99 protein-coding genes and 1 pseudogene (1 of these 100 cut by a window edge) are annotated in these 115,343 nt (G+C 35.1%); 66 read left to right on the forward strand and 34 right to left on the reverse strand.

Annotated elements, in window-relative coordinates:
• The 4 genes from JI750_RS12425 to JI750_RS12440 form a co-directional block, all read left to right on the forward strand.
• A protein-coding gene (locus JI750_RS12425) for a hypothetical protein (RefSeq protein WP_008463513.1) crosses the window boundary here: on the forward strand, positions 1-254 show its 3' portion. The gene continues 190 nt to the left of window position 1, outside the view; the window shows 254 of its 444 coding nt (coding positions 191-444); its start codon lies beyond the left edge, outside the window; it ends in the stop codon at positions 252-254.
• 631 nt (positions 255-885) lie between these two features.
• Entirely contained in the window at positions 886-4,077 is a 3,192-nt protein-coding gene (locus JI750_RS12430; protein WP_202002215.1) for a SusC/RagA family TonB-linked outer membrane protein, read from the forward strand.
• A 12-nt stretch (positions 4,078-4,089) separates the two neighbouring features.
• Positions 4,090-5,514: a SusD/RagB family nutrient-binding outer membrane lipoprotein gene (locus JI750_RS12435; protein WP_202002217.1), complete on the forward strand. Its 1,425-nt coding sequence runs from the start codon at positions 4,090-4,092 to the stop codon at positions 5,512-5,514.
• A 147-nt stretch (positions 5,515-5,661) separates the two neighbouring features.
• On the forward strand, positions 5,662-6,114 hold the full coding sequence (locus JI750_RS12440) for a YybH family protein (RefSeq protein WP_236673034.1): 453 nt from the start codon (positions 5,662-5,664) through the stop codon (positions 6,112-6,114).
• Here JI750_RS12440 and JI750_RS12445 read toward each other — a convergent pair.
• Entirely contained in the window at positions 6,111-6,929 is an 819-nt protein-coding gene (locus JI750_RS12445; RefSeq protein WP_202002219.1) for a helix-turn-helix transcriptional regulator, read from the reverse strand. The two genes, JI750_RS12440 and JI750_RS12445, sit on opposite strands and share 4 nt — an antisense overlap.
• A 169-nt stretch (positions 6,930-7,098) precedes the next feature.
• On the opposite strand from JI750_RS12445, the gene JI750_RS12450 reads away from it, so the two are divergent.
• Positions 7,099-8,028 carry an NAD-dependent epimerase/dehydratase family protein gene (locus JI750_RS12450; protein ID WP_202002221.1) on the forward strand — a complete coding sequence of 310 codons (930 nt, stop codon included), beginning with the start codon at positions 7,099-7,101 and terminating at the stop codon, positions 8,026-8,028.
• 87 nt (positions 8,029-8,115) lie between these two features.
• Here the strand turns inward: JI750_RS12450 and JI750_RS12455 are convergent, their stop codons facing one another.
• From JI750_RS12455 to JI750_RS12470, 4 genes are all read right to left on the reverse strand, one after another.
• Positions 8,116-8,886 (reverse strand): alpha/beta hydrolase, encoded by a 771-nt coding sequence (locus JI750_RS12455; protein WP_202002223.1) that lies wholly within the window; start codon positions 8,884-8,886, stop codon positions 8,116-8,118.
• Positions 8,887-8,893: 7 nt separating this feature from the next.
• On the reverse strand, positions 8,894-9,433 hold the full coding sequence (locus JI750_RS12460) for a hydrolase (RefSeq protein ID WP_202002225.1): 540 nt from the start codon (positions 9,431-9,433) through the stop codon (positions 8,894-8,896).
• Positions 9,434-9,549: 116 nt separating this feature from the next.
• Positions 9,550-10,293, reverse strand: a complete 744-nt coding sequence (locus tag JI750_RS12465) for a hypothetical protein (protein ID WP_202002227.1) — start codon at positions 10,291-10,293, stop codon at positions 9,550-9,552.
• Positions 10,294-10,470: 177 nt separating this feature from the next.
• Positions 10,471-12,906, reverse strand: coding sequence for a histidine kinase dimerization/phosphoacceptor domain -containing protein (locus tag JI750_RS12470; RefSeq protein WP_202002230.1), 2,436 nt, complete (start codon positions 12,904-12,906; stop codon positions 10,471-10,473).
• 205 nt (positions 12,907-13,111) lie between these two features.
• Between JI750_RS12470 and JI750_RS12475 the strand changes: the two genes are divergently transcribed.
• Positions 13,112-15,085 carry a sigma 54-interacting response regulator gene (locus JI750_RS12475; RefSeq protein ID WP_202002234.1) on the forward strand — a complete coding sequence of 658 codons (1,974 nt, stop codon included), beginning with the start codon at positions 13,112-13,114 and terminating at the stop codon, positions 15,083-15,085.
• Here JI750_RS12475 and JI750_RS12480 read toward each other — a convergent pair.
• Positions 15,082-15,870 carry an alpha/beta fold hydrolase gene (locus JI750_RS12480; protein WP_236673035.1) on the reverse strand — a complete coding sequence of 263 codons (789 nt, stop codon included), beginning with the start codon at positions 15,868-15,870 and terminating at the stop codon, positions 15,082-15,084. The genes JI750_RS12475 and JI750_RS12480 overlap by 4 nt on opposite strands.
• 281 nt (positions 15,871-16,151) lie before the next feature.
• On the opposite strand from JI750_RS12480, the gene JI750_RS12485 reads away from it, so the two are divergent.
• Positions 16,152-16,988: an alpha/beta fold hydrolase gene (locus JI750_RS12485; RefSeq protein WP_202002237.1), complete on the forward strand. Its 837-nt coding sequence runs from the start codon at positions 16,152-16,154 to the stop codon at positions 16,986-16,988.
• Between the two features lie 164 nt (positions 16,989-17,152).
• Here the strand turns inward: JI750_RS12485 and JI750_RS12490 are convergent, their stop codons facing one another.
• Both JI750_RS12490 and JI750_RS12495 read right to left on the reverse strand, forming a co-directional pair.
• Positions 17,153-17,833: a metal-dependent hydrolase gene (locus JI750_RS12490; RefSeq protein WP_202002240.1), complete on the reverse strand. Its 681-nt coding sequence runs from the start codon at positions 17,831-17,833 to the stop codon at positions 17,153-17,155.
• 169 nt (positions 17,834-18,002) lie between these two features.
• Positions 18,003-19,991: an alkyl/aryl-sulfatase gene (locus tag JI750_RS12495; RefSeq protein ID WP_202002243.1), complete on the reverse strand. Its 1,989-nt coding sequence runs from the start codon at positions 19,989-19,991 to the stop codon at positions 18,003-18,005.
• 615 nt (positions 19,992-20,606) lie between these two features.
• Here JI750_RS12495 and JI750_RS12500 point away from each other — a divergent pair.
• From JI750_RS12500 to JI750_RS12515, 4 genes are read left to right on the forward strand one after another with little or no spacing between them, the layout of a single operon-like run.
• Positions 20,607-22,058, forward strand: a complete 1,452-nt coding sequence (locus JI750_RS12500) for a TolC family protein (RefSeq protein ID WP_202002246.1) — start codon at positions 20,607-20,609, stop codon at positions 22,056-22,058.
• The gene (locus JI750_RS12505; RefSeq protein WP_202002249.1) at positions 22,059-23,051 is read left to right on the forward strand and encodes an HlyD family secretion protein; all 993 of its coding nucleotides are present in this window, start codon (positions 22,059-22,061) and stop codon (positions 23,049-23,051) included.
• A 5-nt stretch (positions 23,052-23,056) separates the two neighbouring features.
• Positions 23,057-24,232, forward strand: a complete 1,176-nt coding sequence (locus JI750_RS12510) for an ABC transporter permease (protein WP_236673037.1) — start codon at positions 23,057-23,059, stop codon at positions 24,230-24,232.
• On the forward strand, positions 24,201-25,364 hold the full coding sequence (locus tag JI750_RS12515) for an ABC transporter permease (protein ID WP_202002254.1): 1,164 nt from the start codon (positions 24,201-24,203) through the stop codon (positions 25,362-25,364). Before JI750_RS12510 ends, JI750_RS12515 begins: the two co-directional genes overlap by 32 nt.
• 100 nt (positions 25,365-25,464) lie before the next feature.
• On the opposite strand, the gene JI750_RS12520 is transcribed toward JI750_RS12515, so the two are convergent.
• The 4 genes from JI750_RS12520 to aspT are packed head-to-tail and all read right to left on the reverse strand — an operon-like array spanning position 25,465 to position 31,133.
• Positions 25,465-26,658, reverse strand: a complete 1,194-nt coding sequence (locus tag JI750_RS12520; protein ID WP_202002257.1) for a porin — start codon at positions 26,656-26,658, stop codon at positions 25,465-25,467.
• A gap of 21 nt (positions 26,659-26,679) precedes the next feature.
• Entirely contained in the window at positions 26,680-27,729 is a 1,050-nt protein-coding gene (locus JI750_RS12525) for a type II asparaginase (protein WP_202002260.1), read from the reverse strand.
• 27 nt (positions 27,730-27,756) lie between these two features.
• Entirely contained in the window at positions 27,757-29,403 is a 1,647-nt protein-coding gene (gene aspD / locus JI750_RS12530; RefSeq protein ID WP_202002263.1) for an aspartate 4-decarboxylase, read from the reverse strand.
• A gap of 35 nt (positions 29,404-29,438) precedes the next feature.
• Positions 29,439-31,133: an aspartate-alanine antiporter gene (aspT, locus tag JI750_RS12535; RefSeq protein WP_202002267.1), complete on the reverse strand. Its 1,695-nt coding sequence runs from the start codon at positions 31,131-31,133 to the stop codon at positions 29,439-29,441.
• Between the two features lie 541 nt (positions 31,134-31,674).
• On the opposite strand from aspT, the gene JI750_RS12540 reads away from it, so the two are divergent.
• Together JI750_RS12540 and JI750_RS12545 are read left to right on the forward strand one after the other, a co-directional pair.
• Entirely contained in the window at positions 31,675-33,291 is a 1,617-nt protein-coding gene (locus JI750_RS12540; RefSeq protein ID WP_202002270.1) for an arylsulfatase, read from the forward strand.
• A gap of 143 nt (positions 33,292-33,434) precedes the next feature.
• Positions 33,435-34,457 carry an LLM class flavin-dependent oxidoreductase gene (locus JI750_RS12545; protein WP_202002273.1) on the forward strand — a complete coding sequence of 341 codons (1,023 nt, stop codon included), beginning with the start codon at positions 33,435-33,437 and terminating at the stop codon, positions 34,455-34,457.
• Positions 34,458-34,520: 63 nt separating this feature from the next.
• On the opposite strand, the gene JI750_RS12550 is transcribed toward JI750_RS12545, so the two are convergent.
• Positions 34,521-36,902, reverse strand: coding sequence for a TonB-dependent receptor (locus JI750_RS12550; protein ID WP_202002276.1), 2,382 nt, complete (start codon positions 36,900-36,902; stop codon positions 34,521-34,523).
• Positions 36,903-37,039: 137 nt separating this feature from the next.
• Here JI750_RS12550 and JI750_RS12555 point away from each other — a divergent pair, with 137 nt between their 5' ends.
• The 3 genes from JI750_RS12555 to JI750_RS22195 all read left to right on the forward strand — a co-directional run bounded on the left by JI750_RS12555 (position 37,040) and on the right by JI750_RS22195 (position 40,500).
• Positions 37,040-38,674: a histidine kinase gene (locus JI750_RS12555; protein WP_236673038.1), complete on the forward strand. Its 1,635-nt coding sequence runs from the start codon at positions 37,040-37,042 to the stop codon at positions 38,672-38,674.
• Positions 38,674-39,369 carry a LytR/AlgR family response regulator transcription factor gene (locus JI750_RS12560; protein ID WP_202002283.1) on the forward strand — a complete coding sequence of 232 codons (696 nt, stop codon included), beginning with the start codon at positions 38,674-38,676 and terminating at the stop codon, positions 39,367-39,369. Before JI750_RS12555 ends, JI750_RS12560 begins: the two co-directional genes overlap by 1 nt.
• A gap of 147 nt (positions 39,370-39,516) precedes the next feature.
• Positions 39,517-40,500, forward strand: a complete 984-nt coding sequence (locus tag JI750_RS22195) for a GNAT family N-acetyltransferase (protein ID WP_202002286.1) — start codon at positions 39,517-39,519, stop codon at positions 40,498-40,500.
• Positions 40,501-40,595: 95 nt separating this feature from the next.
• Here the strand turns inward: JI750_RS22195 and JI750_RS12570 are convergent, their stop codons facing one another.
• On the reverse strand, positions 40,596-41,387 hold the full coding sequence (locus JI750_RS12570; RefSeq protein WP_202002289.1) for a polysaccharide lyase: 792 nt from the start codon (positions 41,385-41,387) through the stop codon (positions 40,596-40,598).
• A 487-nt stretch (positions 41,388-41,874) separates the two neighbouring features.
• Between JI750_RS12570 and katG the strand changes: the two genes are divergently transcribed.
• Together katG and JI750_RS12580 are read left to right on the forward strand one after the other, a co-directional pair.
• Complete coding sequence (gene katG / locus JI750_RS12575) at positions 41,875-44,151, forward strand: catalase/peroxidase HPI (RefSeq protein ID WP_202002292.1); 2,277 nt, start codon at positions 41,875-41,877, stop codon at positions 44,149-44,151.
• Between the two features lie 149 nt (positions 44,152-44,300).
• Positions 44,301-45,659, forward strand: a complete 1,359-nt coding sequence (locus JI750_RS12580) for a DUF3108 domain-containing protein (protein ID WP_236673039.1) — start codon at positions 44,301-44,303, stop codon at positions 45,657-45,659.
• A 51-nt stretch (positions 45,660-45,710) separates the two neighbouring features.
• Here the strand turns inward: JI750_RS12580 and JI750_RS12585 are convergent, their stop codons facing one another.
• The gene (locus JI750_RS12585; protein ID WP_202002295.1) at positions 45,711-46,265 is read right to left on the reverse strand and encodes a hypothetical protein; all 555 of its coding nucleotides are present in this window, start codon (positions 46,263-46,265) and stop codon (positions 45,711-45,713) included.
• Positions 46,252-46,971 (reverse strand): NIPSNAP family protein, encoded by a 720-nt coding sequence (locus JI750_RS12590; RefSeq protein ID WP_202002297.1) that lies wholly within the window; start codon positions 46,969-46,971, stop codon positions 46,252-46,254. The genes JI750_RS12585 and JI750_RS12590 overlap by 14 nt, the downstream gene beginning before the upstream one ends.
• A gap of 128 nt (positions 46,972-47,099) precedes the next feature.
• Here JI750_RS12590 and JI750_RS12595 point away from each other — a divergent pair, with 128 nt between their 5' ends.
• From JI750_RS12595 to JI750_RS12630, 8 genes are all read left to right on the forward strand, one after another.
• Positions 47,100-47,423 (forward strand): winged helix-turn-helix transcriptional regulator, encoded by a 324-nt coding sequence (locus JI750_RS12595; protein WP_202002300.1) that lies wholly within the window; start codon positions 47,100-47,102, stop codon positions 47,421-47,423.
• Positions 47,424-47,534: 111 nt separating this feature from the next.
• Complete coding sequence (locus JI750_RS12600; protein ID WP_202002303.1) at positions 47,535-48,482, forward strand: aldo/keto reductase; 948 nt, start codon at positions 47,535-47,537, stop codon at positions 48,480-48,482.
• Positions 48,483-48,775: 293 nt separating this feature from the next.
• Positions 48,776-49,495, forward strand: a complete 720-nt coding sequence (locus JI750_RS12605; protein ID WP_202002306.1) for a hypothetical protein — start codon at positions 48,776-48,778, stop codon at positions 49,493-49,495.
• 93 nt (positions 49,496-49,588) lie between these two features.
• Entirely contained in the window at positions 49,589-51,016 is a 1,428-nt protein-coding gene (locus JI750_RS12610; protein WP_202002308.1) for an amino acid permease, read from the forward strand.
• 210 nt (positions 51,017-51,226) lie between these two features.
• Positions 51,227-52,591 carry an NAD-dependent succinate-semialdehyde dehydrogenase gene (locus tag JI750_RS12615; protein WP_202002310.1) on the forward strand — a complete coding sequence of 455 codons (1,365 nt, stop codon included), beginning with the start codon at positions 51,227-51,229 and terminating at the stop codon, positions 52,589-52,591.
• A 26-nt stretch (positions 52,592-52,617) separates the two neighbouring features.
• Complete coding sequence (locus JI750_RS12620) at positions 52,618-53,316, forward strand: DUF1826 domain-containing protein (RefSeq protein ID WP_202003147.1); 699 nt, start codon at positions 52,618-52,620, stop codon at positions 53,314-53,316.
• 26 nt (positions 53,317-53,342) lie between these two features.
• Positions 53,343-53,978 (forward strand): MEDS domain-containing protein, encoded by a 636-nt coding sequence (locus JI750_RS12625; protein WP_202002312.1) that lies wholly within the window; start codon positions 53,343-53,345, stop codon positions 53,976-53,978.
• Positions 53,979-54,288: 310 nt separating this feature from the next.
• Entirely contained in the window at positions 54,289-55,311 is a 1,023-nt protein-coding gene (locus JI750_RS12630; protein ID WP_202002313.1) for an META domain-containing protein, read from the forward strand.
• A gap of 123 nt (positions 55,312-55,434) precedes the next feature.
• Here JI750_RS12630 and JI750_RS12635 read toward each other — a convergent pair whose 3' ends face one another.
• Both JI750_RS12635 and JI750_RS12640 read right to left on the reverse strand, forming a co-directional pair.
• Positions 55,435-56,286, reverse strand: coding sequence for a hypothetical protein (locus JI750_RS12635; RefSeq protein WP_202002315.1), 852 nt, complete (start codon positions 56,284-56,286; stop codon positions 55,435-55,437).
• 1,069 nt (positions 56,287-57,355) lie between these two features.
• Positions 57,356-57,757 (reverse strand): annotated as a pseudogene (locus JI750_RS12640) (XRE family transcriptional regulator).
• Positions 57,758-57,939: 182 nt separating this feature from the next.
• Between JI750_RS12640 and JI750_RS12645 the strand changes: the two are divergent.
• The 19 genes from JI750_RS12645 to JI750_RS12735 all read left to right on the forward strand — a co-directional run bounded on the left by JI750_RS12645 (position 57,940) and on the right by JI750_RS12735 (position 74,203).
• On the forward strand, positions 57,940-58,485 hold the full coding sequence (locus tag JI750_RS12645; RefSeq protein WP_202002318.1) for a hypothetical protein: 546 nt from the start codon (positions 57,940-57,942) through the stop codon (positions 58,483-58,485).
• A gap of 375 nt (positions 58,486-58,860) precedes the next feature.
• Complete coding sequence (locus JI750_RS12650) at positions 58,861-59,124, forward strand: hypothetical protein (RefSeq protein WP_202002322.1); 264 nt, start codon at positions 58,861-58,863, stop codon at positions 59,122-59,124.
• Positions 59,125-59,154: 30 nt separating this feature from the next.
• Complete coding sequence (locus tag JI750_RS12655) at positions 59,155-59,853, forward strand: M949_RS01915 family surface polysaccharide biosynthesis protein (RefSeq protein ID WP_202002325.1); 699 nt, start codon at positions 59,155-59,157, stop codon at positions 59,851-59,853.
• Positions 59,854-59,928: 75 nt separating this feature from the next.
• Positions 59,929-60,690, forward strand: coding sequence for a hypothetical protein (locus tag JI750_RS12660; protein ID WP_202002328.1), 762 nt, complete (start codon positions 59,929-59,931; stop codon positions 60,688-60,690).
• A gap of 49 nt (positions 60,691-60,739) precedes the next feature.
• The gene (locus tag JI750_RS12665) at positions 60,740-61,489 is read left to right on the forward strand and encodes a hypothetical protein (RefSeq protein WP_202002331.1); all 750 of its coding nucleotides are present in this window, start codon (positions 60,740-60,742) and stop codon (positions 61,487-61,489) included.
• Between the two features lie 256 nt (positions 61,490-61,745).
• Complete coding sequence (locus JI750_RS12670) at positions 61,746-62,138, forward strand: hypothetical protein (protein ID WP_202002336.1); 393 nt, start codon at positions 61,746-61,748, stop codon at positions 62,136-62,138.
• 323 nt (positions 62,139-62,461) lie between these two features.
• Positions 62,462-62,764 (forward strand): urease subunit gamma, encoded by a 303-nt coding sequence (gene ureA, locus JI750_RS12675; RefSeq protein ID WP_111425036.1) that lies wholly within the window; start codon positions 62,462-62,464, stop codon positions 62,762-62,764.
• Positions 62,765-62,782: 18 nt separating this feature from the next.
• Positions 62,783-63,154 (forward strand): urease subunit beta, encoded by a 372-nt coding sequence (gene ureB, locus JI750_RS12680; protein ID WP_202002339.1) that lies wholly within the window; start codon positions 62,783-62,785, stop codon positions 63,152-63,154.
• Entirely contained in the window at positions 63,151-64,872 is a 1,722-nt protein-coding gene (gene ureC, locus JI750_RS12685) for an urease subunit alpha (protein ID WP_202002342.1), read from the forward strand. The genes ureB and ureC overlap by 4 nt, the downstream gene beginning before the upstream one ends.
• Positions 64,873-64,949: 77 nt before the next feature.
• Positions 64,950-65,537 (forward strand): hypothetical protein, encoded by a 588-nt coding sequence (locus tag JI750_RS12690; RefSeq protein WP_202002345.1) that lies wholly within the window; start codon positions 64,950-64,952, stop codon positions 65,535-65,537.
• A complete protein-coding gene (ureE, locus tag JI750_RS12695) occupies positions 65,537-66,040 on the forward strand; it encodes an urease accessory protein UreE (RefSeq protein WP_202002348.1) in 504 nt (167 codons plus the stop codon). Before JI750_RS12690 ends, ureE begins: the two co-directional genes overlap by 1 nt.
• Before the next feature lies 1 nt (position 66,041).
• Positions 66,042-66,731 (forward strand): urease accessory protein UreF, encoded by a 690-nt coding sequence (locus JI750_RS12700; RefSeq protein WP_202003151.1) that lies wholly within the window; start codon positions 66,042-66,044, stop codon positions 66,729-66,731.
• A gap of 40 nt (positions 66,732-66,771) precedes the next feature.
• A complete protein-coding gene (ureG, locus tag JI750_RS12705; protein ID WP_144213159.1) occupies positions 66,772-67,410 on the forward strand; it encodes an urease accessory protein UreG in 639 nt (212 codons plus the stop codon).
• A 4-nt stretch (positions 67,411-67,414) separates the two neighbouring features.
• Entirely contained in the window at positions 67,415-68,212 is a 798-nt protein-coding gene (locus tag JI750_RS12710) for an urease accessory protein UreD (RefSeq protein ID WP_202002350.1), read from the forward strand.
• Between the two features lie 7 nt (positions 68,213-68,219).
• Positions 68,220-68,918, forward strand: coding sequence for a hypothetical protein (locus JI750_RS12715; protein WP_202002352.1), 699 nt, complete (start codon positions 68,220-68,222; stop codon positions 68,916-68,918).
• A 34-nt stretch (positions 68,919-68,952) separates the two neighbouring features.
• Positions 68,953-69,837: an urea transporter gene (locus JI750_RS12720; protein WP_202002354.1), complete on the forward strand. Its 885-nt coding sequence runs from the start codon at positions 68,953-68,955 to the stop codon at positions 69,835-69,837.
• A 5-nt stretch (positions 69,838-69,842) separates the two neighbouring features.
• The gene (locus JI750_RS12725) at positions 69,843-71,900 is read left to right on the forward strand and encodes a TonB-dependent receptor (protein ID WP_202002355.1); all 2,058 of its coding nucleotides are present in this window, start codon (positions 69,843-69,845) and stop codon (positions 71,898-71,900) included.
• A gap of 12 nt (positions 71,901-71,912) precedes the next feature.
• Positions 71,913-72,716, forward strand: coding sequence for a DUF2490 domain-containing protein (locus tag JI750_RS12730; protein WP_202002357.1), 804 nt, complete (start codon positions 71,913-71,915; stop codon positions 72,714-72,716).
• Between the two features lie 260 nt (positions 72,717-72,976).
• Positions 72,977-74,203 carry a RidA family protein gene (locus JI750_RS12735; RefSeq protein ID WP_202002359.1) on the forward strand — a complete coding sequence of 409 codons (1,227 nt, stop codon included), beginning with the start codon at positions 72,977-72,979 and terminating at the stop codon, positions 74,201-74,203.
• Between the two features lie 117 nt (positions 74,204-74,320).
• Here JI750_RS12735 and JI750_RS12740 read toward each other — a convergent pair whose 3' ends face one another.
• From JI750_RS12740 to JI750_RS12780, 9 genes are all read right to left on the reverse strand, one after another.
• Positions 74,321-75,205 carry a helix-turn-helix domain-containing protein gene (locus tag JI750_RS12740; protein WP_202002360.1) on the reverse strand — a complete coding sequence of 295 codons (885 nt, stop codon included), beginning with the start codon at positions 75,203-75,205 and terminating at the stop codon, positions 74,321-74,323.
• A gap of 647 nt (positions 75,206-75,852) precedes the next feature.
• Entirely contained in the window at positions 75,853-76,305 is a 453-nt protein-coding gene (locus tag JI750_RS12745) for a carboxymuconolactone decarboxylase family protein (protein ID WP_066034741.1), read from the reverse strand.
• A 68-nt stretch (positions 76,306-76,373) separates the two neighbouring features.
• Positions 76,374-76,949, reverse strand: coding sequence for a Crp/Fnr family transcriptional regulator (locus JI750_RS12750; protein WP_026729722.1), 576 nt, complete (start codon positions 76,947-76,949; stop codon positions 76,374-76,376).
• 741 nt (positions 76,950-77,690) lie between these two features.
• Positions 77,691-78,245: a fasciclin domain-containing protein gene (locus JI750_RS12755; protein WP_202002362.1), complete on the reverse strand. Its 555-nt coding sequence runs from the start codon at positions 78,243-78,245 to the stop codon at positions 77,691-77,693.
• 150 nt (positions 78,246-78,395) lie between these two features.
• On the reverse strand, positions 78,396-79,409 hold the full coding sequence (gene hemH / locus JI750_RS12760) for a ferrochelatase (protein ID WP_202002365.1): 1,014 nt from the start codon (positions 79,407-79,409) through the stop codon (positions 78,396-78,398).
• Positions 79,410-79,488: 79 nt separating this feature from the next.
• Complete coding sequence (locus JI750_RS12765) at positions 79,489-80,379, reverse strand: helix-turn-helix transcriptional regulator (protein ID WP_202002370.1); 891 nt, start codon at positions 80,377-80,379, stop codon at positions 79,489-79,491.
• 48 nt (positions 80,380-80,427) lie between these two features.
• Complete coding sequence (locus JI750_RS12770; protein WP_202002373.1) at positions 80,428-80,979, reverse strand: YceI family protein; 552 nt, start codon at positions 80,977-80,979, stop codon at positions 80,428-80,430.
• A 46-nt stretch (positions 80,980-81,025) separates the two neighbouring features.
• Entirely contained in the window at positions 81,026-81,565 is a 540-nt protein-coding gene (locus JI750_RS12775; protein ID WP_202002376.1) for a YceI family protein, read from the reverse strand.
• A gap of 14 nt (positions 81,566-81,579) precedes the next feature.
• A complete protein-coding gene (locus tag JI750_RS12780; protein ID WP_202002379.1) occupies positions 81,580-81,948 on the reverse strand; it encodes a hypothetical protein in 369 nt (122 codons plus the stop codon).
• A gap of 168 nt (positions 81,949-82,116) precedes the next feature.
• Here JI750_RS12780 and JI750_RS12785 point away from each other — a divergent pair, with 168 nt between their 5' ends.
• The 5 genes from JI750_RS12785 (at position 82,117) to hemA (ending at position 86,109) form a co-directional block, all read left to right on the forward strand.
• On the forward strand, positions 82,117-82,506 hold the full coding sequence (locus tag JI750_RS12785; protein ID WP_202002382.1) for an OB-fold protein: 390 nt from the start codon (positions 82,117-82,119) through the stop codon (positions 82,504-82,506).
• A 27-nt stretch (positions 82,507-82,533) separates the two neighbouring features.
• A complete protein-coding gene (locus tag JI750_RS12790; RefSeq protein ID WP_202002385.1) occupies positions 82,534-83,373 on the forward strand; it encodes a DUF5777 family beta-barrel protein in 840 nt (279 codons plus the stop codon).
• Between the two features lie 130 nt (positions 83,374-83,503).
• Positions 83,504-83,938: a hypothetical protein gene (locus JI750_RS12795; RefSeq protein WP_111290880.1), complete on the forward strand. Its 435-nt coding sequence runs from the start codon at positions 83,504-83,506 to the stop codon at positions 83,936-83,938.
• A 20-nt stretch (positions 83,939-83,958) separates the two neighbouring features.
• Positions 83,959-84,549 (forward strand): globin family protein, encoded by a 591-nt coding sequence (locus JI750_RS12800; RefSeq protein ID WP_202002391.1) that lies wholly within the window; start codon positions 83,959-83,961, stop codon positions 84,547-84,549.
• Between the two features lie 255 nt (positions 84,550-84,804).
• Positions 84,805-86,109 carry a glutamyl-tRNA reductase gene (gene hemA, locus JI750_RS12805; RefSeq protein WP_202002394.1) on the forward strand — a complete coding sequence of 435 codons (1,305 nt, stop codon included), beginning with the start codon at positions 84,805-84,807 and terminating at the stop codon, positions 86,107-86,109.
• Positions 86,110-86,772: 663 nt separating this feature from the next.
• Here hemA and JI750_RS12810 read toward each other — a convergent pair.
• Both JI750_RS12810 and JI750_RS12815 read right to left on the reverse strand, forming a co-directional pair.
• Positions 86,773-87,561, reverse strand: coding sequence for an anti-sigma factor (locus JI750_RS12810; RefSeq protein ID WP_202002398.1), 789 nt, complete (start codon positions 87,559-87,561; stop codon positions 86,773-86,775).
• Positions 87,561-88,091, reverse strand: coding sequence for an RNA polymerase sigma factor (locus tag JI750_RS12815; RefSeq protein ID WP_109193296.1), 531 nt, complete (start codon positions 88,089-88,091; stop codon positions 87,561-87,563). Before JI750_RS12815 ends, JI750_RS12810 begins: the two co-directional genes overlap by 1 nt.
• Before the next feature lie 665 nt (positions 88,092-88,756).
• Here JI750_RS12815 and JI750_RS12820 point away from each other — a divergent pair.
• The 8 genes from JI750_RS12820 to JI750_RS12855 all read left to right on the forward strand — a co-directional run bounded on the left by JI750_RS12820 (position 88,757) and on the right by JI750_RS12855 (position 97,495).
• Positions 88,757-89,134: a hypothetical protein gene (locus tag JI750_RS12820; RefSeq protein ID WP_236673041.1), complete on the forward strand. Its 378-nt coding sequence runs from the start codon at positions 88,757-88,759 to the stop codon at positions 89,132-89,134.
• A 106-nt stretch (positions 89,135-89,240) separates the two neighbouring features.
• Positions 89,241-91,373 (forward strand): TonB-dependent siderophore receptor, encoded by a 2,133-nt coding sequence (locus tag JI750_RS12825; RefSeq protein WP_202002401.1) that lies wholly within the window; start codon positions 89,241-89,243, stop codon positions 91,371-91,373.
• Between the two features lie 21 nt (positions 91,374-91,394).
• Positions 91,395-91,718: a PepSY domain-containing protein gene (locus JI750_RS22200; RefSeq protein ID WP_202002404.1), complete on the forward strand. Its 324-nt coding sequence runs from the start codon at positions 91,395-91,397 to the stop codon at positions 91,716-91,718.
• Between the two features lie 33 nt (positions 91,719-91,751).
• Positions 91,752-92,417: an IS6 family transposase gene (locus JI750_RS12835; RefSeq protein ID WP_202002406.1), complete on the forward strand. Its 666-nt coding sequence runs from the start codon at positions 91,752-91,754 to the stop codon at positions 92,415-92,417.
• Between the two features lie 794 nt (positions 92,418-93,211).
• Entirely contained in the window at positions 93,212-94,816 is a 1,605-nt protein-coding gene (locus JI750_RS12840) for an arylsulfatase (RefSeq protein ID WP_111290907.1), read from the forward strand.
• A 319-nt stretch (positions 94,817-95,135) separates the two neighbouring features.
• A complete protein-coding gene (locus JI750_RS12845) occupies positions 95,136-96,191 on the forward strand; it encodes an HAD family hydrolase (RefSeq protein ID WP_111290909.1) in 1,056 nt (351 codons plus the stop codon).
• A gap of 542 nt (positions 96,192-96,733) precedes the next feature.
• Entirely contained in the window at positions 96,734-97,063 is a 330-nt protein-coding gene (locus JI750_RS12850; protein ID WP_202002408.1) for a hypothetical protein, read from the forward strand.
• A 51-nt stretch (positions 97,064-97,114) separates the two neighbouring features.
• On the forward strand, positions 97,115-97,495 hold the full coding sequence (locus JI750_RS12855) for a helix-turn-helix domain-containing protein (RefSeq protein ID WP_111290913.1): 381 nt from the start codon (positions 97,115-97,117) through the stop codon (positions 97,493-97,495).
• Between the two features lie 292 nt (positions 97,496-97,787).
• Here JI750_RS12855 and JI750_RS22205 read toward each other — a convergent pair whose 3' ends face one another.
• Genes JI750_RS22205 through JI750_RS12870 form a run of 3 tightly spaced genes read right to left on the reverse strand, consistent with a single transcriptional unit; the run spans position 97,788 to position 98,947 of the window.
• Entirely contained in the window at positions 97,788-98,090 is a 303-nt protein-coding gene (locus JI750_RS22205; RefSeq protein WP_111290915.1) for an integrase core domain-containing protein, read from the reverse strand.
• Positions 98,091-98,660, reverse strand: coding sequence for an IS3 family transposase (locus JI750_RS12865; RefSeq protein ID WP_111290917.1), 570 nt, complete (start codon positions 98,658-98,660; stop codon positions 98,091-98,093).
• On the reverse strand, positions 98,657-98,947 hold the full coding sequence (locus tag JI750_RS12870; protein ID WP_111290919.1) for a transposase: 291 nt from the start codon (positions 98,945-98,947) through the stop codon (positions 98,657-98,659). Before JI750_RS12870 ends, JI750_RS12865 begins: the two co-directional genes overlap by 4 nt.
• A 370-nt stretch (positions 98,948-99,317) precedes the next feature.
• Between JI750_RS12870 and JI750_RS12875 the strand changes: the two genes are divergently transcribed.
• From JI750_RS12875 to JI750_RS12890, 4 genes are all read left to right on the forward strand, one after another.
• Complete coding sequence (locus JI750_RS12875; protein ID WP_111290921.1) at positions 99,318-100,943, forward strand: tetratricopeptide repeat protein; 1,626 nt, start codon at positions 99,318-99,320, stop codon at positions 100,941-100,943.
• 163 nt (positions 100,944-101,106) lie between these two features.
• Complete coding sequence (locus JI750_RS12880; RefSeq protein ID WP_162615036.1) at positions 101,107-101,244, forward strand: hypothetical protein; 138 nt, start codon at positions 101,107-101,109, stop codon at positions 101,242-101,244.
• A 97-nt stretch (positions 101,245-101,341) separates the two neighbouring features.
• Positions 101,342-107,488: a M4 family metallopeptidase gene (locus JI750_RS12885; protein ID WP_202002409.1), complete on the forward strand. Its 6,147-nt coding sequence runs from the start codon at positions 101,342-101,344 to the stop codon at positions 107,486-107,488.
• 69 nt (positions 107,489-107,557) lie between these two features.
• On the forward strand, positions 107,558-108,205 hold the full coding sequence (locus JI750_RS12890; RefSeq protein WP_202002411.1) for a porin family protein: 648 nt from the start codon (positions 107,558-107,560) through the stop codon (positions 108,203-108,205).
• A 216-nt stretch (positions 108,206-108,421) separates the two neighbouring features.
• Here the strand turns inward: JI750_RS12890 and JI750_RS12895 are convergent, their stop codons facing one another.
• Entirely contained in the window at positions 108,422-109,732 is a 1,311-nt protein-coding gene (locus JI750_RS12895; RefSeq protein ID WP_202002414.1) for a DUF389 domain-containing protein, read from the reverse strand.
• Positions 109,733-110,501: 769 nt separating this feature from the next.
• On the opposite strand from JI750_RS12895, the gene JI750_RS12900 reads away from it, so the two are divergent.
• The 3 genes from JI750_RS12900 to JI750_RS12910 all read left to right on the forward strand — a co-directional run bounded on the left by JI750_RS12900 (position 110,502) and on the right by JI750_RS12910 (position 113,986).
• Positions 110,502-112,520, forward strand: coding sequence for an alkyl/aryl-sulfatase (locus JI750_RS12900; RefSeq protein ID WP_202002416.1), 2,019 nt, complete (start codon positions 110,502-110,504; stop codon positions 112,518-112,520).
• Positions 112,521-113,197: 677 nt separating this feature from the next.
• Positions 113,198-113,401, forward strand: a complete 204-nt coding sequence (locus tag JI750_RS12905) for a Ku family protein (RefSeq protein ID WP_236673042.1) — start codon at positions 113,198-113,200, stop codon at positions 113,399-113,401.
• Positions 113,402-113,539: 138 nt separating this feature from the next.
• Entirely contained in the window at positions 113,540-113,986 is a 447-nt protein-coding gene (locus JI750_RS12910; RefSeq protein ID WP_202002420.1) for a response regulator, read from the forward strand.
• Positions 113,987-114,058: 72 nt separating this feature from the next.
• Here the strand turns inward: JI750_RS12910 and JI750_RS12915 are convergent, their stop codons facing one another.
• Positions 114,059-114,352, reverse strand: a complete 294-nt coding sequence (locus JI750_RS12915) for a DUF6965 family protein (RefSeq protein ID WP_109193328.1) — start codon at positions 114,350-114,352, stop codon at positions 114,059-114,061.
• Between the two features lie 363 nt (positions 114,353-114,715).
• Between JI750_RS12915 and JI750_RS22110 the strand changes: the two genes are divergently transcribed.
• A complete protein-coding gene (locus tag JI750_RS22110) occupies positions 114,716-114,841 on the forward strand; it encodes a hypothetical protein (RefSeq protein WP_255566620.1) in 126 nt (41 codons plus the stop codon).
• Positions 114,842-115,343 lie beyond the last annotated feature (502 nt).

The raw sequence follows: 115,343 nt of genomic DNA on the forward strand, positions 1-115,343 counted from the left end.
TTCTAGTAAAAACACTTCCTTATATTGCTTTGGTTACTAAACCTGGTGTAACAATGGCAGATTTAGGTATTCCAGATACTAGTGAGAATAAAAAAATCTTAGATGGACAGGCAGAAGGTACAACTGTTTTCTTAGATACGACAGTAGATTTCCAAAGAAAAATGATGCCGTATTCTGATAAAGGAAATCTTATCGCTGCAATCTTATTTTATGAAACTACATTGAAATCGTTACACGAGTTTAACGAATTATAATATTTCAATACCAAAATAGAAGCTCCAAGGTCTTATGATCTTGGAGCTTTTTTTTGCTTTAAACTTTACAGGAATCACTTAAAAGTAATTTTTAAGTTCCAGATTAGTAGAATTCTTATAAAACTACTAAAAGTTATGTTTTTATAACTTGTTTACTTTTAGATATTTAAGGTTGTTTGTTTAAACGGATTAACATTTTTTTTGCAAAAAGTTTAATTAAAATTTGGGAACTAGAAATTTTAACATACTTTTGTTCTATCAAATTAGTAGAGTTTAAAATTTAGTTAGAAATACAGAGATTAAAACCTTATCATTTCATTTTCAGAAATATAAAAGCATAAGCCATTTGTACCTTATGCGTCACTACGGTTAAAATTCCTCTTTTTAAATTCATTATAGATTTTTAATAACACTATCCTGAAAAAGGGTAAAAATTGTATAGGCCAAATAAAATAATAATCTAAAAAAAAAGTAAAAATGAAAAAACGAATGTGTTGCAGATAAAAAGAAAAACCATTTCTGTTGCAGCAGAAATGGTCAGAGTTTAAAGAAATTGTCATCTCTAAAAGGAAAGCGTGAGTAGCATAAAAAATGCTCTGGGCTCGCCTTATTATTAAACTAAAACAAAGTAATGAAAATAAAATTAAAAAGATATGCTTGGCTATGTATTTTATTGATTTCCATAGGAGTTAAAGCTCAAGAGACTAAGCCGCTAATCCAGTCTAAACTGGAAGGAACAGTAGTAGATGCTGTCACAAAAGAGCCTATTATTGGGGCTTCGGTAACCATCCAAGGAACTACACATGGAGTTATCACAGATACAGATGGAAAATTCTATTTCCAAACAGGACAAAAATTCCCATATGTACTTTTAATTAGTTATTTAGGATATAAAAAGCAAGAAGTGGTAGTAAACAAAAATGCCATTACGATTGATCTTAGCGAAGAGCAGAATGCGTTATCTGAAGTTGTTGTTACGGCACTTGGAATTTCAAAAGAAAAGAAATCTTTAGGATATACAACTCAGGCAGTAAAGGGGAAAGAATTGGCGACGACAAAAGAAACCAACTTCTTAAATGCGCTTTCAGGTAAAGTAGCGGGTGTACGTATTACAAATTCACAGGGAGATATGGGATCTTCACGTATTATTATTCGTGGAGAAACTTCTATTGCAGGAAACAACCAGCCACTTTTTGTAGTAGATGGAGTTCCTGTAGATAACTCACAATTGAATTTTGGTGGAGCTACGCGTGATTTCAGAAATGCAATTGCCGATTTAAATCCACAGGACATTGAGACGTTGACCGTTTTAAAAGGTCCAAATGCCGCTGCGCTTTACGGATCGCGTGCTGCGCATGGTGTAGTGCTTATTACTACAAAATCTGGAAAGGGACAAAAATCAGGATATGGGGTTACTTTTAATACAGGTATAACCGTTTCTCAAGTGGCTACTTTACCTTCTTTCCAAAATACTTTTGGTCAAGGTTCTAATGGAAGATTTAGCTACGTAGACGGAAAAGGAGGAGGAGTTAATGACGGAGTTGACGAAAGCTGGGGACCAAGAATGGACGGGCGTCTTATTCCGCAATTTTATTCTAAAGGAGAAGCTGTGCCTTTTGTGGCGCATCCAAACAATGTAAAAGATTTCTTTAATACAGGACTTACTTACGACAATAGTGTTTCTATTGCAAAATCTAACGAAAAATCTGATTTCCGTTTAGGGGTAAACAATCAAAAACAGCTTGGAACTGTACCTAACAGTGAAATAAACAAAACAAATTTTACGGTTAACACTAATTATCAGATTTCTGAAAATGTAAAAGTTGGGGTTAATGCTAATTATATTGTAACCAATGCTCCACAATTGCCAGGAGGTCCTTCAGGCGGACGTGCGGCAGGTGTAATGCTTCAGTTTCTTTGGTTTGGACGTCAAGTTGATATTGACCAACTGGACAAAGATTGGACAACGAACTGGAACAATAGCTACTATAGCAACCCATATTGGAATGCGTATTACAATACCACAAGCCAACAGCGTAACCGTATAATTGGAGATGTTCATTTAGATGCAAAATTGGCAGAAGGACTTAACTTCAAATTCCGTACAGGAGTTGATTATTATAATGACCGAAGAAAATATACTATTAAGTATGGTACAAACGGAACTCCTTTTGGGTCGTATGCAGAAGATGCTTACACTGTAAATGAGCAAAATACTGAAGGTATATTTCAATATACAAAACAGCTTAATGATGATTTTACTGTAGATGCACTTGCTGGATTCAACATTCGTAACCATAGCGATGCCAACAACTATCAGAAAGCGCCACGTTTAGCGGTTCCAGATTTGTATACTTTGACAAACTCGAGAGATCCGTTAACGTCATCAAATTCATTATCTAGATTGAGAGTTTACAGTGCTTACGCTTCTGCTCAGTTTGGTTTTAGAAATTATGCTTTCTTGAACGTTACGGCACGTAATGATTGGTCTTCTACGTTACCAAGCAGCAACCGTTCTTATTTCTATCCATCTTTTAATGGAAGTGTAGTCTTAACAGATGCATTAAACATCAAGAGTAGTACACTTGATTTCTTAAAAGTTAGAGGAGGATGGTCTGAAGTAGGTAACGATGCAGATCCGTACCAATTGGCTACAGTTTACAATTTTCAAACTGCTTTTGACGGAAATCCAATTCAAACTTCTTCATTGAGAAAATTGAATGAAAATTTGAAACCAGAAACAACTCGTTCTACCGAAGTAGGTCTTGAAGCTTCTTTCTGGAAAAACAGACTTCATTTTGATGCAGCATATTATAATACAAATAGTTTCGATCAGATTTTAGAAATCAAAACTACAGCATCAAGCGGTTATACTTCGCAGTTAATCAATGCGGGTAAAATTAACAACCAAGGTATAGAAGTGCAATTGGACGGAAATCCAGTTCAAACTGAAAACTTCAAATGGAATGTGGCTTTAAATTATTCAAAAAATAAGAGTAAAGTAGAAATTTTAGATTACGCTGGGGATATTAAAAACTATACTATTGGTTCTTCTGGAGGTGTAGATGTATTGGCATCAGTAGGACAAGCTTACGGAGCACTTTACGGAACTGCGTATGAGCGTGATGCAAGCGGTAACATTGTAGTAGGAGCAAACGGACTTCCAAAAGCTGATCCGACAAAAAGAGTTTTAGGACATTATACGCCAGATTATTTGGCAGGTCTTACAAATACTTTGACTTATAAAAATCTTGAGCTTTCGTTCCTTGTTGATGCTAGCGTTGGCGGAGAACTTTTCTCTGGAACGAACAGAACAGGAAACTACACAGGAGTTCTAGCACAGACTCTTCCAGGTCGTGGTGCTGAAAACGGTGGTTTAAGCTATTATTACCCAGGAAACAATACAGCTAACCCGAAAACTTTGGTTACTGGCGGTGCTGCTTCAAGCGGTGTAACGGTTTATGATGACGGAATGATTTTCGGAGGTGTATTTGCAGACGGAACGCCAAATAATAAAGTAATTAGCGCACAAGAATATTATAAAGCATCATACAATATTAGTGAGGCATATATCTACAGCTCAACTTTTGTAAAAATGAGAGAGATCAAGCTTACTTATAATTTTAATAAAAAGTTGGTTAAAAAACTAGGATTAGAAGGAGCAAGCGTTACTGCTGCTGGCCGTAACTTATTCTTTATCTACAAAGATGCGCCAAATATTGACCCTGAAACGGCTTTCAATACAGGAAATGCACAAGGATTGGAAAGTTTAGCGTTGCCAACAACAAGAAACTTCAGTCTTAATCTTAATGTTAAATTTTAAAAACTCGGAATCATGCTAAAAAAACTATCATATACAATACTGTTTGCATTGGCACTGAGCTCTTGCAGTGATACTTTAGACGATATAAATAAAAACCCAAATGCAACTGAAACACCACTCGCGCCGTACCTTTTGACAGGTACTTTGAAACAAGGAGCAGATTTGTATTGGGGAGATGCAAATAACTTTAACTCAACTTTACTTTTTGTACAGCATTGGGCTAAAATTCAATATACAGAACCAGATCGTTACGATGTTTCGAATGCTTCTTTCACAACATTGTGGGATAAAGGATACGCAACACTAATTACAGATTTGAATACTATTTTGAAATTTCCAGATGCTCAGGCAAACCCTAATTATAAAGGGATCGCATTAACGTTGCGTTCATGGACATTTTTATTGCTGACAGATGCTTACGGAAGCATTCCGTACAAAGAAGCAGGCCAAAACGTAACGCCAGCGTACAATACTCAAAAAGAAGTTTATACAGGTTTGCTTGAAGATTTGAAACAAGCTCAATCCTTATTAAATGCTGCAAACGGCTCTGTTACTGGAGATTTGGTTTATAAAGGTGATATAGCAAAATGGAAAAAATTTGTGAATTCGCTTCGTTTACGTATTGCTTTGAGAATCTCAGATAGAGAACCTACAATAGCAAAACAGGCGGCGATTGATGCAACAAGCGATGCTGCAGGGCTAATCAGCAGCGAAAGTGAAACATTTAAGTTCACTTATACAAGTTCGCCACAGCAAAATCCAGCTTCGGCTTGGTTTGAAACTCGTGATGATTTCCGTATTTCTAAAACTATGGTCGATCAATTATATGCATTATCAGATCCGCGTTTGCCAGTATTTGCACAATTGCCATCAGATGCTAGCGTAGGTAAATATGTTGGTGGAGCAAACGGATTATCAAATAGTGATGCTAATAGCCAAGGTTTTGCTAAAACATCAAAACCAGGAACTTATTTCCTTACATCAGCTTCGCCTGCGGTAATTGCGTCATACTCTGAAACTTTATTTAATTTGGCAGAAGCTGCGGCAAGAGGATATATTTCTGGAGATGCGGAACAGTATTATAAAAATGCCATTACAGCTTCTTTCAATCAATTTGGAATTACAAATTCTACAACTATTTCAACTTACTTGAATCAGGCAAGTGTAAAATATGATGCTTCAAACTATGCTAAATCAATCGGTACGCAAAAATGGATTGCTTTCTTCGGACAAGGCCTAGATGCTTTTACAGAATGGAGAAGATTGGATTATCCTGTCTTAACAGCTGGTCCAGCCACTGTTTTGGACGGAAAAATTCCTTCACGTCTTTTCTATCCTGGTACAGAACAATCTCTTAATGGAGCAAGTTATCAAGCAGCTGTTGCTGATCAAGGAAAAGATGTATTGACAACCAAATTATGGTTTGATGTGAAATAAACAATGTGTTGTTTTTTTGAGTCAAAAAGCCCTGTATCTTAGTTGATACAGGGCTTTTGCATTGTTTTCAATTATGATAAAATTGTTCGTTATTTTACAATTTTTGGCCCAGCAGAATAATTTCCTTTGTAAAAAAATATATAAACCATGAAAACAAAAATTATTTTAAGCATATTTATGATGCTTACTTTTTGGTGTAATGCCCAAACGACAGATCCTGCTTTAAAGGAAGTTAAAAAAATTATTGAAGCCAGTAACAAAACGTTCTCTGATTTTACCAATAAGAACGACGGTTCTATTGTTGCAAGATATACAGATGATGCTTGTTTGTTTCCTCCAAATGGAGAGCCAAAATGCGGAGGAAAACAAATTGATTCCTTTTTTAGAGGCGGACCTCAAGTGCATGTTGTATTCACAATTCAGCATCTTTATGGAGATCCAAAAACAGCTGTTACAGAAGAAAGTTTTTATGAAATGACTGATATGAATGGCAAAAAACTAGATGACGGAAAAGTAATTGTAATATGGAAGAAAACCAAAGATGGCTGGAAAATGCATCGCGATATGTTTAGCAGCAATCATCCTGCAAAGCAAGGCTAGAAACCAATGTTGACAGCCTGCTGTAAATCGGTATCGTTTTTTAGCATCGAATTTCTGGATGCAGATGGCGTGATGCCAGTAAACTTCTTAAATTCTTTAATAAAATGAGCTTGATCATAATAGCCATTATCGTAAGCTATCGTAGTCAAAGATTCTGTTGTATTAAGTACTAAATCCAAACTTTTATTAAATCGGATTACAGAAGTAAAAGCGGCAGGACTGATGCCAATGTTAGACAGATAAAGTTTTTGGATATACCTTTCTGAAAAGCCTGAATTGCGAGAAAGGAAAGGTAAGTCCAATTGCTGATGATTGCGAAAAAGTTCCTGGCTTAGATGTTGAACTATTGAAACTTTCTTTAGGCGAGTTTCATTTTTCTTTAATTTTTGAAGAAAATACGTTTCTAAAACGCTGATTTTAGATGCTAAATCTTCTTTCTCCATAATCTGGTCATACAAATCCCTGTTTTCTCCCAAAGCTACATCATACATATCGGTAGCATAATTGGTAAATTCAGATAAAGGATCAGAAAAAAACAATGCACTTGCATGAGGATAAATTCTTGCTATGAGTACAGAAGTTCCCTTTGCTACAGAAAGACGCGTTGGAAGCGTAAGATGCCCAAGTAGTTCTATGGCAGGAGTATCTTTTTGTTTGCCGTTGATAATGGTAGCTGCAAAACCTCCAGAAATATTTACAATCAAATCGACATATCCGCTTGGGTAAAACACTTCATTATCGAGATCTTTTTCGATAGTAACAACAGTGTAATTCTTGATAAAAGGTGCTAAACTGGCGGATGGTAAAATCTGCATGTCGTTTTTTGTTGTAATTTAGAAGTAAATTAACTGATTCTTAGCGTGTTCTAAATTAGCAATAAAATCCAATATAAATGAGTTAATGTGGGAGAGATATTGTTATAAATTTCTGTAATTTAGATACAAGCATCAGAGATAATGATGCAATTAAAAAAAGCGACGTAATATGCAGACTATATTAGGAGCCAATGGACAGATTGGAGAAGAATTGGCACGAGAACTGAAAAGAAATTATACTTCAGATATACGAATTGTAAGCCGTAAAGCTCAAAAAGTAAACGATACCGATACCATTTTTTCTGCAGATTTAACTATTAAAGAAAAAGCAATAGAAGCTGTTAAAGGCTCTGAAATTGCTTATTTTACATTAGGACTTCCGATGGATTCTGATTTGTGGGAAAAACAATTTTTGCTGATTTTAAGAAATGTTATCGAAGCCTGCAAAATCAATAAAACAAAATTGGTGTTTTTTGACAATACCTATATGTATCCACAAGATAGCAGGGTACTTACCGAGGAAACTGCTTTTGAACCTGTAGGGAGAAAGGGGAAAATTAGAAAAGAAATGGCTGAAATGGTTTTGAGCGAAATGAAATCAGGAGAATTGGAAGCGGTAATCTGCCGTGCACCAGAATTTTACGGCCCTGCTAAGACACAGAGTATCACCAATACTTTAATTTTTAAGGCTATTAAAGAAAATAAAAAACTGAAAGTACCTTTGAGCGATACCAAAAAACGAAGCCTTATTTGGACACCCGATGCAAGCAGAGCGACTGCATTAATTGGAAATACGCCAGACGCTTTTGGTCAGACTTGGCATTTACCCGTTGATGAAAGTCATCTTAATTATAAAGAATTCATTGCTTTAGCTTCTAAAGTATATGGAAAAGAATTAAAATATAAAGTTATCCCGAAATTTGTTTTTACAATAGGAGCGTTTTTCAATAAACAAGCAAAAGAATTGCAAGAATTGCTTCCAAGATACGAACACGCTAATGTTTTTGATGACTCAAAATTTAGAAAGCGTTTCCCAGATTTTGCAGTAACAAGTTATAGAAGCGGAATTGAAGAAATAAAGAAGGAGCAATATTCTTAATAGAAATGATTGTTTGAAATAAAGAAAATGCTAAATCCAAAAGATTTAGCATTTTAATGTGTTTTTTAGATGCAAAATATATAATTTCTACATCGCTTCATACCAGTTTAAAATATAATCGGCAACGCTTTCCCAGCCGGGTTCTCCGCAGATAAAATGGCTTTTTCCATCAAATATTTTTAGATCGACACGACCTGCATTTTCTTTATATCTGCTGGCAATCTTCTCTGTCAAACTAGGAGGAAAGATATGATCGCTTCCGCCACCAATAAACAAAATAGGTTCGTGCGGCTTTTTAAAATTAATATTAGAGAATGAATTTAAAACCAATTCTCTGCTGACCTTATAACTTTCAGGTACTGCAAATTTCTCAAAAGCAATGCTTTTTTGCGATTCTGGAATGGTGTTAAAAAAGGCATAGTCGTACCATTTTCTGCTTCCCATAAAATATTTAGCTGTAGAGAAAAAGCCAAAAGCAGGTATTACCGTTTTTAAAGTTTGAAATGGCGGAAACACGTTTTTTGGAGGCGCTCCATCTATGCTTACTCCAGCCGCAGCTTTGCCTAGTTCTACCAATTTCAATGTAGCCATACCAGCCATAGAATGCCCAATTACCAAAGGTTTTTCGGGTAAAGTATCTATTAATCGGCTGATGTTATTTACAATATCTATAAATCCGGTTTTAGTCAGGTCTGGGTGAACTTTTGCCCTTAAGTCTGTAGGATTTCCGTCGTGACCAGGATTTGCTGGAGCATAAACAGTATATCCTTTTTGTTCATAATACTTTTTCCATTCTGTCCAAGTTTTGTCGTTCACAAAATTTCCATGAATAAGTACAATAGTTTTTGATTTTGACATGATTTTTTTATTTGATTAATGTTAGAATTTCTTTGAAAATTTCTCGTCTTGAATCTTTCACAAGTTCATATAGACACATTTCAATATTGGTTAACGCAACTCCTTTATGCTGTAGTTTTTGCAAAGCAATTAGAATGCTTTCTTCAGATCGGGAAGAAATGCAATCGGCTACAATTTCCGCTTCAAAATTATATGCTAATAACCCCATTACGGTTTGATAAACACAGATATGAGCTTCTATACCGCAGATTAGCCATTGCTTTCTGCCAGAGTCTATAATCGCTTGTTTGAAAGTTTCGTTATCTAAAGCATTGAAAGAAAACTTCTCAATTGGTTTCAGATCTTGTAATAACATTTCTAATTCAGGTATCGTTGCACCAAGTCCTTTAGGGTTTTGTTCTGCCCAAATTATCGGAATTGAAAGTAATTGACAGCCGCGGATAAGTCTTTCCAAATTAGCAATCAGCTTTTCGCTGTTATGCACAATTCGAGCAAGTTTTCCTTGAACATCAATTACAATCAATCCAGTTTTTTCTTGTACAAGCATAACACTCTAATTGTTTTGGAGATTAAATTTATAAAATTAATCTGTTTAAATATTTGATTTTTAAATTATTATAGTTGCTTTATTCAAGTGTTAGATTTAATAGACTTAAAACTGATTTATTTAACAGAATACGGCAATGAAAGATTACCGCTGGCAACAGTGTAAACTTTGTATACCCCAAGCATCGGTTTAGAAGCTTCAGAATCATGAGAACCGCCAGCGCCAGTGCTAACTTCCATATAGCAGCTTACAGCATCAAACTTAAAATTAGTTTTGTTGTTGATTCTAAAATCAGGTACGATTACTTTTATAGAATTTCCTTTTGCTACGATATTAAAACCAGGACTATCCATATACATTGCCATTCCTGGATTTGTTGGAGGCAGAACCACATTTGAATCTCCTTTTGTAAATTCTTTAACTGAGAGTCCGCCGCCAACACGTTTGTCTTCAACTAATAAAACCCAGTGCGCGTGCCAGATTAAACCATCATTTAGATAATTTCCGTCTAGATTTTCATCCCAAAGCGGGGTGTCTTCAAAATCGGGATGAGAAGTAAGGGCAAGGGCTACTATTCCTTCGGCTTGACCGAAACCAATATCAGAAGATTTCAAAGTAGTTGGGAAAACATAGGCTAGAACCGGAGCGCCGTTGAGCTGACCAACTGGTTTAGGCATTGTTTTTCCTGCAGTTCCTTCTACTTTAATGTCCCAAACAGTAAGGCCTAAATCTGCTTTATGAGTTATGGCTGCCGATTTTATTTTAAAATCACCGTTATTGTAGGAGCTGCATTTATCGCAAGCTTTTGTAGCGCTAAAATTTAGAAATAGAATGATTATTAGCAATATTGATTTTTTCATAATAAAATGGTTTTTAAGGGTTAACTCACTAGAAAACCAATTTATATGCCATGCCAATAAAGTCTTTAATAATAAGGTTTTAGCGCTTTTTGTGGAGTTTAAAAGCGCTATATTTCGCTAAACCAATTTAGATTAGTGAGATTTCGCTATAAAAGAAATTGGTTTTTGTACTTCAAATTATCTTCTTTTTTCGTTGATAGGAAATTCTTTAGAAAACTCAATTTTAAGAATCGTTCCGTTATTATTTTCCATAGAAAAAGCCGCATCCAAATCATCGCTAAGTCCTCTAATAAGACTTAATCCAAACGAGTTTATTTTTTTATCGCTTATGTTCGCATCGAAACCGATTCCATTGTCAGCAATTGTCAGTAGGTACTTATCTTCGGTTGTCGCTTGAAGCGTGACATAAATCATTCCTGTTCTGTTGTCTGGAAAAGCGTATTTTATAGAATTGGTAATCGATTCGTTTAAGATAAGTCCAAGCGGAACTGCCTGTGCAACATCTAATTCGAGCGGATCAATTTTAAGTTCAAAACGCACGCGTTGCCCTAGCGAAAAAGATTCTCTTAAATATTCTACCAATTCTTTGATGTAATTAGGCATATTAATCGTAGCAATATTCTCTGAATTGTACAATTTCTGATGAATTAGCGACATAGAATGAATGCGATGCTGACTATTTTTAATAGCCGACAATGCCATATCGTTCTCCAAATAGGCCGATTGCGAATTAAGAAGGCTAATTACAGTTTGAAGATTGTTTTTTACTCGATGATGAATTTCTTTCAAAAGCCATTCTTTCTCGTCAAGTAAATGTCTAAGGTTAATGTTTTTTTGATTGATTTCTTTTTCTTTAAGTTCTAATTCGGCATTAGTTCTCTGTTTTAAGCGGTAACGATTGTATAATAAAGCGAGAAAAAGAACCAATAATACCAAACTCGAGATCGAGACTGTATTTAATAATTTTGACTTTTTTAATGCCGTTTCCTGTAAATCAGTTTCTTTGTCTAGTAATTTGATTTTTTGTTCTTTATTTTCTGTTTCGTACTGAATTTTGAGTTCTTCAATTTGTCTGTTTCGAGAATAATCCAAAACAGAATCGCTGAATTTTTTATATAATTTGTGGTGCGCCAAAGCCGATTTAAAATTACCATTTAGCGAATCTAATTTATATAAAGACATTTCTAGCGCTTCTGAATTGTAGGTCTTGCTATATTTTTTTGAAAGAGCTTCAATTTTATCAATGTAAAACTTTGTTTTTGAAAGATTTTGTCGATTCGCGTAAAATAAAGCAATAGATGAATAAGTATTGCAAATATCTCGATAGGTCTGAGGTGAATCTAAAGCATCTGCAGCTTCTCCTGCTTTTATGAAATACTTTTCGGCAGTACCATAATTTTTAATTCGCCAATAACAATTTGCGTAGGCAAAATTCATAATCATGTTATCGAATTTATTTGGTGGCGGATAATGGCTTGTTATAGAATTCATGTATTCTATTGCTTCTTTGTTTTTTCCTTTCATAGACAAAGATGCTGTTGCAGTAATAAAACTTTTGTACCAACTGCCGCTGCTGTAAACATTTTGTCCATATTGAATGCTTTTTTGAGCCATTTTCATTGCCTCATCTGTATGTCCCATCTGCAAATAGATTAGACCTAACCGCATATAAAAAATATCTGCAAAGGTGTAATCTTTATTAGATTCCATTGTTTGGACACTCTTTTGAGCATAATATAAAGCGCTTTTCATATTAAACTGAACTGCTTCTATGTAAGCAATCGTTGTTTCGCTAAATTGCTGCTGTTTAAAACCGATTTTTCGCATATCGGCAATATTTTGATACAATATTTTCTTGGCATCGTTTATTTTTCCATGCCAAAAATAGATGGTGCATATCATTGCTTTTGTAGCAAGCCTTTTTTCTTCAAAACCCAAAGTTTTATATAAAGCTTCGGCTTCTTTCAGAATTTTTTCTTTTTCGGGATCCAAATCGTATTGATTTGTTGCTTGATTGAATAATGCATCTGCCAGCGCAGCTTTATCATTTTGTTTTCGACACTCGTTTACGATCTGCAAAAAGTATTTTTTGCTTTCAGGATAATTATTGATTTGGAAATAAAACTTGCCCAAAAGCGACAAACTCTCATGCTGCCATTTTTGAATTTTTAATTCATTGCTAGCTTTAACTGCTTCTGTGATATAAAAATTAGCATTTTTGATATCATCTGGTTTTGTAAAAGGTTTGAATAAATAGAAAATTCCCAATTGCAGAGCTAGTTTTACTCTATCCAAATCTTTTGATTTGACAAAAAGTTTTTTAGCAGCTTCAATATTGCCTTTTTCAATTAAATCATTTCCAATTAAATAGGAGCCATCATTAAAACCTTCATCATAAGCTAAAGAAATAGGAAGTTTATAAGCTTTGCATGTTAAAACTACAGAACTATCTGCATCAATAGATCCTTGGTTTGAATTATATAAATAAGAAGAACAAGTTTGAATTAATAAACGTTTCTTTTTTAAATCATAATTTGTTGTCGCAGGGTGGTTTTGTGCCTGAGAATTAATTGTAATAAGAAAGAGCAAACAAAATGAGTAGAGTAGCTTCATAGTTTATTAGAATTAAATTTTAATAGGTTTTGGATTAACAAATATATAGAGAAACAATTTTTAATGTTTTAAAAAATAATATGAAAATTACGGTTAATTGTGATTTTTATTTATCTAAATTTGGAAACCATTAATTTTAATTGTGATAATTAACTATTTTTGTATCAATAAATTAAGTGCAAGATAAGATAAAAAATACTCACTTATGAAAAACTCTCCCGATAACGGATATGAAGCTGCCGCTGCTGGTTTGAAAAAACGAATTTTAATTGTAGAAGATCAATTTATTGAAGCCCACGATTTACAGTTAATTCTCGAAAAAGCAAATTATGAAGTTACAGGAATAGCGCGGTCGGTAGAGCAGGCTTTAGAACAGATTGAGATTGAAAAACCAGATTTGGTCTTTTTGGATATTATGCTGAAAGGAAATCGGAATGGTATAGAATTGGCTTATATTCTTAAAGAGAAATATATCGGATTTATATTTATTTCTGCCAATTCTAGTAAAAGTATATTAGATCAAGCCAAAACCACTCAGCCATATGGATTTATTGTAAAGCCCTTTCGAGATCAAGATGTGCTGACAACGCTTGAAATAGCATTTTATCGTCAGCAATACAGTTTAGAAAGCCAGTTAGTTCAACAACTTCAGCTTCAGGCAGCAATTTTATCAATTATAAATTCAAATTTAGAGAAAGAAGAGTCATTATTGGCTTTTGCGAAAGCGGCTCAGACTTTTATTCCTTTTGATTATTTAGAAACGGGTTTTGTTACTTCAACGCATTACGATAATCTTGGAATTGTACGCAGAAATTTAGATCAGTACCAAATCATCAACTTGCAGAAACTTTCGCAAATCACAGAACTGTCTGAAAAGGAAATAGATGAAACCTACTTAAAATCGAAAGTAGATAAAGAACCTATTATTTATTGTGAAGAAATGCTGATTAACAATCTACAAGAAGCGCCAATTAAAGCTTTAATTGCACATAATTTTGGTATAAAATCGTATTTGGTTTTTCCTATTTCTATAGCCTCAATCCAGAGCTATCATTTTACTTTTTACAGCCGTAATCTGAATGTTTATTCTCAGGAGCATTTACGGATTTTAAGTTTGCTTGAATCACTTTTCTGTCAATTTATTGCTAAAATTTATTCGAAAGAAGATTTAAATCTGCCACCTAAAAAAACTTACGTTAAAAATGCAAAACCTGTAAATACTCAAGAAGGATTTGAAGGCATTATAGGCAATAGCTCGCAAATGAATGCAGTTTTTAATTATATCCGAAAAGTTTCGCCTTCAGACACTTCTGTTTTGGTTTTAGGAGAAAGCGGTACAGGAAAAGAAAAAATTGCACAAAGTATTCATGCTTTATCTCCGAGAAAAGATAAACCTTTGGTCATTATTAATTGTGGAGCTATTCCTGAGAATCTTGCAGAATCGTTGCTTTTTGGGCATGAAAAAGGAGCTTTTACAGGTGCTTTAGACAGGCGTATTGGTAAATTTGAATTGGCAGATGGCGGAACGATTTTTTTAGACGAAATAGGAGAGATGTCTCTCGAGTTACAGGTAAAATTGCTTCGTGTTTTACAGGAAAGAGAAATTGAGCGTGTAGGCGGTACTTCGCCAATGAAAATAAATGTTAGAATTATCGCAGCAACCAATAAAAATCTAGAAGAAGAAGTTGCAGCGGGAAGATTTAGAATGGATTTGTACTATCGTCTGCATGTTTTTCCGATTATGGTTCCGCCGTTAAAAAAGAGAAAAGAAGATATTCCAGATCTAGCGAATCATTTTATTGCGGTTTACAGTGATAGAATGGGCAGAAAAGCACCAATTCTTTCTGATTTTGCTTTGCAGCAGATTATGAATTACAATTGGCCAGGAAATATTAGAGAACTTGAACATGTAATACAACGCGCCATATTGCTAACAGACGGAAATACAATTAAAGAAATCGAGCTTTCGCTGTCTTCCAAAATCCATCCTGAACCTGTACAAGAATCATTTTCGATAAAAACGATATTAGAAAATGAACGGGATTATATTTTGTATATTCTTAAAAAATGCAATGGAAAAATTTCTGGTGCTGGAGGCGCCGCTGAAATTCTAGATATTCATCCCTCAACTTTAAATTCTAAGATTAAAAAACTAGAAATAAAGAAAGGAATTATTTAAGAAATTTTCTTTAGCCAATTGGCGATAAAGTCAGCAATAGTTTGCCAATCTTCTTGATCTATACTCAAATGATTGAAATCTTGAAATTCTTTGTAGCAAGTAATAGAATGCAGGTTTTTGTATTTCTTGAAGTTTAAATTACTTAAAGAAACAGAAACAAAAGCATCGTTTGTGCTTGATATAAACAAAAGGGGATTGTGTTTTTTTTTGAAATCGATTTTGGCTGATTTAGAATAAATGTCACGTATAAGTGATTTAGACTCGGGAATCAATAAGGCTTCATAAGCTTCTTTTTGCTCTTCAAATGATATTTGGTTCGTGAAATAGCGTTGCCATGTCTTAAAAGGCATTAAATAGGTCTTATTTGGGGAACTGAAATAATCGGAAAAATTCCAAATTGCTTTATAGAACGAAAAATTGAAATGCATAAGACTGCTTGGCGGAATAGAATTGATGCAGATTCCGTGTGATCCCAATTCTTTCTGAAGCAACAGTTGAGTTAGAAGTCCGCCATAAGAATGGCCTATTAAAATTGGCTTTTCGGGAAGCTTGTCAATAATTTCAGTGTAATAATCCAATAAGTTATTTAAACGTATTAAAGCAATTTTGGATTCTGAATGTGTTTGTCTTAAATCTATGGCAAGTTCGTTTTTGTAAAGCCAAGGAGGCGCGACAGTTTTATAGCCTTGATTTTCAAAAAAAACAATCCATTCTTTCCAGCACGCATGGCTGATGAACGCTCCAGTAATAAACATAATCGTTTTTTTATTAGATAAATACATCATATCGAAGCTTTTAGATTAATTTTCTGAAATGGGTGCTATTTAATTTACAAAAGACAAAAGGAGTGCCTTTTTTGTAAAGTATTGATTATAAAAGCTTTGTTCTTAAAACTGATTTTGGAATTATTATATATCGTTAAAAAGAAGATTTGATTCTTGAAATATCATAATTTTTTAGACGATCAGAACATGCAACTTGTTTATTATAAGGGTTCTGTGTTTTGGTTTAATCTTTGTCTACTTCCTTAAAAAATAATATTGATTTCAAATTTTAAATTATAATTATGGAAAAAATTTATAACACAGAAACAAGTTTTGCAGAAATAGGTGACCGTACAATTGCTTATCGTTCTTACGGAAAAGGAAAAGCAATAATTTTTGTAAACCGTTTTAGAGGAACGCTCGATACTTGGGATCCGTTATTTATTGCTGAACTGGCAAAAAAGTTCAATGTTATCGTATTTGATTATTCTGGAATTGGTTCTTCTACAGGCAGTCTGGCTCCGGATATTACAGTTGTTGCAAAAGATGTAAAAGATCTCGCTGATTTCTTAAAGCTGGACTCGGTTATTGTTTTAGGATGGTCTTACGGCGGATTGGTAGCACAAACGGCAACTTTGCTATACCCTAATCTTGTAACGCATGCTGTTTTAGTTGGAACAAATCCTCCGGGAAAAAATGAGATTCCGATTGAACAAGCATTTTTCGATGCTGCGCTAAAACCTGTAAATGATTTTGAAGATGAAATCGTTTTGTTTTTTGAACCAAAATCAGAATCTAGCCGATTGGCTGCAAAAGCTTCCCATGATAGAATTCATAAAAAAATTGATGGTGGAAAGATCCCTTCTACAATGGATGTTTTTCAGTTGTATTTTGGAGGAGGAGATACTTTTAGAGAAGATGCTTTAAATTTCAGAGAGCAATTAAAAAAGACCAAAACTCCTATTCTAATTATTTCTGGAGATCATGATATAAGTTTTGCAGTAGATAATTGGTATCCGATTATCAATCAAATGACAAATGCCCAAATGATTGTATATTCTGCAACAGGACATGGACCTCAGCATCAATATCCTGAATTGACAGCACAGTATATCATCAATTTTGTAGAATACGTATAATTTAAGTTCATCAGCAGAACTGAATTATATGCAAAAGGAATAGTGTCAGCAACTATTCCTTTTTTTATGAAATTTTTTTATGTTGTATTTAGTGGCCTTCTATTATAAAATGATATTTCGCTAAAACTTATATTTTAGCGAAATATAGAAAAGAAATAACCAATTTAAATTTCAATTGTAGTGTTTATTTTAGGTAGAAATAATTGCAGTGAAGCATTTTTAAATTCATCTAAAGCTTTTTGATGATTCATGACAATAAAACCGAAGGTGTCATAATGAACGCCTAATATTTTGTTTACTCCGACAAGTTTAGAAGCTTCAATAGCTTCTTCGATTCCCATTGTGAGTCCGTCGCCAATAGGAAAAACGGCAAAGTCAAGTTTTGTAAATTTTGGAATAAGTTGCATGTCTAAAGTAAGAGCAGTATCGCCACTGTAATAAAAATTGCCATCAGAGGTTGTAAGCACAAAACCACAGGCAATACCTCCATAAGAACCATCCATAAAACTGCTTGGATGCTGAGCAACAACGCATTTTACGGTTCCGAAATCAAAATCAAATTTACCGCCTGGATTGATGGGATGCGCATTTTCGATTCCGTTTTTTAATAGCCAATTATAGATTTCAAAATTTCCGAGCACTTTGGCTCCTGTATTTTTTGCAATTCGTTCTACATCGAGAATGTGGTCATAATGCGCATGAGAAATAAAAATATAATCTGCTTTTACGGCATCAACATCAACCTCTTTGGCTAATTCGTTTGGCGTAATAAAAGGATCAAAAAGAATATGTTTTCCGTTGGCATAAACTGAAAAACACGAATGTCCGTAGTAAGTAACTTTCATGATAAATAGTTTTAAATCAGTTAATAATGAAGGTTGTTTTTTCAAGAAATGTGCCAGTGGAGAAGAATTGTTTTAATATGGTTTAACAGATAGGTTGGAATTAAGAAAAACAAAACCACTTTTCGAGCCTTCGAAAAGTGGTTTATTTTTGAGATTTTATAAGTTTCATTTAAGGTTCAACTATATGGAACCAGAAATTAAAGTTGTCAATTTTACCTAAGAATTTAATAAAGGCATTTTTATCTCCGTCAATTTTAATAGTGCCATTATCAACTAAATCTTTAAAAGAACTTTCTCCTAAGCTGATTCGATCTAAATCTTTACGGTTTATAGTAAGGCTAGCTGTAATGTCTTCGCTCACATTACTTCCAATTCTAGGATTCACCGCACCATTTTCTACTAAGAGAGCCACTTTTTCATTAACGTCGGGCATAGTGATATTGAAGTTATATTTCATTGCAGCAGCATCTGGGTCTGTACCTTTAAATTTCATTGCTAAGAAATTAAAAAACAAACTTGTAGACATTCCTCTTACCATATCTGGGCCAGCGGTATTTGGTGAAGGCATTACTTTAACTCCCTCTCGCAATTCTTTTGCGCCGGACAAGTAAAAGTTTCTCCATGGTCCAGATTCTGCCTGATATCCTAATTGCTCGTAAGTATCGGCAAGAAGATTACGGGCACTTTGATTTTTAGGATCGGCAAAAACTAAATTATTAAGTACTGTTGCTGTCCATCGGTATTCGCCTTTGTCAAAAGACTGTTTTGCTTTGGTTAAAACATTTGAGGCTCCTCCCATAAATTCTACATACTTTTTACCTTCTTCTTCTGGAGGCAGTTTGTCAAGATTTGCAGGATTTCCGTCAAACCATCCAAAATAAAGATCGTATTGTGCTTTAATATTATGGCTTACAGAACCGTAATATCCGCGATTATAAAATTGTTTGTCTAGACTTTCTGGAAGTTTTATCATGTTGGCAATTTCAACAGGCGTATATCCTTCATTGGCTAATCTAAGTGTTTGATCGTGAATAAATCGATACAAATCTCTTTGGCTTTTCCAGTACGTGTTTATGGTTTCATTTCCCCATGTAGGCCAGTGGTGAGAACCAAATGTTGATTGTACATCTTTACCCCATTTTTGTAGAGACAGATCGATGTACTCGCTCCATTTCTGTCCATTTCTAACTTTCGCGCCTCTAAGAGTGTATAAATTATGAAGCGTATGGCTAATATCTTCTGCTTGACAGAAAGATTTAAATTCTGGGAAATAAAACATCATTTCCGCTGGAGCTTCCGATTCAGGTGTGTAAATAAACTCAACCGTTATTCCGTCAATTATCTTTTTTTCTCCGTCAAGTTTTTTAATGATTTCTGTTCCTTCTAATATTCCTGCTAGTCCAGTAGAAGTTGTTTGTCCCAATCCAGTTCCAAGAGTTCCTTTAGCATCTTTAGGCAGGAGGTTTCCATACATATAAGACGCTCTTCTTCCCATGGTATTTCCTCCCATGACATTCTCACTGATGGCTTCGTCAAAATATCCTTCAGGAACATAAATTGGAACTTTACCGCTTTTTACATCGGCTTCATCCACAACACCTCGAATTCCGCCGAAATGATCAATATGGCTGTGTGTATGAATAATCGCAGATACTTTCCTTTTTCCCAGCTTTTGATTAGCTAGTTCTAGTCCTGCTTTAGCTGTTGGAGGAGACAAAAGCGGGTCAATTATAATCCATCCTGTTTTTCCTTCAATAAGGGTCATATTTGCAAGATCGAATCCGCGTATTTGATAGATACCGTCAGTAACTTTAAAAAGACCATGAATACTGTTTATCTCACTTTGTCTCCATAAACTTGGATTAGTAGTTGCAGGAGCTTTACCTTTTATGAAATCATATTGTTTCATGCTATATACAACATTTCCTTTTTCGTCTTTTATTTCTCCAGCAGGAAGAGTTGCAATAAAGCCTTTTCGGGCATTTTCATAATCGGTATTGTCATTAAAAGGAAGATAAGAAAGCAGATCTTCCTGTTTCTTTTTGGTGAAGGTACTAGCTTCTTTTTTGTTTGAATTTGCGTTCTGGGCTTTTACGCCGTCGCAAATAAATACCGCTAATAGAATCATTAATAGGAGTTCAGGAATTTTCTTTTTCATAAGTATTGATTTTAGAAATTAATAAACATATATAATTGTATTGTAGGGGTAAAGGGAATATCGAGTATGGAAAAATGATTTGAAACTATTATGATTTAGAGAGAAGTAGTTAAGCTTTATCTTATATAAATTTAATATTAGCTTTTTCTCAGTTTCATAAAATTATTAAGAAAGAGTTTCAAAAGTCTGATATTTAGCTTGAAACAGGTTGCAAGTTATAAGATGAAACAATTATTTTAGGAAAATTCAGCTATTTTGGAGGTTTCGACGATTTAAAATTATTTGATTTCTAATTTTTTAGTAATTGTATAGAGAAACAATGGATAAAATTTCTTTTTAATATAGTCTCTGATTTTCCATAGATTAAAATAGCACTTATAAAATAAAATCTTTATCTTTAACTAGTCGGTATATCGGTTTATATGCTTTTGTTACTGTTTAAGTTAAGAACCCCAAATTTTCGTAAACAGTATATTTTAAATACATTCAAACAATTTCAGAATTTATCTGAATAATAAGTTTTTATCTCATTTCTATTTTATCCTGCAGTTTTTAATTAAACAGCAAAGAAGTCGCTAGTTAAAAGTAATTTCAAATCATAAGAATATTATATAGATGCACATAAAACTAAATTTTCTAAAGCCGTTTATTTTGTTTTGCTTTTTGTTCGGTCTGGAAACAAAAGCGCAGACCACTTCTCTGGAGGAATGTTTTTCTATAGCACAGCAAAATAATATTACCATAAAACAGGCAAAATCTGCATTAAAGACGGGCGAATATAATCTTCAAGCCGAAAAGAAGGGCTATTTGCCTAAGGTAGATCTTTTATCGAGTTATTCTTATTTGAGTAATCCGCTTACGATAAATCTGCAGACTGTTAAAGACGGAGTTGTGGAGGGTTCATCACAGCAAAGTGTGAATACGGCAAACGAAATTTATCATGAAATTACAGGAAACAATTTATCACAGGCAGCGCAGGATCGTATTTATAATGCTTCAAAAACGGTTATTGGCGGTATTTATCCAGATTATAATCCCAGTTTAAGCAAGCAGTCTTATTTTATTGCAGGAGTGGGAGTTCGCCAGCCAATTTTTCTTGGGAATAAAATAAATTCAAGCATAGATCTGGCTCAATCAGTAGCCAATTCGGCGGGAATTGGAGTAGAGATTGCTGGCAAAGAAGTCGATTTTTTAATTGCAGTGCAATATCTTAGAATATTGTACCTCAACTCTTTAATTAAAAAACAAGAACAGATTGTAAACGCATTAGATAAAAACCGAAACTACGCCGAAGAATTGGTCAAAAACAAAATTCTTCCGCCATACCAGAAAAACTGGACGAATGTGGTTTTGATTCAGGCGCAAAGTCAGTACAACAATATCAAGATGGAAAAACAAAATGCCCATCTTGAACTGAATAAACTCATGGGAGTTGACCTTGACACTACGATAGTGATTTCGGATACTTTAAGATATGCCGAAATCAATCTAGAGAAACCTATGAAAGACTATTGGCTTACAAATCCAGTTTATAGAATTGCAAATAACAAAATCTCTTATGCAGAAACTGCCGAAAGAATCAGTAAGTCAATGGCTTTGCCGAATGTTTTTGCCATTGGAAATTACAATTTGTATCAGAAAGATTTACCGGTTTCTATTCCAGATTGGTTTGTAGGACTCGAATTGCAATGGACTTTGTATAATGGACAGACAAGCAAAAAGACTTTGGCAGCTAAACAATTAATAGAAGAAGCGAAATTAGGAGAAGAGAATTCGAGTTTAATGCTTCAAGTCCAGTCGAGAGTGGCAAAAAATAAAATGAGCTCGCTGCAAAATGATGTTATGACTATGGATGCAGCCAGAAAAGAAGCCAATACGACAAGTAGTTTAATTACGAAAAGAATGAACAATCAGCTATCATCGCCAAAAGACGTTAATGATGCTTTATTGGTAGAAACAGAAATAGAAAAAGGATATTATACTGCTGTTTTAGGATACTATCTGGCATTAGCTGAATATTTTAATAGTTTAGGAAATCCAAGTCAAATAACGCAATTTATTAAATAGATGAAAGATATATTTAAAAACTACTGGGCGCTGATCATTCCAATCTTTGTAGTAATAGCAGGACTGATTTTTTTCTTAAAAGACAATAACAAAGAAGATGGCAATTTCATAGGAATGGTTGACGCGACAAGTGTTGGCGTTGCGGCCGAATTCCCAGGCAGATTAGATTCGTTACTTGTAAAACAGGGCGATACTGTAAAAACAGGACAATTGCTGGCTGTACTTCGATCTAACGAAATAAACGCCATAAAAGCGCAGGCATTATCGGCAATTGATGTCGCAAAAGGACAGCAGGAATTGCTTACACAAGGAGCAAGACCAGAGTTGATAGAAGCGACTTCTAAACTATATCAAATTAGTCAGGAACAATATAAATTGTTTAGCACGACGTATGATCGTATGGAACGACTGTATAATGAAGATGTAATATCGGGACAAGAAAAAGATGTTTTCTATTTTAAATTTCAAGCGGCTAAAAAGGAAATGGAAACCGCTCAGTTAAATCTTCAGATGTTAAAAAACGGAACAAGACCAGAATTGCTAAAAACGGCAAATGCTATTGTAAAACAAGCAGAACAAGCCTATGAACTGACCAAAGCACTTGGTGATAATACAAGGGTTTATGCTCCTGCAGATGGCGTAATTTCTAACTTGGTTACACATCAGGGCGAAATTATTTCAATAGGATATCCGATTATGACGATTGAAAAGAAAAACTCCACCATAATTAAGTTTAATATCAGACAAGACAAATCAAATCTGCTTAAAGTTGGAAGTAAAACAGCGGTTAAAGTTCCAGGTTGCGAGCCAGAAACGTTTGATGCCGTCGTGCATTCTATTGCGCCAACATTAGAATTTGCCAATTGGGTTCCGTCCAAAGATAAAGGAGAATTTGAACTGAGAACTTTTACGATAGAAGTAAAACCCGAAAATCTTGCACAAATTAAAGGACTTCGTTCTGGTATGACCGCTTCTTTAATTCTTCCTCAATGATTTTGATGATAAACATAATTATTAGAGAATGGAAGCGCATTCTAAGTCTAAAGGTATTTTATTTGGTAATGCTTGTAGTTCCTGTCGCTTTGTTTTTCTTCTATGCTCTTATTTACCAAAAGCAGGATGCTAAGAATTTGGCATTTGCTATTTGGGACGAAGATCAAAGTGCCATAAGCCGAGAGCTGATTTTTTTGTTAGAACAAAAAGAAACGCTTCAAATTACCAGAAGAGTAAGCAGTGAAGCCGAAGTGAAAAAACTGATACAGGAAGGCAAAATATTAGGCGCTGTACATTTTCCTGCCAATATGCAGAAGAATATTTACAGCAGACATCCAAGTACTGTAACTTTATATACCAATGCCGCTGCATTAGTTCCTGCTAAATTAGTTTATAAGGCTGTTGCCGAAGTAGTCATTACAGGAAGCACAGGCATAATTTTGCAAAAATTGGTAAAAACAGGAATGAAACCCGACCAAGCAATGGCTATTGCTAATCCGATTAATTTAAATACCTATCAGCTTTATAATCCAACTTACAATTATCAGGAATATTTAGTTCCAGGATTAATAACTGTGGGAATGCAGATGATTTTGATTATCAGTTCTATGTTGGCTTTAAATTATGAATGGCTTACAGGAACGATGAACGAATTATTTGATTCATCAAAAGGCTCTGTTATTGCTGTAATTATTGGAAAAACAATTGCGCATCTCGCCATTAGCTGGATAAATTTTATCATTATTACAGGGATAATCTTTCCTTTTTTTGATATTGGTGTTTCTGCTGCAACGGGAAAGTTTTTTGTGCTGTATACTATGCTTTCATTAGCTTGCATTGGCATCGGAATGTTTATATCGGCTTTGTTTAAAGACGTAATGCTTTCAGGAGATGTTGCTCTTTTCTACACTTCACCTGCTTTTGTATTCAGCGGATTTACTTTTCCGAGATGGGCAATGCCTTGGTACGATCAGTATTATGCGCTTATTATGCCTTATACTTCGTTTTTAGACGGATTTTTTAAGGTGTATTATATGAATCTGCCTTTGAAATATGCTCAAGGAGAAGTGACAAAACTCTTGTTGTTTTGTGTTGTAATGTATCCGACGGCGATGTTGTTGTTTAAACGTCAATTTAATTCGATTAAAGATGAAAAAGAAACCGCAACAATCGCTGACTAATCTCTTTTTGAGAGAAGCTTCACAAGTAGTAAAAGATCATAGTTTGCTTCTTACGCTTCTTATTGCTCCTTTGCTTTATGCCTTTTTCTATGGAAGCATTTACATCAATAAAGAAGAGTTTGATGTAAAACTGGCCGTTGTAGACGATGATAACTCTAGATTATCCCGTTTGCTGCAGCAAAATATTGATGATTCGCCGATAGTAGAACTTGTTCATTTTTCTAATCTTGAACAGGCAAAAGAACAAATGTATTATGGAAATTGTCAAGGATACTTTTACATCCCAGAAGGAACAGAAGCCAATTTGCTGAGTTTGAAACAAAGTAATGTGGTATTAGCAATTAATGCCGCAAGGTTTCTCCCGTCGAGTGATCTGCTGTTAAATGTACAGCAGATATGCCTTACGGTTGGAGCAGGAGTAAGGCTTCAGTATTATCAGAAGAAAGAAGGAATGAGCAATACTATTGCAATGGAGAATGTAATGCCTGTAAATTTAGATTATCGTCCTTTGTTTAATGAAAGATCAAGTTATGGAGCATTTTTATTGCCAGGATTATTAGCCTTGATTTTACAGCAAACTTTACTGATTGGGTTGTGTGAAAGTGTGGCAGGTGAGCGTCAGCGTTCTCGTTTAAGAGAATGGCTAGGTTCGGGTATTTCTAATGGTATCTGGGGTAAAGGATTATTTTATTTGATACTTTTTTCTTCGTATGGCTTTTTCTTTTTAAATGTAAATTATAAACTGCTCAATTTACCCATGAGAGGCAGCGGATTCGAATTAAGCTTATTGCTGCTTTTGTTTATTTTGACTTTAATTCCGATGGCTCAATTTATTGGTTCACTTTTCAAATCGCAATTGCTTTGTTTGCAGATGATGGCTTTTTCAACTTATCCAATTTTCTTGATTACAGGATACAGCTGGCCGTTTGAATCGCTTCCGTTAGCATTGCAGTGGCTGTCTAATCTTTTGCCTACAACGCCATTTATTGTTTTATATACGGCTATTGTACAATCGGGTGCCAGTTTATGGGACAATCCGTCTGTCTTATTGCATCTTATACTGCTTTTTGCTTTTTATAGTATAATCTGTTTTGTTCGTTTGAAATATTTGATGCGTAAGAGTTATTCTTAAATCTGCTCAATCTGCGAGAGAATAAATAAAAAAAATGCTGGAATAAATCGCGTATTGCAATTTGTTCCAGCATTTCTCATTGAGTTAGTTACTTAAATTGTTATAATACAACCAAAGGAGAAATTACACCAAGCATAATTCTTCCAGTATTGTTATTTGATTGTCCTAAATCTGTTTTAGCATAATCGGTGTAATCGTACCATCGAGCCACATAAGTAGCAAAAAACTTTAAATTGAAGTTTTTGATCGGATAAAATTCAACTGTTGGAATAATACCGTATGCAGTACGAATTCGGTTTGAACTAATATTTGGATCTGGTATATCTTTCCAAGAAGCTTTACTTGTCATTCCGATAACCGTAAGTTTCCATTGTTCATTTAGAGAATATACCGCTCTAAGCCAATGTTCAATATAGTACACATTTTCTGCCGCATGATCTAAAACCGTTTCTGGAATTAAAGAACTTACAACTCCTGTTCGATCCAGATCTTCGCTGCTCCATTTAAAATCATATTGGAAAAGCCATTTTTTGGTTCGAAACTGATTTCCTAATGCAGTATAATACATGTTTACAGCTTTTCCGTTTTTTGTGGCTTCCTGAAAAATACTGAAACTGTAGATGGTTTTAAATTTTCCGTCTAAGAAACTTCCATTCCAGTTTCCAACATAGGCGGCAGGAAATTTTGCTTCTTCAACATCTGGTACATTTTGATACAGTTCAGAAAAAGTTTTAGTTCTGGAGTTTAAAACCTGTGCCGAAAAAACATGATCGGCATTTAGCTTCCAATTTACCTGAACTCCAGTCAAAAAGTTATCCGAGTTATCCACAATATCATTGTATTGATAGATATCGATCGGATTCATATCAAACTCATAACCACCCCAATTTGCTGTCATTTTTCCAATTGCAATGCTCGTTCTTTCAGATATTTTATATCCGATAAAAGCCAAGTCTGTAGAACTGCTGATGTTATCTGTAGATTGTGGTTCAGTTTCTTTAGTATATCGGTCTCTAAATCTAAAAAAGACTTTGTCTTTATATACTCTACCTTTTACCTCCAATCGAAACTGATTTACTTCAAATTTACTTCCAGTATATTTTCCATCTTCAAGATAGGTGTTAAAACCTAATTGTGTATTGAAAATCAAGTCAACATTATTAAGCAAATCAACCTTGCTTGCTTTTATTAATGGTGTTTTATGATTTAAGACAGTATCAGTCTGTTTTTCTTGCTGTGCATATGCGCCAGCTGCCAGAAAAACGCTCAAAATTATTAAAGTTAAGACACGCATAATTTACAATTTTGAATTTGTTTAATACTCAAAGAAATATTCCTGCAGTTTTTTATGGTCACTGGTTTGCGTTAATCCCAGCATTAATAAAATTCTCGCTTTTTGCGGAATTAAATCGTCTGCGACTATTGTACCAAGCTTTTGATCATCAGTTTCGTCAAATAAGGTCACTCTTCCTGAAGGCACTCTTGATGCTCTTGCCACAACAATTCCCTTATTGATAGCAGCTACTGCAGCATCTGTGTTTACTTTGTTAAGATTTCCGTTGCCTAGACCTCCCGTTACAATTCCTTTTACTCCAGAAGCCACGTAAGCATTTAATGCAGTTGCAGGCGCATCAGCATATAATTCTACGACAGCCACTTCTGGCAAAGTTGTTAAACCTGTAATGTCAAACGGAGTATTTTTATTGGCTTTTCGCACAGGAGTTTCATAAAGTGTAACTTTTCCGTCATAAACCTGTCCGATCGGGCCACTGTTTGGCGCAGTAAAGGCATTTAAGTGCGTTGTGCTGGTTTTTACAGCATTTCTCCCTGTCAAAATGTATTCATTAAATACTAATAAAACACCGCTGTGTTCTGCTTGTTTGGAAGCGGCTAGAGTTACAGCATCATACAAATTTTTCGGACCGTCTGCACTTATCGCTGTTGCTGGACGCATAGAGCCTGTAATAACTACAGGTTTGTCGTATCTTACGGTTAACGATAAAAAATAAGCTGTTTCTTCTTGCGTATCGGTTCCGTGAGTGATTACAATACCATCAGCTTCGTTATTTTTATAAATTTCGTTGATTCTTTTATTCAGCTTAATCCAGATATCTACAGTCATGTCTTGACTTCCTACGTTTGAAATCTGTTCTCCCGTAATGTCGGCCACTTTTTCAATTCCCGGAACAGCCGCTATTAAATCTTTTATCGGTAATTCTCCCGCTTTATAAGCCGATCGATCTGCCGAAGCTCCTTTTCCTGCAATTGTACCTCCAGTTGCCAATATTTTTATTCTAGGTAATTTCTGAGCGTAAATACCTGTTACTAATAAAACGGATAATAATAAAGTAAATAAATTTTTCATGGATCGAATGTTTTTAATTTATGATTATTATTTTTTTGAGTTTTCCCAGCTGGTTACATATTCCAATAAAATTTTACGGATATTTTTCCCAAGAATCAGATAACTATCTGTTGGAAGATTGGCAAGAGAAACTCTGATACTCCATTCTGGACCGGCAAAGCCACCACCATTTAAAAGTACAATGGCTGTTTTTTCTGCCAAACGGAATAAAACATCAACGGGTTCGAAATTCGTTTTCAGCCAATTGGCAAAATCATCACCATAAAAGTGTTTTGCGGCCACCATAACATCAATTTCAGAATAATATCCAGCACGCATCGGATCTTCAAGAATTGGAACTTCTAATCCTTCCCAAAGTAAATTAAGGCGTTTGTGGATAATAGATTGTGTAAGCGTTTTATAAACATCCTGAGTATCTAATAAACAAAATGCAGAGAAAAGCATCATCTGAAATTGCTGAGGTAAGGATAATCCTGCTGTGTGGTTTAAAGCTACTTGTCGGCTGTCGGCAACCAATCTGTCAATAAACTTGATTTTTTCTGGCTCTAATGTTAGAGATGAATAACGATTGTGAAGTTCTTTTTTGAGATCGGGACTCAATTCTGCAATTTTTTTATCGAAAATATTGTCCTGATGAATTGCGATTGTTCCAAGTCTCCAGCCTGTACATCCAAAATATTTTGAGAATGAATATACTGTGATGGTATTTTGTGGAATAATAGCCATTAATGATCTAAAATTATTAACGAATGTTCCATAAACATCATCTGTAATAATCATCAATCCTGGATTATGATTTTTTACGATATCAGCAATATAATTTAATGTATCAGTACTCATTGCAGAAGACGGTGGATTGCTCGGATTTACCACAAAAGCAACTTTTACAGCCGGATCTTTCAGTTTGTCTAATTCAGAATTTGGATACTGCCAAGTGTGGAATCCGTTTTCGCCAACTCCGCTTGCTTCTACATAAACGACATCAAATTTGTATCGATCTAGCTCTGGAATTTCGATATAAGGTGTGAAAGTAGGAGTAAGGAGTGCTATTTTATCACCTCTTTCGGTAAGATGATTTTGCATTAGCGAATCAAAAATATAGCACATCGCTGCAGTTCCACCTTCAACGGCAAAAATATCAAACTTGCCTTTGTCATTTCCTACGCCACACATTTCCTGCACTAAATAGTCATGAACAATAATTTCTATCTGACTAAGCATACGATCTGGAACAGGATAGTTAAACCCGATTACGGCTTCTATCCATTCACGAATCCATGCATCGCCATCAAAATCATGTTTGTCGATACCATAGTGATATGTTTTCTCTAAAAGCGATGCAGCAGGAGTATCTTTGTGTTTTGCTAAAAATGCTTCGAAACGTGAAGCTACTCCGCTTTTGTTCTGCACAATTCCTGCTAGAATACCTTGTTCTTCCATAACATTACGGCATTCTTCTAATGCAAATTGTCCGAAAAGAAAAAAAGCCTCCCTAGGAACTGTAGCAATCCAGTTTGGGTTTCCTCTTCCTGCGTTAAGTGTTATCGCGGTCGATTTAAGCGCGCTTTCTTCTGCCAGATGAATTAATTCATTTTTAATTTCAAATGGGCTGAGGGTTTGAAGTGTTTTTTCTACCTCTCTTGATGTTTTTATTTTTGAAATATCAATTGCCATAACTAAAATGTTTAGAGATTATATAAAAAATTCGACTAACTCATGATTAAAATAATGACGACGCCCCATATAATGAGTAGCGTATTACCAACGGCATAGGTCACGGTGTAACCCAATGCAGGGGTTTTGCTTTTTACAGCGTCTTGCAGAGCTCCAAGGGCGGCAGTAGTAGTTCTTGCCCCAGCAGCACATCCTAAGTTTATAATAGGATGGAATTTGAAAATATATCTTCCGATAAGAAGTCCTAGTATTAACGGAATCGCTGTTGCCGCCGCACCTGCAATGAAAAGTCCCCAACCGGCTTCTTGAAAACCGACAATAAAACTTGGTCCAGCTGTAATCCCCACAACAGCTATAAAAATGTTTAATCCAACATTGTTCATAAACCATAAAGCAGGTTCTGGAATTCGTCCAAAAGTAGGATGCTGGCCTCTTAGCCATCCGAAGAATAAACCTGAGATTAAAGCTCCTCCACTGGTACTTAGGCTTATAGGTACTCCACTAATCTTAATTGTCAATGCGCCAAGCAGACCTCCTAAAACTATTCCTAAACCAACAAACACCATATCGGTAGAATTTGTAGGACGGTCTGGATAACCGATATGAGCAGCAACTTGATCTACATCTCGTTTAATGCCCACTAGTTCGATCATATCTCCTTTTTGCATAACTGTATTGGGCAATATAGGCATCTGGATTCCAGAACGTTTTAATGATCTAATTACAACACCGTGCATATATTTTACATGTCGTAAATCAGCAAGGGTTTTGTCTATTACTTCTTTTTTTACAATTAATACGCTTAAAACTTCTACAGGAAAATTAAGAAGTTCAATATCCAGAACTTCTTTTTCGTTTACTGCTACATAGTTCATCATGTATTCTCTTCTTCCGCCAAGAGCAATGACATCATTTTCTTGAATTACGAATTTTGGAGTAGCATCAATGATCTCTTTTCCTCTTCTGATTCGCTGTATAAATAAACGTCTGTTGTTTCTTTCTAATTCATTTTCAACCTCCGCAACTGTTTTGTTGTTAGCATAGGAATGCGCAGCAATCTGATAGGCATTATAAATAACACGATCATAAGCAGAAGCAATGCTTGGATCATCGCCAATGGCATCTCCTCCAAGCTGAATTTCAAGTTCTTTTGCTTTTTCTACTAAATTACCTCCCAATAATTTTGGACCAATAGAAGCCAACAGCCATGCAGATCCAGCTGTTCCGAAAATATAAGTAACGGCGTAAGCAACTGGAATTTTGTTAACTAATGCAGCTTTCTGGTCGGCAGGAATTCCGAGTTGATTGATTGTGTCGGACGCTACACCAATTACTGCAGATATGGTTTGAGAGCCTGCAAGCATTCCTGCAGTTAAGCCCATATCATAGCCCATAATTTTACCGATAACATAAGGACAGATCAAACATAAAACACAAACAATTGCGGCATAAAGCATTTGAGGAAGTCCGTCTTTTTTTAAACCGCCAAAGAATTGAGGACCAACGCTGTATCCGACAGCGAAAAGAAACATGAGAAAAAATACAGATTTTACATTAGGAGAAATGACAATATCCAATTGTCCTACCAACACTCCTACAAGCAAAACGCTGGTCACAGTTCCTAGAGAAAAGTTTCCTATTTTAAATTTTCCGATAAAGTAGCCTAAAGATAAGGTTAGAAAAATTGCCAGTTCGGGATAATCTTTTAATGTAGTAATAATCCAATCCATAAGTATTTGTTTTTAGTATAGATTTATTAATAATTGATTATGTAAATCGAAGGAGTAGGGCAAAGACTGGGGGCTTTTTAAGAACAGTTTTTTTTAGGTCTTTCAAAAATATACCATAAAGTGAGAATAATTGCATAAAATGATAAGTGTAGATGTTCCAAATTATAATTTGCAACAAGAAAAAATGCAACTTAACATTTTGATAGTTAGGGATTTTGTTCGAAATGCCTAAAGAATTTTAGAGGTTTTAAGAAATCAGTCTAAAATTTTAAAAAATATATTAAAGAGAAAATTTATAAAAACAAGCAGTGTTTTAGAATTAAAACCCAACAATGCGCGATTAAGATAAAAATGTATTCTCGTTGCATATTATAATTTGCAACAAGTTTAAAAAATATTGCTTTCCTATTAATTGTAATTTACCCAATCAATAAAAACTCATGTTTCTGAAATTCTCAGAGAAGTGGACATTAAAATTATCTCTACTTCAACTTTTTTGATCAGATTTCAAACAAACTACATTTAATTAAAATCTTAAACCATGAAAAAAAATGTCTTAGAATTAATTTTTGCAAGTTTGCTGTGTTTCACTTTTATAGGATACGTAAGTGCACAAACTAAAAAGAAGCCTAATATCATTATGGTAATTTCTGATGATACTGGCTGGGGAGATTTAGGAGTCTATGGAGGAGGAGTCGGACGCGGAATGCCGACACCAAACCTAGACCGAATGGCCAAAGAAGGAATGCAGTTCTGGTCTTTTTACGGACAGCCAAGCTGTACGCCTGGAAGAGCAGCGATGCTTACTGGAAGAATTCCGAATCGTAGTGGTATGACTACCGTTGCTTTTCAAGGACAAGGAGGAGGATTGCCTAAAGAAGAATGGACTCTAGCTTCAGTGCTTAAAAAAGCCAATTACAAAACGTATTTTTCTGGTAAATGGCATCTTGGAGAAGCAGATTATTCTATGCCGATCGCTCATGGTTTTGACAAAATGCAGAATGTAGTGCTTTACCATTTGAATGCTTATACTTATGCTTTCCAGTCTTGGAATCCAGAGATGTCTCCTGAAATGTTAGATCTTTTCAAAAAAGTAACTACAGGTATACTTGAAGGGGAAGCAGGAGGAAAAGCTCGCGAGGTAAGCAAAGTGACCGAAGAAAACATAGCTGAATTAGATATGATGATGGTCGAAAACAACTTAAAGCAACTTGATGAATATGGAAAAAGCAAAGATCCATTTTTTATGTGCATCAATTTTGCTAAAAACCATCAACCTAATCTTCCTTCTAAGCAATTTGTGGGTAAATCTCCAGGTAAAAGCAAATATTCAGATGCTGTAGTAGAAATGGATTACAATGTAGGCCGTATTATGGATAAGATTCGTTCTTTGGGCATTGCTGAAAATACTATTGTTATTTACACAGTAGATAATGGCGCTTGGCAAGATGTGCATCCCGATTCTGGATATACTCCTTTTAGAGGTACCAAGGGAACAGATAGAGAGGGTGGTAGCCGTGTGCCTGCAATTGCTTGGTGGCCGGGACAAATCGAGGCGGGAAGCCAAAGTCATGATATTGTTGGCGGACTTGATCTTATGGCAACATTTGCAAGTCTTGCAGGAGTAGAGCTTCCTAAAAAAGACAGAGCAGGTGCTGATATGGTTTTTGATAGTTATGATATGTCAAACGTATTATTTAAAAAAGGAACACCACTTCGTGATAGATGGTTTTATTTTACAGAAGCTGAATTATCACCAGGAGCAGTGCGAATCGGAAAATTCAAAGCCGTTTTTAATACCCGAGGAGATAATGGTGCTATTGCTGGCAGTGACGCACCCGGACAACAGCTTGGCTGGAGAGGCGATGAAACATATGTAGCGACAGTTCCTGCAATTTATAATTTGTGGCAAGATCCTCAAGAACGTTATGATTTGTTTATGAACAGCTGGACTGAGAAAACATGGACAGCAATAATTTTTAATCAGGCTATTGCTGATCTAATGAAAACTTATGCGAAAATTCCTCCTAGAGCGCCTCAGAGTGAAACTTTTACGGGTGAAATGCAGATTGAACGCTATAGAACAATCGAACAAGTGAAAAAAATGATGAATGAAAAGAAAGTAAATCTTCCGCCTTTAAGTGTTGATCCTAAATAATATTATAAAAGTTAAACAGCTAATATTAAATATTTTAATAATTTTATAGATAAGCAAAACCATGTACTTTTTAAGAAAAAGACATGGTTTTCTTTTTTTATCAGTTATGCGTATATTTGAGAGAATAAAAAATAAAAGCCATTATGAAGAAAATAGGATTTTTATCATTTGGGCATTGGGCTAATCATCCATCATACAAAACTCGTACGGCAGCAGATACCTTGTTGCAATCTATCGATTTGGCAGTTGCGGCTGAAGAAATAGGTATAGATGGGGCTTATTTTCGTGTACATCATTTTGCACAGCAGTTAGCTTCACCTTTTCCTCTGCTTTCGGCTGTAGGTGCTAAGACAAGTAAAATAGAGATTGGAACAGGTGTAATCGATATGCGATACGAAAACCCGATGTATATGGTTGAAGATGCTGGAGCTGCCGATTTGATCTCAGAAGGACGTTTACAACTCGGAATAAGTAGAGGATCACCAGAACAAGTTATTGATGGCTGGCGTTATTTTGGCTACGAACCAGATGCTGGTGAAACCGATGCCGATATGGGTCGTAAAAAAGCTTTAGAATTTTTGGATAAATTGAGCGGAGAAGGATTTGCAGAACCAAATCCGTATCCAATGTTTCCAAATCCGCCTGGATTATTGCGTATCGAACCGCATTCTCAAGGATTGAGAGAACGAATCTGGTGGGGAGCGGCGTCAAATGCTACTGCTATTTGGGCTGCCGAAAACGGTATGCATCTGCAAAGCTCTACGCTTAAATATGATGAAAATGGTAAACCGTTTCATGTTCAGCAGGCAGAGCAGATAAGATTGTACAAAGAAGCTTGGGAAAAAGCAGGACATCAGCGTGAAGCTAGAGTTTCAGTTAGCCGTTCGATTTTTGCGATTGTCAACGATCAGGACAGGTACTATTTTGGAGGACAAGCCAAAGGCAATGATAGTTTTGGTTATATCGAGCAAGACAAAAGAGCAATCTTTGGCAAAAGCTACACAGCAGAACCCGATAAATTGATTGAAGAATTAGCTCAAGACGAAGCTATCCAAGAAGCAGATACATTGTTGCTGACAATCCCGAATACGATTGGCGTAGATTACAATGTTCATATTCTGTCGTCTATATTAGAACACGTTGCGCCAGCATTGGGTTGGAGATAGATTTTGATTATACAAAAATAATATCCTGAATCAATAATTTGGTTCAGGATTTATTTTTAAAGATTAATTACGATTAGCATCATTCGCCTGTCTGATTGTTTTTGGATCGGTTAGATTAAATCGATACACAAAACTCAAGCGATATCTTGCCGCATTAGGAATGCTATTGCCTCTAACTACATAATCAGTTCCGGTTGTGACGCTTTTATTCTGGCGGAGGTTAAAAGCATTCGTAACATCAAAAACAATAGTGGCTTTGTCTTTAAGCAGTAATTTACTAAATCCAAAATCAAGAGATTGTAAGGCTTCGGTAGTGGTTTGAGCATTACGTTTTTCTCCGCGAAAATTATATCTCCCTTGAAAACTAAACTTAGCTGGAAGTTTTATCTGTGTGCTTAAACGTCCAGTAAAGTTATTGCTATTATAATCCAGATTTTCTCCCATATAATTTCCTTTTTGTTTAAAGCTGTAAAAATTCATTTCGACATTGATCTGAAGCCATTTCAACGGATTGTATAAAGTAGATAATTCAATTCCGCTTCGTATTTCGTAATCAATATTTATGGGTGTTGTCAAGAAAATATCGTCTTGGCGATAAGTAAAATCCTGAATATATCCTTTTTCATTTTGATAATAAACCGAAGGATTTAAAGTAAATGTTTTCCATGTTTTAAGAAATGCCATTTCAAAAGCATCGGTATAAGAGGGGTTTAAATCGGGATTTCCAATGTATTGCGCATTCAAATCTGTGACTTCATTAAAAGGATATAAATCATAGAGATAGGGACGTCTAATGCGTTTGCTGTAATTTAACTGTAAAGTTGAAGCATCAAACTTATAGCTTAGATTAACAGTGGGGAAAAGCTTATTGTATTTCTTTTTATCACTATAAGCGTTTTCTGCATCTTTGATGGAAATATTGGTAAACTCAGTTCTCAAACCAAGCATGTAAGTAAACTTTTTGATTTTATCGCTAAATTGTGCGTAGGCGCCAGTTATAGATTCATCATAATTTAAATCATTATCAATATTCTGATAGATTACCCAATTGTTATCTTTTTGTTCTTCGGCCAAATAATCGCTAGTAACAGTTCGAATTTCAGTTTTTATTCCAAATTCTAAAACAGAAACACTATCAATAGGCTGCACAAAATCAGTCTTAGCAAGAAAATCTTTGCTGTTTCCTACCGAACTTGTTCTGATGCCAGGATAAACGGAAGCATAAGGAAGCAAACGCTGTGTCGAAAGATCCCATTTTTTATCGCTGTTCCACCAATCGTATTGAACATCTACAGTCCATTTTTTTTCTATTTGTTTGAAAGTATGGGTATAATTAAACTCAAACTGATTGTAAGCACGTTTTTCCATCGATTTTCCGTTTCTCACCAAAAGACTATCTGGTTCCGTATTTTCAAGATCACTGTCGTAATTGTACAGTAAATTGGTTTTGTCATTGTCGTGCGTTGCATTCTTTAAAAATGCGGCAGTAATAGTTTGATGTTCATTAATGTAATAATCAGCACCTAGATAAAGCAATTTGCCATCATCATGTCGGTCTTCATTCTGTACACGATTCATATAATTTGGTGTGGTAGTGCTATTTGTTACCTGATCGGTAGTATACAAACCTTTATAATCGCTTGAACGAATGCTGAAATTAGAAAAAATATTGATTTTGTTTGATTTATAATTGAGACTCGGATTAAGTCGGCTGTCATTTGGCGAACCCGCAACTAAACGAACCTGACCGCTAAAACCGCTTTTTTTGTTCTTTTTCAAAATAATATTAATAATGCCTGCTGAACCAGCAGCATCATATCTTGATGAAGGATTGGTAATAACCTCAATCCTCTCAATCTGATCCGCTGCAATCTGGTCAAGTGCATTGTTTTGCGTAAGTCCAGATTGTCTTCCATTAATTAATACCAAAAGATTGCTGTTACCTCGAAGACTTATTGCTCCAGAAGGACTTACTGCAATTGACGGAACGCCATTTAAGACATCATGAGCTGAACCATTTTGCGATAGCACATCTTTACCAACTTCAAATACTTTTTTGTCTAGTTTTAAACTGACATTGGATTTTGCAGCATTAATTTCGACTGCTTTTAATTGCACCGCATCTGTCATTAAACCAATTGTTCTCAAGTCAATTTTTGATTTTTCAGAATTGATTTTCAAATCTCTCTCATAGTTTTGATAACCTATATAGCTAAACAAAATTTTTATGGTACCTGCTAAAGTTCCTTCTAAATTAAATAAACCATGATCATCTGTTATGGCTGTGATTATTGTTTTAGATGTGCTGTCTTGTACCATCACCGTTACATATGGTAATACTTCCTTTGTAGCATGATCTTGAACTTTACCAGAAATAATGGCTTTCTGTGCAAATCCAAAGAGGGGAATGAATAAAATTAAAATACTGATTGTTAACTGTTTCATTTTTTGATTGATTTTTGATTGATTTTATACTGCAAGATTACCTCATAAAATAAAGTGCCGTTCTGGAAAACATGCCAATGGCTCTATGAACTTCTCAAATGCATTTAGCAATTCGATATTTATTTTACCTTTATCTTATGTATAAATGTGTCTTTTTTACCGTTTTGTATCTTCTGCTGTTTACCTCATGTAAGCATTATAAGGAGTATATTACATCTGATGTAACCTACAATGTTGATTACGATCATCAGCAGCACGATTGGAATAATTCTAACTTTAAATTTCAAGTAGAAGTTGAGATTCAAAAACGTGAAAATAAGACTGAACCATTAGGGCTTCAGATTAATGCTTTTGGTGCTTTTGATGTGTATTGGGATGGAGTTTTAGTGGGAAGAAATGGACAGATGGCAAAGGCAGATCGTGCTGAGGTGCCAGGAACAGAAACAACTTATTATCAAATTCCAAAGAAATTGTCCAATGAAAAAAAGCACGTTGTTACCTTAATCGGCACGCAATCGTATTTTCGAGAGGCCGAGCGTGAAATTCATGTAAAACTTGAAAGCTTTTTACAGCTTCATAGGGCACCTCTTGTGGTATTATCTTTTATGAATATTATGGCGGGCGCTTTCTTGATTGCTTCGATTTACTATTTTTTTCTTTATATAAACAGTGCCAAAAAAGAATTAACGGTTTTACTTTTTGGAATAATTTGTCTGCTTTTCTTCTTTTTGTTAATTATGGAATACGTAAAGTTTTATGTCGACATTCCGTATGATCACTATTATACTCGTTTAAAAATTATTGGCTGGTTGACTTTTGCGATTTCACTGCTAATACCTTGGTATTTCATGCTGCAGTTTGAATTTAAAAGAAAGAAATTGTTTTTAATTCTTTTACTAATAGTTCTTTTTGGAATTTATATTGGCTATTATGGACATTTTGATATTTCAGCTGCCTATTTTACTATCACAGCTCGTTTTTTCTCGTTACTGATTGCGATCGATGCCGCAATCAGAAAAATAAAAGGCGGACTAATTGTTGTTGCAGGTTTATTGGCAGGTGTAATAGTCAATTATTTTATGTTTTACGATTTCGGATTATTTATTGCTTTTACCATTTTAGTGCTCTGTATGCTTTATCTGCATACGATTCGTGCTAAAGCTATAGAAGAAGCTCATAATGCATCCTTACTGCTTTCTTCAAGATTGCAGTTAGAATTGATTAAGAAAAATATTCAACCGCATTTTCTTCGCAACACTTTGACTTCGTTAATTGACTGGATTGAAGAATCTCCAAAAGAAGGAGTTATTTTTATTCGCGCCCTTGCAGAAGAATTTGATATCATGAATGATATTGCCGAGAATACTCTAATTCCGGTTAGACAAGAGATTGATTTATGTCGAAAACATTTGGAAATCATGTCTTTTCGTAAAGAAATCTGTTATGAATGGAAAGAAGAAGGAATAGACGAAAATGAAATGATTCCGCCTGCAATCTTTCATACCATTATAGAAAACGGAATCACGCACAGCCTTCCTCCAAAACAAGGTTGTATTGTTTTTTCTCTGAGTTTTACCAAAGAAAAACAATTCAAACAATATACTCTGTTGACGCTTGCCCAAAATCGACAGACTAAAAAGGGACAACGAATAGGAACTGGATTTAAATATATAGAAGCAAGATTAACAGAGAGTTATCGCGCCAATTGGTCTTTTGATTCTCATGCTGTAGAAAAAGGCTGGGAAACAACCATTAAAATTTTTGAGAAATAATGAAGATTCTAATAATTGAAGACGAAGCTCGTATTGCGAAAAGGATAGAAAGAATGGCACGCGACTTTTTTGATAAAGAAGTGCAAATTCTCCTTGCAGATTCTCTAGAAAATGGATTGATTGTGATTGAACAACATCCGATTGATTTACTTTTGTTAGATTTAAATCTAAACGGTGAAGACGGATTTGAAATTCTCCAAACCTTTGTTGCTGGTCCATTTCAGACTATTATCATTTCAGCTTATACAGACAAGGCAATTACGGCATTCAATTATGGCGTTTTGGACTTTGTGCCTAAACCTTTCGACCAAAACAGATTAGCGCAAGCTTTTACACGTTTCACTAATCAAGGAAAGCAATCAGCTGGAGATGCACGATTTTTGGCAGTTAGAAAAGGAAAAACATTCAGGCTTGTGCCAATTAATGAAATCTTATACATAAAAGGAGCCGGTATTTATACCGAACTTCATTTATCAAACAATAAAATGGAACTTCACGACAAATCACTCGAAGCCTTAGAAAAACTACTGCCAGATACATTTGAAAGAATACACAAATCTTATATTCTCTGCTGGGAACAAGCAGATAAAATTATCGTAGAAGCAGGAGGGAAGTACAGCATACTGTTAAAAAATGGCTATATACTGCCAATTGGCCGTTCTAAGTACAAAGAAATTAAACACAAATTGATCTAAGGCCGTTGCGAAAAATGAAAAAAGGATAGTAATGCACAAAAAGCATTAACTAATAAAAAAATAGCATTTTTACGCATAAGGTTTTTGTCTAGTTTTATCGTCAGGAAATAAGAGATCATATTTTCCTATTTTACAAAATATCAAATAATGATTACGACCAAGCGCCTTGTATTAAAACCTTACAAACTAAAAGATTCTGATAGCTTCTTTAAAAGTTTAACTCATAACAGCGAACATTTATACGATTATTTCGCTAATATGATAAAAGTTAATGATAGCTTGGATTCAGTCAAAAAATATTTCGAGCAGAAAGAGAAAGATTGGCAAGAAAAAAAAGGTTATGCCTGCGGTATTTTTACAAAAGAAGATAATCAGCTGATAGGGCACATATCGATCAGAGAAATTGATTGGAGAGTGCCAAAAGGAGAATTGGCTTATTTTATTTTCAAACAGCATAATGGTAATGGCTATGCTTCAGAAGCTTTAATCGCATTCAAAAATTGGTGTTTTGCAGAAAAGAAGTTTAATAGACTTTTTATGAAAATTGCTGAAGAAAATACAGCAAGCATTAAAGTTGCCGAATGCTCTGGATTTATTTATGAAGGACTTTTAAAGAAAGATTATAAAAAAAGAGAACAAGATTTAATTGATATGAATATATATGGATATACAGAAGATTTGAAACTAGAAAGAACAAATTCTCAAAATGCAGATTTCTCCAAATTGATTGTACAATTAGACGTCAATTTAGCAAGCAGAAACGGAGAGATGCAGGAGTATTTTAATCAGTTTAATAAGGTTGATAATATCAAGCATGTTATTATTGCTTATGTGAACGGCATTGCAGTAGGTTGTGGAGCTATAAAACAATTTGATGCCGAATCTGTTGAGGTAAAACGCATGTTTGTTTCAGATGAATATAGAGGCCGAGGCATCTCGCGTAAAATTCTAAGTGAACTTGAAAACTGGGCAAAAGAATTAGGTTACGAATCAACTGTTTTAGAAACCAGTAATGTGCAGGTAGAAGCAGTAGGGCTGTATACTAAAAGCGGTTATGCAATTACAGAAAATTACGGACAATATGCGGGTATAGAAAGCAGTATTTGTTTTAAAAAATCACTTTATCGCTAAAATAATCAACTCCGATGTTTTTATTGGTAATGATAAAAAGCATCGGAGTTGTGTATTTTATTTTTTCCGGTCCAAATTGTTTTAAAGCTTATATATTATAGAGCATCCCAAGAAGCGCTCGGATAGTAAATAGAGCTTGTTACAGGAGCTGTCCAGTAGTCTTGGCTTCCGCCACGGAAGGTGTGAAGACTTACAGCATTTACATTTCGCTTAGAATCGTTTGTTACCCAGCGAATTTTTTCATTCAATATCTCTGTACCATTTACATAATATTTTACATATCCATCTGTATTTGATCCAGTATTCAGCTTCACTGATATTTGACAATTGTATGTAACACCTTCTTGGATATAATATTTTTTTCCAAAATCATTTCCATACTGTCCAGGCTGATCTCTATAATATACATAAGGCTGAAGATAAGCGCCACTTCCTTTAGCAGTGTTTGACCCATTTGGGCAATACCACATAAATCTGGCACTTCCACCATTTCCGTCCCAGGCTGCATCGCCACCTGTATTTTGGTCACCAATTAAGATTCCATATCCGCATTTTCCACCACGGCTCCAGTAAAATCCGTTATTAAATTTCATTTGGAACCAAACAGTGTAAACTCCAGTTGACCAAACACCATACGATGTGCATAAACCACCAGGGCAAGACAGTGTATTAGTTTGCAATGTAATTGTTCTTGCTCCAGTTGTACCTTTTGCTGTTGTGCTGCCTTCAAGTGCCGAATTAGATGCGAGAGTATCTTTACTAGCAATTTGTTGAGCTTCTTTTTTAGCAGTTTGGGGCGTATTTAAATCTTCTTGTTCCTTTTCGCAACAAATGAATACTAATGCCATGGTAAGTAGCATACTGGTTAATTTTAAGAATTTCTTCATTTTTTTAATTTTAAGGTTAGTAAACAATTAATAGTTAGTAAATAATAGATAGTAGATTACGGTATTTGGAACCGAAAGTGTAAAGTTGGATATTAATAATTTTGGAGAGGAGTAATTAAGTACGTTTTTACGTACACAAAAATACAGGCTATGTTTTTTGTGTATTTATAGGAGAAATCAGAACTCTATTTTATCTCAGAAAAACTGTTTCAGATCAAATATTTACTGCAAATGACTGTACTATAAAATTTTATATAAATGAAAAGATTCTTTTTATTAAATTTATTGTAGTTAAAACCTCATGTAAAAAAATGTTATTTATTAGTAAAAGACATTTTTTGTAAAAATATCTGAGCAATAAGGATTTTAAATGCAAGAAATGTTTATAAATAGATTTTGTCTATTTCGGAAGTAGTATTTACAATCTACAGCCCTAATTTTCTCTTTCATTAGTTTGTAATTTAGTCAAAAATAAAATTTTTCAACTATGGATAATCAATCAAATGACATCAGCAAATGCCCTTTTCATAATGGGAGCATGGACAAGCAAGCGGCTTCAGGAACAAAAAATCGTGACTGGTGGCCTAAACAGTTAAAGGTAAATATCTTGAGACAAAATTCAGCATTATCAAATCCGCTGAATAAGGATTTTAATTATGCAGACGCGTTTAAAAGTCTAGATCTTGAAGCTGTAAAGAAAGATTTACATGCTCTTATGACTGATTCACAAGATTGGTGGCCAGCTGATTTTGGTCACTACGGAGGACTTTTCATACGTATGGCTTGGCACAGCGCTGGTACTTACAGAGTCCATGACGGGCGTGGAGGAGCAGGAGCAGGACAACAGCGTTTTGCACCGCTTAACAGCTGGCCTGATAATGTGAGCCTTGATAAGGCTCGAAGATTGCTTTGGCCAATTAAACAGAAGTACGGACAAAAGATTTCGTGGGCTGACTTAATGATCTTGACAGGAAATGTGGCTTTAGAATCAATGGGCTTTAAAACATTTGGTTTCGCAGGCGGACGTGCCGATGTATGGGAAGCAGACGAATCTGTATATTGGGGATCTGAAACAACTTGGCTAGGAGGTGACGAACGTTATAAAGACGGTTCTGAAGGCGTTCCAAAAGACCATGGTGTTGTGTCATCTGATGATGATGCAGATGGAAAAATCCATAGTAGAAATTTAGAAAAGCCTCTTGCAGCAGTGCAAATGGGACTTATATATGTAAATCCGGAAGGTCCAGACGGAAATCCTGATCCGATTGCGGCAGCCAAAGATATTAGAGATACTTTTGGACGTATGGCAATGGATGATGAAGAAACAGTGGCATTAATTGCAGGCGGACATACTTTTGGTAAAACGCATGGGGCTGCTTCGTCAGATCATGTGGGTAAAGAGCCAGAAGCTGCAGGTTTAGAATTACAAGGTTTAGGATGGCAGAATAGTTATGGTTCTGGAAAAGGGGCAGACGCCATCACAAGTGGACTAGAGGTGACTTGGACAAAAACGCCTACACAATGGAGCAATAACTTTTTTGAGAACCTATTTGGTTTTGAATGGGAACTTTCTAAAAGTCCTGCAGGCGCACATCAATGGGTAGCAAAAAATGCTGAGGCAATTATTCCTGATGCTTTTGATCCTAACAAAAAGCACTTGCCAACAATGCTTACAACCGATTTATCATTAAGACTGGATCCAGCTTACGAGAAAATCTCACGTCGTTTTTTTGAAAATCCAGATGAATTTGCAGATGCTTTCGCTCGTGCTTGGTTTAAACTGACTCACCGTGATATGGGACCGCGCGCTCTTTATCTAGGATCTGAAGTGCCAGCGGAAGAATTGTTGTGGCAAGACCCAATTCCAGAAGTAAATCATACCTTAATAAATGATCAAGATATAGCTCAACTGAAAGAAAGAGTATTAAACTCAGGTTTAAGCACATCTCAGTTGGTTTCTACAGCATGGGCTTCGGCTTCTACTTTTAGAGGATCAGATAAACGAGGCGGTGCAAATGGTGGACGCGTAAGACTTGCACCACAAAAAGATTGGGAAGTAAATAATCCAACCGCATTAAAAGTAGTTTTAGATAAATTAGAAGCCATTCAGAAAGAATTCAATGCTGCACAAGGCGACGGTAAAAAAGTTTCATTGGCAGATTTAATTGTTCTTGGAGGTACTGCTGCTGTTGAAAAAGCGGCTAAAGATGCGGGAGCTTCAGCAACTGTTTCTTTTTCTCCTGGGCGTATGGATGCATCTGCAGAACAGACAGATGTTGAGTCATTCGGATACCTTGAGCCAAAAGCGGACGGTTTTAGAAACTACAGAAAAACAAAATCATCTGTTTTAACAGAAGAACTTCTTATAGATAAAGCAAATCTTTTAACTCTTACTGCACCAGAATTGACTGTTCTTTTAGGAGGACTTCGCGTTCTGGATATTAACGCTGACGGAAGTAAAAATGGTGTTTTTACCACTAGACCAGGTCGTTTGACAAATGATTTTTTCATAAATCTATTGGATATGAACACACAATGGCAAGCAGTTTCTAATGATAAAGAACTTTATACAGGAAACGATAGAAGTACAGGACAGCCTAAATGGATAGGAACTCGTGCCGATCTTGTTTTTGGTTCAAACTCAGAATTGAGAGCTATAGCAGAAGTTTACGCATCTGCCGACGCACATGAGAAATTTGTACAAGATTTTATTGCTGTTTGGACTAAAGTCATGAATTTAGACAGATTTGACTTGAAAGCTTAAATAGCAGTAATCAATAAACTAAAAAAGACGCCTATTTGGCGTTTTTTTTTTGAATAGACATTCTGAAAATGATACTAATTTACCATGTAATCAGGTATTGTTTTCTCTAATTGGCGTCAGTAAATTTGTGACTAATCAAACAAACACCAATGAGAGTTAACAATATAGATAGTTTTTTAGTAATGAAATTAACATTTTTAAAGAATAAAAGTCTAAATCTAGCAAAACAGCTTTTCTATTTAGCAGCGTTGCTTCCTTTTATTGCATTCGGACAAAAGGAGATTGTACCTGGCAGTAAGGATATCAATACCAAATATATCAAACCCGAAAAAACACTTTACACCGTGTATTATGTAAAAGGTACAGAATGGAAAAATATGGGAGCATTGACTTATGATATTTCTTTGGCCAACAATCAGCTAACTTTAGATAATACTTTTACTCCAAAAGATAATGGAAAACCTACTACGCGTATTAGTACAGCAGATGCCCTAACACTTAAAGCTGTTAGTTATTCTGATGAAACCAAAAACGCAAAACTGAATCTTAATTTTGGTGAAACGATTACAGGTAATTTCTATTCTAAGAAAACCAAAAAAGACAAAAAACTAAAACTTAAACCTAAAGAAGAATTTTTTGACTTCAACTGGACTGATCACTTAATTGGAACACTGCCATTGGATGTTGGATATAAAGGTCGTTTTCCGCAATTTTATTATAATGACGAGTCAAATGTGCTTGTTGAATATTACACGATCAAAGAAGTAAAAAGCTTTGACTACAATTCGCCAAGAACAGGAAAGCACGAAACATGGATTGTTTCAGTTCTTGAAGAAAGTACTAATGCCTATTATAATTATATTATAGATAAAAAAGACCGTCGTCTTTGGCAGCGTGAAATGTCTATGGCAAATGGAATGTGGGAGATTACAGTAAATGAGGAACTAGATTATCAGCCTATTAAAAATAAATTTAATAAAGAAGAAGTTGCCAGACAGATTTCCAGTGGTAATAGTGTCATAATTGGTACAGCTTATGCGAGATCAGATTCTGGTAAGAAATTAGGGGGTTTGGTTAATACAGCTAAGAAACAATTTGCGCCAAAAGGAACTGAGATTACTATTTTTCCAAGTTCAGCTTATTATGAGGAGTGGATAGAAGTCAACAAGAAAATCCGTAAGCAAAAGAAAATGCCAGAAGTCCCTTTGGATAGCGATTTTGGTTACTCAATTAAAAAAGCCAAAGTGTATGATGATCAAGGACATTTTGAATTTGCAGATCTAATGCCGGGAACTTACATCGTTATGGTTAGTTTTGATTTTACAAACTCGTATAATTATTCGTATGTGTCTGGTTATACCAATTATTATAATTATTTTGGTTATCAAGGTTCTACAACAAATTATGGTACAGCAAGACAATCTTATAATGATAAAGCTAACATTGAGAAGCGCGTAACGATTGATAAGGATGGAGAAAAGAAAGAGATCAACTTAAAAGAAATATAAAAAATAAGAGAGCCGTATCAGCAGAGAGTTAGATACGGCTTTTGTTTTTTATTAATTTTCCTGCTCAAATCTGGACATATACATGTACCAATTCCATTCCCAAGAATTTCCATTATCTTCAGAAAATGCTTGGCTCCAAACAGGATTATTTTTATCTCTAGCATCCCAACGAAAAATCACAACAATATCTTTTCCGTTAAAAATATCTTTAGTTATAAAATGGCCTACGTTATTCTCAAAAGAACCTAATACTGGCGGATCTAATTTTCCTTCATTAGAATCAGCCCAATAAATACTCCATAATTTACTTTTCGGATTAAACAATCTTACGGTCATGCCTTCAAACGGATGTCCATCAAAAGTGGCAAGAAAATTATCGATATTGCCAATTCCATTTAGAACCTTATACATTTCTTGTGTCGATTCAAATTCTGTCCATTCTGTACAATTGGACAATCTGGAATTGAGTTTCTTATTGCGAAGTTTCCATTTTCCTTCAAAAAAATTAAAATCATCTTTAGATGAAGTAGGAGAAGGCGTGATTATTAATTCTCCATTTGCATCAAAATTTATTTTTGGTATTTCTAAATTTTCAGTTTGCATCATTTTTAGTTCTTTGATTATTAGTTTGTTGATTTAAAAGTAATAATTTATGATGGATTGTTACCAATTGCTGCATTGAAAAATTTAATGAAGATGGCATACTGTCAATTGCTTTCTGTTTCGTTTCATATTCATTTTTGTCTTCATAATGGGTTATGGAAACCAAAAGATTTTTATCCTGAAAAACAGGCAGTCTTGGAAAATCATTTTCTTTCATTTCGCTTACCCAAAACGAAATATCAGTAACATCTATAGTTTTCAGAAACGGAATATATTCAACGTCAAATAGTTTTATTGTTTGTTCTAGTGTGCTATTGCAGATGTAGAAATCAATAACTGTAATGCCTTTATTAGTTTTAAGATTTGAGCTTTTATATAATGGTTTTAGCAAATAAACATTATCGGAGTTTATCATCATTTCGTTAGCAGCTTTGCCGTTTTCTTTCCACACAATGCTTTCGCAATAAAAGTCGTTTAGAAATTTTACTCTGGTTTCCATATTTTTAAAACCACGAAACCAAACGAATCGATCATTTGAGTTCTCAATTTTAAATTCTCCCAAAGTGTGACCGCCAAGTTCGTGCATAGATTCAACAAATTTCGAATGAAAAAAATCACTAAATGTGTCGGCTAAATTGGGTTTTAGTAAATAATTACGAATTTCCAATACTTTGATATCTTCTGAATTTTCTGGTGTATTATAAGTCATATTATTTCTATTTAAAATGTTTATACAAAGTAAATTAAATGATATCTTTATGGCAAGTAGGTACAAATTTGTATCCTAGATACTAAAAATATAGTAATGCTGATTATCAGTTTGTTAAAATTTATAAAATGATAAAAAAAAGTAAATTGGCTTATTGTCCTGTTGATTATGCTTTTCAAAGAATTGGTGGCAAATACAAAGGAAGAATCTTATGGTATTTAAAAGATGGCATTATGAGATATGGGGAATTAAAAAGAATTGTAGAAGGAATAACACCCAAAATGCTTACACAAACTCTTAGAGAATTAGAAGAAGATAAATTAATTAGAAGAAAGGTTTATAAAGAAGTTCCACCTCGTGTAGAATATCGCCTTTCTGAAACGGGAAAAGAATTAATTCCATTTATTGACCAGATGCGAATTTGGGGAGAAAAACAAATGGCTATGGATTAGCTTTTTAATTTCTTCTAAAGAATTATTCGGTATTAGAAAATTAGGTATTTTATTTAAAAATAATATATACTTTTATTAGCTGATTACTAACTGACTAATAGACCAAAAAACATGAGTTCTCAAAACCCAAAAAACGAAATAAGCCGACGCAAGTTTTTACAAAATAGTACATTAGCGACAGCTGGAATTTACTTAGGTATTTTAGGTATGCCTAAAGTATTCGGAAGTGTCTTGATGGATAAAGATGCCAAAGGTATTCCAGATATTAAATTGAATAATGGACTAAAAATGCCTATGCTTGGATTTGGAACTTACGGACTGAGTGGCGAGGTTTGCCAAAAATCTGTAGTCGAAGCCATATCATCAGGTTATCGTCTTATTGACACAGCAAAAGTATACGGAAATGAAGTAGAAGTAGGCAAAGCCATAAAGCAAAGCGGAATTGACAGAAAGCAGCTTTTTGTTACTTCGAAATTATGGGTTGATGATGCTGGTTACGAAAATGCTAAAAAAGGTTTTGAAGAAACACTAAGAAAACTACAAGTAGAATATCTGGATTTATATCTTATTCACCGTCCAAGAGGCGATGTAAAAGGATCTTGGAAGGCAATGGAAGAACTTTACAAAGCTGGAAAAATCAAAGCTATAGGAATTAGCAACTTTGATCCTCCGCAATTGACAGATCTTTTATCTTACGCTCAAGTAAAACCAGCTATAAATCAGATTGAAACTCATGCTTATTTTCAGCAGACAAATGACTATAAAGTGCTAAAACAGCATAATGTACAGATGCAGGCATGGGCGCCTTTTGCAGAAGGTCGTAACGGTCTTTTTACAAATGAAACATTAACTCAGATTGCCAAAAAGCACGGAAAAACTACTGCACAAGTGAGTTTAAGATGGCATTACCAACGTGGTATTGTTGCTATTCCGAGATCTTCTCAAAAAGCACATATTCTAGAAAACCTTAATGTATTTGATTTCAAGCTTGATGATGCTGATATGAAAGCGATTGAAAAATTGGATTTAAATAAAACTCAGTTTCCAGAATGGAGTTAAGATTTTTGTATGAAAACTATATTAAAAAGCCCGTTTCGATTGAAATGGGCTTTTTAGTTTGTAATTCTTTGAAGAACCATTTATAACTATTTTTAATCTAGTAAGTAAAGATTAAACGAATTTATAAAAAGCATTAGCGGATATTTTCAATGAATACCTATAAAATTTATGATATAATTTCATTCTTTGATTTATTCTTTTTTAATTTGATAGAGTCGAATCTTTATGAGGTATTTAAAAATGTGGATGCCTCATAAAGATTCACCTCATTTGCATTTTAAAGATATTTTTTAATGATTTATAACCAAGAAAATTTTCCAAAAGTATATTCTAAACGCAATGTAGGGGCTACTATAGCAATTTATATACTATTTGGACTTTTATGTGTCGCAATGCTTGCTTTGTTTGTCGCACTTCCATTAAGTATTCAGCTAGAACATAATAGCCTCTTATCTAATGGTGAGATGATCTTCGATCTTATCTATTTTCCATTGCTTCTTTGGGGTATTTGGGCTCTTTATAAAAATTACCAGAAGCAGAGGCAAAAGAAAGTCACTTTAATTTCTGTAGATCGTAATGGTCTGCATCATCATCAGTTTGATGGGAAGATTCAAAGTGTTTTATACAAAGATTTGGGGATTAGTACTGAAGATTATGTAAGCGATATTGATCGGAAAATGGGAACAAAATATTCTCCAAGTTATATTTTCGGTTTTAAAGATGGGAAACGCATTCCCATTCATTTCTCTACAGCAGAGAATGGATTGTCTTATTTGCCAAAGAATGAAAATCAGTTAATTGCTCATTTTTTGCAAGGCGTTATTTTATTTTGCCCACAAATAAAGGTTTCTCAAGCTGTCTTTGCTAATTATTTTATAAACCCCACGACTTTCGAAATCGATAAAAAAGCTCAAATAATCACGTATATAATAGCTTTTATATTAATTGTGATTATCCTGCTTGCAGTCGATCTATTTCTAAAATATGCTAAAGGATTTTCGCTATTATTTTAAATACAAACACAACTTCGCAAAATTTTCAGATTTTAACTTATCTTCGCTGTTTATAGATTTCCAAAAACAATTAATTACTTTAAAATCTAATTTGTGAAAAATAATCATGATGCCGCAGAAGACAATCAGCTAAAACGTGGACTGACTAATCGCCACATTCAATTAATTGCCCTAGGCGGATCAATAGGAACGGGACTTTTCCTCGGAATTGGTCCGGCGGCCGTATTAGCAGGACCATCTGTTATTTTAGGATATGCCATCGCCGGAATTATCGCTTTCTTTATTATGAGACAGCTTGGAGAAATGGTGGTTGAAGAACCTGTTTCAGGAAGCTTTAGCTATTTTGCCTATAAATATTGCGGTTCTTTTGCTGGTTTTGCATCAGGTTGGAATTATTGGATTTTGTATATTCTTGTTAGTATGGCCGAACTTACAGCCATTGGAGTTTATGTGCAGTTTTGGTGGCCTGAAATTCCGCTCTGGGCATCCAGTTTGTTTTTCTTTCTGGTTATTAATGCTTTAAATTTTGCTTCGGTAAAAGTGTACGGAGAAACTGAGTTTTGGTTTTCAATCATAAAAGTTGTTGCCATTATTGCCATGATTCTTTTTGGAACTTACTTATTGATAAGCGGAACAGGAGGAGAGCATGCAACAATTCATAATTTGTATAATGATGGAGGCTTTTTCCCGAAAGGTTTCTTCGAAAAAACTGCAAATGGCAGTTTTCAAGGTTTATTATCTGCAATGGCGCTTATTATGTTTTCTTTTGGAGGTTTAGAACTAATCGGAATTACCGCTGCTGAGGCCGAAAACCCAGAAAAAAACATTCCTAAAGCAACCAATCAGGTTATTTATAGAATCCTAATATTTTATGTTGGTGCATTGGTTATTTTGTTTGCCTTGTCACCTTGGAGACAAATTACGACAGATAGCAGTCCGTTTGTAATGGTTTTTCAGAATCTAAACGGAATGGAATTCGAATTGTTTGGCAACAAAATATACTTTACGCGTCTTATTGCCAACGTACTGAATTTAATTGTATTAACTGCTGCTTTATCCGTGTACAATAGTAGTGTTTACAGCAACTCACGAATGTTATTTGGTTTGGCAGATCAAGGCAGTGCTCCTAAGTTTTTAAAGAAACTGAACAAACAATCGGTGCCCGTTAATGCCATTTTAATTTCATCTTGTTTTGCAGCGATCTGTATTTTAATCAATAAAGTAATTCCAGAAGAAGCTTTTAGTATTTTAATGTCTTTAGTAGTATCCTGTTTGGTTATTAATTGGGTTATGATTTCGTATACGCATCTGCAATTTAGACGCACAAAAGACAATGAAAATATAAAAACCAAATTTGCTTCTATATTTTATCCAATAAGCAATTACATCTGTTTTGTATTTTTATTAGGCATTTTATGTATCATGTGGATGACCAATATGAAATTATCAGTAGAATTAATTCCTATTTGGCTGGGTATTCTTTTTGTATTTTATAAAGTTTTTAAAACAAAGAATACGTAGTTTTAATCGTATTTTTATTCTAGGCATTGAAAATCAGCATTGATATGATTTTCAATGCTTTTTTTTTCACTAGTCATGATAAAACAGTTTAGTTTATTCTGGTTACTTGCAATATGTTTTTCTGGTTTAGAAAAATAACCCTATTTGATAAAACTAAAATAAATTGTACCTTTTACATAGCTTTAAATTAAATGGGTTAAAATATAAATTATGATAAAGTCTATAAATCCTTATAATCAGGAAACGGTATACGAATCTGCTGAATTAGAGAGTCAAGATATTAAAAATGCAATTGACGCGGCAGATCTGCAATATAAATTATGGAGAGAAGTTCCGTTTTCAGAACGCTCCATATTGATGAAAGATGTTGGTCAGGAATTGAGAAAAAATGCTCGCGAATATGCTCAGATTATAACTGAGGAAATGGGAAAACCGATTACTCAATCATTAGCAGAAATAGAAAAATGTGCTGCTTTGTGTGATTTTTATGCGACGCATGCCTCTGAAATGCTTACAGATAAAATAATTGAAACAGAAGCGCATAAGAGTTATGTGAGCTACGAACCAATTGGAGTTGTTTTGGCTATTATGCCTTGGAATTATCCGTTCTGGCAAGTTATGCGTTTTGCTGTGCCTGCGCTGATGGCGGGAAATGTCGGAATATTGAAACATGCCAGCAATGTAATGAAGTGCGCCATGAGCATTGAAAAAATATTCGAAAAAGCTGGTTTTCCTAAAGGCTGTTTTACTAATCTGCCAATTGGCAGCAAAAAGGTAGAAGAAATCATTAGAAATCCAAAAGTGAAAGCTGTCACGCTTACAGGAAGTGAAGCAGCGGGTAGAGTTGTAGCAGCTGTTGCGGGAAACGAAATTAAAAAAACAGTGCTCGAACTTGGTGGAAGTAATGCCTTGGTTGTTTTTGCAGACTGTAATCTGGAGCAAACAGTAAAAACCTGTGTGCAGGCACGTTTTCAGAATGCAGGTCAGAGCTGTATCGCTGGAAAGCGCTTATTGGTAGAATCATCCATTGCAGAAGAATTTACAAAAGCTTTTCTGGAAGGTGTTAAAAGTCTTCGTCACGGAGATCCTTTAAGTGAAGAAACCACAATTGGAACTATGGCTCGTGTTGACCTTGCCGAAGAACTCGAAAAGCAACTTCAGCAGACACTAGAAAAAGGCGCAGTAGTTTTGCTGGGAGGCAAAAGAGATAAAGCTTATTTTGAACCTACTGTTATAGGGAATGTTACTCCAGATATGTCTATTTTTAAAGAAGAAATTTTTGGACCTGTAATCGGAATTACGACTTTTAAGAATGAAGAAGAAGCTGTCGAGCTTTCAAATAGCAGTCCATTTGGACTTGGGGTTACAATTTTTACGGAAGATTTTGAAAAAGCCACTCGATTAGTGCCAAAATTTGATGAAGGAGCAGTATTTGTAAACGAGCTCGTAAAGAGTGACCAAAGATTGCCTTTTGGAGGAACTAAAAATTCTGGATACGGACGTGAACTTTCACAAGATGGTATTCAGGAGTTTGTAAACAAGAAGACAGTTTACATTAATAAATATAAAAGTTAAATAAATTGATTTCTTTGCATCATACCATGAGCAATACATTTTCTGATAACAGCCAAATTGGAGTAGTTGCTACTTTTTCTGAGCTTGTGCATACCAATTTTAAAGGAGAAATGAATGCGCTTTGCTGGCACAGAAATTTAGATGGCGATTTTAAGGAAATTGTGGACAAACTGTCTTTAAAAGAAAATATAACAGAAGTTTCTCCTGAAGATTTAATTGATCTTAAACTCTCAGAAAAGGGAAATATAGCAAGAGAAATAATTTTAAACGACTTACAATTATTAGCCGATTTTGGAGCTTCGCCTTCTCTCAATTTACTGAAATGTTATGAACGTGATGATGAATTTGATTTCATATCTACAGATGTATATTCGTTTCACATAGATCGTTCGCCTATTGCAACAGACACTTTTTTATGCACCTATCACGGTACAGCAAGCGATATTGTTTCTAATACGCAGGCAGAACAAAAAATCTTAATTCCAGAAATTCGAGCAAAGCTAAAAGAGCTTCATGATGGACCAGAGGAAGAATTCGAAGATTTTTTAAAGGAAAATTATTTTGATTTACATTATCAATTACACGAAGATGCAGAACCTATTAATCTCGGCTTAGGATATCTTTGGCGTCTGGCTGTAGATCATCCTAAACAAGAAGTATTGCCTTGTATTCATAGAGCACCAGTAGAAAATGATGGAGAATATAGATTGTTGTTGATTTGTTGATGAAACTATTTACGTATATTTGAGCTATGAACAAACAAACTCCTTTTTCGGTATGTGGAGAATCATTGTTGGCTCCAATGCACATTTGCGGTTTTTTCGATTCGAGAGAACAGCAATATGAAGTAATCATTCCTTATATTTTAGAAGGTTTGGAAGGCAATGATAAAGTCATAAACATTCTCGAAGGAAACCGTCATGGTGAACACTGCCGTTGTCTGACTGAGAATGGAATTTCTATTGCTGAAAAACTATCAAGCGGCCAATTGGAAGTGATGGCTTCTGAAAATTCTTATATCAAAGATGGCGAGTTCGCCGCAGATAAAATGTACAAAATGCTCGAACAGACTTTATTATCGGCTTCGAGAGCGGGTTATGATAGTGTTAGAGCATGCGGAGATATGGTTTGGGCTCTTAAAAACCTGCCAGGAACTGATGAACTTTTAGAGTATGAAGCAAGATTGAATCTTCTTACTCCACAACATTCAGTTTCATTAATTTGTATGTACGATATCAGCAGCTTTAGCCAAAAAGCACTTGCAGATATATTGCTTACACATCCTTATGTGATTAAGGACGGAAAAATTAACAAAAATCCGCATTATGTAGAACCTTTAGAATTACTTTCTAGTCTTTCTTCTCGAGATGGTGCACTTAAATCTTAAGTATTATATATTCTAATTCATCGAAGAGTTTAATGACAGTGTCAAATATCCAAGTGGTAGTTTAATTAAAAGCTTAAAAAGACTACAAAAATATTCTTAAATATAACAAAAGTATTTATTTTTGTTATATTTATGCAAACAAACTGATTCTCAGTATTGTAATAGTTTAATTGTTAAAGAAAAAACGGAATTCAGCGCTGATAAAAAAACGTTAAAAGCATTCTTAATTTTAAAGTGGCACAATTCCTGCCTGCAAAAAAATCATTGAATAATCAGAGCGCTTAATCGGTGTTCTAAAAAATTAAAATAAATGAAAAGATTTAAATGTATGTATGTTTTTGTGGTAGTGTTATTATCAACATTTACGTATGGTCAGGAAAGTTTAAAAATGTTTGTAAAAGAAAGTAAAGTGCCATGTACGGGTGTTGGCCCTATGGAATGTCTGCAGGTAAAGTATGATAATGACAAAGAATGGCAATTATTTTATGATCATATTGAAGGTTTTAATTTTGAAAAAGGAAATCGATATGAGTTACTGGTAACGAAAACAAAAAGACCACAACCTATTCCAGCTGATGCCTCTGCGTACCAATATAAACTGAAAAGTATTATTTCTAAAACTCCTGTAAATAAGGAAAAAGGAATTTATGATACCAAAATGATTTTAACTCAGTTAAACGGAAAAAAGGTAAACAGCGGAAAAGCATTTATCACCATTAATGATGAAACGGGTACAATAAGCGGTAAAAACGGATGTAATAATTTCAACGTAAAATACACGAAGCTTTCTTCAAAAAATCAAATTAAGACCAATTCTCCTATGGGAACTTTAATGGCTTGTGACGACGAAAGTATGAAATTAGAAAAAGAATTTAGCGCTGCGATAACCAACAAAAAGTTCAAAATTGTAAAGAAAAACAATACAGTGCAGTTTAAAAATACTAAGAACAAAGTGGTTATGGAATTCTCTATTCCAACTCAAGACCAACTGTGGAGTTTTATTGGAAAAAATAATTGGAAACTGATCGCCCTAGAAAATGTTGGACAAGATTACGGAAAAGCTTCTATTAAATTTAATGTAGCAGAAAAGAAAGTAAGCGGAAACACAGGTTGCAACAACTTCGCTGGAACTTATGAAACCAACGGTGATCATATTTCTTTTGATAAAGTAGCAGCTACATTAATGGCATGTATTGGTGAAGAAGGAAATAAAACAGAGCAAAAAGTATTGTCTTATTTAAATAATAAAGACTTACGTTTTGATGTAGCAGACCAAACGCTTAATTTTTATCTTAACGATAGATTGGTCATGATGTTTGGCATTACAAAATAAACCTGTTATATAAGCCATCTTTAAATAGATGATGATTTATATAAAATGATTAGAAAACCAGTGAAGTTGATTTCACTGGTTTTTTTATTTTATGACGCGATAACTCATTTGAGTGGCTTCTGGTTACATTAAATCTATACCTCTATGTATATAATTTGCAAGAAAAACTCCTTTTCTTGTTAAATGAGTTTCATTTCCCTTTTTATCTTCATACACTGAAATTAATCCTAGTTCTTCATATTTAGGCATATCTAATACGTGAGAGATATTTTTCTTTTCTGTCAATTCGGTAACAAAATTCAAATATTTTTTTCTTTCGTCTTCAGAAAAACTATCTATAATTTTAATTACATCTCGAATTGTTGATATATCCAAATCAGTATCAACTATATCCAAATCCGCAGCCCAATCCTGTTTAGAAAAAATTTGAAGAGCTTTCTGATCATTTAGTAATTTAGTGATTCTGTCCTTATATTTTTCAGCAGTAAAATTGTGTCGTTTTAGATCTTCTTGATTTTGGGTACTTAATTCATTTAATTCAGATTGTAATGCATCATTTCTTTCTTTTAAATCTCTGATTTGACTTGTCCCAGCTTCTGCATCAGCAATTTTTCTTCTTTGATGTGCTTCACGTTCTTCAATCAGTAATTTATTTTCATGAATTAACATTGCTTTTTTTGATTCAATTCTTGTTGCTCTAGAAAGAAATAAATCGAAAAAGATATTTAAATATGGTAAGATAAGTATATAAAAGAGAGCAAATCCCAAAGGAATAAGAAAATTGCTAGTTTGATAATATCTTTCCCTAATCCATTCTATTTTACAATGGACTGGCCAATCTGAAAAGAATAAAATGGCAAACATTTCCCAATTAAAAAAAATAAAAGATAATATGAATGACCCAATAAAAGGGCTTTTAATTCTTTCTTTTGAATTATTTAATATGCTTGAAAAAAAATCTTTTACAGTTTCCATTTAATTTTTAGGTAAACATAATAAATATTTAAAAGGGAAATTAGTGTATTTTTACTTAAAAAATAAAAACTTACACTCTTGTTTGAAAAAGCGCATAGTCAGAGACATTTGCGCAGCTTTTCATAAGAATACTTCGTAGAGCGGAGTGTTCTTTCAGTTTTTTGAAAAAAGTTTATAGTATTTTATCGACACTCTATCGCAACAATTATTAACAATTTCAAGTATAATGGTCAATAGAACAAGATTAATTTTATCGAATTAGAGAATGAAATATTGCGGATGAAATTTTGTTTATGCCTTTGTTGTAGTGGAGGTTGGTTGCAAGTTTCTAGTAATAAAAAAAGAGGTCATTTAGACCTTTTTTTATGCCCTATACTGTTAATAAAAATTACTATACTTTTTGAATAGGTGGCTTTTTTATTTAAAAATGAGTGTGTAATTTTATCACCTATATTTGTAAAAACAAATAAAGCCCAATCTTACATTTTGTAAGTGGGCTATTATAAGTTCTTATTTTATTAATTTAAATCTAATTCCAATGAAAAAAGATTCAAACAAAGCCACTTGGGGCTGCTCCGAGAAATTGAGTATTTTCTTAATTCTAATACACCAAGAAGATGGCTAAGAAGAAAAAGAAAACAAACAAAAAAAGGAATCAGTGTACTAATAAGCAATTATTTTTAATGTGCCTTGCAAGCTTAATTAATAATTCGCCGTTGTATATTGATAACCTCGGAAAACTAATCGAATGGTTGCGAAACCTACGCTCTTAGTTATTAGACCTAGCCTGCTAGGTCTTTTTTATTTAATGTAATATTACAAATGTTACATTGTAATATTATGTTAACTTACAACTTATCAATTCATTCTACTTATCAAAAAATAAATGAAAAAAATTGCGCTACGTGATTTATTTGAATACAAAGATAAAAAGTAATTCGTATAATTTGTACAAATAACAAACTTTTGTTGTAGTTTTTTTGAAGATCTAGTTAGATGTTTTAATGAAGTTAGAAGTAATGATTAAATAGAAGCTGAAATCATAAGTTTTTCTGTAGATTTAGAGTAACTATTTTCCAATCAATTTCTCCAACCTCACCATCATTTCATCTTTTTCCTTCAACATTCTTTCATACAAAGCAATTTTTTCTTCGTGTAGTTGAATTATTTTTTCAATTGGATTATAATTATTAATTACAAAACCAATTGCACTATCATTGTTGTTAAATGTATTTGCAATTACGTTTACCGCTTGCTCCTCATCAAAATTCTGAAAAGCTTCAACAGGAATTTTCAAAACGGCTGAGATTTGTTTTAGCAGTTTTTCTTCAATAACATCTTTTTACTCCAGCATAGAAATTTTCTTTTGGTTCCAGTCTTCGCCCAGATCATAAGCCAAAGCTTCCTGCTTTATGTTAAGCATTTCTCTAAAACGTTTTACGTTTCTTCCCTGATGTATTTTCTGTTCCATAATGAATATTGAGTTTTCTGAAGATTCAAAGATAAAGCCATTTGGGCTAAAAATCATGAGTTTCAAAGATAAAAAAATATTTCTAAGAAGAATTGTTTTGTAAGAATAATATAGTTGTTTTTCGAATAGATTATCCTTTAGAAAGAAGAGAATTTCGCTTTAAAATTTTAAATCTATAAGCCATGAAAAAGAATAAAACAACCTTCGAAACCAGCTTCTGGGCAGGATATGCAGCGGGAAATCCCTTTAAGGCAATCAATGCTTTTTTTGCTTTTGCACATCTCGATTATTACAAACAAAGTTTAAGCGAAGCGGTACTATACAGCTATAAAACAAAAGTCTACAAACAGGACAATCCTTCGGATGTTTTTGTTTTGTATACCATTATCAAATCTTTCCTCAAAGTGTGTTCCTGTTTGAAAGAGAAAAGCAAAAAATGGATAATAAAAGATTCTCTGCGATCTGAAACTGTTTTTCATTTTTCTTCTCTAACAAAAGAAGAATACGAGAACCCATTTATGGTATTTCAAAAAGCATTTGCAGAAAAAACACTAGAAGAATTTGAATCATTTCTATACCAAATCCTAGAGCTTTCATTGTCTCCACATTCCGCAGATCCCGACCCAGATTTGATGACGCCTTATATTCATCTGATAAAAATGTTTGATGCAGTTGAACTCATAAGAGAAAGGGGAGTTGAGAAAATCAAGAAAAAGGTTCTCGTTTGATTCTCTATCAAGATAAAAGTCCCATTGCTACAGAAATGGGACTTTTCAATTTTTTATCCTCATACAAAATAATTTGCAAATCATTTTAGGAATGATTGAATGAAATTGGACTTTTTTTAAGTTAATTTGAAAGATATTTATTTTGAAATTTTAGCTTAAAAACAGGTTTGCATTAAAACCGAATTGCATTTAATGAGTAGAGATAATAGTGCAGATTTATAAATATAGAGTTGCGAATGTGTGATTATTTAAGGCGAATTTATATTGTCTTACATTCGTAATCATCTTTTTTTAAAATTTGTATTCCGACTTGTTTTTCTCAGTTGCAGAATCCATTATTATAAATTAAAAAAAACTTTAAATAACCACCAAAATATGAAACCAGAACATTTAACAGAATTAAGCGATCAGGAGCTTTTGCAGAAAATGAAAAAATTAAAAACCAATAAAATAATTGACGCTGTACTTATTGGAGCTACAATCGGAATTACGGTTTATGGCGTTGTAAATAAAGGTTTTGGAATCTCTGTTTTCTTTCCTTTAATAGTTGGATATGTAATTATGAGAAATTCGAAAAACAATGAACTATTGTATCAAGAAGTACAAAAAGAACTCGAAACTCGAAACTCAAAACAATAAACATTTTTCCGAAAAGAGATTTAAAGCAAAATGAAAAAACTAATTCCGATTTTACTGCTTTTCAATGCTTTTCTTGTGAGTTGCAAACAAGAGGCAAACCAAGTTAAAATAGATTCTAAAAGCGAAACAGCAATTGAGCCGAAAGTTCAAACTTTACAAATAGAACCTATTGATTCTACGCAATTTCCGAAATTATTGAAATACGAAGGATTTGTAAAAAATGCTGTTCGCTGGAAAGATAAACTAGGAGACAATATTGTAATAACTACAGAAACCGGAAATTACAGAAACGAAAAATTTCAGCATGAATTTGACGAAGGCGGAGATGCGGAATTATTCGGCTATCATTTTTTAGTAAAAAACGGCCAGCCAGTTCAAACTTGGAAAGTGTACGATTATATTCAAGATTGTCCGGTTGATATTGTGGCATCGTTTGTAAAAGATAGCTTTGAAATTACCGATTTGGATAATAACGGAATTGCAGAGATTTGGTTGATGTACAAAACGATATGTCATGGCGATGTGAGTCCTTGCGAAATGAAGATTATCATGTATGAAGGAAAACAAAAATTTGCTATGCGTGGCGAAAGCAAAGTTCAAGTAGGAATTGGCGATAACGGAGAAAAATTATTTGAAGGTGGCACTTACAAATTGGATAGTGCATTTGAAAAAGGTCCCAAAAAATTTAAAGATTTCGCTTTAAACTTATGGAACAAAAATATAATTTAATGATTTTAAGATTACTATTGCCACTGAAAATGGCACTATAAAGCAATCATTGAGAAGATTAAAAGAAATAAAATTATGAAAAAATCACTATTTGCAATTTTGACATTTGTATTTGCTGTTACAAAAACTTATGCAGGTTGGTATGAATGTTTTAGCTATAAAGGTAAAATTGATAAATATTCCATTTCACTATCTTTTCAAATAAAAGATGGGTATTTTGGCGAAAAAAACAAAAAAGATTTCAACGTTATTGGGGTTTATAAGTACGATAGCCATAATAACCCAATTAGACTTGAAGGCAAATTTGATCATAAAAAGAACAAAATCTTATTGTACGAAATCAATAATGATAAATATACAGCCACATTTGAATTTAATTTCTCAAAAGAAAAATGTACTGGACATTGGACAAACCTTCTAACTAATAAACGATTGTCTTTAGAATTAACCAATACTTCGATTTTAATTGATCAAATAGAAGAAAATGAGTTTAATAATATTGATATTTTGCAAGCAAATTCATTGGACGCATTTTATTTTATTGGCGTTTATTCAAAAAAGAAGAATCATGATACCGCACAAATGGATCGACTAAAAATTATCAATAAAAAAGATAATACCGTCTTTCAAATAATTGATTTTTCAAAAATAGAAACTTTGACGGGCAATATAAGAACCATAATTTTTGATAACGTTGAGATAATCGATAATAAGAAAAAAGAACTGATTGTTTGGAATGATGTTGGAAGAATGGGAGGTTATCTAACCATTCAATTTGATTCGAAAACCAATAAATTTAAACTAGATCCGAAGCCAACAATTGATGGTCCAAATTGATGTAGATAATAGCTTTAGAATTAATGTTAACTAAATGAAACGGTTTAATATGGCAAAAAGAATTACAATTATACTTTTATTGAGTTTTCTATCTTTTGTATTGTTTTTTGTAGCTACTAAACTGTCACAGATATATAATAAAAAACACTACGATACTAGTTACAAAAGCTACCAAGAGGGTATTAATGCTGAAAATTATGTTCTACTGCCAGTTTCGAAAGTTATTCAGCAAGATGTAATATCTGGAAACATCAATTTTGATACTTTAAGCCATAAATTTATTCTTCCGCTAAAACATCAATATTATGATGAACAAAAACAAGAAGCTACTGTAACTAACTGCACATATGTATTTGATAAAAAGGGCGTTTTGATTTCTAAAACAGAATCTGCGGAGGAAAGCGAACAAGAAAACGAATTTGAGCATTGCGTAAAATTAGAAGATATTCTTTTCGACAATAGCAAATTGGTTAGCGTTGCCTATTTCTTAAAAGAGAGTTATCGTTACGACTGGAATCCTTTTAGAGGATTTGGCAGTCCAACTGGTGCTGGAAGAAATATGACTTGGAAAGGAACTGCATATGTCGATTTAAAATTGAAAAAAGAAAGTTTAAAACTTAAAATAGAAGAAGTATTTGCCGAAAACTTTTTTTCGAATAAAGTTGAAAGAAATGATTTTGCATTATATATAAGTCTTTATCAGTTGCCCATTAAATTTCAAAAAATGTCAAGCGTCAGTTTTTTCGTGAGGCATAAAGCATACGGTCCAAATGAGTTGTATGTTATTAAATCAAAATAAATAGAATTACGGCTTTTCTTGATATGCATCTTTTAAAGGAATAAAGATACCATATTCGTTATCTTATTATAACCTTTAGATTTAAGCTGGAGACGGATATAAAGATTTGACTTTTGAATATAAAAAAATATGTTAAAGTTGCATTATTTCTAAATTTGGAAAAGAAAAGTCAAGATTTGTGCTACTCAATTGTATTTTAACCCCACTAAATTTGCCAGTACAAAAGAACAATTCTTTAATAATTGAAATCTTCTCGATGAAGTTAGCTTACATCTTATTCTTACAAATTTGTCTTTTAACTATTCCGAATAGTTATAGCAACTCTATTGTGAAGAAAATAAATATTCATACAGCAACTGAATCAATCCATGAGACGATAACTCCTGCTAATGCGTTAGTAAATAAAGCGCTTTCAGATTCTGATGAATTAAAATTTGTTCTACTAGAAAATACTTCAGAAACGGAGAAATGTAACAGTTCTTTACCTGCAGCTCCGCTTAATTTACATTTCAAAAGCTTAAAGGATGATTGTTTTGTTTATATTGAAAATATAAAATTGAACAGTCAAGGATTATGTGAACGCAACATAACTCCTTTTAGAAACATGTCACGAAATATCCTATTTCACAGCTTAAAAATCCACATTTAATTCTTATTACTGCTTAATTGAATTTGGCGCATTTCTGTCATGGTAAAATTTAATTTTTTATCTTGAGTAAAGAGTTATGCTCAAATTTTCGCAAAACACTTATTATCTGCAAGTTATTACCACGTTTTGCAGCAAATAAGACAGGTGTATATTTTGTTCTAGAAAATACATTTCTAAATACTTGTCCAAGTAGCATTCTATGTTGGATAATGTAATTATTACCCTCTTTAATCCATTTTTATTGTCTAAAGAAATCATTATTGATCTAAAAAAAAGAGATCAGTTATGCGGATCTCTATATACATAACCCAAAATATTTTACTATGCATTTAACACCTAGAGAAATTGAGAAGCTGATGCTGCATACAGCTGGCGAACTTGCTCAAAAGAGAAAAGCCCGTGGCTTAAAATTAAATTATCCTGAAACGATTGCTCTTATCAGCAGTGAACTGATGGAACGTGCACGAGACGGCAAAACAGTAGCCGAATTGATGCAGTATGGCGCGACACTGCTTCGTAAAGAAGATGTAATGGAAGGCGTTGCAGAAATGATTCATGATATACAGATTGAAGCAACATTTCCAGATGGGACTAAATTGGTAACTGTGCACAATCCTGTGCGATAAACTTAAAAAAATACTGCGATGATTCCAGGAGAAATTATATTAAAAGAAAGCGCTATTATTTGTAATGATAGCCGTGAAACGTTAACTATAAAAGTTACCAATACCGGAGACCGACCAATTCAGGTAGGTTCACATTTTCATTTTTTTGAAGTGAATAGAATGATGTCTTTTGACAGAGAAAAAGCATTCGGAATGCGATTAAACATTATTGCCAGTACAGCAGTGAGATTTGAGCCAGGAGAAGAGAAAGAAGTTGAATTGACTCAATTTGGCGGAAACCAGCGACTTTTTGGACACAACAACTTAGTAGACGGAGACTTATCTCCGCATAACAAAGCTGTTGCATTAGAACGTTTAAAAGAAGGCGAATTTAAAAATGTGAAATCATGAGTTTAGAAGTAACTAGAAAAAATTATACAAGTATTTTTGGTCCAACTGTAGGAGATCAAATACGTTTAGGAGATACAAATCTTATTATAGAAATTGAAAAAGATTTCTGCTCTTACGGAGATGAGGCAAAATTTGGAGGAGGAAAAACCGTTAGAGACGGTATGTGCCAATCTTCAACTGCTTTACGTGATGAAGGTGTTCTCGATTTTGTAATTACTGGTGCTACAATTATTGACCACTGGGGAATTGTAAAAGGAGATATTGGTATTAAAGATGGAAAAATTGTTGGTGTTGGTAGAGCGGGAAATCCAGATACTATGGACAATATTACACCTGGCATGATTATCGGAGCTTCTACAGAAGTTCATGGTGGACATGGGTATATCGTTACAGCAGGAGGGATTGATACGCACATACACTTTATCAGCCCTACTCAAATAGAAACAGCATTGTACAGTGGTATTACAACCATGATTGGTGGTGGAACTGGCCCTGCTGACGGAACAAATGCAACAACTGTAACACCTGGAAAACATAACATTAAAAGAATGTTGCAAGCTGCAGAAGCATTTCCTGTAAATGTTGGTTTCTTCGGAAAAGGAAATGTGGCTACAGGAGCTCCAATTGAAGAACAAATTGAAGCTGGAGCATTGGGAGTAAAAATCCATGAAGATTGGGGAGCAACTCCTGCCGTGATAGATGCTTCTCTAAAAGCAGCAGACAAGTATGATGTGCAAGTAGCAATTCACACGGATACGCTTAACGAAGCAGGATTTCTTGAAGATACTATGAATGCTATAGCAGGACGTGTTATCCATACATTCCACACCGAGGGAGCAGGTGGAGGTCACGCACCAGATATTATCAAGGCCGCAATGTACCCAAATGTATTGCCAGCATCTACAAATCCAACTAGACCGTATACGACAAATACTATAGATGAGCACTTAGATATGTTAATGGTTTGTCATCATTTAAGTCCAAAAATTCCAGAAGATGTGGCTTTTGCCGATTCACGTATTCGCCCTGAAACTATTGCGGCAGAAGACGTGCTTCAAGATATGGGAGTATTCAGTATCATGAGTTCTGATTCGCAAGCTATGGGACGTGTTGGTGAAGTAATTACCCGCACTTGGCAAACGGCAGATAAGATGAAAATACAAAAAGGGTACTTAGCCGAAGACGAAGCAAACAAAAACGACAACTATCGTGCAAAAAGATATGTGTCTAAATACACAATTAACCCTGCAATTGCACACGGAATTTCTAATTATGTTGGATCAATAGAAGCAGGCAAAATTGCTGACTTGGTAATTTGGAAACCTTCATTATTTGGAGTTAAGCCAGAAATTATCGTAAAAGGAGGTTTTATTGCCGCAAGCAAAATGGGGGATGCTAATGCTTCTATTCCAACACCGCAACCTATTATTATGCGTAATATGTTTGGAGCTTATGGTAAAGCTTTAACTAAAACAGTTTTCACCTTTGTTTCTCAAGCTGGTATCGATAATAATATTGCCGAAGAATATGGTTTGGAAAAGAAATTACTAGCAGTTTCAAATTGCAGAAATATTGGCAAGGCTGATATGATTCATAACAACGCAACTCCAGAAATCATGGTAAATGCTGAAAACTATACCGTAACAATCGATGGAGAAAAAATCACTTGCGAACCTGTGGATAAACTTCCATTAGCACAATTATACTATCTGTTTTAATTAATAAAAATTCTATTTCTCACTGTAATAGTTTGTCTTATTACAGTGAGAATTGAAATAAAAAACAAAAGAAATTTATGAGTACTTGGAAAATTAATTTGGGTTTAATTCTTCTCTTAGTATGTACGTCTTTAACAACGGTTCATGCACAGAAAGGATCTTTAATGCTTTATGGTTCTTTAACCTATAAAGACAATAATAATACGGGTAGCAGTTTTGGTGCAAACCCAATCGGAGTTGGATATTTTTTTAATGATCACGTCGTTGCAGGGATGAATTTTGCTTTTGATCAAGAGAAAAACGCAGCAGGAAATCTTACTGATTCTAAACACGAGATAGGTCCGTTTTACAGTGATTCTTGGAATATTGGAGATCATTTTGCCATCATTGCTCAGGCTGATGCGCATTATGTATGGGGAAATACGCTTATGAATACTCCAGGATCTTACAGCTACAACGGCTATTTAGGAAGAATCTATCCAATTGTAGCCGTATTTCTAGGTCATGGATGGGCGCTAAAAGCCAAATTCTGTGAATTATCATATGAAAACACTACAGGAAATGATGCAAATAAAACGAGTAATCGAACATTTATTGCTGGAATAAATGGGTCAACATTAGGACTCGGAGTTTCAAAAAACATCTCCTTTAAAAAATCAAAATAATGATTATACAACAGATAATAGGTAATCCAAAAACACATTCAATTGAAGGTCTTGAGATAGATCTTCTGGAAATAGAGTGGTTTGAAACTACCAAGAGAATTCAGCGCAAGCGAACAAATTCAGGAGTAGAAATTGCGATTAAGTTTATTCAGGAAGGACAGCGATTGAATCAAGATGATATTCTTTATCAAGATGATAAAAAAGCAGTCGTTGTAAACATTAAACCTTGTGAAGCGATTGTAATGACACCGTTGTCTTTATTAGAAATGGGTACGATCTGTTATGAAATTGGAAACAAACATCTTCCATTATTCATTCAGAATGATCAGATTATGATGCCTTTTGAAATGCCAATGTTTAGATGGCTTGAAGCGAGTGGTTACAAACCAGAAAAACAGGAGATAAAGCTCTTGCATTTGCTAAAATCAAATGTTGCGCCTCACGGTCACGGAAATTCGTCCCTTTTTACAAAAATCCTAAATATGGCTTCTTCAAATGACTAATATAGAAAACACTTATTTAGGAAGTCTTCTTCATTTGGCAGATCCGACTTTACCTATTGGAGGCTACACACACTCCAACGGATTGGAGACTTATGTTCAGGATGAAGCGGTAAATTCTGTAGCTTCAGCAAAAGAGTTTGTATCAAACATGTTAATGTATAACATTAAATACAATGATGCATCTTTCTTGAAATTAGCTTATGTAGCGGCTGCAAATAATGATTTGGAAACTATCGTAAAATTAGATCAAGAATGCAGCGCTTTAAAAAGTCCACGAGAAATACGTGAGGCAAGTCAGAAGTTGGGAATTCGACTAATTAAGATTTTTCGAAGACAAAAAGCCTTTGAACTTATTGATGGTTATGAACGTGCAATTGCCAATAAAGAAGCAATGGCACATTATTGTATTGCTTTTGGATTGTACGCACAGTTATTAGAAATTCCGTTAGATGAAGCTTTATTCGCATTCTATTACAATGCCGCTATCGGAATGATTACCAATTCGGTTAAGCTAGTGCCTTTAGGACAATTAGATGGACAAGATGTTTTATTCGAATTACAACCGCTGATTAAAAAATTAGCAAAAGAAACACTAACAATCGACAGAGAACTTGTTGGTCTTTGCAGCATTGCGTTTGATATTCGATGTATGCAGCATGAAAGACTTTATTCAAGATTATACATGTCGTAACAAAGAGAAAAGAAGAAAGAAAAACAAAAAGAAAAAGAAAATGGAAACTAGAAAATATGTTAAAGTAGGAGTGGCAGGACCTGTTGGATCAGGAAAAACTGCATTGTTAGAACGTTTGAGCCGAAAAATGCTGAACGACTATAATTTAGGCGTAATTACCAATGATATCTATACAAAAGAAGATGCTGAGTTTATGGTGAAGAATAGTCTTTTGCCAAAAGAGAAAATCATTGGAGTAGAAACAGGAGGTTGCCCTCACACTGCAATTCGCGAAGATGCGAGTATGAATTTGGAGGCGGTAGATGAATTAGTTTCTCGTTTTCCTGATATCGAATTAATTCTAATTGAAAGCGGTGGAGATAACCTTTCAGCAACCTTTTCGCCAGATTTGGCCGATGTGACGATTTTCGTAATTGACGTAGCTGAAGGAGAAAAAATCCCTCGTAAAGGCGGACCTGGCATTACAAGATCTGATTTGCTTTTGATTAATAAAATCGACTTAGCGCCTTATGTTGGAGCAAGTTTAGAGGTAATGGAAAATGACGCTAGAAGAATGAGAAAAGGTGCGCCGTTTGTATTCTCAAACCTTAGATCTACAGAAGGAATTGATGAAGTTATTGGCTGGATCAAGAAATATGCATTGCTAGAAGATATTGAAGAACCAAATTTAGTTCGTTAATCAAATGGTAAGTACCCTAAAAATAGAAGTAGAAAAAAGGGATGGGGAATCATTTTTAAGAGATGCATACGTGACACAGCCTTTCAGGATTATGCCTGTTGGACAGTATAAGTCTGATGGAGCTTCGTATTTGATGATCATGAGTTCATCACCTGGAATTTTAAGCGGTGATGTTTATGATATTCAAGTGAATGTAAAAGAAAATGCCCGTTTGCAATTGCAGTCACAATCCTATCAGCGATTGTTTAATATGGATGGGAGTGCTTCGCAGATCATGAATGTCAAAATGGAAAAAGGAACTTCTTTCTCTTATGTTCCTCATCCTGTGGTGCCTCATGAAGACTCAACATTTAAAAGTCATAATAAGATTTACATCGAAGATGATTGTGATTTGACGATAAGCGAAATTATTACCTGTGGACGTAAACATCATGGAGAAACTTTTAAATATGCTCATTTTCAAAATCTTCTAGAGGTTTTTCATCACGATAGATTGGTCTTAAAAGATAATGTTCTATTAAGACCAGATATTATGCCTTTATCAGCTATGGGTTTACTGGAAGGCTTTACACATCAAGGAACTTTTGTGTATCTAAACACAAGGAATGAGGATGTGAAGGAGGATATCGAATTCTTTTTTAAAGAATTGGAAGGATTGGAAAACGTAGCATTTGGAATCAGTGAATTAGAATCAAATGGTTTTGTCATTAGAATTCTAGGACATGGAGGAGAGCAAATGTTTGATTTCTTTAGAAAAGTGCAGGATGTACTTTGGGAACAAAATGTAGCAATACAAATTTAAACAGCTTATGGATTCAAATTTAATAGCATTATCAATTACAGCGATCAGCATCAGCTTTTTTCATACGGCTTCGGGACCTGATCATTATTTGCCATTTATTGTTTTATCCAGATCGAGAAAATGGAGTATGTCTAAGACCATTATGCTTACAATAGTTTGCGGTTTCGGACATATTCTGAGTTCGGTAGTTTTAGGATTTATTGGAGTTTTCTTAGGATGGCAAATCAATAAAATAACATTTTTCCAAGATTTTAGAGGCAATATTGCAAGCTGGGCATTGCTGTTATTTGGTGCAATTTATCTTGTCTATGGACTTTGGGCTGCTTACAAAAACAAAGCGCATAAACACTTTGACGTAATGGGAGAAGATGTATTTGTGTTTTCGCATAAACATGGAGAAGTAGTTATGCCCACTAATCGAGTAAAAGTAACGCCTTTGGTTTTGTTTGCCATTTTCGTAATGGGGCCAAGTGAACCGCTAATTCCTTTATTATTCTATTCTGGATTGAAACGTTCTGTTGGTGAAATTTCTACAATTATTGGTGTTTTTACTCTCAGTACTGTTTTGACTATGCTTGGTATGGTGCTTTTAGGAGTATATGGATATTCTTTTTTCAAAACAGAAAAATTAGAACGTTATACCCCAGCAATTAGCGGAGCAGTAGTTTTAGCATGTGGTGTCGGGATGGTCTTTTTAGGCTGGTAATTCAAATAATTTTTATTTCTAGAAGTATACACAAATGAAAAAAATAAAATCAATAGTAGAAACAGTGCTTAAAGGCATTGGACAAATCATGCTTCAAGAAAGTGCTTGGACAGGATTATTATTTTTAATTGCGATATCTTATGACTCGATCCTGATGGGAGTTGCAGCTTTGCTAAGTTCTATAATTGGTACTGCGACAGCAAAAATTTGCAATTTCAGTGACGAAAATATAAAAGCAGGTTTATACGGATTTAATGCAACGTTAGTCGGAGTAGGATTAGTTTTCTTCTTTGAAACCAGTCTGTTAATATGGTTTTTACTTGTTTTAGGATCTGTACTAAGCACGTTGCTTATGGAATTTTCTATTCGCAAAAAAATACCCTTTTTCACCTTTCCTTTTATTGTCATTACTGTAGTTGCTGTTTTGAGTATTCAGCACTTTGGATTAGCAGTTGCAAGAATACCAGCAGCTAATGTAGAGATGCCCGAACTTGAAGATTTTGCAGTAGCGGCACATGCCTATAGTGAAGTGATTTTTCAAGGAACTATTGCAGCTGGTTTGCTGTTTTTTATTGGGGTTTTTCTAAACAATCCCACAGCGGCATTGTACGGATTTGTAGCGGCAGTAATTGCAGCGGCAATTGCGCATTTTGATCAAGATTCTGTAAAATTAATAGAAGATGGAATGTTCAGTTTCAACGCTGTTTTATGCGGAATTGCATGTAGCGGAACAAAACCAAGAGATGGACTGTATGTATTGTTATCAGTAGTTATAGCAACATACTTTGACATTTTTATGATGCATAACGGATGGATTACACTTACGTTTCCATTTGTTTTATCAATGTGGGTAATTGTTTCCTTAAAAAAAATAATAAGTCGTTTTGAAAGTAAAATGGCAATTGTAAAAGAAAATTAATAATAATGAGAAACAAACTTTTTACAGCAATTGTAATAGTATTGTTAGCAGTGCAGAATGGATTTGCCCAAAAGGCAAATAAGCCAGAAGCAAACAAATTAGAAGTAAATAAATCAGAAGCAGATACAATGCATCTGAGCAAAATAGTTATAAACAACGTCGATTTCAGAAAAAAGATAATGAAAGTCGATTTAAAAATGTCTCCAGTTAATTCTGCACAGGATTTATTGAGAAAAGTTCCCGGACTCTTTATTGCTCAGCATGCTGGCGGAGGCAAGGCAGAACAAATATTTTTGCGCGGATTTGATAATGATCATGGAACCGACATCAGCGTGATGGCAGATGGAATGCCTGTGAATATAGTTTCACATGCACATGGACAAGGATATGCCGATCTGCATTTTCTTATTCCAGAAACTATCAAAGATATCGATTTTGGAAAAGGAGCTTATTATGCCGATAAAGGAGATTTTAATACCTCTGGATATGTCAATTTTAGCACTTTTGACAGATTAGAGAATAATCTTTTTAAAATTGAAGGTGGTTCTTTTAATACCATGCGAGCGGTGACAATGCTTAATCTTTTAGATAAAAATAATAAAGATAAGAGTTTCTATGTAGCAGGCGAATTCAATTATACAGATGGGCCGTTTGATGTCAAACAGGATTTTACACGCGTTAATTTTTTAGCGAAGTACAGCCAATGGATTGATGAAAAACAATATATCTCTATTTTAGGATCTACTTTTACTTCAAACTGGAATGCTTCGGGACAGATTCCAGAAAGAGCAGTCGAAGAAGGAATTATAAGCAGATGGGGATCTATTGATCCAACTGAGGGAGGAAGGACATCGAGAACAAATCTGGCAGTAAATTATAGATACTTAGCCAATGAGAATGAAGAGTTTTCTAGCAATTTATTCTATTCAAAATACAATTTTAATCTGTTTTCGAATTTTACCTTTTATCTGAATGATCCTGTTTATGGAGATGAAATTCAGCAAACAGATAATCGTTCTATTTATGGTTTAGAAAATAAATATGTCCGAAGATTTGCATTTGAAAATAGCAACATGACTTGGACATCGGGAGCGGGATTTCGTTTTGATGATATCAAGGACTTACAATTAAATCATGTCTATCAGCGTGATTTATTGTTAGATAGATTATCTGATGGATCTGCTACAGAAATCAATGTTCATGGCTATACCTCAATCGATTATAGAGTAGGGAAATGGCTCATCAATCCATCAGCGAGGTTAGACTATTTTACCTTTAGCCTTCATGATCGTCTTGCTAGTTTACCTGCGGCGAAAGAAGCTTCGGCGGCTAGAATAAGTCCAAAATTAAATATTTCTTATACACAAAACCAAAATGTGGAATGGTATATTAAATCTGGTTTTGGTTTTCACTCCAATGACGTAAGAGTTGTAGTAGCACAAGATGGAAAAGACATCCTTCCGTATTCTTTTGGAAGTGATTTTGGAGTTATTCTTCGTCCAACAGCCAATATGATTATTCAGCCAGCCATTTGGCATATGTATCTGCAACAGGAATTTGTATATGTTGGAGACGAAGCTGTTGTAGAACCTTCGGGGAAAACACGTCGTTATGGTTTTGATTTGAGTTTGAGATACCAACCGATTTCTTGGCTTTATTTAGACGGAGACCTTAATTATGCCCATGCTCGTTTTATTGATGAGCCAAAAGGAGAAGATTATATTCCTTTAGTTCCAACTTTTACGAGTACTGGAGGTGTAGCGGTAAAACTTCCTTCTGGTTTCTCTGCAAACCTAAGATACCGCTATATGGATTCAAGACCTGCTATTGAAGATAATTCGGTAAGAACACGTGGCTATTTCGTTAATGATCTTGTGTTGGCTTATGGAAAAAAAAGCTGGGAAGTAAATATGCAGTTTCAAAACATCTTTAATACCAAATGGAATGAAGCGCAATTTGAAACAGAAACAAGACTTAGAGACGAAGCTAGTTCAGTATCAGAATTATGTTTTACTCCCGGAACTCCTTTCGCTGTAAAAGCAGGAATAAGCTATAAATTTTAAACTTTAGAAAATATGAAAAACGTGTCTGCAAAAAGCAAATTGCTATTGGCAGTGGTCATTTTTGTGGTCACATTTAGTAAATCATTCGCACAGTTAAGTCCACCAGGTTTGGGAGAAGGTAAAAATGCTTCTTGGTTTGCCTTTGGCGTAAGGCAATCTTTAGATTCGCTTAAACATAAAGAATCGACAACTTATGTAGGTGTTGGTTTAAAGAGTAGTCCAGATGAGAATAATCCATTTTCTAAAATGGCTATTCTGGTAATCAATGAGGAAATTTCCAACCGTTATAGCAAGAACTGGGAATACTCGTATGCGTTTAGCTACAGAAGATCTAATAATTACGATTCTGAAGCACCGTATGAAGAATTAAATCCTGCAATCGAACAGGAATTTAGATTATACGGACGCTATTCTTATATCATGGAAAGCAATGGACTGAAATGGAAAAATACGATAAGACAAGAATTTAGGAAATTTTTTAATCCTGATTTTAGTAATACTGAAGAAAATTTTCAGTTGCGTACTCGCCTCAAAACACAGCTAAGTCTAGATTTAGGAAGCACTAAAACACATCATATTATAGGTGGAGCCGAGGTTCTTTTTGCAATAAGCAAAGAAAATGAGCCCGAGAAAGAATGGTCAAAATTTGATTATAAAGAAAGTCGACTCACACTTTACTACTCACTTACTCCACATGAAATTCCATTTATTTTCGATGTAGGCTATATGTATAACCTGATTGGTAAAGGATCTGATATTTCAGACGTGAATTATTTAGCCTTAGATGTAATTTGGAAAGATCCCTTTGGGGCATGATAAAAAAGAAAAAATGTAAGCTTTGACCTGTTGGATGATTTTTTAAACACATAGACACATAACTTTTAAGAATGTGCTACAGGCATTTCATTTAGAATAATACACATAGAGCTATGTGTTAAAGCTAGCTTTTTCTGTAACCTTAAACAGAAGCAACAAAACCTATGTCTCTATGTGTTAAAATTAAATTTTATTCAATCTCACTCAACTCCTTAGTCCATAAAAAAAAGTAATTATAAAAACAGAAATCAAATAAATTTATGAGCGAAATTAAAAAGAACTCGAGAAACACAGAGAACGCACCAAAAAGCCCATTTTCAACGCAAACAGTAGCATTTTCTCATTACAACAATTTTTCGGCACAATTGCCTATCGATCCTAAAACGGGAGAAATTGTTAGTGGGGATATTAAAGCGCAGGCGAAACAATGCTTGACCAATATTCAAGCAATTGTAGAAAGTATTGGTCATGTTATGGATGATGCTGTAAAACTAACTGTTTTCTTAAAGAATATTTCTGATGTAGAAGCAGTAGACGAAGTATACAAAACATTCTTCAAAAGCAATCTTCCAACTCGTACAACGGTTGCCGTAGATGCTTTGCCATTAGATGGTGCTTTAATTCAGATCGATACTCTTATCTCAAACGGCGAGGGAACAACTCCGCAAAAAGCTTTAGATCTTGTTAAAGTGACTAGAAATACAGAAAACGCACCAAAGAGTGTACATGCCCATAACGTAGCATTTTCGCACTATAGCAATATTTCAGGACAATTGCCTATCGATCCGCAATCTGGAAAAATTGTAGCTGGCGGTGTAAAAGAGCAAGCAGAAAAATGTTTAGAAAATATTAAAGCTATTTTAGAAAGCATTGGACATGTTATGGACGATGTGGTTAAAACTACTGTTTTTCTTAAAAACATTTCAGATGCTGAAGCTGTAAATAGCGTTTTGGCAAAATTCTTCCCAAACTATGTTCCAGCTAGAACAATTGTTAGTGCTTCGGCTTTGCCATTAGGTGCTTTAGTACAGATTGATACTGCAGTTTCACATGGTGATGGAACTCCTCCGCAACTTCCTGAAGATGCACGTTTTTTGGTAATTGAAGCAAACAACACAGAAAACGCACCAAAAGTTCCGTATTCGCATACAGTTGCTTATTCGCACTACAATCATATTTCGGGGCAATTACCTTTGGTTCCAGAAACGAATCAAATAGTTGGCAGTGGAATTAAGGAACAAGCAGTACAATGTTTAAATAATATCAAGGCAATAGTAGAAAGTATCGACCATAAGATGGATGATATTGTTAAAGTGAATATTCAGCTTAAAAATGTGGCTGATATTAAGACTATAAACGAAATTTACACTTCATTTTTCAGCGGAGACTTGCCTGCAAGAACAGTAGTTGGCGTTTCAGCAATTCCTTTGAATGCTTTGATCCAAGTTGATGCAGTTGTTTCTAACAGTGAAGGTACGCCAGCTTAATTTACGAAGTAAAATTTATATTTTTAAGTAGAGTCTTTTTTAGACAAAAAACGCTTATAACAGGATTTTTAAACATCCTGTTTAAGCGTTTTCTTTTTTATGAATGAATTGTAATTTTTAATGTTTTAAAAACTGTGTTCGATAATCAGAAGGTGACTCTCCTGTCACTTTTTTAAACATGCGTGAAAAATAAGAAGGCGATTGAAAATGCAACTCAAATGCTATTTCTGCTATTTCTTTCGAATTATCTTGCAGAAGAATTTGGCTGTGCTGAATTGTAATTTCGTTTATCCATTGTTTTGGTGCTTTTCCAGTGGTTTCTTTAACGCATTTGTTCAAATAATTATCTGATATTTTTAGTATACTGGAGTAATAATCTATGTTTTTATATTGAATATGGTTTTTCTGAACCAATTCCCTAAACTGAAAAGAAATAAAACTTGCGCGACTGAGTGATTTATTGTCTGTATTTTCTGTTCGTATAATTTTTAATAATGCAGATTGAAGAAGAGATGTAGTAATTGCATTAATATGTTCAGTTTGGTTTAATTCCTCTTCCAATAATTCAAATAAGCGAATAAGCCAATTGATTTGGTTCGGATTTAAAATAGAGAAAGGTGAAGTGTAAAAAAAGTTTAGATCACTTGTTGTCAATGCAATTTCAGTGATTACTTCGTTTTCATATATAACAAAAAATCCCTCAACATCATCTGATAATTCTAAGGTTGCTGTAAAATTGCCTTGTTTAATACTAAGCGCTTGATTAGCATTAATTTCAAAAACCGATGTTTCTAACTGCTGTTTTACAAATCCTTTTGTTACAAAAATCAGAAAGTTAAAAGTCGTTTGATACGGATTTACGGGAATTACAATTTTCTTTAAATAATTTTCTATTCGATACAGCTGTACATTCGAATTATTAAAGAGATTATGAGTAGATATATCTGGAAGAAAGAACTTCTTGTACTCATAATTGCTGAGTAGTTTAGGGTTGTTTTTCATTAAAACCTGATTTTGTGCTATAGCTGCGAATGTAAATTTAATAGGTTGGGATAAACGATTAAATATAGATTCTTAAAAATTGGATATGTAGTTAAAAACAAAAACAATAAAAACTGTTTTCTTTTATTTTTTTTCGGTAAACAAAAGTGTGGAATATATGGCTAACAGGAAGTTAACGGGAAGTTAAAATATAAAAAAGGGAAAAAAATAATTTTTATCTTTTTCCCTTTTAGAGTGACGGGGACAGGACAAATTTCAACATCATTTTTGGATGATTTGAAGAGATTGGCTTTCTATATGTAATGTCTGTCTTTCATTGGCGTTAAAAAATTGGTTCGGATGTCCTGAGTAGGATTGATGCAAAAATTGTAAAAACTCAATTGATCCATCGCATTAAACTGATATATAAATTTACAAAATTTATGCAGGATTTTAAAAGATTGTTTAAGTTAAGGCAGGATTGTCTTTCTTTGGCTGTATGAATTATTTGATTGTTGTTCCACTGGAGCATTTCTATCCTAATTGGTGCTTTTAAATGAGTTTTTCGTAAAAGCAATAAGCCCGAAACAAATCGGGCTTATTGTCTTCAAATTTAATTATAATTCTAAACTTTTGGATGCATCGTAATTAAACTAGTTTTTTGCAAGTTATGCAAGACTTTCTCCTATTCGGAGATGGGTACTGAGAACAACCCTGTTCCAAAGATTGATTGTTATGACGGCCGTTATTATATCTGCTATCTGGCTTTCACTGAAATACTGTAAGGCCTTTGTATAGGTTTCATCCGTTAATCCGTTCTCATGAATTAATGTTATCTCTTCAGTTACCGCGAGCACCACTTTTTCCTCTTCTGTAAAAATGTCCCCAGCTTCTCTCCAAGCACTCAAGAGAAAAATGCGCTGGTTTGACTCGCCGTTTTTAACGGCGTCCTGAGTGTGGATGTTGATGCAGTAGGCACAGCCGTTGATCTGCGAGGCACGTATCTTTATGAGTTCTTTGGCTGTCTTGGATATGGAAATTTTTGAAAGGTAGCTTTCAAGTCCTATCATCGCTTTTAGTGCATCCGGAGCGGCCTGCTTAATGTTAAGTCGTTTTTGCATTGTATTATTCTTTTAAAATTGTTCAATGCAAAATTCAATAATAGGGAAAGGAAAAAACTTAAACTGGTTTAAGAAAGAAGCCTTTTGCGTATTTCGCTCAAGTATTCGGGCGTGAATCCTAGATAGGAAGCGATGAGGTATTGGGGAACACGCTGGATGAATTCGGGGTGGTTTCTGACTGCCTGGAAATAAAACTCTTCCTTAGAGAACGAGAAAAGAAATTTGATGCGTTTCTGTGCGGCTGCATAAGCCCTCTGGTAGACAAAACGGAAATAGCGCTCCATTACCGGAAACTCTTCCAGCAGCTTCTGCTGCTTCTCCAAAGTGATGTAAAGCAATGTTGATTTCTCTACTGCCTGAATATAAAATTCTGTCGCGAGCTGGTTCTCGTAGGCAAAGTTATCGGTAAGCCACCATGTTTCTATGGCAAATTCCGTGGTTTGTTCGGTACCTTTCTCGTTAATATAAAACTTTCTAAGCAGGCCGTCCAAAACAAAATAATGATGACGGCAGATCTGTCCCTCCTTTAGCAGGTTCTCTTTTTTACACGTTTGTTTTATGTCGAAGAATTTTTTGATTTGCTCAAAGTCATTGTCTGATACCTGTGCAAATTTGGCTATATGGTTTTTGAGTATATTGGACATCTGGAGTAAATGACATATTGGTTTTGACTGTTCGGCCAGCTTTTTTAATCGGAATGGCATCGCTGGCAGGCTCTTAAGCAAATATAGCAATAATATACTTAAATACGTTTTGAAATCAGATTTCATTATTTGTCATTAAATAGTAATTGAAAGCAATTTGGAGATTATATAGAGTCAATTTCTATAATATTCTGGGGGTTCGAATCCTGTTAAGTTATCGAATGATAAATTAACTATTTGTATTATTTTTCATCTAAATATACACGCTGAAGCAATTTTTCTATTATTTTAGAGAAAGAAAATAAAAGCAAAAATGACTCAAAGCCACCGTATTTATTAGTGTAAATGAAAAAATGGCGCCAATTGTCTTCAATTGGCGCCATCTGGCTGAGTGACCTCGATGGGACAAATTACAACATCATTTTTAGATGATTTGAAGAAATTGGCTTACTACATGTAATGTTTGTCTTTCATTGGCTTTATAGTTTTGGTTTAGATGTCCTGTTGGGGATTGAAGCAAAAATATATTTAGTTTTATGTATTATTTTACCAAAAATAAAAAGAGACAGCCTTAATCTTTTGTAAAAAAAAGATATCAATTCCTTATATTTAAAGTTTTGAGCTGGCAATAAAATGGTAATCAAAATCTCTAATACAATTGACTATTACTATTTTGTCGCATAGTAATTATATAAAAAGCCCTGAAATTTCAGGGCTTAATTGTAATTTATTCTCAGCAAACTACATTTTTGGAAGCAGTACTGCGTCCACTACATGTATGACACCATTAGATTGATTTACATCTGAAATTGTAACTTTAGCTTTATTGCCACTTTCGTCACTAATGTACAAATCTTTTCCATCCATCCAGGCAGTTAGAGTTCCGCCGCTAACTGTTTTTAAAGAAGCTTTTCCTTTACCAGCTTTTATTGCTTTTGCAATATCAGAACTATTCATTCTACCGGCCACTACATGATATGTCAATATAGTTTGTAATGATTTAATATTCTCAGGTTTCAATAATGTTTCAACAGTTCCAGCGGGCAATTTACTAAATGCTTCATTTGTTGGTGCAAAAACAGTAAATGGCCCTTTACCTTGTAAAGTTTCAACTAATCCTGCTGCTTTTACTGCTGCTACCAAGGTGGTATGATCCTTTGAGTTTACCGCATTTTCTATAATATTTTTATTAGGATACATAGCTGCTCCACCAACCATTACTGTTTTTTGTGCAAATGATGTCAATCCAAATCCTAATGCCAGGATTGCGGCTGCTAAAAATTTTCTAGTTTTCATAATTACTTTTTTTAAGTTATAAAGTCATTTACGCTTTAATATTCTTTTTGGTTTTAAAAGAGGTAAAAAAATAAATTAAAATGAAATATAAATGGGCGAATTGATATATTAATAATGAAAGCTCCAATATTCCCAATTGCTATTGTAGCATTATTCAGCCCACTCATTAATCCAGCTGCTAACAGTCTGGCACCACTTCTGGTCGTCATTCAAACAGGGAATAGCCAGGAAATTTTCCCCTCCATTTTTCTCAAAATCTTCTTTGGCGCGCATGGCGATTTCTTCGAGCGTTTCTAAACAATCCGAAACGAAAGCAGGTGTTACAACAGCCAGATTTTTAATTCCTTTTGCCGGCATTTTGTCAATTTCAATATCAGTATAAGGCTCTAACCATTTATCTCCCGCCAAACGCGATTGAAATGTCAGACTGTATTTATCTTCGGGAAGCCCTAATAATTTTACAACTTGCCTTGTTGTTTCGTAACATTGGTGACGATAACAGAAATCGTGTGCCGGAGATGGCGTGCTGCAGCAAGAACCGTCAATTTTACAATGTGATTTTGTAACGTCGGTTTTGCGAATGTGACGCTCTGGAATTCCGTGATAAGAAAACAACAAATGATCATATTCAAAACCAACTAAATGTTTTTGAATCGAATCTGCCAAATTCTTGATGTAATCCGGTTTATTGTAAAATGCCGGAACATCTGTAAAAGTCATGTGTGGAAACTTCTTCTTGCGAATTTCTTCTGCTTTTACTAAAATAGTCAAAGTTGAAGCCATTGCATATTGCGGATACAGCGGAAAAAGCAGTACTTCAGTAACGCCTTTATCATGCAATTGCTGGAGTCCTTTCTCGATTGTCATGCTTCCGTAACGCATTGCAAGTTCAACCGGTACATTTACTAAAGTCTGTACTTTTTTCTGCATTCTTTTTGAAAGAACAACTAATGGAGAACCTTCTTCCCACCAGATTTTCGCATAAGCGTGCGCTGATTCTTCTGGTCTTTTTCTTAAAATAATACCGCGAACTAATAATGCTCTCAATAAATACGGAACGTCGATCACGTATTTATCCATTAGAAATTCATCTAAATACGGTTTTACATCTTTTGGTGCGGGACTTTCGGGAGATCCCAAATTTACTAATAATACGCCTTTCATTATCGTTTTTGTTTTAATTTTCCTCAAACTCATTACTTGTTGCTTCTTAAAATTAATCAAATATATTTTTATTTATGCCTTAATCTATAAAAGCGAAACTGTTTTTATGATTGGTATTAATGGACATTAGATATCTTTTTGGGGTTGTGGAAAATTTTTTCTTGAATCCCGCAATAAAGTGGCTTCCGGTGCTGTATCCTATTTTCAGGCCGACTTCATTTACATTGTAAGAACCGCTGTCCAATAGTTTTAAGGCGAAATCCATTTTGTAGTCAAACAGAAAACCGTATACCGTATCACCATAAATTTGTTTGAAGCCTGTTTTTAATTTTTTCATATTCAGCCCAATTTCATCTGCCAGCTGCTGCAGTCCTGGCGGTTCGGCCATATTGGCGATAAGTATTTCTCTGGCTTTTTTGATTTTCAGCACGTTATCTTCATCAGTCAAAAATGGACATTGCACTGCGTTTGGATCTTCCATTTTATTGAAATACAGACTCAATAATTCATATGCTTTTCCTTTATAATAAAGGTTCTTTAGGGAAGGATGAAGGCTGTAATGAAACAGCTGGCTCAAAACAACAGCCATAGCAGGACTGATGTACGCTTCGGCATAATACTTTTTTTTCTTCTTATCGGGGCTTAAAATAGAAATATAATCTGCTTGAACGGAAAATAACGAGTGAAATTTATTAATCGAAACAATAACAGAAATCATCCATGAATTTGGAGAAAGTTCTAACTTAAGCAATGACTGATGCTGCAGATTGCACAAAATCAGTGATTTTTCCTCTTTCAATTCTAATGTGCAATGATCCTGACTGGACAAAAAAAATGCATTACCTTTTAGTGCGAAATGAAACTGTATCAGGCCGGCACCTATTTCGTGCTGTGCAGAAAAAGATTCTGAGCTGTCGTTCTGGAAACGGATAAGGGTAAGGCCGTCCTCAATTTGTATTTCTTCCTCCATTTTTTTGATATAAAAAATTATTGAATTTTCGAGATAGTTTCCAGCTGGTTATTGTCTATTGGCTTCTAAAACTGCGGCAAACTGGATATTTATTTTATTGGAAAGCTTGCTTTTAACCAAATTTGGGATTTCGATATTAAAATCACTGGCATTTACGCTGAAATTACATGAAATGCTGACCCCTGATGGTGATCTGCTTATCTTTGCATCAGTATTTATATCCCTGGATTTACCGTGGAGTTGTAATTTGCCTTTAATGATAAAATCCTTAGCATCTGCGCTTAGGCTTTGAAGATCAAATCCTTCTATCTTTCCTTTAAATATGGCTTTTGGATATTGGTCACTTTCGATGTAATTTTCATTGAAGTGTTCTTCCATTAAGGCAACCTTAAACTGGAAACCTTTCATCAGGGCTAAACTTGCAATCTCTCCTGTTGCTGGATTCAAAACAAAAGTAACATTCCGATTCACTGCTTTAACTTCTTCAAAAGAAGGAACGGAAGCTTCAAAAATGACTTTTGCCGATTTACTGACCATTTTTTCTTGTGATACGCCAATGGCGCAAAGACACAGCATTGCAATAAGTATTGTTTTTTTCATTATTTCGCCTTTATTTTTTTATAAAATCATCCTGTTTTGCGCAGTCTTATTTTAAAACTGCAATAATTTGAATTTTGACTTTATTATCCAGTTTATATTTAATAAGCGCTGGAATCGGAATGTTAAAATCACTTGCATTTATTTCAAAATCAGATATAAGGGTGACTCTGGAACCCGATCTTGTAATTTTTGCATCGGCACTTATATCCTTGGATTTTCCATGCACTTCTAATTTTCCTTTTATGGTGTAATCTTTATAATCTTCAGTTAGATTTTTAATGTCGAATCCTTCTATTTGCCCTCTAAAAATAGCTTTTGGATATTTATCGGTTTCCATGTAATTTTCATTAAAATGTTCTTCCATCAATGCCATTTCAAACTGGAATCCTTTCATTAAAGCCAGACTTGCCACTTCTCCAGTTGCGGGATTCAAAACAAAAGTTACATTGCTGTTAGTTCCTGCAACCGGCTGAAAAGAAGGTACTGAAGCTTCCAGAGTTATTGTTGCAGATTTAGTTACTATTTTTTCCTGTGAAAAAACAATAAAAGAAGCCAATAGCATTGGCATTATTATGATTTTCTTCATGTTGCTGTTATAGATTATTTTTCTAATAATCCATCCTGATTCCATTTTTTTATAATGTCGATAGTAGCTTGAGGCAATCTTGGTCCACCTTGCGGCATTAAGGAACTATCTCCATTTTCTAAAGAAATTCGTGTAAGGAGTCCTCGGTTTAAAACTGCATTTTTCACCTGTTCATAAGTAACTAAAGACATTGGCGCGCCATTTTTAGGAACTGCTGCATGGCATACAACACAGTTATTATCAATAATAGATTTTACATTTTGGTTGTATGTTGCCAAACCATTAATTGGTGCAGTGTCGCTTAGGGTGCTTGGGTCGTCATTGGCACAGCTTACAAAAATTGAAGCTAATGATGAGATGGCCAGAAGGGTTTTTAGATTCATAAGATTGGTTTTTAGTTATAAATAAATGCATGACTTTAAGAATTACCAGGCATTTCAAAATCATATACGATGAAATGAATAATCCAGATTTCGAAGGAGGCATATTTAATGATTTAAATCCAATAGGTATTTTTTAACGTAGATAATTTGAAATACTAAAAACCAGTTATGAGAAAAAAAATACTAATTACAATTTTCCTTTTTATAATAATCGGAATTTCAGCGTACCTCTACATCTACAAAGGGCATAGAAATATAGAATCAGAAACTGCCGATTATGTTGTAACCGTTAACGAACTAGAAAGAGAGTTTACTTCAAACGACAGTCTGGCTTACATCAAATATCAGGACAAAACAATTGAACTATCTGCACGGGTAACAAGTATTGATAAAGCCGGCAATGGAATTGTTATGAGCGAAAAAGTATTTGTGACATTCAAAAACCGTTTGCCGCAAAATATTATATCCGGGAAAACCCTAAAAATTAAAGGGCGTTTTTTAGGATATGACGAACTGCTCCAGGAATTTAAAATAGACCAATCTTCAGTTGTACACTAATACAAATAACAATTTAAAACTAACCTCATGAAAAACTTTATCCTATTATTTTTTTTATTTCCGCTGTTAACCTTCTCCCAAACCGATTTATTGTCCGGGGTAGAAACTCCTTCTGCAAAAGAAAAAGTGACATCTGCATTCAAAGCCTTAAAAATCGTTAATCTCGAATCTACAAAATTGGCAGCAAAAGGCGATTTGTATTTTGTTGTTGCACACCGATTCGGCTCTATTAAAGATGGCTTTGAAGGTTTCTATGGACTGGATAATGCCAATACGCAGATTAAATTTATTTACGGTCTAACAAATGGACTCAACGTAAGTGCCGCCAGAAGTGAATTTGCTTATGACTTTGCAACAAAATATATGCTGTTTCCTCAAATAAAAGACGGCTTTCCTGTTACTATTGCTGGTTTTAATAGTTTATCTATTAATAACACATTAAAAGAAAGTCTGTATCCGAAACTTCAATTTAAAGACAGGCTGACTTATGTTGCGCAGCTGCTGATTTCCAGAAAATTTTCTGAAAAGCTGTCTTTAGAAATTGTGCCGTCATTCTTTCATCAAAACTTTGTTGATGATGTAGACCAAAGCAATTCCCAATATGCCATAGGATTTGGAGGAAGATATAAATTCGCTAAGCGCTGGTCCTTAAATATGGATTATGCGGCGCATTTAAACAGAGCGCCAAATTCACTTTATAAAAATCCGCTGTCTATTGGTTTGGATCTGGAAACCGGCGGACATGTTTTCCAGATGCATTTTACCAGTTCACAGGCAATTGATGAGGCTGGATATCTAGGAAGAACCACTGGCGACTGGACAAAAGGAGATATATTTTTTGGATTTAATCTTGCCAGGGTTTTTTAGTATCTACTTTATAATTAAATTATTAGGTAATTTCTGTATTTAAAATGATTCTAAATTAATCGATTTTCTATTATTTCTAAAACCGCAGCTCTAAAGTACACGTAGATAATTTTAAAACCATAAAAAAATTATGAAGACTAATAAAATAATCAAAAAAGGACTTTTAATTCTGAGCGGCATATTTGTACTGTTTGCCGCGATTTTGCTTTTTCACATTATAACGGCCAAACCGCCCGTTTATGACACCCCAAATCTCCAAGTAAGCAGAATCGATTTTAAATCAGATATTGATTCTCTGCAGGCCAGAAAAATTTGTGCCGACCTTAGAAGCATAAAAGGCCTGACATCAGACTCTATCATCGTTAAAAGAAATGTTGTGGTGTATTTCCACAATAATAAAATTACAAACTCGGAGAAAGTTTTCAACGAGTTGATGGCTAAAGGACGTTACGATGCGCAGCGCTATATTTTACCGGCAAATTTAGCAGACAAAGAAGTCTGCCCAATGAATCAAAATAGTTTGAGCTATAGACTGTCTCAAAAGATAAATCGTTTTTTTAATTAACCCTTTAATACTTTAAATTTATGAAAGTTTATTCAAAACTTACACTTAGTGTACTAATTGCTGCATCGGCAGCTATGATTTCCTGCAGCAGTAATGACGACGAAACCCCAGCACCGGTTAAGGCTTCTATCTACGAACGATTAGGCGGAACTAAAATGGTTTCCGATCCGGATAATTCCGGACAGATGATTGAACAGGGTCGTTTGAGTTTCCGTAAAGTCGTAAATTCAACTATCGGATTGATTGTTGCTGATATTCAATCCAATGCGGCAGGTAATTTGCAGGCACATTTTGCACCTTTATTGGCAGAAACTGGAACTACCCAGTCTACCAATATTGCTAAATTATCAGATAACCTTACTGATTTCTTTTCGTTTAATACCGGAGGTACCAATGCTGTAAATACATATTCTGGTTTGAGTATGTCGGCTGCGCATGATCCTGCAAAAAATCCTCGTATGGGAACAAAATCAAGCAGTGCAGATTATACAAAATTTGAAGGATATGTTGGAGCTGCGGCCAATGCGAATGGCGTTGCTTCAAATACAGAGCTTTATACGGATATTGTTGCTGTTTTGGAATCATTGAGAACTCCTATAGTTCAAAAATAAATTTCTTCTCAAAACGCTGCCTGAAAAAGGCAGCGTTTTATATTTCAATACTATTTGAAGTGCGGGACTCTTAACAATATTTTAGAATCAGTATATAAATATTTTGAAAGTCTAATATCATGTATAATGGCAGGAAATTATATAAAATCGCCAATTTGAATCGATGTATTGTAAAGCGATATAGGAAGTTCTTATAGCCTTGTTATATAAATTACTTAGTAATAATTTTTTGAACTTTTTAAGGAAAGCATAAATATGGAAAATTTTAATATGTCCAGATCTACCACTTTTTACGCATTAGGGTTAAGCTATAAGAAAGCAGATGCAGTTATAAGAGGAAAATTTAGTTTAGATACTAAAGCACAATCTGATTTATTGATGCAAGCCAAAGCAGAAGGTATAGAATCATTGATTGTTACTTCTACTTGTAACAGAACTGAAATTTATGGATTTGCCCATCATCCTTATGAACTCATCAAATTGCTTTGCGAAAACAGCAATGGTTCTGTAGAAGAATTTCAGCAGGCTGCTTATATATATAAGAATGAAGAAGCTGTCAGCCATATGTTTCGTGTAGGAACAGGTTTAGACAGTCAGATTCTGGGCGATTTTGAAATCATCAGCCAAATTAAAATCGCTTTTAATCATAGTAAACGGGAAGGTTTGGTAAATACTTTTCTGGACCGTTTAGTAAATATGGTTATTCAAGCGAGCAAAAAAGTTAAAACAGAGACTAAAATTTCTTCTGGTGCAACATCCGTTTCTTTTGCATCAGTGCAGTATATTATCCGAAATGTGGCGGATATTGGGAATAAAAATATTTTGTTATTCGGAACGGGGAAAATAGGAAGAAATACGTGCGAAAACTTAGTAAAACATACTAAAAACAGCCATATTGCCCTTATAAACAGAACAAAAAACAAAGCCGAATTACTGGCTGGCAAGCTGAATGTTATTGTAAAAGATTATGCTGATTTAAAACAGGAACTGCAGCAGGCCGATGTGCTGGTTGTAGCTACAGGAGCACAAAATCCCACTATTGACAAAACATCGCTTGCTTTACAGAAACCCTTATTGATTCTGGATTTATCCATCCCGCGCAATGTAGATGCCAATGTAGAAGAAATCCCCGGTGTAACTTTAATACATCTGGATGATCTGTCTCAAATTACGGATGACACGCTGGAAAAAAGAAAACAGCATATTCCTGCTGCGGAAGCCATTATTGATGATCTGAAATTAGAACTGAATACCTGGGTGAACGGCCGAAAATGTGCTCCGACTATCCATGCCTTAAAATCCAAGCTAAATGATATTGTATCAGCAGAATTTGCTTTTCAAAAAAAGAAAACAACCCATTTTGATGATGCACAGATGGATTTAATCAGTTCAAGAATTATTCAAAAATTAACAAACCATTTTGCCAGCCATTTAAAAAATGAAAACACTTCAGTGGATCAAAGCATTGAATTTATTGAAAAAGTATTCCAGATAGGACAGCTTGCACCGAATAAGGCTTCTTCGCCAATAGAAGAAAAATACAAAATCAATCTGTCATAAATGCTTAATCAGCTTCAGTTTCAAACTTACAGCAAAGTTCTGAAGCAAGTGATACAAAAATAGAACCCGTCAGCTGCGGTGCACGCTGCGACGGGCTTGTCCATAAACATAATCTTCCAAAAAATGTTTACTTAATTCTGCATGGGAGTAATCAATTCCTCATTTTGTAAAGTTAGACTAATTGATTTGGTGATAATTACATAATTATTAATTAATTTTATAATCAGCTTTTCTACTATAAATTACTTCACATCATTGATTCATGTTATAAAAGAGGCGGGCCGTCGCACCAAACGCTTGAGGAGTAAACTAATTTTCTGTCTCAGCTGAGCAATAATTGATAATCGGAGAGTGAGAGCGGAAAATTCAATAAATTATAAATAGTTAACCATTTATAATGGATTTTCATTATTTCAATTAAATAGAAATCTAAATAAAAGGAGTATGGGGCTATTCCATTTTTGGTGTCGAATCCTGTTGGCTTTTAACTTGGGCTGCGCTTCAGTTTATCTTATTTTTAAAGTGAATTTGGAAGATGATTTTAGCTTTTTTACTATGGCTAAGGGGTTTGGGTAAAGTTCCGCCAGAGTGCAGTATTGAATCCCAAAAAGCGCATATTGAACAGGATCAATATGCGCTTTTTATTTAGGTCTTTTTATGGAATTAGACTTTTCCTAAAGTATAAAGCTGTTCCATTGTAGGTGTGAGGCTTCCCCCTGCAGGTTCCAGCGTGATGCCAAAAGCTTCAGCTGAATCGGTTTGGCTTACAGCGAAGATTTTTTGAGAGTTTTCTTCAAAATTATCCAGCAGACCAATACTTGTCGGTGTAAGCACCGGACTTAGTTTTAAAGACCAAACCTGGTAAACCATTCCTTTTGGAGGGTTTGGCAGACCTGCCGCGTCGATATAAGTCGTTTTTGTTTCTTTGTTCCAGTACACTTTTGCAAATGATGCCGGAGATACTGATTGTCCGCCCAGAGTAACGCTTGTATTTTTAATGTCTCTCACAATGCTCAGATTTTTCTCAGTCTGTTTATTCTGCTGGTCTAAAATAGCATATTCTCTTTCAATTTTATTTTTTTTGCCTCCAGCCTCAGAGACTGCCTGTTTGGATTTTGCCAGTTCTAAAGTCTGATATCCAAAACCTAGCAATAATAATACTGCAGCCGCCCAGCCGAAGTATTGCGGCAGGTTTGATGCTGGTTTTATATCGACAACTTTAGTATGTTTAAGCTCTAAACGCGCTTTTATTTTCTCGAAATTGGCAGCCGAGTGGAAAGGTGAGAAGCTTGATGATAAGGCTGAAACAGCTTTTTCTATAGAAATGATTTCACTTTCAATCTCAGGGTTTTTTCTGGCCAGTTCGGCAATTTCCAGGTTCTCTTTTTCTGTCAGCAGGCCGTAAACGTAAAGTTCTAAAATGCCTGATTCAATATATTGCTTATCTTCCATTATATCTTTAAATAATTTCTTAAATCGTTGATACAGTTTCTGTTTTGTGTCTTTACAGTTCCCAAAGGTATAGCTAATTCTTCTGAAGCTTCCTGCTGGGTATATCCCTTAAAGAATAGCAGATCAATAATCTCGATACATTTTGGTTTCAGTTTTTTAACGAACTCCTGAATGCCAATTGCATCTAGTTTATTAGCTAATTTATTACTGTCATCTAACAGATTTACGAAATTATCCGAAGAAAGGTTTTTTTGGGTGTTGTTGAAATTTTTGGATCGCAGCTTGTCAATAGATGTATTCCTTGCAATATTAAGGATCCAAGTGTAGAACCGGCCCTTGCTTTCGCTGTAGCTATCGATGTTTTTCCAGATTTTTACAAAGACTTCCTGCAGGACATCTTCGGCTTCTTCGCGGTTTTTTACCAGAACATTTATGACCGAAAACAAGCTTTTTGAATACATATCATAGAGATGGGTGAAAGCCCTTTCATCTTTTTTGCGGATTAATACCAATAATTCTTCTTGGCTCATAGGATTGGATTTAAAGCTTAAATAAATTTTGATTTCTTAGAAAGTGGTAATGCCGGATAAAGGTAATTTATTTTTTACGTAACTGGCCCAAAAGCAGAAATAAAGGATATCACTTTCAAAATGCCAATTTTCGTGGGGTTATACTGAAGAATTTTTAGGAGCTCTTCCCGCTATACGTTCCAATCTTTTGCGCCGAACCCCGCCGAAAAAGGATTTCCACTGCTATCGGGGCTAAAAAGTTAAAAAGACAATTCGGAAACAAACCAATTTTTTGCTTTAGTGAAGCAACAGTTATATTTGAAAAAACGAGAGCGGGAAATTCAGTGGCTTTACAAATTTGGTTTAGTTATCCTGTTAAGGATTGATGTAAAATGAAAAAACAACCTATTTATTGGGTAAGATTGTCGTGACATTGCCACGACAATTGATCTTCAATTATGTCTTGACGGTCGCATTATTATGGTTATGCAATTGTTCTTTATTAGATTAACTTTTTAATGTTAACACCTTGAATTATGTTAAAAAAAAACAGGTGTGAGAGAACCGTTTTAATCCCAAGTATTATAAATAGACAAAGTGGTGTTTTTTGGTAAAGAAAACAAGAACTTTATTTAAGATAAAAACAAAAAAGAGTACTTTTGCGCTCCATAAACAAAACAATAACTTTGAAAAAGTATCTAATCGTATTGCTTGGCTGCATTATTTTAGTGCCATCATTTGGCAGTGTTTTTGTTTATGTATCTTTTAAACTAGAGCAGCAAGAAATTGTAAAAACAATCTGCGTACAGCGAAAAATGGTTTTTAATACCTGTAACGGACGCTGTGAACTTCAAAAAAGTCTAAAGAAATACGACGACAACGAAAAGAAAATGCAGAACAACCTTAAAGAAAAAACAGAGTTGGTTTACATTTTAAACACTTCAAATAAGACTTTCAAATTATTAGAACCTATTGAAATCAAAGCTGGCTTTTCGGCTAGATTCGACAATAAGCCTGTTTCTGTTTTAACAGAGACTTTCCGTCCCCCTTCTCTTTTTATATAAATTATAATTTCCATTGCAATTCCTATTGGAATAATTTTTCATTGTTGTATAACAATGAAAGATTGCTTGCACTTTAATAAAATTACAATTATATAAAAATTACAAAATGAAAAAAGTACTATTTTTTGCGGCAGCTTTGACGGCTTCACTACAAATCTATGCGCAAAAAAAAGACAGCATATCGGGCAAATATACCTTAATGGACGAGGTGATTATTGGAGGAGTCAGAAAGTCCAAAGATGTTTCCAGTGAACTGGCTTCTAAATTGCCACTCAAGAACCTGGAAAATCCTCAGGTGACCGCTTCGGTCTCACCGCAGCTTATTAAAAACAGAAATTTTTTCACTCAAGGCGAAATGCTCAAAAATGCCACAGGTGTTGCGCCCAGCTGGGCAGGAATTTCACCTTATTATTCCATCCGGGGATTTCGTACCCGATCGAGCTTCAGAAATGGCGTAAACGGTTATGTGGCCTCTGATATGGATCCGGCAAACATCGCCCAGTTAGAAGTAATCAAAGGACCAAGCGCTGTAATTTTTGGCGGAGGCGGCGCAACTATGATTACTTTTGGAGGACTAATTAATCGGGTTACCCTAAAACCACAACAGACCACTTTTGCTGACATTACTGTAATGGGCGGATCTTACAATCTGCAACGTGCAACTCTTGATATCAATACACCTCTTGACAAAGATGGAAAGGTTCTTGCCCGTTTAACCGGCGCTTATAACTACAATGATACTTTTCAGGACCAGGGTTTTTCAAAAACATTTTTTTTAGCTCCAAGTATTTCTTATAAAATCAGCGATGATTTAAATATTCAGCTTGATGCCGAAATTTTAAACAAAACCGCTACCAACAATCCGCTTTACCAGGTGGCTTTGGGGACTGCTAAATCAGCAGATGAACTCCATTTGGATTATTACCGTTCTTTCAATGACAACTCACTTACACTCAATAATAAGGCAATAAATATTTACGGAAAAGTCATTTACAGGCTTTCAGAGAATTGGAAATCGGAAACCAATTTAATTTCAGTCAATAATAAAACTCCGGGCGATTACATCCGATTAAGATTAGATGATAACAGCCAGAATGTGACGCGAAGAGTGTACAGAATGTATCCGGAAAACATTACCAGCCAGCAGATCCAGCAGGATTTTGTGGGGAATTTCAAAATTGGCAGTGTGAAAAACCGGCTGATTGCGGGGGTTGAATACTATCATTATCTCTATGGGATTGCCAGTAAATCTATGAATTTTACTAAAGTTTCAGCTGCTGGGACAGATCCTGAGAATGCTAATTTTAATAATGAATACATTTCCGGTCAATTGGCCTTAAAACCCTATGGAGAGAATTATAAGGCAATTCAGGATCATTATTCCCTATATATTTCAGACGTTATCAACCCTTTGGAGAATTTAAGTGTAATGCTTAGTGCCCGAATCAATTACATCAATAACAAAGGGACTGAGGATTTATTAACAGCGACAACTACCGGGGATTACACACAAACGGCTGTTTCTCCGAAATTGGGAATCAATTACCAGATTATCCCTGAAAGAATAGCATTATTTGCTAATTATATGAATGGTTTTCAGCCGCAGGCACCGCAGTCGGTAAACGGGCAGATGACCAATTTCCAGCCCGTTTATGGAAACCAGTGGGAATCGGGAGTTAAAGTTTCCCTGAAAAAGAACCTGTTGGATGCCGTTTTGAGCTATTATAATATTGATCTAACCAATGCGGTAAGACAAAATCCAAATGATACGGCTTCCTATCTGCAGGATGGCGAGCAGCGCAGTAAAGGTTTTGAAGCAGATTTAGAATCAAATCCGATGAAAGGACTGTTTTTGCATGCTGGTTTTGCTTATAATGACAGTAAACTTATTGTTTCCGATGCACTTACTCAAGGGCTAAGGCCTGTAGATGCCGGTCCCAAACTTTCCGGAACCTGGTACGTGAATTACGCTCCGCAGTCAAAAGCTTTAAATGGCTTTTCATTAGGTATAGGCGGCAGTCATTATGGTAAAGATCTGATGATCAATAATATCAATGGCTCTTTTTATACGAATCCTTATACGGTAATCAACTCGGTGCTGAGTTTTGAGAAAACCCGTTATGTATTTTCGCTTTCTGCCAATAACCTGCTCAACGAACATTATTGGTATGGCGGCCGTGGTATGGTTACTCCGGGAACCCTTCGCCAGGTGATTTTATCTTTGAAATTAAAATTGTAATGCTGTAATTCAGAACTTCCATTGAAAAAAATTACAAAGACCTCATTTAAACTGCACAGCTGCCTCGGATTGTTTTTCGGGGTACTGTATCTGTTTTTTGGAATTTCGGGCGCTTTATTGGTTTTTAAAAAAGAGATTGAGTATTTCAATAATCCGCCAATGCATTGCTGTGTAAAGGGCAGTAAAACCATTTCATTAAACCAGATGTATCATAAAGTCTCTGAGAGGTATCCCCAGGCGCGGCAGATCATGCTGCAGACTTTTCCCAGAAATAGCTGCGACACCTATGAATTTATGATTTTTAATTATCAGGATAATGTCAGGTTCTGTCGCATCTGGGAATAACTTTTATCTTTAGAATTTTAAACCGATCAAAAGATGAATACTAAAGGTCATTGTTATCCAAAATACATAATTCTTCAGGCAGTATATTTCAAGCTAAGATTTACACTTAGTTACCGTGATGTTGAAGAACTAATGAAGATTAGAGGAGTCATTGTGGATCATGCGACGATTCAGCGTTGGGTTTACAAGTTTGCACCTTTGCTTGAGGCAGAAATGAAGAAGAGAAAAGGCAGAGTGGGGGAGAGTTGGAGATTGGATGAGACCTACATCAAAGTAAAAGGTATTTGGTGTTATTTATATAGGGCAGTAGATAAATTAGGCAATACGGTTGATTTTCTTTTGACCAGAAAAAGACAAAGAATGAGTGCGCAGTCATTTCTAATTAAAGCAATTAGTAATAACTACAGACCAAGAGTAGTAAACATTGATAAAAGCGGTTCTAATACTGCCGCTATCAAAGTCTATAACAAACGTTCATTCACACAGATTAAAATCCGGCAGTGTAAATATCCCAACAATATTGTCGAACAGGACCATCGATTTATAAAATGGAGGATACAAAATGGGTTAGGCTTTAAAAGTTTTGAATCGGCAAGACGAACATTGAGCGGAATTGAAGTTGTGCATATGCTGAGAAAGAATCAAATGGTTAGACCAGGGATAACTATGTTTAAATCATTCTGTAAATTGGCGGGCTAACTTTTAAATTACTTCAATTTTTATATTTGATTCTGACAGATGCGACAGAACCGGGTTTAATGTTAAAAAACGTTAAAAGATGTGATTTCATTAATTCAATAAATGGAGCTATTAATATACTTGTAAAATGAAACTACATAACTTAGCATTTAAATGGATAACTTAAATAAGTTTTTAGCAAAATTAAATAATAGTTTTGAGATTATTTAGGTCAAAATTTGATGATTATTTCTGCCGATTTTGATGAAAATAATAAATATTTTTCCACTTATTTATTGTTCTTCCACAGAAGCTAAAAATTGATTTATTTCCCTTGGCGGCGACCAGAATCTTAAAGCCTAAAGCAAAGGTTCTTCTCGTATTTGTCATGCCGTGAAAATTAGCACTCATAAAGTTAGCTTTCAATAAGAAATTCTAAGTGCTATATGGTTCTTTTTTACTCCTTCAGATAAACACTCACCAATCTTTTAGTTGCGAAAAAAGTAGCAACTCCAAAATAGGAACATGACATAATATGGGCTGATTTAATAAATCGCATAAATGGCTAATCTCTCATAGTCTGTAAGTTCAAATCCGATTTTGAGGAAATAAGTTCGTTGCACTTTCTATTTTTTTGTTGCAAATTATAAAATGAAACCTTTTTACCGTTATTCTGTGTGGGTTCTTTCTTTAAATTTATAATTCCTTTGCAAATGGGCGGACGCTTAAGCACAAAAAAAATCTTTAATCATTTTTTAATCAGTTCTTCCATGACATAACAAATTAATCTCTAGTATAATTATAAATCTCTTATTATGAAAAAAAGAAGACATCTATTATCAATATTGGCGCTCTCGTTATTTACGTGCGCTGTTATTGATGCCCAGACGAAAAAAAGCCCGAACATTATTATTCTGCTGTCAGATGATACAGGATGGGGTGATTTAGGCCCTTATGGTGGAGGGGAAGCCAGAGGCGCAGCCACTCCTAATATCGACCGCATGGCAAACGAAGGAATGCAGTTCTGGTCTTTTTACGGCCAGCCAAGCTGCACACCGGGGAGAGCTGCCCTGATAACCGGAAGAATTCCCAACCGCAGCGGTATGACAACAGTTGCTTTTCCAGGAGATGGAGGGGGGCTTCCAAAAGCTGAATGGACTTTGGCGTCTTTATTGAAACGCAAAAATTACAATACTTTTTTCGCTGGGAAATGGCATCTTGGCGAGGAAGACTATTCTATGCCCATTGCGCAGGGTTTTGATGTAATGAAAAATGTAACATTATATCACTTGAATGCCTACACCTATACGGATCCAGATTGGAATGCGGACATGCCGGATGATATCAGAGCAATGTGGGTTAAAGGGACTAAAGGCGCACTCGAAGGAGAGGCAGGCAAACCTTATAGAGAAGTAAGAAAAATCGATGGAAAAGTGATTCCGTTTTTAGATCAGTATACTGAAGAGGAATCCATTAAATGGCTGAAAGAGAATGCTAAAAAGGACAAGCCTTTTTTTATGGAAATTTCTTTTGCCAAAAACCACCAGCCTAACCTGCCTCATCCAGATTATGTGGGGAAATCTGCCGGAAAAAATAAATATGCCGACTGTATTGTCGAACTGGATTCAAGAATAGGCCGCATCATGGACGAGGTGCGCAATCTTGGAATTGCTGAAAACACTTTGGTTATCTACACAGTGGATAACGGCACTTGGCAGGATGTATACCCTGATTGTGGCTATACGCCTTTCAGAGGAACTAAAGGGACAGACCGTGAAGGGGGAAGCCGTATTCCGACCTTGGCTTGGTGGCCAGGGAAAATCAAGGCAAACAGTAAGAACAGTGACATTTTAGGAACACTTGATTTTATGGCAACATTTGCCGCTTTATCAGGACAGGAGCTGCCAACTGTAGACAGGGAAGGAAAACCGACTATTTTTGACAGCTATGATATGTCGCCGGTTTTATTTGGCACAGGCAAATCAAAAAGAAATATGTGGCTTTATTTTACGGAAGACGAATTGGCTCCGGGAGCAATCCGAATTGGTAAATTCAAGGCGGTATTTAATCTGCGAGGCGATGATGGCGCCCGTACAGGAGGTCTGGCAGTAGATGCCAATTTAGGGTGGAAAGGGCCAGCAAGTTATGTGGCTACCGTACCGCAGATATTTGATTTATGGGCAGATCCTCAAGAACGCTATGATTTGTTTATGAATAACTTTACCGAGAAGACATGGTTTTTGCCAACTGTTCAAAACATTCTTGCGGATTTTGTCAAAACGTATGAAAAATATCCGCCAAGTCCATTGCAGAGCCAAATGTATCCTGGACCAATAACAATCAATGATTATATAATGATGAAAAATGTTCAGGAAAAACTTAAAGCCACAACTACTGCAAAAAGAAGCGGAGGCGGGTGATAAAATATCGGCTGAAGATTGAAAAATTATTATTTGGCTGCCATGAAATATGTGATTTGTTTTAAGAAAGGGCTGGCTATGCTTGCATATAAGCAGCTGGCTCTTTTTATAATGCCGTCCCTCAAAGGTTTCTTAGCATGCAGAAGCATATGAAGCAAGCGAGAATGTTTGAGGTTTGGAAATGGCAGGGAAGAGCAAAAAAAGCCTCTCAAATCGTTATGTAGTGCCTTAACTTTAGCTTTAATAAAGAAGGGAATGAAAGATTTCAAATTTTTATTAAGGTCATATTTTGACCACCAGCAAAATTAAATCAGATAAGATGAAAAAAGTAAATAATACAGCAGGCCTTAAATTATTCCTTTCCGTTGTTTTGCTGATCGCTGCAGCAGGATGCAAAAAAGAAGGGATTAAAGAAGACAGTACCGCCAAGGAAAAAGCTCCGACAGCCGTCTCAAGCGGTGATCATCTGCCATCATGGAACGATACAAAAGTAAAACAGGACATCATTGCCTATGTAAAAGATGTAACCAATACAGAAAGCCCTAATTTTATACCTGTAAAGGACCGCATCGCAACTTTTGACAATGACGGTACTTTATGGGCTGAACAGCCTTTTTATTTCCAGCTTTTCTTCGCCTTGGATCAGGTCAAAGCCTTAGCTCCCAAACATCCGGAATGGAAGAGCAAGCAGCCTTTTAAAGCAGTGCTGGAAAATAATATGGGGGAACTGATGAAGCAGGGCAAAGCAGGATTGATGCAGATAGTGGCCGTCAGCCATGCGGGAATGTCTACCGATGAATTCGAGGCTAGCGTAGGCAAATGGATCAGCACGGCGAAGCATCCGACAAAGAAAAAACTTTACAGAGAACTCATTTACCAGCCTATGCTTGAATTGGTCAAATATCTGCAGGATAACCAGTTCAAAGTATTTATTGTTTCAGGAGGCGGTATTGATTTCATGCGCGCATGGGCTGAGGACGTCTACGGAATCCCAAAAGACCAGATTGTGGGCAGCACACTCCAGGCAAAATATGACTACAACAATGGCAAACCGGTGATAACAAAACTGCCTGCCCTGGATTTTAATGATGACAAAGAGGGAAAACCGGTTGCAATAGAAAAGTATATTGGGAAAAAACCGGTTTTCTCGGCAGGAAATTCAGACGGCGACCTTCAGATGCTGCAGTGGGCGGCTTCCAATAAATACAAGAATTTTGAATTGTATGTCCACCACACAGATTCTATCCGCGAATGGGCATATGACAGAAAATCTCCAGTGGGGACACTCGATAAAGGGCTTGATGAGGGAAAGGCTAAAAATTGGGCTTTTGCGGACATGAAAAAGGATTGGAAAGTGATTTTTCCTGGCAATTAACTAATTAAAATGCGAGCTATGAAATTAAAAATATTTAACCGGGAAGCAGAAGGCGCCAGAGACTATGCTGCGTGATTAGTGATGCTCTTCGCGGGGTGCATTGCTGGGGCTGCGCAGGAAACTGAAGAAAACAAGGAACCGCAGAGCGGTGCCAATTCGGTAAAACTATCGCAGGAAGTGATGAATCCCACCACTTTAGCCTGGCAGCTGCAATTGGAAGAATATGCAATTTTTAAGACTGAGGGACAGGATGGATTCGCACAAAATTTTCGCTTTAGGGGGATAATTCCTTTGAAAGAAGGATTTTTAATAAAAGTGCCGCAGCTGATAAGGGTTATTACTTTTTTAAATACGGCGCCAGACGGCAAAACTGGATTGGGAGATCTGACTTTGAATAGGTTTTTTCTCCTCACCAAGAAAGGCTGGGGGGAGTTTGGTGCGGGATGGAATATTCAGATCCCTACAAGAACCGACGACCAGTTGGGTTCTCCCCAGTGGAGTATCGGTCCGGCTTTCACAGTAATTTTCACGGATCTTGGAAAATGGCAGATGTACTGGATATGGAAAATTTTTTCTCCATATCTGGAAATGACACGTATGGTTCTTCCACTTATGCCGGCTTGCAGCCAAATGTCTTCTATAGATGGGCAAATGGGGTTTATGCTGGGATTGAATCCGAATGGCAGATCGACTATAAGACTGGAAAAGTGGCTATACCGATGGATTTCAGGGTTGGATATATATGGTCGGGCAAATTAAAGTATAATGCTTATATCGAACCTGAGGTTATGGCTTATAGATCCGACGGCTATCCGAGAAATTCTTCAAATTTTGGAGTTAGATTAGGATTTAGATGGTATCTGCCAATGTAGGATCTGTCTAACTGGCAGTATTAGATTGAAATAATTTCTAAAAATAAGCATATGGGGAATATGTTTTGCAAACTAAAGAAGGAAGAAAAAGAAGAATGCTTGGTAAGAATAGAATTTTTCATGAATTCCAAAAAGCTTTTTTTAAATAAAGATTTGTGTCTGGCCCAGCTATCGGAAGAAACAGGAATTACCGGGCATAAAATTTCTTATCTGATTAATGCTGAGCTTAGGTTAAATTTTAATGATTATGTAAATTTAAAAAGAATTCAATACTTGCTGGAAAATATAAATGCCCCTATATTAAAGAATCTATCTATTGAAAAAATGTCGCTTATTTGTGGATTTGGCTCCCGGGCAAGCTGTTTTAGGGCATTGCGCAAACATAAGGGCAAATCTTTAAAACATTTTATAATAGGCTCGCACCTCTCATAATATTTCTTTTATTAAGTTGGATCAGAGATAAATCAATTTTAAAGGCTCGGTAGAACAGTAATAAAACTGGCTACAACTACCTTAATTTGCAACTGTTTCATAGAAAGGGTTCTTTGTACGTAATACTAAGACACGAACTCTTTTATTTATATTATTGTACGGCGCTAAAGAAGTTTAGTAATGTTTCTAAATTGAGGTTTCAAATTTTTTTAATGTAGGAGTATAAGTTCTTGTTAAATCTGAACGCATAGATTGTGCACACACTTTAATGCTAGCATCATAAAAAAAGCTATTAATTAGTTGGCAGCTGATTCTGAAACTCTTCAATCGTTAAATTTCCGAGTGCGGAATGTCTTCTGCAGGTATTGTAAAAGTTCTCTATATAATCAGCTATGGATTTTTCTGCCTTCTCTTTGGTCTTGTATTTATTCTGGTACACAAGTTCTATCTTTAAGGTCTTGAAGAAGCTTTCCGCTACTGCATTATCGTAGCAGTTCCCTTTGCGGCTCATGCTTTGAGCTATTTTATTTGCCTCTAATAGGTTAATAAACTCACGGCAGGTGTATTGTATTCCCCGGTCTGAGTGAAATAGCAGTTACTGACCGATCTGCAGGGGACGATCTAAAAGAGCTTTTGTCAAGGACGCAATGCTGGTCTCTTTTGCTTTCATTGTTTCGCTGATGAACCAGCCGATCACTTTGCGGTCAAAAAGATCTAGCACCACAGTGAGATACAGCCAGCCTTCTTCTGTTTCTAAGTAGGTCATATCAGAAACCCAGACTTCATTTTTTCTGCCTGCTTTAAAAATCTGTTCCAATCTGTTTTCGACGACCTTGCTATTGAGGGATGAGTTAGTAGTCCTTTTGTATTTCGATTTTGCAATGCTGCTCAGATGGTTTTCCTTCATGATCTGACTGACAAATTTCCTGGAGACTTTTATCCCGATAGTATCCAATTCTTTAGCAATTCTCGGACTTCCGTATCGGCACTGGCTCCATTGGTAGATTCTAATAATTTCGTTTATGACGAAAGTTTTTCGCTGGGCCCTTGTGGTGGGTGTTCTTTTGCGCCATCGGAAAAAACTGCTTTTGTGGATCTGAAAAATCCGGCACATCTTCTCAACGGGAAATATTTTCGAGTTTTCTCTGATGAATTCATATTTCACCCGCCGCTCTTGGAGAAGATATTTTGAGCCTTTTCTAGGATGTCCCTTTCAATTTCCAGCTCTTTGATCCGTTTTCGCAGTTTCACTAATTCATTTTTAAGGGATATTTCAGCTGAGGTTTTCTTTATGTTATATCTACCTTCCTTATAACACTTCTTCCAGTGCTGCAGGGTGCTTGTGCTGATGTCGAGTTCTCTTGCCACCTCAAAGACCCTTCCGCAGTGGCTGCTCATGGTGGCGGCCAGAATCTTGAAGCCTAAAGTAAAGGTTCTCCTTGTCGTTTTCATGCCTGTAAAAATCAGAATTCATAAAGTTAGCTTTCAATAAGAAATTCTAAGTACTGCATCCTACTTTTTTACACTTTCTGATCGATACTGTCTAAGCTTTTAGTCGCGAAAAAGGTAGCACCTCCAATCTTAATTTTTAGTCACAAAAAGGCATCAACTCCAAATTTTTGATTGTAAAAAAGTATATTAAAAGTAAATTATTATTCTAAAAATGTTCGCATCACAATATTGTAATTGTGTCTTCTCTAAATTTGATTTTCCACCTTGTCTTGGTTCAAGGTTTTATAAATCCCAATAAAGCTTCTGTTAATCTATTAAGAATATTTATTTTCTCTAAATTTGCATAAATTTCCAAGAATTTTCGAACATAATGATACGAGTACTGCCTATATTCTTACTTTTTACTTCTTTTTTTCTTCATTCTCAATCTTCAACAAAAGAATTGATTGACAGCTTAAATGCTATTGATGATCATGAAAAAAAGGTCAATTTATGTCGAATAATAGCAACTCAATTGCAGTCTACTGACTGGAATAGAGCGATAAAATATATTGAGTTAGCAGAAAGTGAAGCCAAGAAAACAGCAAAGCCAGCAGAAACTTTAGCTGGAATATATACAACTGCCGGAGACCTGTACTATTCAAAAGATGTTTTAGATGTTGCTCTTCAATACTACTTAAAATCATACGATATCTATAAAGAGAAAAACAATGTTCAGGAAATTGCAAATACAGAAAACAATCTTGCCATTGTATATGCTAAAAGTAATAATCAAGAAAAAGCTTTGAAGTTTTTTTCTCATGTTTACAAATATCAAAAAGCGAAGAAGGATTCTGCAAAGCTCGTTAAAATCCTAAATAATATTGGAACAATTTATCTTGATAAAAATGCCGATTCATCATTGCATTATTATCAGAAAGCCCATTTGATTACTACTAAATTAAAGGATAATACTTTGACCGTATATATTTATACCAATTTAGCAAGGACTTATACTTTAAAAAAGGATCAGAAAAACACAAAATTCTATTTTGAAAAAGCTTTTTCTCTTTTAGATTCCATTACTGACAATTCTTTAAAGTCATTTGTTTACGAATCTTTTTCTGAATATAATTTAAAAGACCGGAGGTTTGAAAATTCTATTGAAAACGCCAAAAAAGCTTTAGGATACAATAAAGAAAAAGCATTTGGTTTTTCAAGCATGCGTTTAAATAAAATACTCTATGAAGCTTATCTAGGTAAAGAAGATTATAAAAATGCAGTACATTATTTTCAGAAGTACAACCAGATAAGCGACAGTATCGACATAGAGCAGAAAGCCGTAAATCTTGAACGAATAAGGCTCGAGCAGGATTATAAAGTACGAAGCCAAATTAGATCCTTAGTAGAAGAAAAAACAAGATTTAAATATTATGTTGTTGGATTAATTCTAGTTGTCGGGATTTTGACTTTGATTCTTTTATTAATTCGCTATCGTAACAGAAATATTAAGAATCAATTAGAAAAAGAGAAGCTAAAAGCCAAACAGCAGGAACTAAAACAAAGTCTGGAAGCAAAAAACATGGTTTTGATCGGAAAAGCAATGTCGGAAATACATCGTACAGACAATATCAATGAAATCCTGACAGATCTGAAGAAGATCAAGCTCCAAACGGCCAGTAAAGAAATGCAGAATGCGATCGACATAGTTTTAAAACGTCTGGAAAAAGACTTAAATACAGATATCTGGAAGGAATTTGAAATGAGTTTTGAGCAGGTTCATAAATCTTTCTTCGATAAGCTTGCAGTTGACTATCCTTCACTAACTCCAAAAGACCGAAGATTATGTGCACTGCTGTATCTTGATTTAACTACAAAAGAAATTTGCCAAATAACGGGACAATCGTACAAATCTATCGAAAGCGCCAGAGCAAGACTTCGCAAAAAGTTTGATATAACCAACGAGAAAGTAAATCTATCTACTTATCTAACTACGCTAAAACACAACGAATCATAAAAATAATTTAAAAATTAAGTGTTTGGTTTATTGTGTGTTATGTAAAAAAGAATGTTTTTGAAGGGTACTTTTTTTGCCCGCGAATGTTTTTACATAACTCCTTTTTTTTAGCATTTCTGAGTCTCACTTTATATTCGCCGAATCTATTATAAAAAAGGATTGGATGAATACTAAGAAAAAAAAGGAACAGACGAAAAGTCTGGATGAGCTGCTGGAAGAAACAAAAACAAAGAAGAGTGCACTCTTAAAAATTCTACAAAAAATTACAAAAGCAAATTCTAATGATCAGCCTCCAGGATGATTCTTAGCATTTGCTTTTGTTGCTTGTTATCAACCCTAAAAAAACGTGAGTTTTCATTTAATCAAACAACCTTAATATTAACTTTTAAATTAAAAAAATGAACCAAACCTACTCTAAGCCCAGGTATTTGTTTGTTTTGTTGAGTTTCTTTGTCTTTTCCTTTGGAATGGCTCAGTCGCCTTTGCAAAAAAACAAATCGGCTAATGTGCAAATGGCGATTCAAACGCCAGGAAAAACCACAACAAAGGATCAAGTTTCTAAGAAAACAAGCGATTCAAATGCTTTTCAGGAAGCTGACGCCAATGATCCTCTTCTTCCAAAACAAGAAGATATTAATGGTAAGAAACTTTCACAAAAAGAAAGTGAAGCCGTTAATCAGCAATTTAAGGCAAGCCAAAAGCTTTTTAAACCAAATGCAAGTTCGGCTAAAAGTAAAGCAGCTGCTCAGGATAGTATTTCGAAGGTCAAGTCTTTTGCAAAATCTGCAAATTTAACTTCCAGAAATGTTTTTGAAGTCAAAAAAGCCGCTTTTGGGTTAAGCAGTTCAGATAAAATGCAATTGAAATCTGTTTCAGACAAAAATGGCAGAAGTCTGGCTACCTATCAGCAATTGCATAATTCTATTCCTGTAGAAGGAGCTATTTATAAAGTCAGAGAGAACAAAACCAAAATTGATGCTTTTGGGCAAATTACCAGCAAACTTCCTGCTAACAGTTCTTATAAAGTAAATGCTTCTCAAGGCTTAGAATATGCCTTGAAAGATGTAAACGCCAAAGAATATGTTTGGCAAAGCAAAAAATTAAGCTCTTTGGTGAATAAAAAAATAAGCCAAAAACCGCAAGGTGAACTGGTTTACGTAGGGCCAAGTTTTTCTTCTGAATTGAAAGAATATCATTTGGCTTGGAAGTACGATGTTTTTGCAACTAATCCGCAATCGAGCCAAACTATTTACGTTGACGCAAATTCTGGGAAAACAATTTTAAAGATTGATTTAAACAGAGATGTTCGTTCAGCTTCTTCTGCTCCTGTTGATGGCCGAGCAGCTATTGGTAATGGAAAAGCAAGATTTGCAGGAAACGTTACTTTTGGAACGACTCAATATGCAGAAGGTTATAAATTGGAAACTTTAGAGGGTAAATTCAAAGTGCCGATTTACACTTTAAATATGAATCATGCCGAGCATGCATCTGATGAAGTGCTTACAGAATATATTGATGAGGATAACAACTGGAATGATTTATACAACAAAGACCACGATGAAGCGGCGATTGATATTCATTGGGGATTGCAAACAACATTAAACTATTACGAAGAAAAATTTAACCGTAATAGTGTTGATGATAAAGGAATGACCATTTTTGGACTTGCGCATTTAGGAACTCATGTTCAAAATGCATCGTGGACTGGCGGATGGGCACAGTTTGGCGATGGAGATACGCAGCCTTTTGTGAGTTTAGGAATTACGGGTCACGAGATGACACACGCAGTAACGCAATTTTCAGCCGGTTTGATTTATCTTGGAGAATCTGGAGCTATGAATGAATCATTCAGTGATATTTTTGGCATTTCGATTGAGCTGTACGCTGGAAAAGATTCTAAAAATGACATTTGGATGCTGGGTGATGAATTGTACAAACACGGAAGCTTGAGAAGTATGGCCAACCCAAAAGCGGCTGGCCAGCCTGATACTTACGGAGGTGAATTTTGGGCAGATCCTGCAAATACAAGTTATGATAATGGAGGTGTTCACCAAAACAGCGGAATTACCAACTATTGGTATTATCTTTTAGTTGAAGGTGGACAAGGAGTTAATGATCTTGACAATAGCTATACTATTAAAGGCCTTGGTTTAGCTAAAGCAGAGAAAATTGCATACCTAACGCTTACAGAATATTTGTCGCCTTCTTCGAATTTTAGCGACATGCGTCAGGCTTCTTTAATGGTTGCAGAAGATTTGTACGGACTAGGCTCTGAAGAATACAAACAAGTTACCAATGCATGGTATGCAATTGGTGTTGGTGCTGCTTATTCAGATAAACAGCTTTCGCTTGTTTCTGTTCAAGATCCTTCTTTGCCATGTGGGCAATTAAAAGGTGACGAACCTTTTTATGTGACTCTTAAAAATACCGGATCTACTCTAATTAAAGCAAACGAAGATCTAAATTACAAATTGAGAGCAATGGCAGGTGCTTTAGGCAGACTTATTGAGTTTTATTCTAATGATGGTAAAGTTACTTTTGATAAGGATCTAGGTGTTGGAGAAGAAATTACTATCGAAATTAAAGATAATATTCCATATCAGCTTGGAGGTGCTACAAATTACATAGAGGTAAAAATGGATCTTAACCCAATTGCTGAATTTGGTCAAAAAGATGGCTATTCGTTTACTTCACAAATCATAGTTCCGGCAGCTCAAAAAGATTTTGATATTAAAGTAACAAATCTTGAGATTCCGGATTATACAGGAGAGGAGCTTACTGCAAATCATACCTTGGCAATAACGCTATATAATTTAGGCTGTCAGGATATTCCGGCTGGAACACAGTTAAAAATTGGATATGCAGACACCACACCAGGAAGTGTTACAGTTTGGAAAGATATTACTTTAGAGACTAACTTTAAAGGAAAATCAGAAATCAAAATTCCGTTTGACACAACAGTAGATTTATCGGCAGTTGGCTTGCATACGTACGAAGCTTATGTAACATATGATAAAGATCCCGTTACAGCAAACAACAGTATTCTTAATGCTGCTTACAGTGGTACTGTTACCCAATTCCCATATGTTCAAGGCTTTGAAAGAACTCCTGGAGGATGGAATTCAAAGGCTTTAAGTGAAAACCAGAAATTCATATTTCAGAATTATCCGGCATCATTTAGATCTGTTAAGTCGCAGTATATGTGGGGAATGGTAGACTTTAAAAGCAATGACAGAATGGGGCTTAATTCTGATTTCGTTTTGGAATCGCCAATCTTTGATTTTACAAATGTGGTTTCTCCATATGTTGAGTTCGATTTATATTATTTACTGCATAGAACATATGACGGTTTAATTGTTGAATATTCTGAAGATAAAGGCAAAAACTGGAAAAAAGTAACTACGGTTAACTATCCGGAAACAGAACATAACAATGATCTATTTGATGGTGGCTGGTTTACAGGGGTAAATAATAGTCTGAGAAAAGACCCTTATCAGATACGTTTAAATGAACTTGCCGGAAAAAAAGCTGCAATTCGTTTTCGCGTAAAATCTGATGACTATTATGACGGCTTTATAGGAGGATTTATAGATAATATTTTAGTGAAAGATGCACCCTATGATTTAGAAGTGGTATCTGCGAAATTAGACGCTGGTAAATGCGACATCAACAATAATAATGCTGCCGTAAGTATTAAAGTGACTAACAATTTTGCTACAGCTAGCCAGGCCGTAAATGTTACGACTACAATTCTGGATGCCGCTCAAAATGAAATTTTTTCACAGACAGAAAAGAGAACTTTAGTTTTTGCTAAATTTAAAGATACAATTACGATCAGCGTTCCAAATATCAATTTGAAAACTGAAGGCGAGCATACTGTAGCAGTTTCTGTCTTCCCGGAAGATATGCTGCAAGATGTAAAGCAAGCCAATAATTCCTATGTGATTACATATGACAATTGGAACAATGATGACATGAAAGTATCTGTACTGCCATACAAAATGGATTTTGAAGATGCTTCTAAGTACAAAGGCTGGAGAACTTCTGAAAATAAGGGAGCGGCCGGCTGGAAATACGGAGAGCGTGCCGATTTAGGTTCGCCAGGATGGTTTATTGAGGATCATACTCATTTTATGGCTAGTAATGATGACAAATGCAATTGCGATTCATCGAACGATATGCTGGTTTCGCCTGTATTTGATTTGACAAATTATAAAGAAGCGCATTTATCATTTGACGGTTTTGGAGATCCTCAACAGTGGTCAGATGGGTATGTAAAAGTAAGTACAGACGGAGGTCAGACCTGGAAAGAAGTATTTCACATGCCATATTATGGCGCTTGGTGGGAATATGGTGTTGATTTAACAGAATATGCCGGAAAATCTTGCGTAATGATAGCATTCCAACACAATGACAATGGATTTTTTGCGAACGGTTTTGCAGTAGATAATATCCAAATCAAAGAAGCTAAATCGAATTTAAGACCTTCTAATTTAGTCGTTGCAGAAACGGTTTACGAAGATGCACCTTCACATGAATTCAATATAAACCTTAGAAATTCGGCTTACAAAACATTAGATAAATTTACAATTGAATATCAGATTTCTCAAAACGGAACTGCTGTTGGAAAACCTGTTTCTATTGAAAAAAGCGAGGAAATACTAGTTGGACAAACTATCACATACAAACTAGATGGTTTGCCAAAACTGGCTCCGGGCAAATATGATATTGCTGTAAAAGCATTCACAGCCAATGAGCCTAAAGATCAGGCTCAGGTTTTAAAAGGATCTTTTGAAGTTATTGAAAAAGCACCGGAATTTACTGTTGAAACTTTCTCAACTGTACCAAGCGGTTCATTATTTGGGCAAAAAGGTTTTGTTTCGAGTTTAAGTGATGATAATTATCCATGGAGAGTTGTGGTTAATCCGGACAATGAATATTTGACCGTACCTCAAAAAGATCATACAGGAGATACAGCGGCAAACATGCTTTATAGCCAGCTGGAAGGTTTGTCTTATTACAGCGAGTTGGTTTCTCCAATGTATAAATTAGATGAGAATGCAAGCGCTTTTGAGTTTTATTATGCAATGCAAAGTAATGCTAATGACATTTTCCTTGTCGATATTAAAACGGTAGGAGGTACGTGGACGGAATTATGGAGAACAAACAAAGAAGGTTCTTTTGTTGACACCGAGTGGAAGAAAGTCGATTTGAATATTACTAAATATAAAGGAAAATCAGTAATGTTCCGTTTCAGACACGCTAAGTCAGATGGCTATTCATATATGGTTTTAGATGATTTAAAAGTCTTTAACGAGGCTGTTACAGATGTTTCTATGCAGATTTTATCGCCAAAGGATGTTTGCGGAAACGAAGAATATAAAGTTAAATTGACAAATGAGGGTCAGATTGCAATTAAAGAGAACTCTATTGAGGTAGAAGTAGAATATTTAAATACTTCAGAGAAAATCTCAGAAGCAGTTGCAGCAGGAATTCCCGTTGGAGGAAGTATTGAATACACTTTTAAAACAAAACCAAAATTAATTCAGAATGGAGATTCCCAAGTTTTCAATTTTACAGCAAAATTAGAAAATGACATCATTGCCCAGAATAATACAATTGAGGATTATACCTATCAGGGAGTGGCAGGAGATTTTAAATTATTTGACAATCCATCAGTCCACGGGTACGCAGGAAAAAGCGTTTATCTTAATGCCGAATCTAATTTGTTAATCAGAGAACTTGACGCATCTTCATATAAATGGAGTACGGGAGAAAATACTTCTGCTATCGAAGTAACAAAAGCCGGAGATTATATTGTAACTGCGGTTTTGAAAAACGGATGTTCAATTACAGAAAAAGTAAATGTAACATTTGACACTTTTGAATCTGGATTAGCAAGCGGGGATGTTTGTGGGCCAATAGTGGTTCTAGATCCAGGAAAATACAAAGCCTACGAATGGTTCGACGGTTCAACCGATCCAACTTACAGCACAACAGAAAGCGGTGATTATTATGTAACGGTTTACAATGAAAATGGATTAGGTAAAATTTTCAACACAACAATTACAGTTCTTGAAAATATTGCACCTCAAATTGAAGTTGTAGGCGAAAAGAAAATTGCTGCAACGGCTGATGCTCCTGCTTACCAATGGTATTTAAATGGAAGAATCATTCCAAACGCAACTCAAAAAACAATTGTGGCAATTTGGGAAGGAATTTACAGTCTTCAGACAACAAATAGTAATGGCTGCAGCAGCATGTCAGAACCAATCGATTCTAAAGGTTTGATTATCGGAAAATTAACAAATCCGTTCAGAGTTTTCCCGAACCCGGTTGTAGACAATGCAAATATCTTCCTGGCAGAAAATGTTGAAGGACAGACACAGATAAAATTGTATGGTATGAATGGTAATGTATTATGGAATAAAAACTATTCTAGCATGCCGTCAACAATCAATATTAGTGAATTGCCTGCGGGAGTGTATGTTTTAGATTGTACTGTACAAGGTAAAAAGTTCACAGCTAAAATTATCAAGAAGTAACAAAAATTACAGATAGAAACGGTAACTCTATAAAAATAGAGTTACCATTCTTAAAACCAATTAAATTTTATGAAAAAATCCATGCTAATTATATGCACACTTATGTTGTGTGCAACTGTTACTGCTCAAACCAAAAAGGTCAGACTGGGCGTGAAGGCAGGTTTAAATATTTCCAGTCTTTCTTTTGATGAGAGTGAAATAAACTCTTCAAATAAAAGCGGATTTGCTGCTGGGTTAATGGCTGAGATTCCTGTTGCGGAAAAATTTTCTATTCAACCCGAATTAGTATACAGCCAACAAGGAATGAAGTTTTCTTATGCTGATGCAGAGGTCGAAAATTCGCATTACAAAAGTACCATAAGTTTAAACTACATCAATATTCCGGTGATGTTAAAATATTATGTTGCAAAAGGATTTAGCATTCAGGCAGGACCGCAAATAGGAATACTTTTGAAAGCTAAAAACGAATATCAAGACAATTTTTTAGGATATGAAAATCGTGAAAATCTTAATTTGAAAGACTATACAAATGGAATAGATACTTCTGTAAATTTTGGCTTAGGCTATCAATTTAAAGATAAGTTCTACGCCGATGCAAGATATAATATCTCGTATTCAGATATATTCAAAGAAGCAAATCCGACAGGAAATTACATCATCAACAGCGATATGAAGAATAGAGTTTTTCAGATAACCATTGGTTATTTTTTTAATTAGAGTTAGTACCCTTCATATTTATAGAATCCGCTCATAGAGCGGATTTTTTTATTTGATAGTTTGAAAAATTCAGCACGTGCAAAGAGATTTGTCCATCTGGTTCGAGCTGCCGGGACTATCTTTTTTTCTGATTCAGGGTGCATCTGGTTTATTTTCGAATGTCTTTAAGGTTTATGAATTTGCCTAAGAATTGTCCTGTAAAAAAAATGTCCTTACTTAATTTTTTTTGAATAGAGAGACATCTTTAACCTTCAGCCGTTCATTGAGCCATTCAGCTAATCGGGCATTCTCTGTCTTGCTCAGCTCCGTGCTGCTTCCGTATATCACAGCTGTTAAAGTAGTGATGCTGTCCCTTTGATTGATCATTGTACTTTTGGCAATAGAGATTGAGCTGACAGATGGAAATAATGCAGATGTTTCTTTTAATATTTGGCGATTATCAATTTTATTCCTTTCGATTTCTTTCTCAAGCTGCATTATTTTGACATCTTTTAGGTTCATCTCATTTTCACTGCCTTTAATCTGATTTAAAATATCTCCTTTTAATGTATTGAAGCGGTCGGTAGTGTCCTGTCGGATTTCTAATTTTGTATCTGAAAGGTATTCATTGCTCTGCAGCTTGGTTTTAAGGTTTTCTATTTCTGAGGGGGAAAAACGTTTAGAAAGAAAGGCCAGCTCAAGATTTTTGGCATTGGCAGTATAGTCTGTTTTTTTATAGACGATCGTATATCCCTTGTCAGTAAATTCATTTTCAATAAATATGTTTATATTTTTTTTAAACTGCTGTTCCTGATAAAGCGAATAGGCAAGGTAGCTGCTTGGCAGGAGCATAATTATTATTAGAAAAACGATAATGTATTTAACGCGTTTCTGACTCTTTTCGTCAACTTGTTTGACAGCTCTATAATTAAGATATTTAATAATTAAAAATGTAGCAATTCCAATAAAGACGCAATTGATGCAATAAAGATAAAATGCCCCTAAAAAAAATGACCATTGCGATGTTGCAAGACCGTAGCCGGCCGTACAAAGCGGAGGCATTAGGGCAGTTGCAATGGCAACACCGGGGATAGGGTTTCCTTTCTCTGATCTTGTTACGGCAATCACTCCGACAACTCCTCCAAAAAATGCAATAAGGATATCATAAATATTTGGAGAGGTTCGGGCCAGTAATTCCGACTGCACGTCTTTAAAGGGACTGAGATAAAAATAAAGCGTGGAAACTGCAAGGCTTACTGCCGTAGCATTCAGCAGATTTTTAAGTGATTTTTTAAGCAATACAAAATCATAAATACCCAGTGCAAATCCTGCTCCTACTATGGGGCCCATAAGAGGAGATATCAGCATTGCTCCAATTATGACAGCTGTTGAATTAACATTCAGTCCTACTGAGGCTATAATAATGGCACAGGCCAGAATCCAAAGATTGGCACCTTCAAAGGTTATATTCCTTCTTACGGTTTCCAATGTTTTTGCCCTGTCATCTTCTCCTTCCCTTAAATTGAATAAGTCTGTGATTTTTCTCATAATTTTTCTATTGACATTTAAAATATCGATAATGCTTTTTTATAGGTTTTTAAATATTTAAAATGAATCAGCATAAATATATAAAAACCAGAAAGATATGCTCTGTTTTGAACGCTTAAATCAAATTTACGCTTTTAGCAGCAAAAAACTATCAAATCTATTTTGAGAGATGTTCAAAAATTGTTTTTAGTTAAGCCAAATATATGGTGAGCGTCCCTTTGATTTTGTTTCATATCCTACAACTTTGTTTCATTTTACAATTTGAAACAATAAACTGGCCCTGATATTCTTGAGTTGGATAAACAAATTTTTATTTTAGCTAGCGTAGGAATTTTAACTTATTAACCAGTATTCTACTGTTGATGCTTTACGTTAATTTCTTATAGCTCTTGCCAAACATGGGACACAAACATTTTTGATATTCAACTTAAGCCAAATAAAAGCCAAATTTGCTATTGTCAGAAATCACATTTGGAAATTTTCATGATTTTAAGAAACGTTTTAAATTTTTGCGGAATGTCTCCATGAGAAACCTCATCTTACTAATGCCACAAACTTTCAAAGCAAAAATGAGAGAACGAGTTTTTTTTGAAGTGTATAGAAAACTGCAAAGATAATTGCTGAAAAAAGAGAATAAAATTTCGAAATAGTGCTGCGTTTTTTACTATTCGGACTCAAAAAAAAGTAAGCAATTAAATTTTTTTCTTGTTGTGAGAGAGTTATAGAATATTAAAAAAAATGAATATTAACCATCTAATGATAATCATATATGAAAAAGCTAATTTTAATGGCAGCAGTAAGTTTTTCAATAACAGCTATTTGTCAAAATCAAAAAAAAGGAGGTGAAAAGTATTTAACAGATGCCAGTCAAAAAGAGGCCTCCAAATTTACAAAAGAACTTAATGAGGCTGTATATAAGCAGTTAGCGTTTGATGATAAAACTGCTTTTAAGGATGTTGATAGGGGATTTATTGCCCCTTTAATTAACAATGGGGATATTAAAGACGTAATCAGCGCAACCAAGATGAACTTTATGCAAAATAAGGAAGCGCCTGCTACGGTCAATCCTAGCTTATGGCGCCATGCCCAATTGGTAAATCGAGGTGGTTTGTACAAGGTAATTGACAATATATATCAAGTGCGGGGGCAGGACTTGGTTAACCTTTCAATAATTGAGACTAACAATGGAATTATCCTATTTGATATTGAGTATTCCCCAGAGACTTTGGCAAAGTCAATCGAACTTTATGAAAAAAATCGTGGGAAACGACCGCTAAAAGCTGTTATCATTTCTCACAGCCATGCAGACCATTTTGGAGGAATTGACGGTATATTTAAAGCAGGACTTGCCACTCCTGAAGACTTTTCCAGTGGCCGCATTCCATTGATAGCACCTGAACATTTTGTAGAGGAAGCTGTAAGCGAAAACGTGATGGCTGGTAATGTGATGGCTCGCAGAGCAGGTTATCAATATGGCAATATCCTTGAATCTGGGCCAAAAGGCAAGGTTACCGCTGCTCTTGGAGTAGTTTTGGCAGATGGAGCTTCTGGGCTTCCGATTCCTAATAAGCTGATTAAAAAGAATTGGGAAACTGTCGATATTGATGGGGTGAATTTTGAATTCTTCTTAACTCCCCATGCGGAGGCTCCAGCTGAAATGGTGTTTTTTATCAGAAAATGGAAAGCGCTGTCTATGGCCGAGGACCTGAACCATCTGCAGCACAACATCTACACCTTGCGTGGCGCAAAATCAAGAGATGCAAACTTGTGGGCACATTACTTAGGCGAGGTTATTGCCCGATGGGGAGATGAGGTGGAGGTAAACTTTGGACCACACACCTGGCCAGTTTGGGATAATAAAAATGTGATAGAGTATATGAAAACTCAAAGAGATTTGTATCAATCTATTTATAATACAGTATTGCGCTATGCCAATTATGGTTATGGTCCGGATGAAATTGCTGAAGAAGCAAAGTTACCCGATCCGGTATCGAATAGTTGGTATAATCGCCCATACTATGGTCATCTCAAAAATAACCTAAAGGCAACATATATTCTTAATCTCGGGTGGTTTGACGGAAATGCAGCCAAGCTTGCTACCTACCCTGATGATGCAAGAGGGAAGCGCTATGTAGAAGTAATGGGGGGAGAGAAAAAAGTGGTGGATGCTGCGTTTAAATCATTTAACCTAGGCGACTATCGCTTTACTGTTGATTTGCTAAATAATATTGTCGCATACAATGGCGGCAATACAGAAGCAAATTATTTGATGGCTGATGCTTTGGAACAGCTTGGTTATCAGGAAGAAAATGCGCTTTATCGAAACCTTTATCTTTCTTGTGCCTATGAACTAAGGATTGGCGGGAATGTGCCGAATGATCTTAGCACAATTTCGCCAGAGGTTGTCGGGGCATTACCGCCAGAACTGCTTATCTCGTATTTGAGCATGGCAGTTGATCCAAAAAAGGCTTTAGCGCTAGGCAATCTAAATATTAACCTTGTAATAAAAGGAGAAGCCAAATTCGGTTTGGAATTGCATAATGGCGTGCTGAATAGTGTATCGGATTACCAAAGTAAAAATCCGATGGCGACACTTGAAATTTCCAAGAGCGATTTGCTTTCTCTTATGACTGGAAAAGTGGAGTTGGCCAAGTTAGTATCCGGCGGCAAAGCCAAGATCGGTGGGGATGGAGAAGTACTAAAGAAACTGCGCACTATTTTTGACCTTAACATAAAAAACAATATGAATTTAGTGCTGCCATTGCAGGCGGAGAACAGAATTAAATAATTGTTGTGAAATTTGCTGCTGAGATAAGATCAAGATCGCTGCTTCCAAATTTATCTTTTAGTCCGTTGATATTTGATGCTGCAAATACAATTTCGGCAGATTATTATAAAATAAGTCTTAATTTGAGGTTTTCCGTTAAATTAAGACCTGCCATAATACAATAAAAATAGGTAGCTGTACTTTGTGAAAGCATGTGTTTTTTAAAGATTTCCCTAAAAGAAAAAGCCTTTAAACAATGATGTTTAAAGGCTTTTGGCTTTTAAGTTTTCTTTTGGAACGCCTACTGGCCGAGTTTGCTTTTCATTTTTTTATATATGGATTATAAGCTAGTAATGATTCGAACTTAAGGCTTCAAGCGATTGTTAGACGGTGTTTTCGATTTTATTTTGAAATAGGTGCGCCGATTCTGCACCTGGAGAAAGGAGCGGTAGTTTAGTTGGAGCCTCTTACTGCTGAAGAATATCATAAATGAGAAGGATTATCTCAGGCCCACTACATTGCCTTCAAGCTTTTCAAATTTTTTCAAGCTCTCTTGTCATAATAGTCATTTTATGTCCGTTATTTAAACTTTTTAGACTGTATTTCCAATAGATATTTTATAAAACCTTCCAGTGAAATTGTAATATTTTTACAGCTGGTGTTTTTTAAATCTAGGATAAAATTTAAAAACGAAGATTATGAGATCAATATGGGCAGGTTCGGTGAGTTTTGGATTGATAAATATTCCAATCAAGATCTTTTCAGCAGTAGAACAGAGCAGTCTGGATATGGACATGCTGGATAAAAAGGGCCATGCCGATATCAAATTCAGACGTGCAAATGAAGAAACGGGCAAAGAAGCCGATTTTGCCAAATTTGCAGCGCTTTTTTTAAAAAATTAGCCGTATATTTGCTTTTCACCATACATCAAGACATAATTCTATCGTTTGCCTATTTGCAGAGCCTTATTGGTTCTTTAACCATAACTCCTGCAGATTGCCAAGGCCCCCTTGCCTTGGACTGCCCTAAATGTGAAAGCGATGGCACATCAGAATACCCCTAAAATTATTTATCACGCAGATGACGATGAGGATGACAGGCTGCTGTTTTTGGATGCCCTGGAGGATTTAAGCCTTCCTGCTGTGGTCCAGGGCGCCCGCGACGGGCAGGAACTGCTCCATACCCTTGACAAGAACAAGGGCCGCCTGCCTGATATGATTTTTCTGGACATCAATATGCCGATCAAGAACGGATTTGACTGCCTTGCGGAAATCCGCAGAAGGGAGGATGCCCTGAAAGAAGTGAAGATCATTATGCTCTCCACAAGCAAAAGCCCCGATAATATCGAGCTCTGCCATAAGCTCGGCGCTGATTTCTATGCCGTCAAGCCAAGCAGCTTTCAGGGGCTCAAGGACCTTTTGCAGAAAGTGTTTGAGATGGACTGGGGAAGCGTGCAGAAAAGCGGCAGCAGATTTCTGCTTGTCTGATATATCAGATAAGGTGCTGTCTGCAGCAAATCATAAATCAATCCATTTTTCGGCAGGTCTTCTACTAGCCGGCTAATGACCTGTTTCTTGAATGCTATTTTCTTCTGCTGGCATAGCTTGTTCTGCTGAAGGATTCTCCTGGGATGCTGCAGAATTCAGTTGCGGCGTTTTTTTCATGAGAAGATAAAAATCCCTCAGGTGCCACCACGCGGGGCATCTCTCCACAGGTCCGCTGAAGTTTCTGATGGTCAAATAGCAGCTCCTTAGGAATACCTGGGTATCGGTGATATTGGCCCACTCGGTAAGCCTTACTTCTTTCGGAGGCGGATTATGCTCAAAATATCTTTTTATCTCTTCAGGGTTCATAGGGCAAAATTAGGCAAAAAGTGATGTCCTGTCAAGGGATGCGGGGGAGGCGGCGCGGGATTTTTTTTGGTGTTTCTGCGTTTTTTTCAAGGGGCCTGGCAGTCACCGGACTGGCTCTGTTTATTTATTTATTTATTTATTGAAGGGTTTGTATGATGTTATTTTTTAGGGCTGGTTTTTAGGTTTAGTTTTTAGAGTTGGTTTTTTTTTGGAGCTTTTTCCCGCTATTCGCTGCAATCTTCTGCGCCGAACACCGGCGCAGAAGGATTTCCGCTGCTATCGGGGCTAGGGGCAGCTGTATGGTGAGTTTTGTTTTTGGAGAGTTAAATATTGACATCTCTTTGCTTAATTAAAAATTACGAGTTGTCACTTAAAAAAAGAAATGGCACCAATTCTCTTCAATTGGCGCCATTTGGCTTTGTGACGGGGACAGGACAAATTACAGCATCATTTTTGGATGATTTGAAGAAATTGGCTTTCTATATGTAATGTCTGTCCTCCATTGGCTATGTAAATTTGGTTTAGATAAAAGTATTAGTCCATACTTATTGATTGTTGTTCGACCGGAGCTGAAAATTGGTTTATTTCTTTTTCCGCACAGCTGTTTTGCAGGCTTTTGAGAATGGGAATAAAACCTAGTTTTTGCCTCAGTTGAGCGGCAATAAATAATCAGAGTCATGAGGCTGGAAAATTTAAGTGGTGATCAGATTATCGGCTGTTTACAGACCAATATCAAACGGATAGTTTATCTTTTGCATAGAAACGTATTCTTTGAATAAAAGCCTGTTTAGTTGTATTAATAAAAAAATGGCGCTGATAGAGCTGGTAAAGATGGAAAGTATTTTTTAACGGCATCTGAAAATGGGCAAGAGCTGATAAAATCATAATAGTTGCAGAGGGAGATTGTGGACAGACTCTATCGCTTGGATGGCTTATGCTAAGGAATTATACAGCTGGATTAGATTTAGATTTGATCCTAGACTAAGCGGTA

The sequence above is a fragment of the Flavobacterium tagetis genome, from assembly GCF_016735615.1.
Lineage (GTDB): Bacteria > Bacteroidota > Bacteroidia > Flavobacteriales > Flavobacteriaceae > Flavobacterium > Flavobacterium tagetis.

What these genes read in the sequence shown, in the direction of transcription:
- JI750_RS12665 (WP_202002331.1), top strand. Translation starts at nt 60,740, where the DNA reads ATGGCAAAAAGAATTACAATTATACTTTTATTGAGTTTTCTATCTTTT.
- JI750_RS12790 (WP_202002385.1), top strand. Translation starts at nt 82,534, where the DNA reads ATGAAAAACTTTATCCTATTATTTTTTTTATTTCCGCTGTTAACCTTC.
- hemA (WP_202002394.1), top strand. Translation starts at nt 84,805, where the DNA reads ATGGAAAATTTTAATATGTCCAGATCTACCACTTTTTACGCATTAGGG.
- JI750_RS12540 (WP_202002270.1), top strand. Translation starts at nt 31,675, where the DNA reads ATGAAAAAAAATGTCTTAGAATTAATTTTTGCAAGTTTGCTGTGTTTC.
- JI750_RS12630 (WP_202002313.1), top strand. Translation starts at nt 54,289, where the DNA reads ATGAAAAGATTTAAATGTATGTATGTTTTTGTGGTAGTGTTATTATCA.
- JI750_RS12655 (WP_202002325.1), top strand. Translation starts at nt 59,155, where the DNA reads ATGAAAAAACTAATTCCGATTTTACTGCTTTTCAATGCTTTTCTTGTG.
- JI750_RS12815 (WP_109193296.1), bottom strand. Translation starts at nt 88,091, where the DNA reads ATGAGCCAAGAAGAATTATTGGTATTAATCCGCAAAAAAGATGAAAGG.
- JI750_RS12785 (WP_202002382.1), top strand. Translation starts at nt 82,117, where the DNA reads ATGAGAAAAAAAATACTAATTACAATTTTCCTTTTTATAATAATCGGA.
- JI750_RS12480 (WP_236673035.1), bottom strand. Translation starts at nt 15,870, where the DNA reads ATGATGTATTTATCTAATAAAAAAACGATTATGTTTATTACTGGAGCG.
- JI750_RS12615 (WP_202002310.1), top strand. Translation starts at nt 51,227, where the DNA reads ATGATAAAGTCTATAAATCCTTATAATCAGGAAACGGTATACGAATCT.
- ureG (WP_144213159.1), top strand. Translation starts at nt 66,772, where the DNA reads ATGGAAACTAGAAAATATGTTAAAGTAGGAGTGGCAGGACCTGTTGGA.
- JI750_RS12835 (WP_202002406.1), top strand. Translation starts at nt 91,752, where the DNA reads ATGAATACTAAAGGTCATTGTTATCCAAAATACATAATTCTTCAGGCA.
- JI750_RS12855 (WP_111290913.1), top strand. Translation starts at nt 97,115, where the DNA reads ATGGGGAATATGTTTTGCAAACTAAAGAAGGAAGAAAAAGAAGAATGC.
- JI750_RS12870 (WP_111290919.1), bottom strand. Translation starts at nt 98,947, where the DNA reads ATGAAAACGACAAGGAGAACCTTTACTTTAGGCTTCAAGATTCTGGCC.
- JI750_RS12450 (WP_202002221.1), top strand. Translation starts at nt 7,099, where the DNA reads ATGCAGACTATATTAGGAGCCAATGGACAGATTGGAGAAGAATTGGCA.
- JI750_RS12520 (WP_202002257.1), bottom strand. Translation starts at nt 26,658, where the DNA reads ATGCGTGTCTTAACTTTAATAATTTTGAGCGTTTTTCTGGCAGCTGGC.
- aspT (WP_202002267.1), bottom strand. Translation starts at nt 31,133, where the DNA reads ATGGATTGGATTATTACTACATTAAAAGATTATCCCGAACTGGCAATT.
- JI750_RS12900 (WP_202002416.1), top strand. Translation starts at nt 110,502, where the DNA reads ATGAAAAAGCTAATTTTAATGGCAGCAGTAAGTTTTTCAATAACAGCT.
- JI750_RS12455 (WP_202002223.1), bottom strand. Translation starts at nt 8,886, where the DNA reads ATGTCAAAATCAAAAACTATTGTACTTATTCATGGAAATTTTGTGAAC.
- JI750_RS12765 (WP_202002370.1), bottom strand. Translation starts at nt 80,379, where the DNA reads ATGGAGGAAGAAATACAAATTGAGGACGGCCTTACCCTTATCCGTTTC.
- JI750_RS12585 (WP_202002295.1), bottom strand. Translation starts at nt 46,265, where the DNA reads ATGATGCAAACTGAAAATTTAGAAATACCAAAAATAAATTTTGATGCA.
- ureA (WP_111425036.1), top strand. Translation starts at nt 62,462, where the DNA reads ATGCATTTAACACCTAGAGAAATTGAGAAGCTGATGCTGCATACAGCT.
- JI750_RS12780 (WP_202002379.1), bottom strand. Translation starts at nt 81,948, where the DNA reads ATGAATCTAAAAACCCTTCTGGCCATCTCATCATTAGCTTCAATTTTT.
- JI750_RS12720 (WP_202002354.1), top strand. Translation starts at nt 68,953, where the DNA reads ATGAAAAAAATAAAATCAATAGTAGAAACAGTGCTTAAAGGCATTGGA.
- JI750_RS12660 (WP_202002328.1), top strand. Translation starts at nt 59,929, where the DNA reads ATGAAAAAATCACTATTTGCAATTTTGACATTTGTATTTGCTGTTACA.
- JI750_RS12460 (WP_202002225.1), bottom strand. Translation starts at nt 9,433, where the DNA reads ATGCTTGTACAAGAAAAAACTGGATTGATTGTAATTGATGTTCAAGGA.
- JI750_RS12905 (WP_236673042.1), top strand. Translation starts at nt 113,198, where the DNA reads ATGAGATCAATATGGGCAGGTTCGGTGAGTTTTGGATTGATAAATATT.
- hemH (WP_202002365.1), bottom strand. Translation starts at nt 79,409, where the DNA reads ATGAAAGGCGTATTATTAGTAAATTTGGGATCTCCCGAAAGTCCCGCA.
- JI750_RS12725 (WP_202002355.1), top strand. Translation starts at nt 69,843, where the DNA reads ATGAGAAACAAACTTTTTACAGCAATTGTAATAGTATTGTTAGCAGTG.
- JI750_RS12570 (WP_202002289.1), bottom strand. Translation starts at nt 41,387, where the DNA reads ATGAAGAAATTCTTAAAATTAACCAGTATGCTACTTACCATGGCATTA.
- JI750_RS12620 (WP_202003147.1), top strand. Translation starts at nt 52,618, where the DNA reads ATGAGCAATACATTTTCTGATAACAGCCAAATTGGAGTAGTTGCTACT.
- JI750_RS12595 (WP_202002300.1), top strand. Translation starts at nt 47,100, where the DNA reads ATGATAAAAAAAAGTAAATTGGCTTATTGTCCTGTTGATTATGCTTTT.
- JI750_RS12625 (WP_202002312.1), top strand. Translation starts at nt 53,343, where the DNA reads ATGAACAAACAAACTCCTTTTTCGGTATGTGGAGAATCATTGTTGGCT.
- JI750_RS12555 (WP_236673038.1), top strand. Translation starts at nt 37,040, where the DNA reads ATGTATAAATGTGTCTTTTTTACCGTTTTGTATCTTCTGCTGTTTACC.
- JI750_RS12775 (WP_202002376.1), bottom strand. Translation starts at nt 81,565, where the DNA reads ATGAAGAAAATCATAATAATGCCAATGCTATTGGCTTCTTTTATTGTT.
- JI750_RS12745 (WP_066034741.1), bottom strand. Translation starts at nt 76,305, where the DNA reads ATGCAAAAACGACTTAACATTAAGCAGGCCGCTCCGGATGCACTAAAA.
- JI750_RS12690 (WP_202002345.1), top strand. Translation starts at nt 64,950, where the DNA reads ATGAGTACTTGGAAAATTAATTTGGGTTTAATTCTTCTCTTAGTATGT.
- JI750_RS12580 (WP_236673039.1), top strand. Translation starts at nt 44,301, where the DNA reads ATGAGAGTTAACAATATAGATAGTTTTTTAGTAATGAAATTAACATTT.
- JI750_RS12840 (WP_111290907.1), top strand. Translation starts at nt 93,212, where the DNA reads ATGAAAAAAAGAAGACATCTATTATCAATATTGGCGCTCTCGTTATTT.
- JI750_RS12710 (WP_202002350.1), top strand. Translation starts at nt 67,415, where the DNA reads ATGGTAAGTACCCTAAAAATAGAAGTAGAAAAAAGGGATGGGGAATCA.
- JI750_RS12560 (WP_202002283.1), top strand. Translation starts at nt 38,674, where the DNA reads ATGAAGATTCTAATAATTGAAGACGAAGCTCGTATTGCGAAAAGGATA.
- JI750_RS12880 (WP_162615036.1), top strand. Translation starts at nt 101,107, where the DNA reads ATGAATACTAAGAAAAAAAAGGAACAGACGAAAAGTCTGGATGAGCTG.
- JI750_RS12875 (WP_111290921.1), top strand. Translation starts at nt 99,318, where the DNA reads ATGATACGAGTACTGCCTATATTCTTACTTTTTACTTCTTTTTTTCTT.
- JI750_RS12915 (WP_109193328.1), bottom strand. Translation starts at nt 114,352, where the DNA reads ATGAACCCTGAAGAGATAAAAAGATATTTTGAGCATAATCCGCCTCCG.
- katG (WP_202002292.1), top strand. Translation starts at nt 41,875, where the DNA reads ATGGATAATCAATCAAATGACATCAGCAAATGCCCTTTTCATAATGGG.
- JI750_RS12800 (WP_202002391.1), top strand. Translation starts at nt 83,959, where the DNA reads ATGAAAGTTTATTCAAAACTTACACTTAGTGTACTAATTGCTGCATCG.
- ureC (WP_202002342.1), top strand. Translation starts at nt 63,151, where the DNA reads ATGAGTTTAGAAGTAACTAGAAAAAATTATACAAGTATTTTTGGTCCA.
- JI750_RS12635 (WP_202002315.1), bottom strand. Translation starts at nt 56,286, where the DNA reads ATGGAAACTGTAAAAGATTTTTTTTCAAGCATATTAAATAATTCAAAA.
- JI750_RS12885 (WP_202002409.1), top strand. Translation starts at nt 101,342, where the DNA reads ATGAACCAAACCTACTCTAAGCCCAGGTATTTGTTTGTTTTGTTGAGT.
- JI750_RS12755 (WP_202002362.1), bottom strand. Translation starts at nt 78,245, where the DNA reads ATGAAAACTAGAAAATTTTTAGCAGCCGCAATCCTGGCATTAGGATTT.
- JI750_RS12825 (WP_202002401.1), top strand. Translation starts at nt 89,241, where the DNA reads ATGAAAAAAGTACTATTTTTTGCGGCAGCTTTGACGGCTTCACTACAA.
- JI750_RS12485 (WP_202002237.1), top strand. Translation starts at nt 16,152, where the DNA reads ATGGAAAAAATTTATAACACAGAAACAAGTTTTGCAGAAATAGGTGAC.
- JI750_RS22195 (WP_202002286.1), top strand. Translation starts at nt 39,517, where the DNA reads ATGATTACGACCAAGCGCCTTGTATTAAAACCTTACAAACTAAAAGAT.
- JI750_RS12890 (WP_202002411.1), top strand. Translation starts at nt 107,558, where the DNA reads ATGAAAAAATCCATGCTAATTATATGCACACTTATGTTGTGTGCAACT.
- JI750_RS12795 (WP_111290880.1), top strand. Translation starts at nt 83,504, where the DNA reads ATGAAGACTAATAAAATAATCAAAAAAGGACTTTTAATTCTGAGCGGC.
- JI750_RS12495 (WP_202002243.1), bottom strand. Translation starts at nt 19,991, where the DNA reads ATGAAAAAGAAAATTCCTGAACTCCTATTAATGATTCTATTAGCGGTA.
- JI750_RS12465 (WP_202002227.1), bottom strand. Translation starts at nt 10,293, where the DNA reads ATGAAAAAATCAATATTGCTAATAATCATTCTATTTCTAAATTTTAGC.
- JI750_RS12500 (WP_202002246.1), top strand. Translation starts at nt 20,607, where the DNA reads ATGCACATAAAACTAAATTTTCTAAAGCCGTTTATTTTGTTTTGCTTT.
- JI750_RS12845 (WP_111290909.1), top strand. Translation starts at nt 95,136, where the DNA reads ATGAAAAAAGTAAATAATACAGCAGGCCTTAAATTATTCCTTTCCGTT.
- aspD (WP_202002263.1), bottom strand. Translation starts at nt 29,403, where the DNA reads ATGGCAATTGATATTTCAAAAATAAAAACATCAAGAGAGGTAGAAAAA.
- JI750_RS12440 (WP_236673034.1), top strand. Translation starts at nt 5,662, where the DNA reads ATGAAAACAAAAATTATTTTAAGCATATTTATGATGCTTACTTTTTGG.
- JI750_RS12470 (WP_202002230.1), bottom strand. Translation starts at nt 12,906, where the DNA reads ATGAAGCTACTCTACTCATTTTGTTTGCTCTTTCTTATTACAATTAAT.
- JI750_RS12475 (WP_202002234.1), top strand. Translation starts at nt 13,112, where the DNA reads ATGAAAAACTCTCCCGATAACGGATATGAAGCTGCCGCTGCTGGTTTG.
- JI750_RS12715 (WP_202002352.1), top strand. Translation starts at nt 68,220, where the DNA reads ATGGATTCAAATTTAATAGCATTATCAATTACAGCGATCAGCATCAGC.
- JI750_RS12650 (WP_202002322.1), top strand. Translation starts at nt 58,861, where the DNA reads ATGAAACCAGAACATTTAACAGAATTAAGCGATCAGGAGCTTTTGCAG.
- JI750_RS12435 (WP_202002217.1), top strand. Translation starts at nt 4,090, where the DNA reads ATGCTAAAAAAACTATCATATACAATACTGTTTGCATTGGCACTGAGC.
- JI750_RS12505 (WP_202002249.1), top strand. Translation starts at nt 22,059, where the DNA reads ATGAAAGATATATTTAAAAACTACTGGGCGCTGATCATTCCAATCTTT.
- JI750_RS12510 (WP_236673037.1), top strand. Translation starts at nt 23,057, where the DNA reads ATGATAAACATAATTATTAGAGAATGGAAGCGCATTCTAAGTCTAAAG.
- JI750_RS12910 (WP_202002420.1), top strand. Translation starts at nt 113,540, where the DNA reads ATGGCACATCAGAATACCCCTAAAATTATTTATCACGCAGATGACGAT.
- JI750_RS12735 (WP_202002359.1), top strand. Translation starts at nt 72,977, where the DNA reads ATGAGCGAAATTAAAAAGAACTCGAGAAACACAGAGAACGCACCAAAA.
- JI750_RS12445 (WP_202002219.1), bottom strand. Translation starts at nt 6,929, where the DNA reads ATGCAGATTTTACCATCCGCCAGTTTAGCACCTTTTATCAAGAATTAC.
- ureE (WP_202002348.1), top strand. Translation starts at nt 65,537, where the DNA reads ATGATTATACAACAGATAATAGGTAATCCAAAAACACATTCAATTGAA.
- JI750_RS12515 (WP_202002254.1), top strand. Translation starts at nt 24,201, where the DNA reads ATGAAAAAGAAACCGCAACAATCGCTGACTAATCTCTTTTTGAGAGAA.
- JI750_RS12645 (WP_202002318.1), top strand. Translation starts at nt 57,940, where the DNA reads ATGAAAAAGAATAAAACAACCTTCGAAACCAGCTTCTGGGCAGGATAT.
- JI750_RS12600 (WP_202002303.1), top strand. Translation starts at nt 47,535, where the DNA reads ATGAGTTCTCAAAACCCAAAAAACGAAATAAGCCGACGCAAGTTTTTA.
- JI750_RS12770 (WP_202002373.1), bottom strand. Translation starts at nt 80,979, where the DNA reads ATGAAAAAAACAATACTTATTGCAATGCTGTGTCTTTGCGCCATTGGC.
- ureB (WP_202002339.1), top strand. Translation starts at nt 62,783, where the DNA reads ATGATTCCAGGAGAAATTATATTAAAAGAAAGCGCTATTATTTGTAAT.
- JI750_RS12750 (WP_026729722.1), bottom strand. Translation starts at nt 76,949, where the DNA reads ATGTCCAATATACTCAAAAACCATATAGCCAAATTTGCACAGGTATCA.
- JI750_RS12545 (WP_202002273.1), top strand. Translation starts at nt 33,435, where the DNA reads ATGAAGAAAATAGGATTTTTATCATTTGGGCATTGGGCTAATCATCCA.
- JI750_RS12810 (WP_202002398.1), bottom strand. Translation starts at nt 87,561, where the DNA reads ATGGAAGATAAGCAATATATTGAATCAGGCATTTTAGAACTTTACGTT.
- JI750_RS12895 (WP_202002414.1), bottom strand. Translation starts at nt 109,732, where the DNA reads ATGAGAAAAATCACAGACTTATTCAATTTAAGGGAAGGAGAAGATGAC.
- JI750_RS12430 (WP_202002215.1), top strand. Translation starts at nt 886, where the DNA reads ATGAAAATAAAATTAAAAAGATATGCTTGGCTATGTATTTTATTGATT.
- JI750_RS12670 (WP_202002336.1), top strand. Translation starts at nt 61,746, where the DNA reads ATGAAGTTAGCTTACATCTTATTCTTACAAATTTGTCTTTTAACTATT.
- JI750_RS12490 (WP_202002240.1), bottom strand. Translation starts at nt 17,833, where the DNA reads ATGAAAGTTACTTACTACGGACATTCGTGTTTTTCAGTTTATGCCAAC.
- JI750_RS12590 (WP_202002297.1), bottom strand. Translation starts at nt 46,971, where the DNA reads ATGACTTATAATACACCAGAAAATTCAGAAGATATCAAAGTATTGGAA.
- JI750_RS12550 (WP_202002276.1), bottom strand. Translation starts at nt 36,902, where the DNA reads ATGAAACAGTTAACAATCAGTATTTTAATTTTATTCATTCCCCTCTTT.
- JI750_RS12605 (WP_202002306.1), top strand. Translation starts at nt 48,776, where the DNA reads ATGATTTATAACCAAGAAAATTTTCCAAAAGTATATTCTAAACGCAAT.
- JI750_RS12850 (WP_202002408.1), top strand. Translation starts at nt 96,734, where the DNA reads ATGGCAGATGTACTGGATATGGAAAATTTTTTCTCCATATCTGGAAAT.
- JI750_RS12525 (WP_202002260.1), bottom strand. Translation starts at nt 27,729, where the DNA reads ATGAAAAATTTATTTACTTTATTATTATCCGTTTTATTAGTAACAGGT.
- JI750_RS12740 (WP_202002360.1), bottom strand. Translation starts at nt 75,205, where the DNA reads ATGAAAAACAACCCTAAACTACTCAGCAATTATGAGTACAAGAAGTTC.
- JI750_RS12730 (WP_202002357.1), top strand. Translation starts at nt 71,913, where the DNA reads ATGAAAAACGTGTCTGCAAAAAGCAAATTGCTATTGGCAGTGGTCATT.